At 54.7% G+C, this 115343-nt stretch carries 100 protein-coding genes, 2 pseudogenes and 1 riboswitch (1 of these 103 running past the window's edge); of the genes and pseudogenes, 60 read left to right on the plus strand and 42 right to left on the minus strand.

Translation table 11 applies throughout. From position 1 onward, the window contains the following. From DK872_RS19420 to DK872_RS19440, 5 genes are all read right to left on the minus strand, one after another. Nucleotides 1–368, minus strand: a 368-nt coding sequence (locus DK872_RS19420; RefSeq protein ID WP_202626110.1) for a DHH family phosphoesterase, incomplete at its 3' end; no start/stop codon positions are given. A gap of 77 nt (nucleotides 369–445) precedes the next feature. Then, nucleotides 446–514: riboswitch (Fluoride riboswitch) on the minus strand. Between the two features lie 213 nt (nucleotides 515–727). Then, nucleotides 728–2341 carry a cyclic peptide export ABC transporter gene (locus DK872_RS19425; RefSeq protein WP_161518723.1) on the minus strand — a complete coding sequence of 538 codons (1614 nt, stop codon included), beginning with the start codon at nucleotides 2339–2341 and terminating at the stop codon, nucleotides 728–730. A 29-nt stretch (nucleotides 2342–2370) separates the two neighbouring features. Beyond that, nucleotides 2371–4344 carry a Fe(3+)-hydroxamate ABC transporter permease FhuB gene (gene fhuB / locus DK872_RS19430; protein ID WP_090396811.1) on the minus strand — a complete coding sequence of 658 codons (1974 nt, stop codon included), beginning with the start codon at nucleotides 4342–4344 and terminating at the stop codon, nucleotides 2371–2373. Beyond that, complete coding sequence (locus DK872_RS19435) at nucleotides 4337–5203, minus strand: iron-siderophore ABC transporter substrate-binding protein (protein WP_236946392.1); 867 nt, start codon at nucleotides 5201–5203, stop codon at nucleotides 4337–4339. Before DK872_RS19435 ends, fhuB begins: the two co-directional genes overlap by 8 nt. Next, nucleotides 5197–7329 (minus strand): TonB-dependent siderophore receptor, encoded by a 2133-nt coding sequence (locus DK872_RS19440; protein WP_079517886.1) that lies wholly within the window; start codon nucleotides 7327–7329, stop codon nucleotides 5197–5199. Before DK872_RS19440 ends, DK872_RS19435 begins: the two co-directional genes overlap by 7 nt. A 180-nt stretch (nucleotides 7330–7509) precedes the next feature. On the opposite strand from DK872_RS19440, the gene DK872_RS19445 reads away from it, so the two are divergent. Next, nucleotides 7510–8253 (plus strand): helix-turn-helix domain-containing protein, encoded by a 744-nt coding sequence (locus DK872_RS19445; protein ID WP_161518724.1) that lies wholly within the window; start codon nucleotides 7510–7512, stop codon nucleotides 8251–8253. A gap of 155 nt (nucleotides 8254–8408) precedes the next feature. Here the strand turns inward: DK872_RS19445 and DK872_RS19450 are convergent, their stop codons facing one another. Genes DK872_RS19450 through DK872_RS19460 form a run of 3 tightly spaced genes read right to left on the minus strand, consistent with a single transcriptional unit; the run spans nucleotide 8409 to nucleotide 10884 of the window. After that, nucleotides 8409–8537 carry a DUF2474 domain-containing protein gene (locus DK872_RS19450; RefSeq protein WP_007372080.1) on the minus strand — a complete coding sequence of 43 codons (129 nt, stop codon included), beginning with the start codon at nucleotides 8535–8537 and terminating at the stop codon, nucleotides 8409–8411. Beyond that, nucleotides 8537–9547, minus strand: a complete 1011-nt coding sequence (gene cydB / locus DK872_RS19455) for a cytochrome d ubiquinol oxidase subunit II (RefSeq protein ID WP_161518725.1) — start codon at nucleotides 9545–9547, stop codon at nucleotides 8537–8539. Before cydB ends, DK872_RS19450 begins: the two co-directional genes overlap by 1 nt. Further along, the gene (locus tag DK872_RS19460) at nucleotides 9547–10884 is read right to left on the minus strand and encodes a cytochrome ubiquinol oxidase subunit I (RefSeq protein ID WP_079517888.1); all 1338 of its coding nucleotides are present in this window, start codon (nucleotides 10882–10884) and stop codon (nucleotides 9547–9549) included. Before DK872_RS19460 ends, cydB begins: the two co-directional genes overlap by 1 nt. Before the next feature lie 285 nt (nucleotides 10885–11169). Here DK872_RS19460 and DK872_RS19465 point away from each other — a divergent pair, with 285 nt between their 5' ends. The 8 genes from DK872_RS19465 to DK872_RS27360 all read left to right on the plus strand — a co-directional run bounded on the left by DK872_RS19465 (nucleotide 11170) and on the right by DK872_RS27360 (nucleotide 19846). Then, a complete protein-coding gene (locus DK872_RS19465; RefSeq protein WP_161518726.1) occupies nucleotides 11170–12090 on the plus strand; it encodes an Mbeg1-like protein in 921 nt (306 codons plus the stop codon). A 154-nt stretch (nucleotides 12091–12244) separates the two neighbouring features. Beyond that, nucleotides 12245–13651 (plus strand): PLP-dependent aminotransferase family protein, encoded by a 1407-nt coding sequence (locus tag DK872_RS19470; protein ID WP_144135570.1) that lies wholly within the window; start codon nucleotides 12245–12247, stop codon nucleotides 13649–13651. Between the two features lie 346 nt (nucleotides 13652–13997). Beyond that, the gene (gene ydcS, locus DK872_RS19475) at nucleotides 13998–15140 is read left to right on the plus strand and encodes a putative ABC transporter substrate-binding protein YdcS (RefSeq protein WP_144135568.1); all 1143 of its coding nucleotides are present in this window, start codon (nucleotides 13998–14000) and stop codon (nucleotides 15138–15140) included. Nucleotides 15141–15157: 17 nt separating this feature from the next. Further along, nucleotides 15158–16171 carry an ABC transporter ATP-binding protein gene (locus DK872_RS19480; RefSeq protein WP_072438886.1) on the plus strand — a complete coding sequence of 338 codons (1014 nt, stop codon included), beginning with the start codon at nucleotides 15158–15160 and terminating at the stop codon, nucleotides 16169–16171. Between the two features lies 1 nt (nucleotide 16172). After that, entirely contained in the window at nucleotides 16173–17108 is a 936-nt protein-coding gene (locus DK872_RS19485) for an ABC transporter permease (protein WP_007372089.1), read from the plus strand. Beyond that, nucleotides 17098–17904 carry an ABC transporter permease gene (locus tag DK872_RS19490; protein WP_071920831.1) on the plus strand — a complete coding sequence of 269 codons (807 nt, stop codon included), beginning with the start codon at nucleotides 17098–17100 and terminating at the stop codon, nucleotides 17902–17904. Before DK872_RS19485 ends, DK872_RS19490 begins: the two co-directional genes overlap by 11 nt. Nucleotides 17905–17928: 24 nt before the next feature. Further along, on the plus strand, nucleotides 17929–19353 hold the full coding sequence (gene patD / locus DK872_RS19495) for an aminobutyraldehyde dehydrogenase (RefSeq protein ID WP_161518727.1): 1425 nt from the start codon (nucleotides 17929–17931) through the stop codon (nucleotides 19351–19353). Nucleotides 19354–19624: 271 nt separating this feature from the next. Beyond that, nucleotides 19625–19846 carry a hypothetical protein gene (locus DK872_RS27360; RefSeq protein WP_035885654.1) on the plus strand — a complete coding sequence of 74 codons (222 nt, stop codon included), beginning with the start codon at nucleotides 19625–19627 and terminating at the stop codon, nucleotides 19844–19846. Nucleotides 19847–19902: 56 nt separating this feature from the next. On the opposite strand, the gene DK872_RS19500 is transcribed toward DK872_RS27360, so the two are convergent. After that, on the minus strand, nucleotides 19903–20340 hold the full coding sequence (locus tag DK872_RS19500) for a hypothetical protein (protein WP_035885656.1): 438 nt from the start codon (nucleotides 20338–20340) through the stop codon (nucleotides 19903–19905). Nucleotides 20341–20597: 257 nt separating this feature from the next. On the opposite strand from DK872_RS19500, the gene DK872_RS19505 reads away from it, so the two are divergent. The 4 genes from DK872_RS19505 to DK872_RS19520 all read left to right on the plus strand — a co-directional run bounded on the left by DK872_RS19505 (nucleotide 20598) and on the right by DK872_RS19520 (nucleotide 22291). Further along, entirely contained in the window at nucleotides 20598–20867 is a 270-nt protein-coding gene (locus DK872_RS19505; protein WP_227136866.1) for a hypothetical protein, read from the plus strand. Between the two features lie 160 nt (nucleotides 20868–21027). Continuing rightward, the gene (locus DK872_RS19510) at nucleotides 21028–21201 is read left to right on the plus strand and encodes a GhoT/OrtT family toxin (RefSeq protein WP_161518728.1); all 174 of its coding nucleotides are present in this window, start codon (nucleotides 21028–21030) and stop codon (nucleotides 21199–21201) included. A gap of 88 nt (nucleotides 21202–21289) precedes the next feature. Beyond that, nucleotides 21290–21463, plus strand: a complete 174-nt coding sequence (locus DK872_RS19515; RefSeq protein WP_007372097.1) for a GhoT/OrtT family toxin — start codon at nucleotides 21290–21292, stop codon at nucleotides 21461–21463. A gap of 66 nt (nucleotides 21464–21529) precedes the next feature. Beyond that, the gene (locus tag DK872_RS19520) at nucleotides 21530–22291 is read left to right on the plus strand and encodes an alpha/beta fold hydrolase (protein ID WP_072438885.1); all 762 of its coding nucleotides are present in this window, start codon (nucleotides 21530–21532) and stop codon (nucleotides 22289–22291) included. 55 nt (nucleotides 22292–22346) lie between these two features. Here the strand turns inward: DK872_RS19520 and DK872_RS19525 are convergent, their stop codons facing one another. The 3 genes from DK872_RS19525 to DK872_RS19535 are packed head-to-tail and all read right to left on the minus strand — an operon-like array spanning nucleotide 22347 to nucleotide 28850. Continuing rightward, nucleotides 22347–24521, minus strand: coding sequence for a virulence factor SrfC family protein (locus tag DK872_RS19525; protein ID WP_161518729.1), 2175 nt, complete (start codon nucleotides 24519–24521; stop codon nucleotides 22347–22349). Beyond that, nucleotides 24518–27499 carry a virulence factor SrfB gene (locus tag DK872_RS19530; protein WP_071921854.1) on the minus strand — a complete coding sequence of 994 codons (2982 nt, stop codon included), beginning with the start codon at nucleotides 27497–27499 and terminating at the stop codon, nucleotides 24518–24520. Before DK872_RS19530 ends, DK872_RS19525 begins: the two co-directional genes overlap by 4 nt. A 4-nt stretch (nucleotides 27500–27503) precedes the next feature. Continuing rightward, nucleotides 27504–28850: an SrfA family protein gene (locus tag DK872_RS19535; protein ID WP_161518730.1), complete on the minus strand. Its 1347-nt coding sequence runs from the start codon at nucleotides 28848–28850 to the stop codon at nucleotides 27504–27506. A gap of 279 nt (nucleotides 28851–29129) precedes the next feature. Here DK872_RS19535 and DK872_RS19540 point away from each other — a divergent pair, with 279 nt between their 5' ends. Continuing rightward, nucleotides 29130–30728, plus strand: a complete 1599-nt coding sequence (locus tag DK872_RS19540; RefSeq protein ID WP_107146101.1) for an ABC transporter substrate-binding protein — start codon at nucleotides 29130–29132, stop codon at nucleotides 30726–30728. Nucleotides 30729–30738: 10 nt separating this feature from the next. Then, nucleotides 30739–30972 carry a YdcY family protein gene (locus DK872_RS19545; RefSeq protein WP_007372104.1) on the plus strand — a complete coding sequence of 78 codons (234 nt, stop codon included), beginning with the start codon at nucleotides 30739–30741 and terminating at the stop codon, nucleotides 30970–30972. On the opposite strand, the gene DK872_RS19550 is transcribed toward DK872_RS19545, so the two are convergent. After that, on the minus strand, nucleotides 30973–31422 hold the full coding sequence (locus DK872_RS19550) for a DMT family transporter (protein ID WP_107146102.1): 450 nt from the start codon (nucleotides 31420–31422) through the stop codon (nucleotides 30973–30975). It abuts the gene before it with no gap. Continuing rightward, entirely contained in the window at nucleotides 31422–31937 is a 516-nt protein-coding gene (locus DK872_RS19555; RefSeq protein WP_007372106.1) for a GNAT family N-acetyltransferase, read from the minus strand. Before DK872_RS19555 ends, DK872_RS19550 begins: the two co-directional genes overlap by 1 nt. Before the next feature lie 37 nt (nucleotides 31938–31974). Here DK872_RS19555 and DK872_RS19560 point away from each other — a divergent pair, with 37 nt between their 5' ends. The 4 genes from DK872_RS19560 (at nucleotide 31975) to DK872_RS19575 (ending at nucleotide 36694) form a co-directional block, all read left to right on the plus strand. Beyond that, complete coding sequence (locus tag DK872_RS19560; protein ID WP_007372107.1) at nucleotides 31975–32550, plus strand: helix-turn-helix transcriptional regulator; 576 nt, start codon at nucleotides 31975–31977, stop codon at nucleotides 32548–32550. A 67-nt stretch (nucleotides 32551–32617) separates the two neighbouring features. Next, nucleotides 32618–33655 carry an NADP-dependent oxidoreductase gene (locus DK872_RS19565; protein ID WP_007372108.1) on the plus strand — a complete coding sequence of 346 codons (1038 nt, stop codon included), beginning with the start codon at nucleotides 32618–32620 and terminating at the stop codon, nucleotides 33653–33655. Nucleotides 33656–33904: 249 nt separating this feature from the next. Further along, complete coding sequence (locus DK872_RS19570; RefSeq protein ID WP_007372109.1) at nucleotides 33905–34561, plus strand: GntR family transcriptional regulator; 657 nt, start codon at nucleotides 33905–33907, stop codon at nucleotides 34559–34561. 195 nt (nucleotides 34562–34756) lie between these two features. After that, a complete protein-coding gene (locus DK872_RS19575) occupies nucleotides 34757–36694 on the plus strand; it encodes a methyl-accepting chemotaxis protein (protein WP_149288775.1) in 1938 nt (645 codons plus the stop codon). Between the two features lie 94 nt (nucleotides 36695–36788). On the opposite strand, the gene pqqU is transcribed toward DK872_RS19575, so the two are convergent. Next, nucleotides 36789–38903: a TonB-dependent receptor PqqU gene (pqqU, locus tag DK872_RS19580; RefSeq protein WP_161518731.1), complete on the minus strand. Its 2115-nt coding sequence runs from the start codon at nucleotides 38901–38903 to the stop codon at nucleotides 36789–36791. Nucleotides 38904–39178: 275 nt separating this feature from the next. Beyond that, on the minus strand, nucleotides 39179–40648 hold the full coding sequence (gene ansP / locus DK872_RS19585) for an L-asparagine permease (RefSeq protein WP_007375134.1): 1470 nt from the start codon (nucleotides 40646–40648) through the stop codon (nucleotides 39179–39181). A 448-nt stretch (nucleotides 40649–41096) separates the two neighbouring features. On the opposite strand from ansP, the gene DK872_RS19590 reads away from it, so the two are divergent. The 7 genes and pseudogenes from DK872_RS19590 to DK872_RS19625 all read left to right on the plus strand — a co-directional run bounded on the left by DK872_RS19590 (nucleotide 41097) and on the right by DK872_RS19625 (nucleotide 48655). Further along, on the plus strand, nucleotides 41097–42095 hold the full coding sequence (locus DK872_RS19590; protein WP_007375132.1) for an MsnO8 family LLM class oxidoreductase: 999 nt from the start codon (nucleotides 41097–41099) through the stop codon (nucleotides 42093–42095). Continuing rightward, nucleotides 42092–43213 carry an amidohydrolase gene (locus tag DK872_RS19595; RefSeq protein ID WP_035885666.1) on the plus strand — a complete coding sequence of 374 codons (1122 nt, stop codon included), beginning with the start codon at nucleotides 42092–42094 and terminating at the stop codon, nucleotides 43211–43213. The genes DK872_RS19590 and DK872_RS19595 overlap by 4 nt, the downstream gene beginning before the upstream one ends. Nucleotides 43214–43276: 63 nt before the next feature. Then, nucleotides 43277–45541 (plus strand): annotated as a pseudogene (locus DK872_RS27605) (NtaA/DmoA family FMN-dependent monooxygenase). 11 nt (nucleotides 45542–45552) lie between these two features. Beyond that, the gene (locus tag DK872_RS19610) at nucleotides 45553–46062 is read left to right on the plus strand and encodes a GNAT family N-acetyltransferase (RefSeq protein WP_035885669.1); all 510 of its coding nucleotides are present in this window, start codon (nucleotides 45553–45555) and stop codon (nucleotides 46060–46062) included. A gap of 9 nt (nucleotides 46063–46071) precedes the next feature. Then, complete coding sequence (locus tag DK872_RS19615; protein WP_161518733.1) at nucleotides 46072–46995, plus strand: amino acid ABC transporter permease; 924 nt, start codon at nucleotides 46072–46074, stop codon at nucleotides 46993–46995. Further along, on the plus strand, nucleotides 46979–47752 hold the full coding sequence (locus tag DK872_RS19620) for an amino acid ABC transporter ATP-binding protein (protein ID WP_035885671.1): 774 nt from the start codon (nucleotides 46979–46981) through the stop codon (nucleotides 47750–47752). The genes DK872_RS19615 and DK872_RS19620 overlap by 17 nt, the downstream gene beginning before the upstream one ends. A gap of 9 nt (nucleotides 47753–47761) precedes the next feature. After that, complete coding sequence (locus DK872_RS19625; protein ID WP_161518734.1) at nucleotides 47762–48655, plus strand: transporter substrate-binding domain-containing protein; 894 nt, start codon at nucleotides 47762–47764, stop codon at nucleotides 48653–48655. Nucleotides 48656–48724: 69 nt separating this feature from the next. On the opposite strand, the gene DK872_RS19630 is transcribed toward DK872_RS19625, so the two are convergent. Together DK872_RS19630 and DK872_RS19635 are read right to left on the minus strand one after the other, a co-directional pair. Further along, nucleotides 48725–50035 (minus strand): MFS transporter, encoded by a 1311-nt coding sequence (locus tag DK872_RS19630; RefSeq protein WP_035885673.1) that lies wholly within the window; start codon nucleotides 50033–50035, stop codon nucleotides 48725–48727. Nucleotides 50036–50115: 80 nt separating this feature from the next. Further along, nucleotides 50116–51312 carry an L-talarate/galactarate dehydratase gene (locus tag DK872_RS19635; protein ID WP_007375123.1) on the minus strand — a complete coding sequence of 399 codons (1197 nt, stop codon included), beginning with the start codon at nucleotides 51310–51312 and terminating at the stop codon, nucleotides 50116–50118. A gap of 309 nt (nucleotides 51313–51621) precedes the next feature. Here DK872_RS19635 and DK872_RS19640 point away from each other — a divergent pair, with 309 nt between their 5' ends. The 15 genes from DK872_RS19640 (at nucleotide 51622) to DK872_RS19710 (ending at nucleotide 63501) form a co-directional block, all read left to right on the plus strand. After that, nucleotides 51622–52635 (plus strand): LacI family DNA-binding transcriptional regulator, encoded by a 1014-nt coding sequence (locus DK872_RS19640; protein WP_035885674.1) that lies wholly within the window; start codon nucleotides 51622–51624, stop codon nucleotides 52633–52635. A gap of 4 nt (nucleotides 52636–52639) precedes the next feature. Then, nucleotides 52640–53167, plus strand: a complete 528-nt coding sequence (locus DK872_RS19645; protein ID WP_035885675.1) for an AAA family ATPase — start codon at nucleotides 52640–52642, stop codon at nucleotides 53165–53167. Between the two features lie 31 nt (nucleotides 53168–53198). Next, nucleotides 53199–53819, plus strand: coding sequence for a glutathione S-transferase family protein (locus tag DK872_RS19650; RefSeq protein ID WP_035885676.1), 621 nt, complete (start codon nucleotides 53199–53201; stop codon nucleotides 53817–53819). Between the two features lie 197 nt (nucleotides 53820–54016). Then, nucleotides 54017–54673: an SGNH/GDSL hydrolase family protein gene (locus DK872_RS19655; protein ID WP_035885677.1), complete on the plus strand. Its 657-nt coding sequence runs from the start codon at nucleotides 54017–54019 to the stop codon at nucleotides 54671–54673. A 213-nt stretch (nucleotides 54674–54886) separates the two neighbouring features. Next, complete coding sequence (gene pptA, locus DK872_RS19660) at nucleotides 54887–55117, plus strand: tautomerase PptA (protein ID WP_035885678.1); 231 nt, start codon at nucleotides 54887–54889, stop codon at nucleotides 55115–55117. A 779-nt stretch (nucleotides 55118–55896) separates the two neighbouring features. Then, complete coding sequence (locus DK872_RS19665; RefSeq protein WP_035885679.1) at nucleotides 55897–57171, plus strand: HlyD family secretion protein; 1275 nt, start codon at nucleotides 55897–55899, stop codon at nucleotides 57169–57171. Beyond that, nucleotides 57164–59263, plus strand: coding sequence for a peptidase domain-containing ABC transporter (locus tag DK872_RS19670; RefSeq protein ID WP_161518735.1), 2100 nt, complete (start codon nucleotides 57164–57166; stop codon nucleotides 59261–59263). The genes DK872_RS19665 and DK872_RS19670 overlap by 8 nt, the downstream gene beginning before the upstream one ends. A gap of 181 nt (nucleotides 59264–59444) precedes the next feature. Continuing rightward, nucleotides 59445–59693 carry a hypothetical protein gene (locus tag DK872_RS19675; RefSeq protein WP_007375112.1) on the plus strand — a complete coding sequence of 83 codons (249 nt, stop codon included), beginning with the start codon at nucleotides 59445–59447 and terminating at the stop codon, nucleotides 59691–59693. 336 nt (nucleotides 59694–60029) lie between these two features. Continuing rightward, the gene (locus tag DK872_RS19680; protein WP_007375110.1) at nucleotides 60030–60269 is read left to right on the plus strand and encodes a hypothetical protein; all 240 of its coding nucleotides are present in this window, start codon (nucleotides 60030–60032) and stop codon (nucleotides 60267–60269) included. 417 nt (nucleotides 60270–60686) lie between these two features. Further along, nucleotides 60687–60926 (plus strand): hypothetical protein, encoded by a 240-nt coding sequence (locus DK872_RS19685; protein ID WP_035885681.1) that lies wholly within the window; start codon nucleotides 60687–60689, stop codon nucleotides 60924–60926. A 116-nt stretch (nucleotides 60927–61042) separates the two neighbouring features. Then, nucleotides 61043–61303 (plus strand): hypothetical protein, encoded by a 261-nt coding sequence (locus DK872_RS19690; RefSeq protein ID WP_007375109.1) that lies wholly within the window; start codon nucleotides 61043–61045, stop codon nucleotides 61301–61303. A 136-nt stretch (nucleotides 61304–61439) separates the two neighbouring features. After that, entirely contained in the window at nucleotides 61440–61676 is a 237-nt protein-coding gene (locus DK872_RS19695; protein ID WP_007375108.1) for a hypothetical protein, read from the plus strand. Nucleotides 61677–61777: 101 nt separating this feature from the next. After that, entirely contained in the window at nucleotides 61778–62014 is a 237-nt protein-coding gene (locus tag DK872_RS19700; protein ID WP_007375107.1) for a hypothetical protein, read from the plus strand. A 141-nt stretch (nucleotides 62015–62155) separates the two neighbouring features. Beyond that, nucleotides 62156–62404 (plus strand): bacteriocin, encoded by a 249-nt coding sequence (locus DK872_RS19705; protein WP_007375106.1) that lies wholly within the window; start codon nucleotides 62156–62158, stop codon nucleotides 62402–62404. A 158-nt stretch (nucleotides 62405–62562) separates the two neighbouring features. After that, complete coding sequence (locus DK872_RS19710; RefSeq protein ID WP_035885682.1) at nucleotides 62563–63501, plus strand: alpha/beta hydrolase; 939 nt, start codon at nucleotides 62563–62565, stop codon at nucleotides 63499–63501. Between the two features lie 8 nt (nucleotides 63502–63509). Here DK872_RS19710 and DK872_RS19715 read toward each other — a convergent pair whose 3' ends face one another. Beyond that, a complete protein-coding gene (locus tag DK872_RS19715) occupies nucleotides 63510–64082 on the minus strand; it encodes a flavin reductase family protein (protein WP_007375104.1) in 573 nt (190 codons plus the stop codon). 81 nt (nucleotides 64083–64163) lie between these two features. Then, nucleotides 64164–65942, minus strand: a complete 1779-nt coding sequence (locus DK872_RS19720) for a sensor domain-containing diguanylate cyclase (protein ID WP_007375103.1) — start codon at nucleotides 65940–65942, stop codon at nucleotides 64164–64166. A gap of 235 nt (nucleotides 65943–66177) precedes the next feature. Here DK872_RS19720 and DK872_RS19725 point away from each other — a divergent pair, with 235 nt between their 5' ends. The 4 genes from DK872_RS19725 to DK872_RS19740 all read left to right on the plus strand — a co-directional run bounded on the left by DK872_RS19725 (nucleotide 66178) and on the right by DK872_RS19740 (nucleotide 70462). Continuing rightward, nucleotides 66178–66879, plus strand: coding sequence for an ABC transporter ATP-binding protein (locus tag DK872_RS19725; protein ID WP_071920818.1), 702 nt, complete (start codon nucleotides 66178–66180; stop codon nucleotides 66877–66879). Beyond that, nucleotides 66876–67844: an ABC transporter substrate-binding protein gene (locus tag DK872_RS19730; protein ID WP_071920817.1), complete on the plus strand. Its 969-nt coding sequence runs from the start codon at nucleotides 66876–66878 to the stop codon at nucleotides 67842–67844. Before DK872_RS19725 ends, DK872_RS19730 begins: the two co-directional genes overlap by 4 nt. 47 nt (nucleotides 67845–67891) lie before the next feature. Beyond that, nucleotides 67892–69547, plus strand: a complete 1656-nt coding sequence (locus DK872_RS19735) for an iron ABC transporter permease (RefSeq protein WP_161518736.1) — start codon at nucleotides 67892–67894, stop codon at nucleotides 69545–69547. 72 nt (nucleotides 69548–69619) lie between these two features. After that, a complete protein-coding gene (locus DK872_RS19740; RefSeq protein WP_161518737.1) occupies nucleotides 69620–70462 on the plus strand; it encodes an arylamine N-acetyltransferase in 843 nt (280 codons plus the stop codon). Here DK872_RS19740 and DK872_RS19745 read toward each other — a convergent pair. Further along, entirely contained in the window at nucleotides 70459–71034 is a 576-nt protein-coding gene (locus DK872_RS19745; RefSeq protein ID WP_007375098.1) for a TetR family transcriptional regulator, read from the minus strand. The genes DK872_RS19740 and DK872_RS19745 overlap by 4 nt on opposite strands. Before the next feature lie 119 nt (nucleotides 71035–71153). Between DK872_RS19745 and DK872_RS19750 the strand changes: the two genes are divergently transcribed. Next, nucleotides 71154–72641: a SmvA family efflux MFS transporter gene (locus DK872_RS19750; protein WP_161518738.1), complete on the plus strand. Its 1488-nt coding sequence runs from the start codon at nucleotides 71154–71156 to the stop codon at nucleotides 72639–72641. An 11-nt stretch (nucleotides 72642–72652) separates the two neighbouring features. Here the strand turns inward: DK872_RS19750 and yddG are convergent, their stop codons facing one another. Next, nucleotides 72653–73546 (minus strand): aromatic amino acid DMT transporter YddG, encoded by an 894-nt coding sequence (gene yddG, locus DK872_RS19755; protein WP_072438847.1) that lies wholly within the window; start codon nucleotides 73544–73546, stop codon nucleotides 72653–72655. Between the two features lie 221 nt (nucleotides 73547–73767). Between yddG and fdnG the strand changes: the two genes are divergently transcribed. From fdnG to araJ, 4 genes are all read left to right on the plus strand, one after another. Continuing rightward, a complete protein-coding gene (gene fdnG, locus DK872_RS19760; protein ID WP_161518739.1) occupies nucleotides 73768–76815 on the plus strand; it encodes a formate dehydrogenase-N subunit alpha in 3048 nt (1015 codons plus the stop codon). Between the two features lie 12 nt (nucleotides 76816–76827). Beyond that, nucleotides 76828–77712 carry a formate dehydrogenase subunit beta gene (gene fdxH, locus DK872_RS19765; protein WP_161518740.1) on the plus strand — a complete coding sequence of 295 codons (885 nt, stop codon included), beginning with the start codon at nucleotides 76828–76830 and terminating at the stop codon, nucleotides 77710–77712. Next, nucleotides 77705–78361, plus strand: coding sequence for a formate dehydrogenase-N subunit gamma (gene fdnI, locus DK872_RS19770; protein WP_071920810.1), 657 nt, complete (start codon nucleotides 77705–77707; stop codon nucleotides 78359–78361). The genes fdxH and fdnI overlap by 8 nt, the downstream gene beginning before the upstream one ends. A gap of 224 nt (nucleotides 78362–78585) precedes the next feature. Next, nucleotides 78586–79758 carry an MFS transporter AraJ gene (araJ, locus tag DK872_RS19775; protein ID WP_035885691.1) on the plus strand — a complete coding sequence of 391 codons (1173 nt, stop codon included), beginning with the start codon at nucleotides 78586–78588 and terminating at the stop codon, nucleotides 79756–79758. A 40-nt stretch (nucleotides 79759–79798) separates the two neighbouring features. On the opposite strand, the gene DK872_RS19780 is transcribed toward araJ, so the two are convergent. The 8 genes from DK872_RS19780 to adhP all read right to left on the minus strand — a co-directional run bounded on the left by DK872_RS19780 (nucleotide 79799) and on the right by adhP (nucleotide 88567). After that, nucleotides 79799–80890: an alkylhydroperoxidase domain protein gene (locus DK872_RS19780; protein WP_007375090.1), complete on the minus strand. Its 1092-nt coding sequence runs from the start codon at nucleotides 80888–80890 to the stop codon at nucleotides 79799–79801. A gap of 9 nt (nucleotides 80891–80899) precedes the next feature. Next, entirely contained in the window at nucleotides 80900–81889 is a 990-nt protein-coding gene (locus tag DK872_RS19785) for a putative FMN-dependent luciferase-like monooxygenase (RefSeq protein WP_007375089.1), read from the minus strand. Beyond that, entirely contained in the window at nucleotides 81886–83493 is a 1608-nt protein-coding gene (locus DK872_RS19790) for an ABC transporter ATP-binding protein (protein WP_072438838.1), read from the minus strand. Before DK872_RS19790 ends, DK872_RS19785 begins: the two co-directional genes overlap by 4 nt. Continuing rightward, nucleotides 83490–84341: an ABC transporter permease gene (locus tag DK872_RS19795; protein ID WP_161518741.1), complete on the minus strand. Its 852-nt coding sequence runs from the start codon at nucleotides 84339–84341 to the stop codon at nucleotides 83490–83492. The genes DK872_RS19790 and DK872_RS19795 overlap by 4 nt, the downstream gene beginning before the upstream one ends. Then, nucleotides 84338–85282, minus strand: coding sequence for an ABC transporter permease (locus tag DK872_RS19800; RefSeq protein ID WP_161518742.1), 945 nt, complete (start codon nucleotides 85280–85282; stop codon nucleotides 84338–84340). The genes DK872_RS19795 and DK872_RS19800 overlap by 4 nt, the downstream gene beginning before the upstream one ends. A gap of 10 nt (nucleotides 85283–85292) precedes the next feature. Then, nucleotides 85293–86915, minus strand: coding sequence for a TIGR04028 family ABC transporter substrate-binding protein (locus tag DK872_RS19805; protein ID WP_161518743.1), 1623 nt, complete (start codon nucleotides 86913–86915; stop codon nucleotides 85293–85295). A 142-nt stretch (nucleotides 86916–87057) separates the two neighbouring features. Beyond that, nucleotides 87058–87492: a hypothetical protein gene (locus DK872_RS19810; RefSeq protein ID WP_007375084.1), complete on the minus strand. Its 435-nt coding sequence runs from the start codon at nucleotides 87490–87492 to the stop codon at nucleotides 87058–87060. A 64-nt stretch (nucleotides 87493–87556) separates the two neighbouring features. Then, complete coding sequence (gene adhP / locus DK872_RS19815) at nucleotides 87557–88567, minus strand: alcohol dehydrogenase AdhP (RefSeq protein WP_035885700.1); 1011 nt, start codon at nucleotides 88565–88567, stop codon at nucleotides 87557–87559. 280 nt (nucleotides 88568–88847) lie between these two features. On the opposite strand from adhP, the gene DK872_RS19820 reads away from it, so the two are divergent. Further along, on the plus strand, nucleotides 88848–89450 hold the full coding sequence (locus tag DK872_RS19820; protein ID WP_007375082.1) for an inorganic diphosphatase: 603 nt from the start codon (nucleotides 88848–88850) through the stop codon (nucleotides 89448–89450). 65 nt (nucleotides 89451–89515) lie between these two features. Here DK872_RS19820 and DK872_RS19825 read toward each other — a convergent pair whose 3' ends face one another. The 3 genes from DK872_RS19825 to sra all read right to left on the minus strand — a co-directional run bounded on the left by DK872_RS19825 (nucleotide 89516) and on the right by sra (nucleotide 93551). Beyond that, complete coding sequence (locus DK872_RS19825) at nucleotides 89516–91225, minus strand: ABC-F family ATP-binding cassette domain-containing protein (protein ID WP_161518744.1); 1710 nt, start codon at nucleotides 91223–91225, stop codon at nucleotides 89516–89518. A gap of 306 nt (nucleotides 91226–91531) precedes the next feature. Next, nucleotides 91532–93235 (minus strand): NAD-dependent malic enzyme, encoded by a 1704-nt coding sequence (locus DK872_RS19830; RefSeq protein ID WP_007375080.1) that lies wholly within the window; start codon nucleotides 93233–93235, stop codon nucleotides 91532–91534. A 178-nt stretch (nucleotides 93236–93413) separates the two neighbouring features. After that, a complete protein-coding gene (sra, locus tag DK872_RS19835) occupies nucleotides 93414–93551 on the minus strand; it encodes a stationary-phase-induced ribosome-associated protein (protein ID WP_007375079.1) in 138 nt (45 codons plus the stop codon). Between the two features lie 392 nt (nucleotides 93552–93943). Here sra and DK872_RS19840 point away from each other — a divergent pair, with 392 nt between their 5' ends. From DK872_RS19840 to DK872_RS19865, 6 genes and pseudogenes are all read left to right on the plus strand, one after another. Next, on the plus strand, nucleotides 93944–95332 hold the full coding sequence (locus DK872_RS19840) for a glycosyltransferase family 4 protein (protein WP_161518745.1): 1389 nt from the start codon (nucleotides 93944–93946) through the stop codon (nucleotides 95330–95332). After that, nucleotides 95325–96599, plus strand: coding sequence for a glycosyltransferase family 2 protein (locus DK872_RS19845; protein ID WP_083596718.1), 1275 nt, complete (start codon nucleotides 95325–95327; stop codon nucleotides 96597–96599). The genes DK872_RS19840 and DK872_RS19845 overlap by 8 nt, the downstream gene beginning before the upstream one ends. A 185-nt stretch (nucleotides 96600–96784) precedes the next feature. Continuing rightward, a pseudogene (locus DK872_RS27610) lies at nucleotides 96785–97300 on the plus strand (radical SAM protein); the annotation flags it as partial. A gap of 738 nt (nucleotides 97301–98038) precedes the next feature. Beyond that, complete coding sequence (locus DK872_RS27615; protein WP_161518780.1) at nucleotides 98039–98863, plus strand: hypothetical protein; 825 nt, start codon at nucleotides 98039–98041, stop codon at nucleotides 98861–98863. A gap of 3 nt (nucleotides 98864–98866) precedes the next feature. Beyond that, nucleotides 98867–100027 (plus strand): MFS transporter, encoded by a 1161-nt coding sequence (locus DK872_RS19860; RefSeq protein ID WP_161518746.1) that lies wholly within the window; start codon nucleotides 98867–98869, stop codon nucleotides 100025–100027. A gap of 32 nt (nucleotides 100028–100059) precedes the next feature. Then, nucleotides 100060–100857 carry a hypothetical protein gene (locus DK872_RS19865; RefSeq protein WP_007375074.1) on the plus strand — a complete coding sequence of 266 codons (798 nt, stop codon included), beginning with the start codon at nucleotides 100060–100062 and terminating at the stop codon, nucleotides 100855–100857. A gap of 5 nt (nucleotides 100858–100862) precedes the next feature. Here the strand turns inward: DK872_RS19865 and DK872_RS19870 are convergent, their stop codons facing one another. The 9 genes from DK872_RS19870 to DK872_RS19910 all read right to left on the minus strand — a co-directional run bounded on the left by DK872_RS19870 (nucleotide 100863) and on the right by DK872_RS19910 (nucleotide 111819). Further along, the gene (locus DK872_RS19870) at nucleotides 100863–101948 is read right to left on the minus strand and encodes a mannuronate-specific alginate lyase (protein WP_161518747.1); all 1086 of its coding nucleotides are present in this window, start codon (nucleotides 101946–101948) and stop codon (nucleotides 100863–100865) included. A 49-nt stretch (nucleotides 101949–101997) separates the two neighbouring features. Continuing rightward, nucleotides 101998–103536 carry a PAS domain-containing methyl-accepting chemotaxis protein gene (locus DK872_RS19875; RefSeq protein ID WP_161518748.1) on the minus strand — a complete coding sequence of 513 codons (1539 nt, stop codon included), beginning with the start codon at nucleotides 103534–103536 and terminating at the stop codon, nucleotides 101998–102000. A gap of 486 nt (nucleotides 103537–104022) precedes the next feature. Then, entirely contained in the window at nucleotides 104023–104781 is a 759-nt protein-coding gene (locus DK872_RS19880) for an amino acid ABC transporter ATP-binding protein (protein WP_007375069.1), read from the minus strand. Then, nucleotides 104781–105848, minus strand: a complete 1068-nt coding sequence (locus tag DK872_RS19885) for an amino acid ABC transporter permease (RefSeq protein ID WP_007375068.1) — start codon at nucleotides 105846–105848, stop codon at nucleotides 104781–104783. The genes DK872_RS19880 and DK872_RS19885 overlap by 1 nt, the downstream gene beginning before the upstream one ends. A 9-nt stretch (nucleotides 105849–105857) precedes the next feature. Beyond that, nucleotides 105858–107078: an amino acid ABC transporter permease gene (locus DK872_RS19890; RefSeq protein WP_007375067.1), complete on the minus strand. Its 1221-nt coding sequence runs from the start codon at nucleotides 107076–107078 to the stop codon at nucleotides 105858–105860. A 58-nt stretch (nucleotides 107079–107136) separates the two neighbouring features. Next, nucleotides 107137–108183 (minus strand): amino acid ABC transporter substrate-binding protein, encoded by a 1047-nt coding sequence (locus DK872_RS19895; protein WP_007375066.1) that lies wholly within the window; start codon nucleotides 108181–108183, stop codon nucleotides 107137–107139. A 156-nt stretch (nucleotides 108184–108339) separates the two neighbouring features. Further along, a complete protein-coding gene (locus DK872_RS19900; RefSeq protein WP_007375065.1) occupies nucleotides 108340–109095 on the minus strand; it encodes a sulfite exporter TauE/SafE family protein in 756 nt (251 codons plus the stop codon). Nucleotides 109096–109106: 11 nt separating this feature from the next. Further along, nucleotides 109107–110429 carry an MmgE/PrpD family protein gene (locus DK872_RS19905; protein ID WP_007375064.1) on the minus strand — a complete coding sequence of 441 codons (1323 nt, stop codon included), beginning with the start codon at nucleotides 110427–110429 and terminating at the stop codon, nucleotides 109107–109109. A gap of 25 nt (nucleotides 110430–110454) precedes the next feature. Beyond that, complete coding sequence (locus tag DK872_RS19910) at nucleotides 110455–111819, minus strand: MmgE/PrpD family protein (RefSeq protein WP_161518749.1); 1365 nt, start codon at nucleotides 111817–111819, stop codon at nucleotides 110455–110457. A 254-nt stretch (nucleotides 111820–112073) separates the two neighbouring features. On the opposite strand from DK872_RS19910, the gene DK872_RS19915 reads away from it, so the two are divergent. From DK872_RS19915 to DK872_RS19925, 3 genes are all read left to right on the plus strand, one after another. Beyond that, nucleotides 112074–112721, plus strand: a complete 648-nt coding sequence (locus DK872_RS19915; protein ID WP_007375062.1) for a GntR family transcriptional regulator — start codon at nucleotides 112074–112076, stop codon at nucleotides 112719–112721. Between the two features lie 104 nt (nucleotides 112722–112825). Next, nucleotides 112826–114067: a diguanylate phosphodiesterase gene (locus DK872_RS19920; RefSeq protein ID WP_035885714.1), complete on the plus strand. Its 1242-nt coding sequence runs from the start codon at nucleotides 112826–112828 to the stop codon at nucleotides 114065–114067. A gap of 71 nt (nucleotides 114068–114138) precedes the next feature. Next, nucleotides 114139–115343, plus strand: the 5' portion of a protein-coding gene (locus DK872_RS19925) for a GGDEF domain-containing protein (protein WP_079517921.1). Its footprint extends 367 nt past the window's final position; only the first 1205 of its 1572 coding nucleotides appear in the window; the start codon lies at nucleotides 114139–114141; its stop codon lies off the right edge, out of view.

The following is a 115343-nucleotide window of genomic DNA, read 5'->3' on the forward strand; positions in this document are numbered from 1 at the left end:
AGCAGCCAGAGTACTGTTGCGCTGCTGCCTGCCGGTTTTATCCAGACCTCCGGCGGCAGTTGCGTGACCAGACCGCCAAGCCGGTGATGGTCGATAATCCCGATGATATTGCTCTGGAGAAGATCAGCAGGCCCCTGTGCCGGTTCGGTAAAATCGACCAGCCATACCGGTTCACCTTTCAGTGGAATATCAAGCAGGGGCGGCAGGGAGAGCCCGGCAGCTTCAAAAATATAGCGTGTCTCAGGATTCGCTTCACCGGGCCGCCAGGCACGGGCAGGACGATTACACCGGTTGAGCCAGCCCGCCGTCACGGCTGCGGTGCAGACAGCGTCGCTGTCAGGGTTAAGATGACCAAAAACATTAATCAAAGATGTATCCCCGTTAAGGGAAGTACACAGGCCGGAAGGATTTATCGACGGCCTGACATACCTCCTGAAAATCAAGAGTCATATCAGGCGTCATCAGCCCCGGACGGGGCGGTTGGGAAAGGTGGAACGCCATCACCTTGCAGGCAGTATAGGTCAGAAGAACAAAGCTGTCAGCCACCATTTCGGCTGGTTAATACTTAATTGCCACGGGTTCAACAGACGGCTCAAATGTCACGCTGGGCTGATTTCAGTGCATCCCTGCAATTGTCGGGCGCGGCGCCATGTAATGTCAGGCTGCCGCCCCGGCTGTTTGATGACTGGTGGCCGTGACATTGCTCTGCAAAAGCTGAGCGGCCTTCTCACGCTACCAGAGGCGAGTGTTCGACAATCTTACCCGACTCCAGCTTAATGAGCCGATCCGCCAGATGGAAATAGCGATCGTCATGAGTAATGGCGATCACGGTTTTCCCCTCCGCTTTCAGCATTGGCAGCAACTCGAGATAGAAAACGGCCTTAAACTCCGGATCCTGGTCGGCAGCCCATTCATCGAACAGATAGATCGGGCGGTTCTCCAGCCAGCTCTGCAACAGGGCCAGTCTTTTACGCTGCCCCTGAGAGAGTGCGACGGTAGAGAAGCGCCCGTTGTTAAAGCTGACTTTATGCTTAAGTTTGAGCAGGTTAAGAAGATGCTCAACCTGTGACTGCGTCCGATCGGTGACGAACACAACATCATCAAAGAGAAAGAAATCGCTGAAAATCACTGAAAAGTGCTGACGCCAGTGCTGGAGATCGTCTGCCACGACAGGGTTGCCATTCAGCCATAGCTGGCCGCTGTCAGCGGGGAAGATCCCCACCAGCAAGTTTGCCAGCGTGGTTTTACCGCTACCGTTGCCGCCAACGATAAAGACACGCTCCCCGGGCGTAAAGGTCAGGCTCAACGGGCCGAGGGAAAAACGTTCCCTGTCTTCACCCTGATACTGGTAGTGAATATTCTCCAGTGCCAGAGAGGTAAATGGTTCTGCCGCGTACGTTTTCGGGGAAATTTCCGGGCTTAATCCGGTGGTAAGTTGCTGGACCCGCTGCATTGCGATCCGGGCACCTGCGATGGCAGGCAGAGCAGAGAGGATGCCTTCCACCGGAACCACCATATACAGGAAGACCATGATATAGCCAGTCAACGTTCGGGTATCCAGTGCCAGCATGTCGCGCAGCCCGAAGAGTACCACTCCGATAAAGGCAAAAAACAGAATACTGCCCCAACTGCTGGCCAGACCGTACAGTGCGTACCCCCGGGTGCGCTCCCGGCGAACGGCTTCAATGGTATGGGACAACTCACCGCCAACAAACTGCTGGCGGCGCATGATATTGAGCCTGAACTCCCGTGCGCCATCGAACAATTTTTTACACTGCTGAATCAGCGTATCTTCCCGTTGACGCGACGTGCGCAACAGCCCCATTGCCGGGCCCTGAGCCGCACGATAGCCGAAACTTCCCAGCAGGATGGCAACGATAGCCAGCAACAGAACGCTCGGCGACAGGCTGCCAAGGTAGATGAGGCAGCCAGCGATCACTGCACCATAGATACAAAGGTTAGGCAGGCTAACAAAAAAGACTACCAGCGTATCGAGATCCTGCGTCAATGCCGATAACGCTTTCGCCATTCCGGCTTTTTCCAGCTGCAGCCAACTGGTTTCACTGATGTTCCGGACCAGTTGTTTACGCAGTCGGGCTTTCACCTTTTGGCCCAGCGACATAAATGTCGTTTGAGAGATAACCCGGCTGGCCAGCATCAGCAGGGTCAGCAGGGCGAAGTCGACACCGGGGCTGAACCAGGCGGCGGACAGAGGCTGGTTAAGGCTGTGGTTAATCATTGCCAGCAGCGTAGCATTACAAAAACCGCTGATCAGCCCAGCGATCGTGGCGAGGATAAGCCAGCCTCGAACCATCCTGAAGACCATTATCAATACCGACATCTGTATTCCTTTCACTTTATGCACATTCTTTATTCAGCCTGCCGGGATACTTTGCCCCGCAGCAGTGGCCATATCAGCAACGGGACACCAATCAGCGAGGCGACCAGCCCTACAGGCAACTGACGTGGATAGAGGCCATTGCGCCCAATCCAGTCAGCAAACGTCATGATGGTGGCGGCCAGCAGGGCTGCGGCATACAGCTGCGAGAGCGGCGTTTTGGCACCGAGCCTGCGCGCCAGATGTGGGCCCAACAGGCCAATGAACGATACCGGTCCCACCAGTAATGTCGCCAGTCCGGTCATTACGGCGGCCAGGCTCAATACAGCAACCCGCGCCAGCGGCAAAGAGACACCGAGCGAACCGGCAATACTGCCCATTGGCAACAGCAGCAGCCAGCGGCGAAATAGCGGAACCACGGCCAGTAATAGCAGCGTTGAGGCAAAGAGGATCTCTGCCAGCGGCGCGCTGATGTAGTAGGTGCTGCCGGTCATGAGCGGCAGCAACATGGCGCTTGCCGTGAGATTATTGAGCATCACCAGGCTGACGGTGGCCTGACACAAGGCATTCAGCGCCAGCCCATTGAACAAGACTCGCTGCGGGTTAAACGCTCCGCGACGGCTATTCCACAGCGTCAGCAGCAGACTGAGCGTTGCCCCACTCAGGCTGCTCAGCAGCAGCCCGCCGCTGCTGGCGGGGAAAAGCACAACCCATGCCATGACGCCCATGGCGGCACCGCCTCCAATACCCAGTACCTCCGGGCTGGCCAACGGATTACCGCTGACCCGCTGCATCAGTACGCCAGCGCCAGCTAACAGTGCACCAGCGCTGAGCGCCGCCAGCAGTCTCGGCACCCGCAGCGGCAGCAGATGGGCGAGTTCGTCCGGGCTGGCCCAACTCCACTGCCGCAGGCCGTGGCCCGTATAGAGCGACACCACCACCGCCAGCAGGAAAAGGGTGCCGGACACCCAGAACAATGCGGCACCGGCGGTTACTGGAGCCGCGGGTTCCGGCGCAGTTACTGGAGACGTTCCCGATCTGGAGAAGCGCGCCAGCAACATCAGCAGCGGGCCGCCGGTCACCGCCGTGAGCATACCGACGGGCAGTAGCTGGCCATTCGCCAGCGAGACCCGCGCGACACACTGATCGGTAAACCACAGCAACCCGGCCCCCATAAGTGCTGTATGGAGTAGCATATGTCGCGGCGTTCGCGCGCCGCCGAAGCGGGCCAGATGGGGCGCTGCCAGGCCGAGAAAGCCGATCACGCCAACAGCATTGATGGTGAAGGCGCTCATGACCAGCGCCAGCAGAACCGCCATACTCCGTATGCGCAGCGCTGAGGCGCCAAGGCTATTGACCATCGTTTCCGGCAGTTGCAGTAGCGTTAGCGGTCTGAGCATCAGAAGCAGAACGGCAAAAGCGGCGGTCAGGGGGAGCAAAAGATCGCGCAGCGGCTGGCTACTCTCAACCGCCAGCGAGCCACCGCCCCACATTAATACCTGCAGCAGAAAGCGATCGTTGATGATGGCGATAAGCAGGGTGAGCGCTCCGCACCACAGGTTAATCATCATCCCTGCCTGTACCATCACCAGAGGAGACAGACGCTGCCGCCAGCTCAGCAGTATGACGGCCAGCAGCGCCGCAAACTCGCCGGTTATCGCCAGGGCAGGGCGGGCACTGGCGAGCAGTGCCGGAAACCACAGCGAAGCGAGCCCCATTGCCAGTGTGGCACCCGCTGTCATACCGAGGGTGATGGGTTCCGCCAGCGGGTTACGCAAGGCGCGCTGCATCAGCCAGCCACAAACGCCCAGTGTAGCGCCTGTAAGCAGCGCCATTCCCTGCCGGGGGAACCACATGCTGCGCAAAATAATGGCCGATGAAGAGGGGGACGTTGTCCCGAAGAGCGCACTGAATCCGCCCTGGCGGTGGAGTTCTGACAGGGCCATCAGCGCGGCAGTGAGCCACAGCAACAAAATCAGCGCCCAGCCACGGCGAGTATTACTCATTACGCCACGCCTCTATTCTGTCATTCAGGAGCGTCGCGAAGCGCCCGGCCGTGATCAGTGCGCCAGTATCACTGAACTGCGTGTTCAGCAGATTCAGGTTTTGCGGACGCGTCAGAGGCAACTGCTGCCACAGAGGACTCTGACGCCAACGTTGCATCGCGTCGCGCTGCTCTTCTGGCACAAACAGCAGTAGTTTGGCAGGCGTATCGGCTATGCGGGTCAGCTCGACCAGTACGCTTCCTTCTGCCCCCGGACTGCCGCGCCAGGCATTGCGCAACCCGCAGGCGCTCAGCACGTTGCCGGGCAGGCTGTCGGCGGTGCAGAGCCGCAAATGCAGTGTGTCAACTGCACTGCCGAGAAAGACCGGCAGCTTCACCTCGCGCCCCTGCCGCGCGATGCGATTGAGCGTTTGCTGCAACTGCGCAATCAGGGCGGAGGCCTGCTGTTGGCGATCAAGTTTTGCGCCAAGCTCCCGGGTAGCGGTGATAAATCCCGCCAGGGTATGCGTCGGGAGCGTGAGCGTGGGGGCAATCTTTTCCAGCGTGGGTTTCAGCAATGCGTGCTGCGGCGTTATGACGATCATATCCGGTCTGAGCGCCCACAGCGTCTCCAGGTTTGGCTGAAAGAGCAGCCCAAGATCCACGACGTCCTCCGGCAATGGGGGCGCCGGGATCAGCTTGCGGTACCACGCCGGTGCGGCAACCGCCGTCGGCGTGATGCCCAGAGCCAGCAGCATCTCCGTCAATCCCCAGTCCAGCACCGCCAGCCTCGGCGGTGTTGAGGATCTCCCCGCCCAACTCATGAGCGGGGTGAGCAACGAGGCCAGCAGCAGCTTTCGCCGGGATAACATCGTTACCATGCGTAGCTCACCGTCGCGACGTACTGACGTTTAAGCGCGTATTCGCAGCCGAGGTTATTGCATGAAGCGATATAGGTTTTGTTGCCGATATTGTCCGCGTTGAGCGCCAACTGCCACTGGCGCCACTGATAGGCGACCCGGGCGTCGTAGACAGTAGCCGCCGGGACTTTCAGGGTGTTGCTGGTATTCGCATAACTGGTGCCCATATAGCGCACTCCTCCGCCAACCGAGAAGCCATCAAGCGCCCCGTTAAAGGCGTACTGGCTCCACAGTTTCGCCGTATTGCGGGATACCCCCACCGGGTGTTTGCCCTGAGTTCCGTCATTAGCGCTGCGGACCGTCTGGCTAATCAGGTTCCAGGAGCCCAGAACCGTCCAGGCCGGAGTAATATTGATGCGACCATCCAACTCAAGCCCCTGGGAACGTACCTCTCCGGTCTGGATGCTAAAGCCCGGATGGTCCGTGTCGGTGGTGGCCATGTTGGTTTCGCGCAGATTGTAGAGGGCAACGGTGAACAGCGCATCCAGTCCCACAGGATCGTATTTCAGGCCGATCTCACTCTGTTTCCCGCGGGTCGGTTTAAACGGATGACCGTTGTAATCATTGCTGCTGCTGGGAACGAATGAGGTGGAGTAGCTGATATAGGGGGCAAGCCCATTATCAAAGTGGTAGAGCAGACCGGCGCGTCCGGTAGTGACATAGTCATTGCGCTCCGTACGGCTGTCGCTTAGCAGATCGATATTTTTGGTTTTGGCATCGTCATAGCGGCCAGCAAGACTCAGGATCCAGTTATTCAGCTCCATCTGATCCTGCAGATATAAACCGGTCTGGTCGAGAGTATTGTGCGTACTGCTGGTATAAGGCGTGTCGTCTACCGCTGTGTTGTAGTCCGGATCCAGATAGTTGATGGAGCCGGCGTCACCGTACCCCGAGCGGCTGCGCACTGAGGTATGTATCCGATCGATACCGGCCAGCAGGGTGTGCTGCACCGGCCCGGTCTGCAGATGAAACTCCGCCTGGTTATCCATCGCGAAGTTAGACATCGTCTCTTTGATGTTCATTGTGGCGCGATCGACCAGCGGCGCATCCGCGCGAATGCCCAGGGGATAAACCATCCGATAGCGACCGGTACTGCTGAGATAACGCACATTCTGCCGGAAGGTGACAATATCGTTGAAATCGTGGCGGAACTGGTAGCCCACGCTACCCTGCTCGCGTTGATACTTATCGTAGCCGGGTTGACCAATGTAGGTGCCCGTGGAGATTTTACCGAACGGATTGTGCGTCAACGTGCCGGAGGTGGGCATCTGGTTGTAGAAGCCGCTGTCCGGATCTTTACGCAACTGAGACAGGAGCGTCAGCGAGGTTTGCGCATCCGGCTGCCAGGTGAAGGAAGGCGCGATGTCATAGTGTTGATAGCGGGTATGCGCCACCTGGGTTTCGGTGTCGAAGAAAGTTCCGGCGACGCGGCCGAGCAATGTTTGAGAATCATTGAGTGCGCCGGTTGTGTCGAAACCCGTGCCAAACTGATTGTGATTGCCGCTGCTGACGTAAATCTGGCCCGCTGGCGTGGCCTGCGGCGTTTTGCTCACCATGTTAACGATGCCGCCGGGATTCGCCTGACCGTACAGCACGGACGAGGGACCTTTTACCACCTCAATGCGTGACAGCAGGAACGGATCCCAGGCGGGACGGCTCCACCAGGCTTCTCTGGGCAGGCGCAGGCCGTCGAGATATTCATCCGCTTCGAAACCGCGCACGATGATCGTGTCAAAGCGTGTATCAGCACCCGAGTTTTCCGAAGTAACGCCAGAGACATAGCGCAGCGCTTGCGGAATATTTCTGGCGGCGTGCGTAGCAATCTCAGCCTGAGTCACGACGGAAATACTTTGCGAAGTACGGCTGATGGGCTGACTGGATTTGGTGGCTGCTGCGGCATTATGTGCCACCAGCGTACTCTCATCCTCTTCGCCCTGAGAGGCGGCGGCACTGACCACCAGCGTCTCTTCTTTTGTGTTACTCTTCCCGAGGTCTGCAGTAAAAGCATGCCCGCTGTATCCTGCAATGATGCTTAACACCATCACTTTCAATGAGTTATCCCTAAATAAATGACCTGTGTGTTTCATAGCACTTCCGCTTGTTATTAGAATTGAATGGAAATGATAATTATTCAACTTCAAAAGAGAAGCGGAAGCATGGCAGAATGGCGCAACTAAAGGCAAGAGTGTTGCCAGGCAGACAAAGCTTGTCTGCCTAATCAGCAATCAGGATGAAAAATGGTTTGAATCGGACAAAGGGCATGGCAGATGACATTTCAGCACGGCATTGATGGTATTCGCCAGTTGCAGTACGACAAGGGCGGTGAAGAGCCCGTCCACCAGCATCCCCAGGCGCAGCTTATCTGGGCTCGGCGCGGTGTGGCGAAAATTATTACGCCGCAGCATATCTGGCTGCTGTCACCGGGAAGAGCAATCTGGATATCTGGCGGGACTCCGCACGGGCTGCAGGCCATTGATAATGTGGTCACGCAAAATATCTATTTTAATCCCGCTTTTTCGCAACGCCAGCCAGGCCAGTGCCGGGGAGGCCGCGTGACGCAGTTACTTGATGCGCTGCTGGATGCCGGGCTGGAGGCATCGCTCTCCGCTGAACGCACCGGGCTAATTTATGGGCTATTGACCGATGAATTCCGCCGTTTAGCGCCGCTGGAACTCTGTCATATCACGCTGCCAGCTGACCGCCGGTTGCGGCAAGTGTGCGATATCCTCTGCCGCGAGCTCGATCACGGAGAAACGCTGGCCTGGTGGGGGAAGAAGGTCGGGGCCAGCGAGCGTACGCTGGCGCGACTGTTCCGGGAAGAAACGCGCCTGAGTTTCTCCGAATGGAAGCAGCAGCTGCGGCTGATGGAAGCCGTATGTAATCTGGCTCGCGGCAGCGCGGTGACGCAGCTTGCGAGCGATCTGGGATATGCCAGCCCCAGCGCGTTTATTGCCATGTTTCGTAAAAAACTGGGCGTATCACCGCAGCGTTATCTGCAGGCGGTACGCTAAGCATCAGCTCGCTATGTCCGGAAACCCGCGTCTGTAACTTTTGCAGTCCCTTGCAATCCGGCTAACTCACGTTTGCTCCTCGCTCCTGACCGCTTTATTTCTGTCGCCTGTACGTAAAAAGAGTTTGCTGTTTACCACAGCAAACTCTGCGCACATCAGTGGGATTTAAACCCGGCCGCCGACATCAGCAGGCGGAACACCATACTCACGGCGGCCAGCGCCAGCACGCTGCCGCCCCAAATCAGTACCAGCCACATCAGGCGGTTGAAAAACGAGTGTTTCATCAGTGATAGCCCTCGCCAGGTTGTACTTTGCCGCGAAACACGTAATAGCTCCACGCGGTATATACCAGGATAATCGGAATAATCAGCAGCGCGCCGACCAGCATAAAGCCCTGGCTTTGCGGCGGTGCCGCGGCCTGCCAGAAGGTGATATCCGGCGGAATGATGTGCGGCCAAATGCTGATGCCCAGCCCGCTAAAGCCGAGGAAAATCAGGCCCAGCGTCTGCACAAACGGCAAGGCATGATGCTGCGGATTGCCGAGGCTGCGCCACAGCCAGGCGCTGAGCGCAATAACCAGCAACGGCACCGGCGCGAAGAACAACAGGTTTGGCAGGCTGAACCAGCGAGAAGCAATCGCCGGGTGCGCCAGCGGTGTCCACAGGCTGATGACCGCGATAACCACCAGTAAAACCAGCAGCAATTTCTTCGCCGCTGCGCGCATTTTATCCTGCAACGGCGCGCCGCTTTTCATCACCAGCCAGCTTGCGCCCAGCAACGCATAGGCAATCACCAGCCCGACGCCGCAGAACAGGGTGAAGGGTGTCAGCCAGTCCAGCGCGCCGCCGTTAAAACGCCGTTCGCTGACCGAAAAACCATTCAGCACCGCGCCAACCACCACGCCCTGAGTAAAGGTCGCCAGCACGGAACCTGCCATAAACGCTTTATCCCAGAACGGACGATGTGCGGGTGTGGCTTTGAAACGAAACTCGAACGCCACGCCGCGAAAAATCAGCCCCAGCAGCATGAGCGTCAGCGGAATGGTCAGCGCATCAACAATCACCGCATAGGCCAGCGGAAATGCGCCGAACAACCCCGCGCCGCCGAGCACCAGCCAGGTCTCGTTGCCGTCCCAGACCGGCGCAACGCTGTTCACCATCACATCGCGATCGTAAGCATCGCGGCTCAGAGGAAACAGAATGCCAATCCCCAGATCAAAACCGTCCATCACGATGTACATCAGGGTGGCAAAAACAATAATCACAAACCAGATCAACGAAAGATCGATACCCATTATTTTGCCTCCTCATGCCAGGCTTGCGGGCCTTTGCAGATCAACCGCACCATATAGCTGTAGCCGACACCGAAAACGGCGCTATAGACCACGAAGAATGTCAGCAGGCTGAGACTCATCTGCATTACACCGTGAGCCGAAACCGCATCGGCCGTACGCAACAACCCTGTGACGACCCACGGTTGGCGGCCAACTTCGGTGGTGACCCAACCGGCGAGAATAGCGATCAGCCCGGCAGGCCCCATCCACAGGGCAAAATGCAGGAACGGTCGCGACTGGTACAACCGCTGTTTGTAGCGCAGCCACAGTGCGCCGATGCCCAGTGCGATCATCAGCACGCCGAGGCCGACCATCACGCGAAATGACCAGAACACCAGTGGCGAATAGGGGCGCTCGTCTTTGGGAAACTCTTTCAGCGCCGGAACCTGTTTATCCAGGCTGTGGGTGAGGATCAGGCTGCCAAGCGCCGGGATCTCAACCGCGTAACGGGTGCGTTCCTGTTGCATATCCGGCAGGCCGAACAGCAGCAGCGGGGTGGCTTCGCCCGGCGGGTTCTCCCAGTGGCCTTCAATGGCGGCAATTTTCGCCGGTTGATGCTCCAGCGTGTTCAGCCCGTGCATATCGCCCACCATTGCCTGGATCGGCGCGACAATCAGCGCCATCCACATCGCCATCGAGAACATTTTGCGCATCGCGGGCGTATCGTTACCGCGCAGTAAATGCCAGGCAGCAGACGCGCCGACAAACAGCGCGCTGCTGAGGAACGCGGCAATGGTCATATGCATCAGGCGATAAGGGAATGACGGGTTGAAGATCACTTTCAGCCAGTCCACCGGCACCACCTGGCCCTGCTCGATAACGTAACCCTGCGGCGTGTGCATCCAGCTATTGGAGGCGAGGATCCAGAAAGTGGACATCAGCGTGCCCAGCGCCACCATGCAGGTGGCAAAATAGTGCAGCCCTGACCCGACACGATTCCAACCAAACAGCATCACGCCGAGAAAACCGGCTTCCAGAAAGAACGCAGTCAGCACTTCATAGGTCAGTAATGGCCCAGTAATGCTGCCAGCGAACTGGGAAAAGCCGCTCCAGTTGGTGCCAAACTGGTAGGCCATCACCAGCCCGGAAACCACGCCCATACCGAAGTTAACGGCGAAAATCTTCGACCAGAAGTGGTACAGCGTGCGCCAGTCCGGGTTACGGGTTTTCAGCCATAAGCCTTCCAGTACCGCCAGAAAACTGGCCAGCCCGATAGTGATCGCCGGAAAAATAATATGAAACGAAACGGTGAAGGCGAACTGTATTCTCGCCAGGTGAAACGCGTCTAAACCAAACATGGACAACTCCGCATAGGAAACTGATCCAGCGCAATTCTATGCCGTGTCACATTTGGGTTGCAGAAACAGAAGCCGTCAATTTTTACATAACAGTTCGATTTTGTTATGTCTCATCCGCAAAACGTCCCAGCGGGAACCAGGCAAAATAAGCCTGAATAACAGGATGGTCTTTATCATCATTCCAATGAAAAAATCCCCTTGGATAAAAATTCCCATAAAGCGGACATACCGTAACTATTATGAAAACGTGGGTAACCCGTCAACACACAGCAAAAAGGGGCTTTTATGAACAAGAGTGTCCTGTTGTTATGCGCTTTTGCTTTAGTTAGTTGTACAGGAAAAAATAGTGCGCCCTATGGGGAAAAAGGAAAGGTCTTTTGTAATGAGCGATATTTAATTCCAAATAGTGGACCATTCGACGAAACTACCATTAGAGTTGCAATGCATGGATATCTGTACGGTGTGGCTGCCGCGCTGACGTTGCAAAAAAATAATGGGGAAGGTCAAGAACACTATTTCGCGCTTCCGAGCAGGATGTCAGTACTTGAAGAAACCAATATAGATGGAACGTGTTTTTCAGCCACCACCTTCGCAGTCAAACCGATCAAACCCGGCGGACGGAATGAAATTGTGATCGCATATCGAGGTTCTGATGACGCTTGCGACTGGATAAAAACCAACTTAAATCCTTTCCCCTATAAAAAACAATATAAAGAAGCTGTCAGTTACGCTGAAAGAATTTTATCTACCTACTCGACGGGGCAGGAAAAAGTGGTTGTTACGGGTATTTCATTAGGTGGCGGATTAGCAGTACATGTCGCAAAAGATGCGCAAATGAAAAGCAAAATTGATGAGGTCTGGGCGCTAAACCCCAGTCCAAGAACCTATGCAGACAGCAATATGGATACCAGGATTTGGTTAGCGGCTACGGATACCGAGATCCTGCGCAAAACGCGCAGTCCTGCATTTTTCTTTATTCCGGGATGGGGGGCAATAATTGGTCCGGAAAATCAAATGTCGTCTAACTTTTATCTAATAAGGTCCAATAGCCTGTATGGGCACTTCAGATGGAATATTGCGAGACAGATGCTATTTGTTGCGGATTATGGCCTTTCAGACAGAGGGCGAAACCCAGCCATCACTGAGCCTTTAGACATACTCCGGGCGTCCAGGTTCGCAGCATGTACCACGATTGAACATCATTAAAATACAAACTCCGTTTAGCGGGATTTGTCATATATAAACCTGCAAAACATTATTAATAACAGTCGCCTCAAAAAGGCTTTTTATGATGTGCTGATATAGCCTGTGAGTAAGGAGTATGCCATCATATTCACCATCCTCAACCCGGTGAATATGCATGAAAAAATACCAGCGCCTGGCGCAGCAAATCAGCGAACAAATTGATCTTGGCGTCTGGCGTCCGGGGGAAAAACTGCCGTCGCTGCGCGAGCAGGTCACCAGCAGCGGGCTGAGTTTTATGACGGTGGGCCATGCTTATCAGTTGCTGGAAAGCCAGGGGCGGGTGATTGCCCGGCCGCAATCCGGCTACTTTGTCGCGCCGGCATCCGGTGTGCCGCGCGTGGCGGCGGCGCAGGTCACTCGCGATGAAGCGGTGGATATTAATACCTATATTTTCGATGTATTGCAGGCCAGCTGCGATGCCTCGGTGCTGCCGTTTGGCTCAGCGTTTCCCGATCCAAAACTGTTTCCGATGCCGCAGCTTAACCGTTCGCTGGCGAAGGTCAGTAAAAGCGCCACCGCCATGAGCGTGATTGAAAACCTGCCGCCGGGCAACAACCAGTTGCGCCATGCTATTGCCCGTCGCTACGCCCGTCAGGGGATGAACATCTCCCCGGACGAAATTGTCATTACCGCCGGAGCGCTGGAGGCACTGAACCTCAGTTTGCAGGCGGTCACCGAACCGGGCGACTGGGTGATCATTGAAAGCCCGTGCTTCTATGGTGCGTTGCAGGCGCTGGAACGGCTGAAGCTGAAAGCGCTGTCGGTGCCGACGGATGTGAAAGAGGGGATCGATCTTGGTGCGCTGGCGCAGGCATTGGCCGATTACCCGGTAAAAGCCTGCTGGCTGATGACCAACAGCCAGAATCCGCTCGGTTTTACGCTGAGTGCGGAGAAAAAAGCGCGTCTGGTGGCGCTGCTGGCGGAACATAACGTCACGCTTATCGAAGACGATGTCTACAGCGAACTCTATTACGGGCGCGAGCAGCCGTTACCGGCAAAAGCGTGGGATAAACAGGATATGACGCTGCACTGCTCGTCGTTTTCTAAATGCCTGGTGGCCGGTTTCCGCGTTGGCTGGGTGGCGGCCGGTCGCCACGCGCGGCGCATTCAGCAACTGCAGTTAATGAGTACGCTCTCCACCAGTTCGCCGCTGCAACTGGCGCTGGTCGATTATCTCTCCACCCATCACTACGACGCGCACCTGCGCCGCCTGCGGCGCGTGCTGGCGGAGCGCAAACATCTGGCCTGGCAGGCGCTGCTGCGCCATCTTCCGCCGGAGGTAAAAATTTACCGTAATGAGAGCGGCTATTTTCTCTGGCTGGAGCTACCCGCCGGGCTGGATGCCGGAGCGCTCAGCCAGCTTGCGCTGGCGCACCATATCAGCATTGCGCCGGGGAAAATGTTCTCGACATCTGACCGCTGGCAATCCTTTTTCCGCTTTAATTGCGCCTGGGCGTGGGGTGATAAAGAGGAACGTGCGGCAATTCGCTTAGGGGAATTGATTCGGCAGATGATGAAATAAACTCGCTCAGCCCATTCTTATTTTCTGAATATCTTGTTCTCATTTTAAAAATAGTGACGATGAAAACTTGCAGGTCACCGTCATTATTTTCTGTGCTTTTGTTTTGTGTATTCATAGGAAATGTGAATAGCAACACAGATTAACCTCGTACCAGCTAACTCATTGTCTATACTCAAAAAGACGGTCGGCTATTATTTTCATTCGAAACGTAATGCGTTATGTGTCACATCCTGGCGAAATTTACGCCGGGCGACATTCTGGCCGTCCGCGTGCCGTCTATTTTTATTAAGGGAGATATATTTACGGCAAGGCTGCCGCACTTTTTTCATTGCGACAGGAGTAAACAATGAGCAAGAAATTTGCCCGCAGCAGTCTGTGTGCGCTGAGCATGACGATGATGGTCGCGCATGCCGCCGAACCCACCGAAGTGGGAAAAGGGGAAGGTCGTCTGGATATTATTGCCTGGCCGGGGTATATCGAACGCGGCCAGACCGACAAGCAATATGACTGGGTTACCGCTTTTGAAAAGGACACTGGTTGCGCGGTGAACGTCAAAACCGCCGCCACCTCCGATGAAATGGTCAGCCTGATGGCGAAAGGCGGCTACGATCTGGTCACCGCTTCAGGCGATGCCTCGCTGCGCCTGATTATGGGGAAACGCGTGCAGCCGATTAATACTGCGCTTATCCCGAACTGGAAAACCCTCGACCCGAAACTGATTAACGGCGCGTGGTTTAACGTCGGCGGCAAAGTGTATGGCACACCGTATCAGTGGGGGCCGAACCTGCTGATGTATAACACCAAAACCTTCCCGACGCCGCCGGATAGCTGGTCAGTGGTGTTTGTGCAACAAAACCTGCCGGATGGCAAAACCAATAAAGGGCGCGTACAGGCTTATGACGGCCCGATCTACATCGCCGATGCGGCGCTGTTCCTGAAAGCCACGCAGCCGCAACTGGGCATTGACGATCCGTACCAGCTCACGGAAGCGCAATATCAGGCGGTACTGAAAACCCTGCGCGATCAGCACTTACTGATCCACCGCTACTGGCATGACACCACGGTACAGATGAGCGACTTCAAAAACGAAGGCGTTGTTGCCTCCAGCGCCTGGCCGTATCAGGCGAATGCCCTGAAAGGTGAAAACCAGCCGATCGCCACCGTATTCCCGAAAGAGGGCGTCACTGGCTGGGCGGATACCTCGATGCTGCATGCCGATGCGAAACACCCGAACTGTGCCTACAAGTGGATGAACTGGTCGCTGACGCCAAAAGTTCAGGGCGACGTGGCCGCCTGGTTTGGCTCGCTGCCGGTGGTGCCGGAAGGGTGCAAAGCCAGCACGCTGCTGGGTGAGCAAGGCTGCGAAACTAACGGTTACCGTTTCTTTGACAAAATCGCTTTCTGGAAAACCCCGGTTGCTGAGGGTGGCAAATATGTGCCGTACAGCCGCTGGACACAGGATTACATCGCCATTATGGGTGGCCGTTAACCTGCCAGGAGCTGAGTATGACCTATGCAGTTGAATTTCTGGATGTCTCGCGGTTATACGGCGACGTCCGGGCGGTTGACGGCGTCACTATCGCCATCAACGACGGGGAGTTCTTTTCCATGCTGGGGCCATCCGGCTCCGGCAAAACCACCTGTCTGCGGCTGATTGCCGGGTTTGAGCAATTGAGCGGCGGCGCAATCCGCATCTTTGGCCGCGAAGCCAGCGAACTGCCACCGTGGGAGCGGGACGTCAACACCGTGTTCCAGGACTACGCGCTGTTTCCGCATATGTCGATTCTCGACAATGTGGCCTACGGGCTGATGGTGAAAGGCGTGGACAAAAAGCAGCGCCACGCCCGCGCCCGTGAGGCGCTGGAAAAAGTGGCGCTCGGCTTTGTCCATACGCGCAGACCTTCGCAGCTCTCCGGCGGGCAGCGGCAACGGGTGGCGATCGCCCGTGCGCTGGTCAACGAGCCGCGCGTCTTGCTGCTGGATGAGCCGCTCGGCGCGCTCGATCTGAAACTGCGTGAACAGATGCAACTGGAACTGAAAAAGCTGCAACAGGAGCTCGGCATCACCTTTATTTTCGTTACTCACGATCAGGGCGAAGCGCTGTCAATGTCCGACCGGGTGGCGGTGTTTAATAATGGCCGCATCGAACAGATCGATACCCCGCGCGAACTTTACCTGCGCCCGCGCACGCCGTTTGTCGCCGGGTTTGTCGGTACGTCAAACGTCTTCAGTCAGGATCTTGCCAGCAAGCTGTGCGGTATGCAGGGCACTTTTTCGTTGCGCCCTGAACATATTCGCCTGAATGCGCCAGGGGAAATTGAAGTCAACGCCGTGGTGCAGGCGGTGCAGTATCAGGGAGCGGCGACGCGTTTTGAACTGCTGCTGGCGCAGGGGGAGAAAGTGATGGTCAGCCAGGCGAATCTCTCCGGCGTGTTGCTGACCGAGACACTGACGCCGGGGCAACAGGTGCAGATTTCATGGTCGCGGGACGCGATGGTGCCGTTGCAGGGAGCGGGGTGAAATGGCCATGAGTATTCCGTTAACCGCCCGGCGGCGTGCCAGCCTGAGCGGGGTGTTATGGCGCAAACCGCTGCTTGGGCTGCTGCTCTTGTTACTGGGGCCGCTGATGTGGTTCGGCATTGTCTATTTGGGTTCGCTGCTAACACTGCTGTGGCAGGGCTTTTACACCTTCGATGACTTCACCATGTCGGTGACGCCGGATTTAACGCTCGCCAACCTGCAAGCGCTGTTCAACCCGGCGAATTACGACATCATCGTGCGCACGCTGATGATGGCGATTACCGTCACCGTGGCGAGCGCCATCCTCGCATTCCCGATGGCGTGGTATATGGCGCGTTATGCGCGGGGTAAATGGAAGGCGTTTTTCTATATCGCCGTGATGTTGCCGATGTGGGCCAGTTATATCGTCAAAGCCTATGCGTGGACGCTGTTGCTGGCAAAAGATGGCGTGGCACAGTGGTTTTTAAGCCATCTGGGACTGGAGCCGCTGTTAACCGCCTTTCTGACGCTGCCCGCCGTCGGCGGCAATACGCTCTCCACGTCAGGGCTGGGGCGCTTCCTGGTGTTCGTCTATATCTGGCTGCCGTTTATGATTTTACCGATTCAGGCGGCGCTGGAACGGCTGCCGCCCTCGCTGTTGCAGGCATCCGCCGATTTGGGCGCACATCCGCGCCAGACCTTCCGCTATGTGGTGTTGCCGCTGGCAATTCCGGGTGTGGCGGCCGGGTCGATTTTCACTTTCTCGCTGACGCTGGGCGATTTTATCGTGCCGCAACTGGTGGGGCCGCCGGGTTACTTCATTGGCAACATGGTCTATGCGCAGCAGGGCGCGATTGGCAATATGCCGATGGCTGCCGCCTTTACGCTGGTGCCCATCGTGTTGATTGCCCTTTATCTGGCGTTCGTGAAACGTCTGGGAGCATTCGATGCACTCTGACCGCGCACCGTTTTTTCTCAAAGTCGCTGCCTGGGGCGGCGTTATCTTTCTCCATTTCCCGCTATTGATCATTGCCATCTATGCTTTTAATACCGAGGATGCGGCGTTCAGTTTTCCTCCGCAGGGCTTTACGCTGCGCTGGTTCAGCGTTGCGGCAGCACGCGGGGATATTCTTGATGCAGTGACACTGTCACTCCGGATAGCGGCGCTGGCAACGGCTATCGCTTTGATTCTTGGCACACTTGCTGCAATGGCCTTATGGCGTAGCGAGTTTTTTGGCAAGAGTGCAATCTCGCTGTTGCTGCTGTTGCCGATCGCGTTGCCAGGGATCATTACCGGGCTGGCTCTGCTGACCGCCTTCAAAGCGGTCAATCTGGAGCCGGGTTTTTTCACCATTGTCGTCGGGCACGCGACGTTCTGCGTGGTAGTGGTGTTTAACAACGTCATCGCCCGTTTCCGGCGCACCTCGTGGAGCCTGGTGGAAGCTTCAATGGATCTGGGCGCCAACAGCTGGCAGACCTTTCGCTATGTGGTGCTGCCGAATCTCGGTTCGGCGCTACTGGCCGGGGGGATGCTGGCGTTTGCGCTGTCGTTTGACGAAATCATCGTCACCACCTTTACCGCAGGCCATGAGCGCACTCTGCCGTTGTGGCTGCTGAACCAGTTAGGGCGCCCGCGCGATGTGCCGGTGACCAATGTGGTGGCGCTGCTGGTGATGCTGGTGACGATGCTACCTATTCTCGGTGCCTGGTGGCTGACACGTGATACCGACACCGTTGCCGGAACCGGCAAATAACACACCAAGCTGAAGGACAGAACTATGCAACATCACTTGTTTATCAATGGAGAACTGGTTAACGGCGAAGGCGAGAAACAGGCTATTTACAATCCGGCCACCGGCGAGGTGTTGCTGGAGATCGCCGAAGCTTCCGCCGCGCAGGTCGATGCGGCGGTGCAGGCCGCCGATCGGGCTTTTGCCAGTTGGGGGCAAACCACGCCGAAAGCGCGGGCCGAATGCCTGCTGCAACTGGCGCAGGTGATTGAAGACAACGCCGAAACCTTCGCGCAGCTGGAATCCCTCAACTGCGGCAAACCCTACCACTGCGTGCTGAATGATGAAATTCCGGCGGTGGTAGATGTATTCCGTTTCTTCGCCGGAGCGGCGCGCTGCCTGAACGGGCTGGCGGCCGGGGAGTATCTGGAAGGGCATACGTCGATGATCCGCCGCGATCCGCTGGGCGTGGTGGCTTCCATTGCACCGTGGAACTACCCGTTGATGATGGCGGCATGGAAACTGGGCCCGGCGCTGGCGGCGGGTAACTGCGTGGTGATCAAACCGTCGGAAATTACCCCGCTGACGGCGCTGAAACTGGCCGAACTGGCGAAAGATATCTTCCCGGCTGGCGTGCTGAATGTGCTGTTTGGCCGTGGTCAGACGGTTGGCGATCCGTTAACCGGCCACGAAAAAGTGCGTATGGTGTCGCTCACCGGTTCGATCGCCACCGGCGAACACATTATTGGTCATACCGCATCGTCAATTAAGCGTACCCACATGGAACTGGGCGGCAAAGCGCCGGTGATTGTGTTTGATGATGCCGATCTCGACGCTGTGGTAGAAGGTGTGCGCACCTTTGGTTTTTATAACGCCGGGCAAGATTGCACCGCGGCATGCCGGATTTACGCGCAAAAAGGGATCTACGATGCGCTGGTAGAAAAACTGGGTGCCGCCGTCGCCAGCCTGAAAATGGGAGCGCCGGAAGAGGAAAGTACCGAACTGGGGCCGCTGAGTTCTGCCGCTCATCTGGCGCGTGTCAGTAAAGCGGTTGAAGAGGCAAAAGCGCTGAGCCACATCAGCGTGGTCACCGGCGGGAAAAAGGGCGAGGGCGCAGGCTATTACTATCAGCCAACCTTGCTGGCCGGGGCGAAACAGGAAGATGCCATTGTGCAGCGTGAAGTGTTTGGCCCGGTGGTCAGCGTAACGGTGTTTGATGATGAAGAGCAGGTGCTGGGCTGGGCGAATGACTCACAGTACGGTCTGGCATCATCAGTCTGGACGCGTGATGTCGGGCGGGCGCATCGCTTAAGTGCGCGTCTGCAATATGGCTGCACCTGGGTGAACACCCACTTTATGCTGGTCAGCGAAATGCCGCACGGCGGGCAGAAACTCTCTGGTTATGGCAAAGATATGTCGCTGTATGGGCTGGAAGATTACACGGTTGTTCGTCACGTAATGATCAAACATTAATCGCTAAATAAAGCCATGGAAGGCTTTTAAAAAACCTTATGAATCATGAGGCAAATCTCATAGGTAAATTATCTGTGTTGTTATTCATAAAAAACTGATTTAATAATATTCAGCCATCAGCGGAGTGGCGAAATATCTCAATCAAATAATACCGCGCACCAGCATTTCCTCTGCCCGTCATATGAGTGTCATCGGTTCGACAATAGACAGTCATTGCGACAGAAGATAATGACTGGCTTTTTTATAAAAAACAGGCAGGGGAAAACCCATAATGAGTAAAATCGTGGTCGTGCTCGTACCCGGGGGCGCGTCTGAGCTTTTGACGGTCGATGATAGCGAAACCGCCGTCTCATGGGCTACTGGCAGCGGTAGCGGTGGGGCACAAAGCGGGTTGTTGCCCATCGAAACCTACTACTGCGAAGGCGAAGAGTTTTATTTTGCGCGCGTGGAAAATCTTTCCAGCAGTGAAATCGCCTCAGTATCATTAAATTAAAAAAAGGGCTCCGGAGTGAGCCCTTTTTTATTTAATTATTTAATTAATTTGTCTGCTTATCGTTTTAAAAACGCTTCATTCTCGCGCGGTGCCCAATCTTTCTCTGAAAAATCATAGGTCGGGTAGGACTCTTCTTTTACACCCTGAGAACGAATAACAGCGCGAACTTCCGCTGGCAAGTTTTCATCACGGAATAATTCTGCCAGTACAAACAGCGTATCAATAAAGGATAACTGTTTTACTTCAAAGGGTTTCCAGCCAGTGCGTTTAAAAATCAAATGATAAAGCGCTTCTTCGCCTGCCAACGGAACAAAACTGCTGGCGTACTTCTCGCGGTGGCGCGCAAGCAGGTATTCAAGGATAAAAATCTGCGCGATGCGCTGGCGAGCTGCCTGTCCGCGCGGTGTGTCAGTGGTCATATCGATGTGCGTTATGTCATTGTTTTCACGCACCCGAACTTCTATGGCTTGCCACAGGTCGTCATATTTCTGCATAACCTTACCTTGTTTGATCCGAAGTATTCCTTGCAGAGAAACAATATCAGAGAAGATTGTGCGCCGACAAATTTCCCGATGCTTACGTTAATGCTGCCGGCCTTAAATTCAGACTTAAGTTAAATCTCACTATAAAAAAGAAAAGGGTCAGCGTAATTTGTGTTTAATCAATATTCACAGGTGGTGAGAATAATAATCTGCATATTCCTACCTTTTCCAGGATAACAAAAATGCGAATTCGTTCGATGATGTGGGGGATGGTTGTTGCGATCTCATTACTGGGCGCAACAGAAGGGGTTGCCAGAACGCAGGCGCTGTCCGATGCGCAGGTTAAAAAAGCGATCATTGCGGAATCCATTGCGCAATATCCCGGCCCCTGCGCCTGCCCGTACAATCAGGCGCGCAACGGCAGTGCGTGCGGCAGGCGCAGCGCCTGGAGCAAACAGGGAGGCTATTCGCCACTTTGTTATCCTGATGATGTCAGTAAAGAGCAGGTGAAAGCCTGGCGCGAGCGCCAGCAGCCGTAAAAGTGACAGGCCGGGTAAAATCCCGGCTTTTTTACATTCTTCAGTAAGTTAAATCAAAATTACTGATAGCCAGGATTGTTACAAACGTAATTAAACTTGATAAATATCAATAATTAGAGCATATTGCGCACGTTTTGTTACTTACTGGTTAATGTTTGTTATGTCGTTATATCAAAAAATGTTGGTTTTCTACGCAGTGATGGCGCTGATTTGCGCACTGATTACCTGGTTCCTTTCACATGACCGTAAACGTATTCGCGTGCTGAGCGCCTTTCTGGTCGGCTCCACCTGGCCCATGAGTTTTCCCGTGGCGTTGTTGTTCTCGATTTTCTGATCTTAAAGCGTGACAGATAAAGCGATACCTTATTGAAAATTAGGGCAACATGTTAGCTGAATGTTTACCTAAGGACAGGAGGCATACGTTGGAACTCTACACAAAAATGCTGATCTTCTACGCTGTGATGGCGGTACTGTCCGGCGTGGCAACGTACTTTCTGGCCCGCGACAACCGCAAAGTCCGGCTCCTCAGCGCGATACTCATCGGTGCGACCTGGCCCATCAGCTTTCCGGTCGCGTTACTGTTTTCACTCTTTTGATCGCGATCTCTCCTTTTTATCGCATTACTGTATATAATCACAGTAACCCAATGAAAGGGAAACCTCATGAACACATTCTATTCACGTTATGCTCAGGGGCAGGTGCGTTGGCACGATCTGCCGGGGCACGGCGATCCGCTGGTGTTTATCCACGGGCTGGGCTGCGCATCATCGTTTGAATACCCGCGCGTGGTCGCCGATCCCGCATTTGGCGGCAGGCGCGCCATCCTTATCGATTTACCCGGCAGCGGTTACAGCGAACGTCCAGCGAGTTTCTCCTATCGCACCAGCGATCAGGCGAAAGTGGTGGTGGAGTTGCTGAATAAGCTTGATTTGCAGGCTTTCTGGCTCTACGGCCACAGCATGGGCGGCAGCATTGCCATTGAGGTGGCAGCGCAGATGGCCGCGCGCGTGAACGGGCTGGCGGTATCGGAACCCAATTTCTATCCCGGCGGCGGTATGTTCAGCCGTGAGATTGCCAGCCAGGATGAAGCGGGGTTTGTCACCAGCGGTTACGCGGCAATGCTGGCGCAGGAGAAAACCGCGTGGGCCGGATGCCTGCAAAGTAATGCGCCGTGGGCGGTCTGGCGCGGGGCGAAAAGCCTGGTCGACGGTATTGAGCCAACATGGATGACGCTGTTTGTCGATTTCCCGCGGCCAAAAACGCTGATCTTTGGCGCGCTTTCACTGCCGGATAAAGACGAAGAGGCGGTACGGAAACAGGGGATCCCGGTACAGGTGATTGCCGATGCGGGGCATTCGATGTCGTGGGAGCAGCCCGCCGCGCTGGCGCAGACGCTAAATCGCTTTATTACTGAACACGAATAAAAAACCCGGCGCGCAAAACCGGCCGGGTTTCTGTTTGTGCGGCATCGGTCTTCGCTTATGGCAGTAAAGACTTCAGCTTCTTGCGCGCCGCCGGAGTGACATCCAGCGGGTGGCGGTAGCCAATGTTTTCCGTTGCCCGGTGATAGAGCGCAACCAGCCAGTCGTAAACATAACGGGTGGCGGCGTGAACCGGTTGCTCGCTCAGTCGTGTCAGGCGCGTGTTGCTCGCCTCCGCCGAACCGGTGGCGAAAATGGCACGATCTTTCTGCACGCGGCTGGCCGGACGATCGGCTTCCGCCACCGATGCATAACCGAGCCAGGCGACAAAGTTGCCAATCGCAGCATGCAGTTGCGCGGCGCAGGCAGTATCACGTTGCATGATGGCTTGCAACTGCTCCGGCAGATTCAGACGGTAGCTGCTGACAATCACAATTTCCGCCATCTGGCGCAGAGCGGCCGGGCTGAGCCCAAGGCGCGCGGCGTTGTCGTCGTTGCGGCTCCACTGGCGGACATGGTTAACCCACAGCGCATGTGCCTGCTGACCGACATCTTTAATTTGCGGTTGCTGTTCCGTGTTGTCCGGTGATTCGGCAAACAGATCGATTGCATCATTAAACAAACCGCTGACTTTCTCTTCGCGTGGCTGTTGGACTTTCCACAGCGTGTCGAACTGCTGCATATCCGGCTGCAAACCTTCCAGCAATTCACCGTGACGGGAAGCCTGCCCCTGCAATTCGCGCACGACAGCTTCAGCGCGGGTGCGCTGAGTGGCCGCGTCCTTCTCCGGGCTGACAAGCCATGTTTGCAGCAGTTCGCGCAGCGCATGTTGATGGCGCTCTACCAGCGCTTTTAAACGCTGTTGACGCAGATCCGGCGCGGTGGCCTGCGCTAACCATGCCAGCAGGCGTTGCAGACTACTGGCATCCAGCGCCTGCAACGTGCCCCAGTGTTGTCCCGGTTTGCCGATCAACTGCTGGACCGCTTCATCCAGGTTCTGCGCCAGCGTAAAACGCGCATCTTGTGGCGTAATTGCCCAGACCAGACCCGGCAGCGCCGCTTCCTGGCCCGATTGTGTCTCTTTTACCCAGTTGAGCAGGGCGCGGGCAGTGGCGGCGGTGGTCGAACGCTCCAGCGTGGCGTTACAGATCATCAGCACGTCCGGCTGTAAGCGCTGGCGATAGCTCTCCAGCAGCCAGCGGCATTTGCTGCGCCACAGCGGTTGGCCGTCCTGCGGGCCGGGCACCGGGATATCGAGAATATCCACTGACGGCAGCACGCTGTTTTCCACCGGCAGCACCAGTTCGCGGGTGATCAGCGCCAGCGTCGCCAGTGGAATACTGACCGCATTGAGCCGTTGCTCGTTGGCCCATGGATGCACCACCACTTCATCATGAATCTCTTCGCTGCCGGGTTCCGCTGGCGTTAAAAATCCGTCTGTCGGCAGGGCGAAGCTATCGACCAGAACGCTTAACGGCGCAGCCAGTTCGCTGGCATTGCCGGTCTGGTGCAGGGTGTGCGCCAGCGCCAGCCACTGCTGCGTCAGTTCGTGTTGCTCGCCCCATAATAACGACCAGGCGCTGGCACGCGCGCTGAGATCCAGTTGCGGCAGCAGGCTGGCGAACTGATACCACAAAGCATCGTCCATTTGCTGCTGCGATGAAGGCACTACCGAGCGCCAGAAACGGGCAATGCCGCCAATCTCTTCGGCGGTGATCCCCGGTACCGGATTCGGCTGGCGCAGGGTGCGCCATTTCGCGACCCGGCTTTCGATCACCGCTTTGTCTGCCGCGCGTAATTCCGGCTGCTGCTGAGTATGGGCAATAAACAACTGCACTAGTTCAGCTTCGCTGATAATGCGCAAGCAGAGTGGAAAACTGTCGTCCATCGGCGAGTGATCCGGGCTGAAACGCAGCGCCATGCTGGTCAGCGCGTGACCCGGATTGATATGGGTAAAGTAATCCAGCGTTTTATCGCCCGGACGCACATCCAGCCGCCCGTTGCCGCTGCCGCACAGCGCGCCGAGCAGATGAGCTTTTGCCGCCTGCGAATGACCATACAGACCGATGGTGCAGGGCGCGTTAACGGCGTCGCGCAGCGCGGTTTCTCCGGCTGCGACCGCATTCAGGCGCGCCAGCAGCGCGTCGGCATCATCATCCAGTAGCGGTGAAAGTGTCCGGTTCTCGTTAATCCATGCGCTCAACGCCTGGGTGGTGTTTACGCTCGCACTCATTTCAGATACACACTCCCGCTGTCGATCCAGTAGTGACTACCGCTATGGCGGCGGTCGGCCAGCGTATTCAATTTAAAAGTTAACGCGTCGGCAGGCACCGGCGTTCCGTCCTGCAACCAGGCTTCACTCAGCGTGAAGGATTCCGGGCCGTGATGTTTGTTGCCGCCGCTAAAGGCCAGACGCACGTTTAACACGCCATCGCCGGCGATGGTTTTCGCCAGATCCTGCGAGTTAATGCTCAGCGTATAGAGCGGCGTGGCGGGCCAGCGGGCGTTAGCTAACTGACGGAAACCCAGCGTCACATTGCCGCGCAGCGGGAAGTGCAGCTTCGCATCCAGCTTGGCGCCCGGTTTATCGAGATCGATATCGTGATACCAGATGTTTTCGTCGCGTAATGTGTTCACCACGTTATCCAGTACACCGAGGTAACGTACGGTGGAATAAGCGCCAATGTCAGCCGCCTTAAAGTTAAAGCGCGGCAGACGCAGATCCAGCGCCAGGCTGCACAGCATCGCACCGACCGCCGCTGTTGATTTCGGGTTACCGATTTTGCCCTGCTGGCTGAAGGGATACCACTCATGCACGCGATATTTATCCAGCCAGATCATGCGGTTAACCGGCACTGGCTGCAAATGGCGGATCAGCGCCTGCACGCCCGGCAGGCAGCCAGGACGGCCGGTGATCAGCAGCACGTCGCAACTGTAGTGGGAAATGGCTTCGCACACCGCATGCAGCGGGGCGGTAAGCGTAAATTGCCCGTTCAGCATAGCATCCTGCAATTCGCGGAAATTGACCTGCAACGGTACGGAAAGCACGTCGAACTCCGCCGAGCCGGACGGCAACGCATGATCGATTGCCTGGCGCAGATAATTCATCACATTGCGCGTCGGCTGCTGCTTGAGCAATTCACCGAAGGTCGCATGCAATCCGGCCAGCGGATCGTTGATATCGCTCTCTTCCCAGGCGGCAAGGATTGCGTGACCGATCGGCATAAACAGTTGCAGCGTGGTCTGCTGGCGCAAAACCGCCTGCGTATCAATACGCCCGGAGTCGCCAAACAGCGTCGCCATAATCGCCGCCGCATCGCTGATGCCCGCTTTTTGCATCTGCGTTTGCAGTGCAGGCAGCACGCAGCGCTGGATGACATCCAGCAGAATGTCATCACCCGCCACTTTAAAGCCTTCACGGAACAGCAACTGCGGGGTGATTTTGACGTTGCTGCCGGTGCCATCATCAAGCTGATAATGGGTGATCGCCATATCGGTGGTGCCGCCGCCAATATCGACAGAGGCAACGCGCAGCGAACGGCCTTTCACCGCGCCGGGCGCTTCGGCGCGATCCGGGCGGGCGAGGGAGGCAAAGAAGGTTTCCGTCTGCCCGGCAAAACGGGAGATCGCTTCGTTATACAGCCACACCAGTTGTCCGCAGCTCGCTTCGTCCCACTCCATCTGAATATGCGGAACCGGCACCACGCTTTTTTCCTGCTGCTTGCGGTTGGCAAAATCTTCATCCTGCGGATGCCAGCCCATCGCTTTCCACACCAGCGCGATCGCTTCAAACATGCGGCGGCGGAAGATTTCACGCTCCTGCTTCGGCATCGCGGAAGGCAAAGTCAAAATAATGGTGCGCAACTGGCGCGGAGACGCCGGGAAGCCGAGGCGTAAACGCGTTGCCACGCTGTTGATTTGCCCCAGCGCCTGCGACAGCAATTCGCACAGCATATGGGTCATCAGGGTGCTGCGGCTGTATTGCGGCGAAAAGACCGGCAAACGCTCATCCAGCGGCAGGCTGTAGAGCGGCTGGCCCTCATCATTCATCAGGTTCATCAGCGGGAAAGCGGTAGCCAGCGGTTCGCGCTGCGTTTTGCTGTTCATCTGGCTAAAGCGCCAGTCCTGCAACACCGGGGTTTCATCCCACAGATAACGGCGCGGGCTGGAGATCCCGCTGTTGCCTTCAGTCCCGACGCGCTGCATCGCCAGTTTGCGCGCTTCATCACCGACACGCACAATCGACGGCCAGATGAATGCATCTTCGCGCCCACTCTCCACCGAGAAGTGCTGCTTACCAAAACGCGCTTCCGAAAACTCCAGGCGGCTGGTAAATAACGGTTCGTTAAGGAATTGCGGCTCGCTGAGCGATCGCACCTGCAACTCTGCCGTCTGGCGCAAACCATCATTGGCATCGCCATGATCTTCAATGATCACGCCGCAAGTGTGGGTGTTACCGACATCGAGGATCAGATCAACCGGAATCGCCGGAGTGCTCAGAGTGTGGGTGACAATTTTGACTTCCGGCACCTGCAATTGTGAGCCGAGCAGGGTCATCAGGTTCAGCCAGTGCGCCTGGTATTCAAAACCGCGCAGCGCCTGCGTGATCTCTCGCTCGCTGCGGCTTTCATGCTGTGAAATGTAGTGTAAGAAGGCTTCCCGCAGCCAGCCGTCAACCCAGGTTTGATCGAGGAAATCGGCGACTTCATCATCATGCCAGGCCAGCGCAAAGCGCGTGCCGTTAAGGATATCGTTCTCCTGCGGCGCCAGAGAAGCCGGAGAGTTGTCGTTGATCTGGCTGTCGAGCGCCAGCGCGATACGGTGCGTGTTGCCTGCGCTGTCCGGCTCGCTCAATTTACGGATCTGCACCCGCGCCCAGTTATCCGGCCCTTCAACAAAAGTACGCGGCGGGTTAAAGCGCAAAAAAGGCACCGGCAGCCAGACGCCATCAAGGATCGACAGCGAATACTGCAACGCGTGGGTACTTTCCGGCTTGACCACTTCCGGCTGACCGCCATCGCGGTTCGGCAGGGTATAGCGCTCATTCACTACATCAAAATCGAGCCGCAGCAGTGGGCCATTGGCCGTTTTACGTACAAATCGGCCGCTGTTGGCCGAATCCTGCGGCGTCACGCCAAAATCAAGAAACTGCACGCCGCTGTTGGCAATCAGCGTCACGCTCTGTTTGTAGTCGCAAAGATTAACCAGCATAAACTCAGTCACCTGTTTTTCTGAACGTCACCGGAACGGTGGTTTTGGCGTCAAAACGTGCGCTGCACTCGGCTACGTCGTTGCTGCCTGCTTTACAGGAAATGTCCGGCATCGGGTAACGGGTACCGTCGCTACACCGCGCGTTACCGCGACTTTTAATCAACAGTTCGCCGGTTTCGTGCAGGCCAGAGAAGAGATCTGCGCGGCAGGTAATGTTCTTACCGTGAACAATGCGCGCCGACCCTTTGTTGTTCTGGATTTGATAACGCACCGTTGGCGCTTTGCCGGTCACGGGATCTTTGACATCCAGATCAACGCGCCAGTTACCGTTAAGGAATTTGGTTGAACCGATTTTCACCTCGACAGCATCCATCACCAGCGCGCCTTTCGGGATGGCGGAAATCACCACCGGCTCTTTCGCGGCGGGTTTCTCGGCTACGGTTTCGGCAGGGGCGGAGACTTCCGCCTGGTGTAGTGGCAGCTTCGCCGTCAGCGCAGGAATTGGCGCGGCCTGCATGGCGGGCGGTGCAATCTCGACAGGTTCAGCTTTTGCAATCACCGGCGCGGGAGCCGGAACTTCTTGTTGCTTCAGCAGCAGCGGGGTGGCAATAGCCGCCGCGACTGCGGCAGTAACCGGCAGCGCCCACAGACCGTAGCGACGGCGTTTTTTCGCAGGCGTCGCGGCAACCGGAGCGGGTTCTGGCGTCGGCGCGGCCTGCACAGGCGGTTCTTCAACCGGTTCTGGCTGCAATTTGATTTCCGGCGGCGTGCTTAACAGCGGCGCATCCGCCTGGCTGAAGGTGACTTCAACGGCAGGCTCTTCTTCTGGCTCCGGTTCCGGCAACAGGGTGATTTCCGGCACTTCGGGTTCCGGTTCGCGCAGACAGTCGAGCACATTTTCACGTGCGCTTTCATTGAGGTTGACGAACCCCCAGAAGGTGATGACCGGTTTGCCATCGACGAGGAAAACGTGGTTTTCACCGGGAAATTGCAGCGCTTTCTCCAGCAACGAGCCAAACAGCTGCTGCGCTGTTTTCTGCGATTGCAGGCATTTGCGACTCAGGGCATAAGCGCTGTCGAGGGTATTTTCGAGGTGCTCGCGGGCACGGCTTCGCGCCTCTTCGTCGGCGGCTTTCCACGAAACCGAACGACCGTCGATGGGTGAATACCAGTCGACACGATCGCCTTCATCATTAACCTGGGGTATTGCCAGACAGTCAACCAGCGCCTGCTGTTTGCGCAGGCGCAGTGCTTCACGAATTTGTAATGCCGAATCAAATACGGCCTGACCGCCGCCGCCCACGGCCTGGAAATCATCCAGATCGCCGCTGCGTAAGAGAGTTTTTGCCACGTTTTCATCCCATAGGCTTCTTTACGCGTCTACTATACGCAAACTTGTCGCCAGTAAAAGGAAGAGGAGACCGCAAAACCATTGAATTCTCGATGCATAGATGACATCAATCAGACTTGACGCCGCGATAATTATTTAAGATAAATTTTAATCGTAATGATGGTTGATATTTCAGCGAAATCAACTGCTTTAGCATAACCTGATAGAGAATCACCATTTGCCAGTTCACCTGAGCTGTGCTGAGATTACTACTCCATATAAATAAGAAGGTTCCTGATAATGTCTACAGGGAAAACGCTGCTCGCCCTCGCGCTGAGCACACTGTTACCGGCAAGTGCGGCATGGGCCGCGTCTAACGACACCATCGTCTACTGCTCCGAAGCGTCGCCTGAATCCTTTAACCCGCAAATTGCCAGTTCCGGGCCGACTTTTGTTGCCAGCTCGCAGGTGCTTTATAACCGCCTGGTCACCTTCGATCCGGTGAAAAATACCCCGATTCCGTCGCTGGCGACGGAGTGGAAAGTGTCGGAAGATGGCAAGACCTGGACGTTTACGCTGCGCCAGGGGGTAAAATTCAACAGCAATAAATATTTTAAACCGACGCGCGATTTCAACGCCGATGACGTGATTTTCTCCGTCATGCGGCAAATGGACGCGAAACACCCGTATCACAATGTTTCGCGGGGTAATTACGAATACTTCACCGATGTCGGCCTTGATAAGCTGATTAAAGAGGTGAAAAAGGTGGACGATTACCACGTCCAGTTTGTGCTGAACGAACCGAACGCCCCATTTCTTGCCGACTGGGGGATGGATTTCGCCTCTATTCTCTCAGCGGAATACGCCGATGCGATGCTGAAAAAAGGCACGCCGGAAAACGTCGACAACTGGCCAATCGGTACCGGCCCTTATGTGTTGCAGCAATACAAAACCGATGCGCAAATCCGTTATCTTGCCAACCCGAACTACTGGGAAGGCCCGGTACCAACCAAACACCTGATTTTCTCTATCACCCCGGATGTGCAGACACGACTGGCGAAACTGCAAACCAACGAGTGCCAGATCATTCCGGCGCCGTCACCGGTGCAGTTTGATCAGATAAAAAACAACAAAGATTTGACGCTGCATACCATTGATGCGCTGAACGTCGGTTATCTGGCATTTAACACCGAGAAAAAACCGTTTGATAACGTACTGGTGCGTCAGGCGCTGAACTATGCCACCGATAAGCAGGCGATCGTTAACGCCGTGTTCCTCGGCTCCGGCAGCGTGGCGAAATCGCCGCTGCCGCCCAATATGCTGGGCTATAACAAAGATCTGAAGGATTACAGCTACGATCCGGAAAAAGCCAAAGCGCTGCTGAAACAGGCGGGCCTGGAGAACGGCTTTGAAGCCACACTGTGGTCAATGCCGGTACAACGTCCGTATAACCCGAACTCGCGCCGTATCGCCGAGATGATCCAGAGCGACTGGGCGAAAGTGGGCGTGAAAGCGAAGATTGTCTCTTTCGAGTGGGGGGAGTATCTGGCCGGAATGCGTAAAGGCGAGCACGACACGGCTCTGTTCGGCTGGATGTCGGATAATGGCGACCCGGATAACTTCGCCGATACGCTGCTGGGCTGCAATAGCATCAAAAACGGCGCCAACGCCGCGCGCTGGTGCGATAAAGGCTATGATGCGCTGGTGCAGAAAGCCAAAGTGGTCAGCGATCCGGCGGCCCGCGCCAAACTGTACGAACAGGCGCAGGATATCTTCTACCAGCAGGCGCCGTGGATTGCGCTGGCGAATGGCAAAACCTTCTACGCCACGCGCAGTAATGTGACCGGTTATCAGGTCAGCCTGATGGGCAGTGATTTCTCGAAAGTGAAATTGAATTAAAGGAGTGGATATGTCACATCTGGATGAGGTTGTCGCGCGCGTTGATGCGGCCATTGAACAGAGCGTTATTATCGGGATGAACGAATTACTGGTTGAACTCAGCGATGACGCCGCGCTAAGCCGGGAAGAGCGCTACGCGCAGCAGCAGCGCCTGCGGACGGCGATTGCGCATCACGGCCGCCAGCATAAAGAAGATATGGAAGCGCGCCGTGACCAGCTCACCAAAGGTGGCTCAATCCTGTGATCAGAACTGGCGTCTGGCCACCAGCCAGGCGCCAATCACCAGTAGTACCGCGCCGCACACCGGGCCAATCAGCGCCCGCAGCGCGATCCCCTGACTCCTCACCACATCCATCACCAGCCCGCCAATCAGCTGGCTTGCCACCAGAACCGCAATGGTCGTTGCCGCGCCAACGTACTGATAACCGCTGATGCTGGCGAAGACAAAAAACGAACCCAGCAAACCGGGGATTAATGTCCACCACTTCACGCTGGCGTACAGTTCCTGAAACCCGCTCATCCCATGCTTGAACAGCAAAATCGAGACAAACAGCACAATACCCACCAGCGAGTTGAGCAGCATGGCGATAAGGATCGTCGAGGCCGACTGAGTAATGCGCACCATCAGCGTGTTTTGCACCACCAGGCCAATCCCGGCGGCGATCAGAAAGGTGAGGGTCAACGACTGGTTCATTAGATAGCATCCGGATCGGTACGGTTATCGAGCTGCAACTGCATAAAGGTTAAATCGAGCCAACGACCAAACTTGGTGCCGACCTGCGGCATTTCCGCGGTCGTGACAAAACCCAGTTTACTGTGCAGATGAATAGAGCCATGGTTTTGCGACTCAATGCCCGCCACCATCACATGTTTACCAATGCGTCTGGCTTCTTCGATCAGGCGTTCCATCAGCGCCAGCCCGAGGCCTTTGCCCTGATGTTCGGGGTGAACATACACCGAGTGCTCGACGGTGTGGCGAAAACCATCGAAGGCGCGCCAGTCACCAAACGAAGAGTAGCCGGTGACCACGCCATTTTCTTCGCTGACCAGCACTGGATAACCCAGTTTGGCGCGCGCTTCATACCAGGCAATACGGTTCCCGACATCGACCGTTTGATCGTTCCAGATGGCAGCAGTGTTCACCACCGCATGGTTGTAGATCTCTGCAATGGCGGCACAATCTTCTTTCCCGGCAAAACGAATATTCATGGTTGAACCTCAGATTTGTACACTATAGTATTACGATATGAATACTATCTCAGACAATATAAATCAACGGATCAGTGCCAGAATTCGTGTAGAACGTGAATCCCGCGGCTGGTCATTGAGCGAACTGGCCGAACGCGCGGGCGTTTCGCGGGCGATGATCCACAAAATCGAACGCGGCGAGAGCAGCCCAACGGCGGCGCTGCTGGCGCGGCTTTCCGGCGCATTCGGCATCAGCATGTCAACGCTGATTGCCCGCGCCGAAATGCAGGAAGGAAAGCTGCTGCGCTACGCCGATCAGCCGGTATGGAGCGACCCGCAAAGCCACTACCTGCGCCGCCACGTTTCGCCGCGCAGCGATCTGCCTATCGATCTGGTGCAAATCGACCTGCCAGCGGGCAGCGATATTCCGATGCCCGCTTCTTCTTATGCGTTAGCACGGCAGTTAATTTGGTTGCAGGAAGGCGAGTTGGTGTTTGTTGAAGGCGATACGCGGCACGAAATGAAAGCCGGGGATTGCCTGGAACTCGGGCCGCCGAACGATTGCCGTTTTATCAACGAGAGCAGCGCACCTTGCCGCTATCTGGTGGTGCGGCTCAACCACGCCGGTACATAATGTTAACGCGCTGCTGGCAGGAAACGACTAGTATCAGTAATTAGTCTTTCATGCACAGGAGAGCACGATGAATCAATCTTCTCACCGCAATCGCCGTTGGGTGCTGGCTTCTCGCCCACATGGCGCCCCGGTTACCGACAATTTCCGCCTTGAAGAGGATGACATCGCGGCACCCGGCGAAGGCCAGGTGTTACTGCGAACGGTCTACCTCTCGTTAGATCCCTATATGCGCGGTCGTATGAGCGATGCGCCATCCTATTCGCCGCCGGTAAAAATCGGCGAAGTGATGTGTGGCGCGACGGTCAGCCGCGTGGTCAGTTCACTGCATCCGGATTTTGCCGAAGGCGATTGGGTGCTGGCTTACAGCGGCTGGCAGGATTACGACATCGCCAGCGGCGATGATGTGATCAACCTTGGTAAAGATCCACAGCATCCCTCATGGTCGCTGGGTATCCTCGGGATGCCAGGTTTTACCGCCTATATGGGGCTGCTTGATATCGGTCAGCCGAAAGCGGGGGAAACGCTGGTCGTTGCCGCTGCAACCGGCCCGGTCGGCGCAACGGTCGGGCAGATCGGTAAAATCAAGGGGTGTCGCGTTGTCGGGGTCGCCGGGGGCAAAGAGAAGTGCCGTCATGCCGTGGAGGTACTCGGTTTTGATCTCTGTCTCGACCATCACGCGGAAGATTTTGCCGAACAACTGGCGAGGGCCTGCCCGCAAGGGATCGATATCTATTTTGAAAATGTTGGCGGCAAAGTCTTTGATGCCGTGCTGCCATTATTAAATACCAGGGCGCGAATTCCGCTTTGCGGATTAGTCAGCGGTTATAACGCCACGGAACTTCCTGACGGCCCGGATCGTATTCCGTTATTAATGGCAACGCTGCTTAAAAAACGAATTCGGTTGCAGGGATTTATTATTACTCAGGATTACGGTCACCGAATTAACGAATTCCAGCAAGAAATGGGGAAATGGGTAAAACAGGAAATAATTCACTACCGTGAACAACTAACAGAAGGTCTTGAGCAAGCGCCGGAGGCGTTTATCGGTATGCTGGAAGGTCGAAATTTCGGCAAGGTCGTAGTGCAAATTGGACCATCACGCTAAGCGACTGATGGCGGCGAAAAAAACCGCCGTCAGAATTGTGCAAAATCCGAAAAAACGTCTTTAATTAGACAAGCATAAGGAACTGATAACCTTGTGAAGGCGGTTCCTGGTAGTTGTGCATAATAACTAATTATTAGCTACATCTTTTACGCGACAATCCAATACCAGGCATGTTTATATAATATATTTGAATGATTACGGACACGCTACCAGGCTGAAAATAAATAAGAAATTATACAGGACGCAAACATGCTTGATTTGGAAAAAGCGCAACGAACCAGCCTCACTATGCAGGTGGAGGCGAGTCTGAAAAATGCGCTTATTATCGGTGCGCTAAAACCTGGCGCGCGGCTTATCACGAAAGAAATAGCAGATCAGTTGGGTACCAGTATTACTCCGGTACGGGAAGCGCTTTTGCGTTTGGTCTCTGCAGGCGCGCTACATGCCACACCGGCGCAGGCGTTTTTAGTGCCGGAGGTCAGCCTTGAACGCTATGACGAAATCAACCAGATACGCAAAAACCTTGAAGGGATGGCTGCCCGTGCCGCCAGTCAAAGTATGACCCCGGAGAGGATCAGGGAGTTGCGTGCGCTGGCTGCGGCTTTTCACGAAACACTAAAAAGCGGCCATACCGAGCAGATGTTGCAGGCAAATCGGATTTTTCGCTTTTCGATTTACCAGCAGGCAGGTATGCCGACATTGACAGCACTGATTGAGCAATTATGGGTACGCATTGGCCCATGTTTTAATTATCTTTATCCACATTCGGATGATTTAACACGCAGCCACGATTATTCAGACTTATTAGCCGCACTTGAAGAAGGTGATGCTTTTGCCAGCGAACGCGGAATATGGCGGGCCATCGATGAGGGCGCAAACATTATTCATAAGCAATTTTATCGCTGAGCTATTTCTCTTAAATACAATCACTTAACCTAAATCATGGATGCTTCCCGACAAAAATTTGTCATTGGGGCGCATCCATATCACGTTTTGTACTTATAAGACCAGTTAATACCTGAAATCCACGCATTCCCTGCCGATAACCTTTCTTGCGCGTAGTAAGGCGCTAACATTTGGTGTCCAGCGAGGAGTCGGGGAATGTCATTTAACCAACGATTAAGCAATATAAAAATTAGTAGAAAGCTGTCGGTAGGATTTGGGTTAGTTCTGTTTCTGGTTGCTGTTGCTTCTGTCCTCAGTGTGTTGCGCTTTCAGGAAATCCGCGACGTCTATCAAAAAACCAATCTGATGTATAACATCAACATCGAAGTGTTTCAGGCAAAAATTAACCGCCTGAAATATTTCTATGGTGATGATAAATCCGGTCAGGTGATGTCTGATTACGTTCGCCACGCGTCAGAGTTGACGGCCAGCGCTGACAACATGAGCTGGTCAACCAACGAAAAACAGATCATCAACGATGTCGCCGATCATCTGGCGAAGTTCCAGAGCAGCATTGGCGAGATGCAAAAAGCGACCAGTGATATTCACGCTGTTCGCGATGCGCTCGATAAACTCGCTGCTGAAGATCTCGCCGCCAGCTACACCACGCTCGTGCGTACGCCGGTTGCCGATCCGAGCCTGATGACGCAAGTTTATGAGCAATTATTCGCTATCAGCGCAGTGCGTGAAGCGGCGCTGGTTGTCCGTTATAGCCCAGGCAAAGAGAGCAGCGATGCGCTGGAGCGCCATTTCAGCGACACGCAAAAAAGTGTTCAGGCGCTGTCGAGCCAGCTGCCGGGCGAACTGCAAGCGCCGTTACAGGCTTTATGGGATAACACCGTTAAATACCACGATTTGAGCCGCAACTATTTCACCGCCTATCAGGCTCTCAAGACCGCAGAAGATCATGTTAAAACCGGTGGCGATAACAGCAGCGCGGCGCTGAAGCAGATCATTACGCTAGTAAAAGCGCACAACGATGAGCTGGCCTATAGCTCCAGTACCATCGCCGCAATTATCGGCGCTATCGCCATTCTGCTCGGAGTGATTGTCTCCTGGTGGGTGATCCGCCAGATTACCCGTCCGATTGACCGCAACCTTGCACTGGCGGAACGTATTGCCAGCGGCGATCTCAGCTCGCAAATTCGCGCGCAGAGTACCGACGAACTGGGGCAATTGACCGGGGCAATGGGGCGGATGAACGACACGCTGCGTGAAATGATCCACGAAGTACGTAACAGCGTGACGAAGGTTTCCCGCGCGGCAACCGAAATTGCCGAAGGCAATACCGATCTCTCTTCCCGTACGGAACAGCAGGCCGCAGCGGTTGTGGAAACGGCAGCCAGCATGGAAGAGCTGACCGCGACGGTGAAAAATAACGCCGATAACGCCCGTAACGCCAGCAGCCTTGCGGCGCAGGCCTCACAGACGGCCGGCGAAGGCGGTACGGTAATGCGCGAAGTGGTGAATACCATGGGCGACATTCACAGCAGCTCTAACAAAATTGCTGATATCACCGCAGTGATTAACAGTATTGCGTTCCAGACGAACATTCTGGCGCTGAACGCCGCAGTGGAAGCCGCGCGTGCCGGTGAACAAGGCCGGGGTTTCGCCGTAGTGGCCAGCGAAGTGCGCAGCCTGTCTCAGCGCAGTTCGCAGGCGGCAAAAGATATTGAACAACTGATCAGCGAGTCGGTTTCCCGTATCAATGTCGGCAGTGAGTTGGTGGCCAAAGCCGGTGAAACCATGGACCAGGTTGTCCGATCGGTAACGCGTGTTAACGATATCATGGGTGAAATTTCCTCGGCGTCGGAAGAGCAGAGCCGTGGTATTGAGCAGATTGCCCGTGCAGTGAGCGAGCTGGACAGCACCACGCAGCAAAACGCCGCGCTGGTGAGCGAATCGTCTTCAGCGGCAGGTTCGCTGGAAGAACAGGCGCGTCTGCTGGAAGAACTGGTGGCAACATTCCGTCTGGAGCAAAACGAAGCCAAAAGCGCACCGAAAGCGGGAAAACCCAAAGCCACGCCAACGGCGAAAGCGCCTGCTTTACCGCGTGAAACACAAAGCAGCGATGAAGGCTGGACCACCTTCTGACAGTGTTTTAACTCAATAAAAAAAGCCCGTAAGCATCAGCTTCCGGGCTTTTTTCTATTACAAACCGCCCTCGGGTGAAGGCGGTTGGCGAGCATTATTCGAACTGATAAGCGATGGACAAACCGACGCCGTAGTTACGTCCCGGAGCGGGTTCGTAGTAACGACCATTCGATTCATTAACAATCACTGAGCCAACATATTCACGGTCAAACAGGTTATCGATGCGGCCAAACACATCCATCATCCAGTTGCCGTAGCTAAATTTGTAGCCGGTGTTGATGCCCGTAACGGTGTAGGAGGGGGCTTTCGCACTGTTTTCATCGTCGGCCATAATATCGCTCATATAGCGCACATCGGCACCCGCGTACCAGCCCTGATCCGGGATCCAGCCCAGTGACGCATAACCCATATTGCGCGCTATGCCCGGAATACGGTTGCCGTTACAGTCGCTGTCGGTACAGACTTCGCTACGGTACGTGGCATCCAGATAAGTCCACGCCACTTTGGCGCGCCAGTTTCCGGCAAATTGTTGATCGAGCGACAGCTCCGCGCCCTGGCGACGGGTTTTCCCGGCGTTTTTGTACGTGGTGCGCCCGCCGCTGCTGGTGTCGGTCACGATCTCATCATCGGTATCGGTGCGGAACAGCGCTGCGGTCAGCAGGCCGTTGCCAATGCGCGTTTTACTGCCGATTTCCACGGTTTCATTGGTAGAGGGTTTCAGCGCGAAATTCAGCCCGCTCTGGTTACCGGAACGATAGGAGAGTTCATTAATGGTCGGGGTTTCAAAACCGCGTCCGGCCGCCGCATAAACGTTCCACGCATCGGTGAGCGCGTATTTCAGTGAAGCCGCCGGTAGCCATTTGTGATAGCTGGCTTCACCACTGTCATCGCCATTACCGGCCGTAACGTAGTGATCGTTGGAATCAAACCACACCGAGCTGTAGCGCACGCCCGCATCGAGAGAGAGTTTATCCGTCAGTTGCCAGGCCGTTTGCACGTACGGATCGAGGTTCCACATCAGGTTGCGTTCGTCACGGCGCAGATTGCCTTTTTCGCCGTAGACCGGCGTCGAGCCATCCATCACATAGTTTTCGTAACCTTTGCGATTCTCGCTCATATTTTCGTAGTTCAGCCCGCCGGTAAAAGTCACCGGCACGCCCAGCTCACCACGGTGCGTCCAGCGCGTGTCGATACCCTGATAATGGCGCGTCAAATCGATCACACCGCCTGAATGGGCCGGGTTAAGCTGCGGCGCGCGCGGGATCGACTGATACTGCGTCGTTTCACGTTCTCCGGCGTACATCATCACGCTTAAATCATCCTGGCTGCTCATCTGGCGCTCATAGCGCAGCCCGGCCTGCGTTTGTTTGATGGTTTTGCGGGTGTTGTACTGGTCAGCACGCGGCGACTGGCGCGGATTATCCTGCCACTCCTCTTTGGTCAGGCCGCCCGCATCGTTGGCTTTGATGTCAACGCTGTTAAAGATCAGGCTCAGCTTACTGACATCATCAATCCGCACACCCAGTTTGGCGTTGGCGAGATTTTTGCGCGTGCCGCTGTGATCGCGGTAGCCGCCGGTGACGAAGCGGGTGCTGGAAACGGTGTAATCCACGTCACCCGCGTGTGTGCCGTCGCCTACCGCACCAGTTGCTTTCAGGCCGTAACGCCAGCTTGCGTCGCTACCGTAATAGCTGCTGGCTTCAATGGTTGTCGGCTGGCGTCCAGTCTGCGTGGTGACATTCATCACCCCGCCTGAGGCGTTGCCGTACAGCGCCGAGAAGGGGCCGCGCAGCACATCAATGCTCTCCACGCTGTTGAGATCGATATTCGACGTTTGCCCCTGACCGTCCGGCATCGTCGCAGGAATACCATCCACGTACAGGCGAATACCGCGCACACCATAAGTGGAACGCGAACCAAATCCACGGATGGAAAGTTGCAGATCCTGGGCATAGTTTTGCCGGTTTTGTACCTGCAAGCCGGGCACGCTGTTTAGCGATTCCGACAAATTGACGCGCGGTGCCGCCTGGCGGATATCGTCGCCCTGTACAACGCTGACGGCGGCAGGGCTATCAAGTTCAGAGACTGTCTGTGGCGCGGCGCTGACGATCATTGTTTGTTCATTGTCAGCGGCAGAAGCAGACGGAGAGAGGACAGCCGGGAGTAATAACGCCGGCAGAGTGGCCTTCGTGGCAGAAAGAATAGTCATATCGGAACCGAGTGAGAAAAACGAACCAAATGGAACATGCGCCAATATGTTAAAGGTTATGTAAATATTTTGAAAACATTAAACGCACGTTAAGTTAAGAATGAGTGTAGTCCCTGCCTGCCAGATGCGCTTCTGCCTCATTTGGTGTTCCACTTTATTGTTATTAATTAGATGGCAAAACGCTGTATGTCAGCGTACCGGATGATGTTATTCGTATTGCGCTGTAATAAAAAAGGGAAGGCCAGAGCCTTCCCCTAATGTTTACTGCCGCCCGTTTAGCGCGAGGCGTTCTCAGTCGGCGCAACCGGCGCAGTGCTGTGAATTTCCTGTACGCGTTTGCGTACGCCAAACCAGCCAGCAACCAGCAGCACGGCAATCAGCGGGATAGAACCGATGGTGTAAGTGCCGTTCGGATAATCAAACGCCATCAGCACCAGTACGCTCAGCAGGAACAGCAGCGTCAGCCATGACGTGACCGGAGCACCTGGCATTTTGAAGCTGACATCCGCTACTTTGCCTTCTTTGATCGCCTTACGCAGACGCATCTGGCAAATCACGATAAAGCCCCAGGAGGCGATAATACCCAGGGAGGCCACGTTCAGCACGATTTCAAACACCTGCGACGGCACCAGATAGTTCAGGAACACCCCGACGATATAGACGCAAATGGTGACCAGAATACCGGCATAAGGCACATGATGACGGCTCATTTTCGCCATAAACTTCGGCGCAGAACCCCCCATCGACATCGAACGCAGAATACGGCCGGTGCTGTAGAGCCCGGAATTCAGGCTGGAAAGCGCAGCGGTCAGCACCACCATATTCATGATGTCGCCAATGTAAGGCACGCCCAGTTTGGAGAAGAAGGTCACAAACGGGCTTTGACCTGCCTGATAGGCATTCCACGGCAGCAGCAGCACCAGCAGAACCACCGAGCCGACGTAGAACAAACCGATACGCCAGATCACGCTGTTGATCGCTTTTGGCACCATGGTCTGCGGATCTTTACACTCACCGGCGGCAGTACCGACCAGCTCGATAGAGGCAAACGCAAAGACCACGCCCTGAACCAGCACCAGCGCTGGCAGCAAGCCGTGCGGGAAGAAACCGCCGTTGTCGGTGATCAAATGGAAGCCGGTTGTGCCGCCGTCCAGCGGTTTACCGCTGCCGAGGAAGATGGTCCCGACAATCAGGAACACCACAATCGCCAGCACTTTGATTAACGCAAACCAGAACTCCATTTCGGCGAACCATTTCACGCCAATCATGTTCATGGTGCCGACGATCGCCAGCGCGGCCAGCGCAAACACCCACTGCGGCACATCGCCAAACGCGCCCCAGTAGTGCATGTAGAGCGCAACGGCGGTGATATCGACGATACCGGTCATCGCCCAGTTAATGAAGTACATCCAGCCGGCGACAAACGCGGCTTTTTCGCCCAGAAACTCACGGGCATAGGAAACAAAGCTACCGCTGGAAGGGCGGTGCAATACCAGTTCGCCCAGCGCGCGGAGAATAAAGAAAGAGAAGAGACCACAAACCAGATAGACGATTGCCAGCGATGGCCCCGCCATCTGTAATCGTGCGCCTGCGCCCAAAAATAACCCCGTCCCGATCGCGCCGCCAATAGCGATCATTTGTACCTGGCGATTACCCATCGCCCGGTTGTAGCCCTCTTCATGAGAGTTAAGCCAGCGTCGTTTCGCCGCGTGATGCTCCGTGGCGCTGTTGTTGTCTGTTTTCATTTCGTTACCTGTTAACCTGTCTGAACCTTGCGGAATTCCTCAACCTGCGTGAGCAAAAGCCAAACGATTGCTCCGCGGTAAATGTTTGCCTTTCCAGTGATTCTACGTATGGATAAGAGAAACATGGCGCAGCATCCTACCTGCAATCGGCAAATGACGCAAAACATACCCGCCGCCAGTGATGGGACTATTAGCAGAAATTGTGAGGTGAAAGGAGACAAGCAGCGTAAATGATTCAACCAGCAGATAAAAGCAACAGAAAAAACCAGCCATAAACCGGTAAATACCTGCCAATTTTATAAGGTTATAGGCTTATCCCATAAGCATGCATAATGACCGCCGCGCCGACTTTGCTACTTTTTTGCTTATTTAATGTAAATTAATTGTTTCACAGCGTGCGCCGCGCCACCTATTAATGAACGTATCTCCTTCAACATGAGAGCGTTGCATGTATCGTCTGAGTTTGCTGGATAAAAGCCCCATCGCGGAGCAGGAAACCGCGCAGGATGCCCTGGCCCGCACGCTGCAACTGGCGCAGCAGGCTGAACGCTGGGGCTATCACCGGTTCTGGATCGCCGAACACCACAACACTGCCCAGCTTGCCAGCCCCTCGCCGGAGCTGCTGATTGCCTGGATACTGGGTCAAACACAGCGTATTCGCGTTGGCTCCGGCGGTGTGATGCTGCAGCACTACAGCCCGTATAAGGTAGCGGAAAACTTTAACCTGCTGGCCTCGCTGGCGCCGGGGCGGGTTGATTTGGGCATCGGTAAAGCACCCGGCGGCTTACCGCTTTCTACACGCGCCCTGCAGCATGGTGTCAACAGCGCAGAGAAGGGCAGCTTTGCTGAACAGTTGGCGCAACTGGATGGCTGGCTGTCACCGACCGACGGCAGCGCCGAAGAGTCGTTGCTCGCCACACCGCTACCGCCAGTGCGCGCAGAGGGTTTTCTGCTGGGGGCGAGCCTTGAGAGTGCAGCGCTTGCGGCAAAACAGGGATGGAATTTTGTTTTCGCCGCCCACTTGAACGGCGATAAAGCGCTTTTGCGTGACGTTGTCACACAGTGGCAGCAGCAGAGCCAGCGCGATACGCTGGTTGCCGTGCAGGTGATTGTCGCGCCAACCCATGCGCAGGCCGAGGAACTCGCGCAACACGTTGAAGTATGGGGCGTGACGCTGGCGAATGGACAACGCGTTAGCGTCGCCAGCGAAGCACAAGGACATGCCTTTGCCCGTCAGGCCGGGAGCCCGGCAGTCAGCATTACTCGCCGCGAACCTTCGCTGATTGCCGGTACACCGACGCAAGTACGCGCGGCGCTGGAAGCGCTGCATCAGGAATTTGCGATTGATGAATTCATTATTGATACACCGGTGAGCGAAGGGAGCGCGCGCTTGCAGTCGTTACGGCTGCTGGCAGAGGTTCATGCTCGTCAGGAGGTGACAGAATGAGTTTTGAGCAACAACTGCTTGCCTGGCGCCGCGAACTGCATCAACACCCGGAACTCTCATTGCAGGAGTTCGAAACCACACGCCGCATTCGCCACTGGCTGGAAAACGCCGGTTTGCGCCTGCTGCCGCTGACGCTACCGACCGGCGTGGTGGCGGAAGTGGGTGACGGCGAGCCGGTGATTGCGCTGCGCGCGGACATTGACGCCCTGCCGATCGACGAGGCGGTGGACGTGCCGTTTGCCTCGCGTAATCCGGGCATCATGCATGCGTGCGGCCACGATATTCACTCGACAGTGATGCTCGGCGCGGCGCTGTTGCTGAAAGAGAAAGAGTCTCAGCTTGCTGGTCGGGTACGCATTCTGTTTCAACCCGCCGAAGAGAATTTTGGCGGCGCGAAGCGCCTGATTCAGGCGGGAGCACTTAACGGCGTCAGCGCCATTTTCGGCATGCACAATGAACCGGGTTTACCGGTGGGGACGTTTGCCACGCGCAGCGGCGCGTTTTACGCAAACGTAGATCGCTTTGCCTTAAAAGTGTCCGGTAAAGGCGCGCATGCCGCGCGGCCACATGAAGGCAACGACGCCATTTTACTCGCCAGCCAACTGGTGGTGGCGCTGCAGAGTATCGCCAGCCGTAACGTCAATACGCTGGAATCCGTGGTGCTGAGCGTCACCCGTATTCAGGGTGGAAACACCTGGAATGTGTTGCCAGAACACGTCGAGCTGGAAGGCACGCTGCGCACGCACCGCCACGATGTACGCGACAGCGTCAAACGTCGTGTCGATGAGATTGCTGCTGGTCTGGCGCGCGCCTTTGATGCGGAAATCTCCGTCAACTGGTTTGCCGGTCCGGATGCGTTGATCAACCACGAGCGCTGGGCGACATTTGCCCGTGATGTCGCCGACTGGCACGGCTACCAGACAGCACAGGCGGATCTGCATATGGGCGGCGAGGATTTCGCCGTCTATCTGCAACATATTCCGGGCGCGTTTGTCAGCATTGGCAGCGCCAGTGAATACGGTCTGCATCATCCGTCGTTTAATCCTGATGAGGATCTCATCGAACCGGCAGCGCGTTATTTCGCGCTGTTAGCGGAAAAAGCCTTACTGCAACCCTGAAAAATATTATCGCCCTGGCGCGGCTGCGCCGGGCATTCTGTTGCCTGAATATGAGGATGGAGTATGTCTACAGCACGACAATTGCGCCTTGGCACCATATTGCATGGCGCATCGGGAAATATGTCCGCCTGGCGACATCCGGCGGCGGTTGCCGATGCCAGTATTAATTTCGGCTTTGTGCAGGAGACGGCAAAAATTGCCGAGAAAGGGAAACTCGATTTTTTATTTGTCGCTGACGGCTTATATATCAACGAAAAATCGATCCCACATTTTTTAAACCGCTTTGAACCAATCACCGTATTATCCGCACTGGCCAGTGTGACGACTCATCTCGGGCTGGTCGGTACGCTTTCCACCTCCTACAGCGAGCCTTTCACCGTGGCGCGACAGTTTGCCAGCCTCGACCATTTGAGTAATGGCCGCGCAGGCTGGAACGTGGTGACTTCGCCGCTGGAAGGCTCGGCAAAAAACTTCTCACGGGAAAAACATCCGGATCACGCGCTGCGTTACCGCATTGCTGATGAATATCTCGATGTGGTGAAAGGATTATGGAATTCCTGGGAAGAAGATGCCTTTATTCGTGATAAAGCCAGCGGGCAATTCTTCGATCCGGCTAAATTACATACGCTGAATCATCACGGTGATTTTTTTCAGGTTGCCGGGCCATTAAATATCGGCCGCACGCCGCAGGGACGACCCATTATTTTCCAGGCAGGTGCATCCGATGATGGTAAAAAGCTGGCGGCACGTCATGCCGACGCCATTTTTACCCATCAGGAGACGCTTGACGAGGCGAAAGCATTTTATCGCGACGTCAAACAACAACTGGAGCAGTATGGTCGCCGCCATGATGAATTGCATATTTTCCAGGGTGTCAGTGTGATTGTCGGCGACAGCGAAGAGGACGCCGAACAGCAATACCAGACCACCGCAGCGCTGGTATCCATTGCCGATGCGCTCAATTATCTCGGGCGTTATTTCGAACATCACGATTTCAGCCAGTATCCGCTGGATGAACCTTTCCCCGATATCGGCGATTTGGGGCAGAACAGCTTTCGTAGTACCACTGACGAAATCAAACGCAATGCACGTGAACGCCGGTTAACACTGCGCCAGGTGGCGCTGGAGAGCGCCACGCCGCGCCCGCGTTTTTCCGGCACGCCGCAGCAGGTTGCCGATGGCTTGCAGCAGTGGTTTGAAAGCTACGCCGCCGACGGTTTCATCATCCAGGGCGGCACACCGGATACCTTCCCGCGCTTTGTCGACAAAGTCGTGCCGCTGTTGCAGGCGCGCGGGCTGTTTCGCAAGGCGTATCCCGGCACAACACTCCGCGAGAGTTTAGGTCTGCCGCTGCCCGCTAATCCGTTTTCACAACAATAAAAGAAGAGAAACGCTATGCACAAAACATCGCTACTGCTGGCTTTGACATTGAGCGTCATGCCGCTGGCCTGGGCTCAGGATGTGAATATTAACGGCACCGGCGTCAGCCTTGAGGCGAATAAAACGCCGATTAACACCGAGAAAAATCCGGTGGCGGTCGCGCAGTTGCCAAAGGATTACCATTTCGTGCAGCCGGGCAAATTTACCGTTGCCGTTGCTGCGCTTAATTCGCCGCCGCTGACGGTGTTCGCCGACGATAACAAAACGTTGCTCGGCAGCGAGGTGGATATTGCCCGCCTGGTTGCCGACAGTCTGGGGCTGGAACTGAACGTCGTTCCTACCTCCTGGGAAGACTGGCCGCTTGGCGTCACCTCCGGGAAATATGATGCGGCCATCAGCAACATTACCGTCACCAAAGCGCGTAAAGAAAAATTTGATTTCGCCACCTATCGCAAAGACTCCCTCGGCTTTTACGTCAAATCGACCAGTCCGCTGAAGTCGATCGAGAAAGCGGAAGATATCGCCGGGTTGCGCATTATTGTCGGTTCCGGCACCAATCAGGAGGCGATCCTGCTCGCATGGAACGCTGAAAACCTGAAAAAAGGGCTGAAGCCGTTTACCCCGATATACACCAAAGATGACGCCGCGCAGACACTGGCGCTGCAATCCGGGCGCGCCGACGCCTATTTCGGCCCGAATGTCATTGGCGCATGGAAAGCGGCATTGACCGGCAAAACCCGGCTGGTTGGCAGCGTCGATGGCGGCTGGCCGAAGGCGGCGCACATCGCGGTCACACTACGGAAAGGCAGCTGCCTGGCGGAACCGGTACAAACCGCGCTGAACGGCGTTATCAAGAACGGCGATTACGACAAAGTACTTAATCGCTGGGGCGAAGGCGTGGAGAGACTGCCAACGTCGGAGATCAACCCGGCCGGTCTGGGCGATTAAGGAGGTCTGAGATGGGCGAACGATTCCGTGATGTCTCGCCGGAAGCGCCGGAGCTTCAGCCTATTTTAACCGGGCTGTTTGGCGAGTACGCCGCGCGTTATGGCGACTACTTCTCCCGCGATGCGGAAGTGGAGCAGACCGAGTGGTATCTGGCACCGCAGGGGCTGTTTATCGTGCTGGAGCGCGATGGCGAGATCATTGCCACCGGCGCGTACAAGCCGTTTGATACGCACACGGCGGAGATCAAACGTATCTGGACGCACCCGACGCTGCGCCAGCAAGGTCTGGCCGCACGCGTTGTGCAGGAGCTGGAACGCCGCGCATTACTCGCCGGGTACAGCCACATTTACCTGACTACCGGTTTTCGCCAGCCGGAAGCGGTGCGTCTCTATATAAGCCAGGGTTACCAGCCGCAGTTTGATCTCCATCGCGATCCGGAAGAGTACAGCCAGCCGCCTTTCGACGGGCGGCTGCGCTTTACCAAAGCGCTCTCGACAGCGCGCTTAAGCAAAACGGCATGAGGAGGGAGCATGAAAACGATCGAACCGGTTAAAGTCGTCCCCGCACGCTACCCGCTGCGCACGGTGGGTGCAGTGGTGGCGCTGTTTGTGCTGGCGGGCATTGTGCAGTCTGTGGCGTTTAACCCCCGTTGGGAGTGGCAGGTATTCGCCCGCTGGTTTTTCGATCCCGTGATCCTCGACGGGTTAGGGCAGACGTTACTGCTGACGCTGCTCGGCACGGCGCTGAGTTTGGTGTTCGGCGGCCTGCTGGCGCTGGCGCGGCTTTCATCGTCCTGGCTACTGAGCAGCCTGGCGTGGAGCTATATCTGGCTGTTTCGCTCGCTGCCGCTGATTGTCGTGCTGATCATTTTGTATAACTTCTCCTATCTGTACGACAGCTTGTCGCTGGGCATTCCCTTTACGGCAATAAGCTGGGGCCATTACGAAACCATTAACGTGCTCGGCCAGTTCTCCACCGCCGTGGTCGGTTTAACGCTGGTGCAAAGCGCCTATACCGCCGAAATCATCCGCGGGGGATTCCTCGGCGTCGATCACGGGCAGTACGAAGCGGCCGCCGCGCTGGGGTTACCGGCCTGGCGCCGTACGCTGCGCATTATTCTGCCGCAGGCGCTGCGCACGATATTACCTTCCGGTTTTAACGAAATCATCAGTCTCGCCAAAGGCACCGCGATGGTTTACGTACTGGCGATGCCGGAACTGTTTTACACCATCCAGATGATCTACAACCGCACGCAGGAGGTGATCCCGCTGCTGATGGTGAGCGCGGTCTGGTATCTGGTGATCACCAGCGTGCTGTCGGCCATTCAGTATCTGGTTGAGCGCTGGCTGGCACGCAGTGAACGCCGTTCCGCTATCTCTCCATCACGCAAACGCGTTACCGCTGGTGTTCGCACCGCACAACCGCAGGAGCCTGTTCATGCCAACGTCTCTTAATGGGCATATTTCGATTACCGGCGTCAGCAAATATTTTGGTCGCCACAAAGCGCTGGACGGCGTATCGCTGGAGATCCCGCCGGGGTCCGTCACGGTGATCCTTGGCCCCTCCGGTTCGGGCAAATCCACGCTGTTGCGCACCATCAACCACCTTGAACGCGTGGATGAAGGGTTTATCCGCATCGACGGCGAATATATCGGTTACCGCCTGCGCGGCGACAAACTTTATGAGCTGAAGGAGAAAGAGATCCTGCGCCAGCGGGTCAATGTCGGCTATGTGTTTCAGAACTTTAATCTGTTCCCGCATCTGACCGTGCTGGAAAACCTGATTGAAGCGCCGATTGCCCATAAAAAACTGAGCCGCAAAGAGGCGATCGAACAAGCCTGGGAACTGCTGGATGTGGTGGGCCTGCGCAATAAAGCGGATGCCTGGTCGCGCCATCTTTCCGGCGGGCAGCAGCAGCGTATTGCCATTGCCCGCGCGCTGTCGCTGCGTCCGCGCGTGATGTTGTTTGATGAACCGACTTCTGCACTCGATCCGGAACTGGTGGGCGAAGTGCTGGATGTGATTAAAAAGCTGGCGCGTGCGGGATCAACACTGGTGGTGGTGACACACGAGATTGGTTTTGCCCGTGAAGTCGCCGACCAGGTGGTGTTTATGGTCGATGGCAAAATTGTTGAGCAGGGCAGCAGCGATGAGGTGCTCAACCATCCGCAGCATCCACGGACACGGCAGTTTTTATCCAAAGTGTTGTAAGGAGTGAAAATGAAACAGGGATTTCTGGCACTGTTGCTGATAGCTGGCAGCGCGTCTGCCGGACAGATCGATTTACTAGCCAACGAAAAGCCGCTCACCGCCCGGCGCGATGAGACGGCGATCGCCAAAATTCCGGCGAACTATCGCTTTGTGGAGCCGGGGACGTTAACGGTGGCGATCTCCGCGCTCAACTCCCCGCCGCTGGCGCTGGTCGCCAGCGATAATCGCACCCGCATTGGCAGCGATCCGGATATCGCTCGCTTGCTGGCGCAAAATCTTGGGTTAAAACTGAAACTGGTGCCGACTGCGTGGGAGGACTGGCCGTTGGGTATCACCTCCGGGCGCTACGATGTGGCGCTGGTGAACATAGCGGTGACCGAAGCGCGAAAACAGAAGTTTGATTTCGCCACCTATCGTGCGGATTCGCTGGCCTTTTCCGTGAAATCCTCCAGCCCAATCCAGGCGATTCATGGGGCGGAGGATCTGGCTGGTCGCAAAGTGATTGTCGGCTCCGGCACCAACCAGGAGCGGATTTTGCTGGGCTGGAATGAAGAGAACCGCGCCGCCGGACGACAACCGGCGCAGCCGATCTACCTGACGGATGACGCTTCCGGCAATCTTTATATTCAGTCCGGGCGGGCGGATGTGGTATTTGGTCCGCAGGCTGTGGCGTCGTATAAAGCGGCGCTGAATGGCACCACACGGGTGGTCGGGCTGGGGCCGAAAAAAGCGTGGGTCGCCACCACTACCAAAAAAGGGAACGGGCTGGTCTATGCCTTGCAGGCAGCGCTTGACGGCGCTATTGCGCGCGGCGAGTACCAGCAGGTGCTGGCGCGCTGGGGAGAGCAGGGGGAGGCGGTGACGCAATCGCTGGTCAATCCACCGGGTATTACCTACAACTAAAAAAAGCTGCTCCGCCGGGAGTACAGGGTGACGGAGCAGCGCGGCGTTAGCGGGACGCCAGAATCAGACTCAGGCCGCCGTTGGCGCTAGCGTAATGCGCTCCAGCGAACCAACAATAAACAAATACGAGAACAGACCAACCAGCCCCATTGAGCCGACATACAAAATGGCGTAATCGAAGGAGTGGGTATTGGCGAGGATCACGCCAATGACCAGCGGTGTGACAATGCTCGCCAGGTTACCGCACATGTTGAACACGCCACCCGCGATACCGAGCACTTCTTTCGGCGATGTATCACTCAACACGCACCAGCCCAGGTTGCCAAACCCTTTCGAGAAGAACGCCACGCTCATCGCCGCAACTACCACCACTTCTGAGTCGGTATAGTTGGCCAGCACAATCACACAGGAGAGCAGCATGCCGCAGATCACCGGGAATTTACGCGCCGTCGTCAGGCTGTAACCGCGTCTCAGCAGCCAGTCGGAAACAACGCCGCCCAGCAACCCACCGATAAACCCGGCGATCGCCGGAATACTGGCGATAAAACCCACTTTCAGAATCGACATCCCTTTGGCCTGGTAGAGATAGGTCGGAAACCAGGTCAGGAAGAACCAGGTAATCGAGGTGACACAAAATTGCCCGATATACACACCGATCATCATGCGATTAATACAGACGCTTTTGATCTGCGCCAGGCTGATTTTTTCCGGACCTTTTTTACTGCCGAGCGAGGGTTCACCGCCACCGTCGCGAATATAATCAATTTCCTGCTGGTTAATATCTTTATGCGATAACGGATCGCGAACTTTCACCAACCAGAATATGCCAAGTACGACACCGATCGCGCCAATATAATAAAAAACATAGTGCCAGCTAAGATTGTGCAGAATAATGGTCATCAGCGGCGTAATAATACCCAGCGAAATATATTGCGCCGCCTGATATACAGCCGTAACAAATCCACGCTCTTTATTTGGAAACCACTGCACGCTTAAGCGGCTGTTGGCCGGAAAGGCGGGCGCTTCAATCGCGCCCATCAGCAGGCGCAGTATTACCAGCACAATTAGCGGGCTGGCGTAGAGGTAAATGGTGCCCTGAAACATGGTGACTATCGACCAGCCAATCAGCGCGCAGCCATACACCAGCCGTGAACCATATTTATCCAGCAACCAACCGCCGGGAATTTGCAGGGCCACGTAAGAAATACCAAATACCGAAAATGCGAGGCCAAGTGCTTCCGGATCAAAACCTAATTCTTTACTCATGATTGGCGCGACCACCGAAAGAGTGGCGCGGTCAGCATAATTAAATACGGTGGCAAGAAATAAGAAAACAAGAATGCTGTAACGCACATTGGTGCGTTTAATTATTGTATTCATCGCAACTCCTCGAAACAGGGTTGAATGTGGTGTAGGGAACAGAAAAAAGACGGGAGGGCTCTCCCGTCAGGATGTCATTATTATGGGCGTTTACCGAATTCACAGCTGGTTTGCGTCCACGCGCGAGCCTGTTCGCTGATGCTGAAACCAAGACCGTGGCGGTCAGAGACGTACATACGCCCATCGCGCAGTTCAAGCTGCTCGTTAAATAGCGGATTCAGCCATTCGAAGTGCTCCAGCCACGGCTCCAGCGGATAAGCGGCAGAAAGGTGCAGGTGAACTTCCATAGCAAAGTGCGGCGCCAGTTTGCGGCCATGTTTGGCGGCCAGATCCATGATCTTCAGGAAGGGTGAAATCCCGCCGACGCGTGGCGCATCTGGCTGCACGAAGTCGCTGGCGTTGCCAAGGATAAGCTGTTCGTGTTCGCGAAAGCTGGTCAGCATTTCGCCGGTGGCGATTGGCGTATCCAGAGCGGCAGCGAGCTGGGCATGGCCTTCGACGTCATAAGCATCCAGCGGTTCTTCAATCCAGATCAAATTGAATTTTTCCATCTGGCGGCCCATGCGAATCGCGGTTTCGCGATCCCACTGCTGATTGGCATCAACCATCAGCGGGAAATCATCGCCCAGCGCTTCGCGCACGGCTGTCAGGCGGCGGATATCCTCTTTGGTATCCGGCTGGCCGACCTTAATTTTGATGCCGCCGATGCCGTTTTCACGGGAAATAATCACATTTTTCAGCACCTGATCCAGCGGGGTATGCAGGAAGCCGCCGGAGGTGTTGTAGCACTGCACCGAGTCGCGGTGCGCGCCCAGCAGTTTCGCCAGCGGCAGACCTGCACGTTTGGCTTTCATATCCCACAATGCAATATCGATAGGGGAGATGGCCTGCACCGCCATCCCGCTGCGGCCAACCGATGCGCCTGCCCACAGCAGTTTGGTATAGATTTTGTCGATATCGTTCGGATCTTCGCCCAGCAGGTTATCGGCAATCTCTTTGGCGTGCGCATAGATCCCCTGACCCCCGGCGCGTTTGGAGTAGCTGAAGCCGACACCCTCAAAACCATCACGACTGCGGATCTCCGCAATGATGATCGCCACCTCAGTCAGCGGCTTTTGGCGGCCGGTGAGGACTTTCGCATCGCTTACTGGCGTCGCCAGCGGCAGGAAGGCGAGGGAGAGTTTTACCCACGCAATACGATCGCCGGTTTCAGCGGCGGTTTTTGCCCCTGCGGCTTTGGCATAGGTCACGGCATCGGAATTCGCACTTACGGTCATGATTAGCTCCTGTGAACAACATAATGTTTGCGCTAACATTTGTAGATCCACAACAAATATATGACCAGAGAAATGGTGTGATTATGTACAATCGATCACAAATAATGGCGCCAAAGGAGATGTTATTGTGAATAACTTCGCATTTAATAGTCGAAGGCAGAGTGGTTGCCCTATAAATGATAGCGTTAACATAAAAAGTATAAAATGCCTGCTAACGCACTGATTTCTGAGGAGCGGCGGCAATGATGGGAGAAATGCGTATAATACAACGCGAGAATCATAAAAACGCTGAATGCTCTGTGAGTGAACATGTCGAAAACATCTCGTTCTGTCCCACCGCGTGCGCCCACGCTGGAAGATGTAGCCCGTGCCGCTGGCTTGTCATCCATGACCGTAAGTAGGGCGCTTAACACGCCGCAACTGGTACGTCCCAAAACGGTAGAAAAGGTTATCGCGGCGGTCAAAGCAACGGGGTATATCCCCAATGCGTTGGCCGGTGGGCTGGCCTCGCGGCGCAGTAAATTAATCGCCGTGGTGGTGCCGCAAATTAACAACAACATGTTCGTCGACACGATTCAGGCCATCAGCGATGAGCTGGCGGTGCGCGGTTACCATATGTTGCTCTGCGTTGCCGGATACACGCAACAAACCGAAGCCGATCTGGTTGCCGCGCTGCTTTCGCGCCGCCCGGACGGTATCGTTCTGACCGGGATTCATCACTCGACAGATCTGAAAAAAGTGCTCCTCAATGCCAACGTACCGGTAGTGGAAATCTGGGATTTAACCCCGACGCCGCTGGATATGCTGGTGGGCTTCTCCCACGAGAAAGTCGGCCAGGCAACGGCCGAGTATCTGCTGCGTAAAGGCTATCGCCGTCCTGGTTTGCTGTGGACAGTGGACAAACGCGCCGCGCAGCGTAAAGCCGGGTTGCGCGAAGTGCTGGAACGTAATGGCATCAGCGAACCGGGCAGCGTCGATGTGGCTTTACCAGCGCGATTCACCTCGGGGCGCCAGGGGCTGGCGCAGCTACTGGAGCAGGGCGATTTCGATGTGATTGTTTGCAGCTCCGACACGCTGGCGCAGGGCGCAATCATTGAAGCGCAGTCGCGTGGTTTACAGGTGCCGCGCGATCTGGCGGTGATTGGCTTTGGCGATCTCGATTTTGCCGCCGGAAATCAGCCTGCCATTACCACGGTCAGCGTCGATCGGCAAATTATTGGTCAGCGGGCGGCAACGATGCTGGCCGATCGTATCGAAGGCAGCGAGGTTGACGCGCCTATTGTTGATATTGGCTTCCATTTTGTGGAACGGGAATCCGCATAACACCATGAAAATTAATGTCATCGGCACCAGCGGCAGCGGAAAATCAACGCTGGCGAAACGCATCGCCGCAAAGCTTAATTTGCCCTATATCGAAATGGACAGACTGTACTGGCGGGCCAACTGGCAGGGAACGCCGGATGAGGAACTGTATTCCCGACTGGAACAGTTACTGGCACAGCCGGGCTGGGTACTCGATGGCAACTACAATCGCAGCCGGGATATAAAATGGCGGCATGTCGATCTTGTCGTGTGGGTTGATTACGGTTTCTGGCGCACGATGCGTCAGGCGGTGTTGCGCGCAGCGCGCCGTGCCTGGCACAAACAGGAGCTATGGCCGGGCACCGGAAACTGTGAAAGTTTCCGCCGCTCATTCTTCAGCCGCAAGTCGATCATTCTCTGGACGATAAAAACCTGGCGCGCGAATCGCCTGCGTTACGCGCAGGATATGGCTGACCCGCGCTACCAGCATCTGCGTTTTGTGCGTCTTACCAGCCCACAGCATGCTGACGAATTTCTCGCTACTTTGACCTAAAATTAGGGCTTATCCTCTGTAAGGAGCCCTTATGATCACTGTTTATGGTGTCCCCGGCTGGGGATCGGCGCTAAGTGAAGTGATGTTGACGCTGGCGGAAATCCCTTATCGCTTTGTCAACGTCGACGGCTTTGACCAGCCTGGCGCCCGGCAGGAGATGTTGAAAAAACTTAACCCGCTGGGCCAGGTGCCGACGCTGCAACTTGACGACGGCAGCATTATGACCGAATCGGCTGCCGTGGCGTTGATGATCCTCGACCAGCGCCCGGATTTAGCGCCGCCTGTCGGCACGCCGGAAAGGCAACAATTCTGGCGATTACTGGTATGGCTGGTCGCCAATGTTTATCCCACATTTACCTACGCAGATTACCCGGAACGCTGGGCCAGCGACGCGCCGGAACAATTACAGGAAAACTGCAAGGCATACCGCAAGTCGCTCTATTTGTGGCTGGAGAGCCAGCTAAAAGCCGCACCATATGCGTTTGGCGAATCATTGACGTTGCTCGATATCTATATCTGCGTGATGCGAACCTGGGGACCGCGCCACGCGTGGTTTAAGGAACATACGCCGAAATTCAGCGCCATTGCCGATGCGGTTTGTCGTGTACCCACCCTTCAGGAGGTACTGCGGAATAATGACATCCTGACATAACGGATTATTGCTGGGTATTTAAATATTCTTAGAGCATCATATAAATTGAAAATCTATATAAGATGAAGGGGCGAAAAATAAATTGATATCGCCCCTTTTCTGTGAGACAACTCCTACCGGGACGACGTCCATAGATAATATTTCCGGATGGCAATAAAAGATGGAAATATCATATTAACATTAACGGGATGATAGTAATGGAATATATTCATTCGTATCTGGTCGGTGGTTCGTGGTTTACTCTGGGTGATAGCATAACAGAACGCGGATGGTATCAGCCTATTGTCGCCAAAAATCTGGGGCTTGCTGAGTGGACAAACTATGGTATTGGCGGAACTTGTATTGCACAGAAAAACCAACATGATAATACCGCGATGTGTTTACGATATAACCAGATGGGGGAGAACCCCGATTTGATTACCATCTGGGGTGGAGGAAATGACTTTGGTTTTAACTTCGGTTCCGAGGGCGGTACAGAAATAGGAAAAATCAAAGATAATACGCCATTGACATTTTATGGCGCGATGAATTTATTACTGGCCGGCGTCATTAAAAAATATCCGTTAGCGCGCGTCGGATTCATTGTCACCACGCCGGTTTCCTTTGCCCGTGGCAGAGATCAAAAGAATGCTAAAGGATATTATCTTACCGATTACTGCCACGTTTGCCGTGAGATGTGTGAGCAATACTCTATTCCTTATCTGGACTTACAAAAGAATTCCGGCTTCAACGAACTCAACATGAATATTATGACCAGCAACACCGCTGGAACGGTTTCCGACGGGCTGCACCCTTCAAAATTAGGCATGGAAAGGTTAGCGAGTAAAATCACGCATTTTATCTTATCGCTTTAGGAGATACACAATGCATTTATTCATGAACGGCTGTTGCGCATGACAGGGATAACAGACACATATCTCTATATTTTGCTCTATTCGTTACTGGCTTTTCTTCTTTCTTACGGCCTTTGTACGCTGCTCAAGCGCACACGGGTAACGGCCAGACTGGTCACACTTTGATAACGTGTTGTGCTACTGTGACACTCTCTTGAAAACGAGGAGTTTGCTATGCCGCACGTTGATATCAAATGTTTTCCCCGCGATCTGAACGATGAGCAGAAAACCGCTCTGGCAGAGGATATTGCCGCAGTGATTATGCGTCATCTGAACAGCAAAGAGAGTTCCATCAGCGTTGCGCTGAATGAATACGCGCCGGAAGAGTGGAAAGCGCAGGTCTGGGATACGGAAATTGCTCCGCAAATGGAGCAATTGATTAAAAAACCGGGCTACAGTATGTAAAACGCGGCTGCCCACACCAGCTGTGTGGGCTTTTTTCTTATCCATCATGAGTTATCTCCATTTCTGTTATTGCATTTTTTGTATAGTTCCCCGCCGATGATTGCCTGTGGGATATCTGCATATTCGCCAGTACATCACTGACAAAGAGATACCCGTGAAAACCTGTTCTATTGTTGCCCTTCCTGCGGATGGTATTGCCCGGAAGTGATTTCCGCTGGCGTTCACGTACTACATGCTCTGGCAAAACGGCAGGACGATATTGAAGCAAGGCGACCACACACGAGGTTACCGGGGCGGTTATTCACGCCATCGCCCGAAGCTAATTAATTATTCCTGATGATAATGCGCCCGCGCTGACGCATTATTTATATGTATTCATATTTTTTATTAATAGCCATTTTTATTATACACCTCGCATTTATTTTATTACGTCTTTCAGCAATTTAGGAACTTTCATATTTGCAAGTTGTCTATCAAAAATATAAAGTTCCTCTGAATCTATGCCAGGTTGATTAACTTTATAATGACTATGGCGAAAACATATATTGAGCATTTATATTTGCCGTTCACATACGTTAGCAGCAAATAGAACCCGGACAATATCTGTTATCATTTAAATTGTGCTTGCCACCTTCAATATTATTAATGTCGAATCTTGAATGTGATTGTTTTTGTTAAAACAATATCACGTAATTATTTTCTTTGTGAATGTATTTTTATTTAGTGATAAACAGCAACTAAATAAGACCCGATAAAATATCCCACTAAGGAGGGGGGTAATGTTTAGAAAGGAAGCACTTGAAAACCGAAAAATGAGATGGCGCGGTCGCGCAATACTACTGCCTGGCGTCCCGCTCTGGCTCATTATTATGTTCTGCGTCTGCTTTCTGGCCGCTTTTCTGACCTTTGTAATTGATGGCACATATATGCGCAGGGTAAACGTCAGTGGAGAAATTACCACCTGGCCTCGCCCTGTTACCATTTATTCAAATGCTCAGGGGTTTATTGTTAAATCCTATGTTACGGAAGGGCAAAAAATAAAAAAAGGCGATCCGGTATACCTGATTGATGTCAGCCGAAGCACCCATAGCGGCGTGGTCAGTGATAATCAGCGCAATGATATCGAGCAACAAATCACCCGCGTGGAAAATATTATCGCCGGGTTACAGGAGAGTAAAAATGCCACGCTGAAAACGCTTGAGAAGCAAAAGCAGCAATATAGCGAAGCGCTTAAATTTTCGACCGACGTTATTCGCCGGGCAGAAGAGGGCGTTAAATTGATGAAAGAGAACATGGAAAATTATCGTCGTTATCAGGCCCGGGGTCTTATCACCAAGGATCAGCTTACGAACCATGTGACGCTCTATTATCAGCAGCAGAATGACCTGTTAGGTCTGCGCAGCCAGAGTGAACAAAATGCGCTGCAAGTGACCAGCCTCGAGAGTGAAATTCAGACGCAGGCGGCAGATTTCGACAATCGTATTTACCAGATGGAACTTCAGCGTTACGACCTGCAAAAAGAGCGTCTGAATGCTGATATCAGCGGTGATGTGATTGTGCGGGCAACGTCTGACGGCAAAATCGATTCCCTGAGCGTCACTGCCGGGCAAATGGTGAATGCCGGCGACAGTCTGTTGCAGATTATCCCCGAATCTATCGATCACCATTTACTGGTGGCCTGGGTGCCAAACGACGCGACGCCGTATATCGCCGTCGGCGACAAAGTCAATCTCCGCTATGAAGCTTTTCCTGCCGAAAAATTCGGCCAGTTTTCGGCAACCATCAGTCAGATATCGAAAACACCGGCTTCAACACAGGAAATGATGACTTATCCTGGAGCGCCAAAAAATCTCCAGGGCACATCGATCCCTTATTACAAAGTCGTTATTAAACCCGATCGCGAAGTGGTGGAGTACGACGGAAAACGTATTTCTCTGGAAAATGGCATGAAGGCGCAGAGCACGCTGTTTCTCGAAAAAAGAAGAATTTATCAATGGATGCTTTCCCCGTTCTACGACATGAAGCACAGCGCAACAGGACCTGTAAATGAGTAATAAAAGCCTATTTACCGCGCTGCTCGGCAAGCTGGATTTAAGCTGGTTCCGACGCGTTCCGATGGTACACCAGACCGAATCTTCGGAGTGTGGTCTGGCGAGCCTGGCCATGATCTGTGGCCACTATGGCAAAAATATTGACCTGATAAGTCTGCGTCAGCAGTTTAACCTCTCAGCAAGAGGAACCACGCTGATTGGGTTGAATGAAATTGCGGGCCAGCTTGGCCTTGCTACCCGTGCATTATCGCTGGATTTGCATGAGCTGAAGCTGCTTAAAACCCCTTGCGTCCTGCACTGGGATTTTAACCACTTTGTGGTGTTGGTCGCCGTCAAAGGCAATAAGTATGTGATTAACGATCCAGCGCGTGGACGCAGAACTGTCGGCCAGGCGGAGATGTCGCAATACTTTACCGGCGTCGCGCTGGAAGCCATGCCGGGCAGTGAATTTACCCAGGAAAAAGTAAAAAATCGCGTACGCTTGCGCTCGCTGATCGGTAGTGTTCACGGAATTAAAGCCACGCTGGCAAAGATCTTTTGCCTTTCTATTGTCATTGAAGCGATCAACCTTGTACTGCCGGTAGGTACGCAACTGGTCATGGACCATGCTATTCCGGCGGGCGATCGCGGTTTGCTGTCGCTCATCTGTATCGGGCTGTTTTTCTTTATTCTGTTGCGGGCCTCCGTCAGCATGCTGCGCGCGTGGACATCGCTGGTGATGTCCACGCTCATTAATGTGCAGTGGCAATCGGGCTTATTCCGGCACCTGATTAAACTGCCGCTGGGCTATTTTGAACGGCGTAAAATGGGGGATATTCAATCCCGTTTCGGCTCACTGGATACGCTACGTGAAACCTTTACCAGCAGCGTCGTCGGCGCCATCATGGACGGTATCATGGTGGTTGGCGTATTGATAATGCTGGTGCTGTATGGCGGCTGGCTAACATGGGTGGTGCTTGGGTTTACCGCAGTTTATGTGCTGATCCGTCTGTTAACGTATAACTACTATCGCCAGCTCTCGGAAGAACGCCTGGTCAGAGGCGCGCGCGCCAGCTCCTATTTTATGGAGACGCTGTACGGTATCGCTACGGTCAAAATGCAGGATATGAGCGAGCGTCGTGGCACTCACTGGCTAAATTTGCAGGTCGATACCATCAACACCGGGATTAAACTTACTCGCCTGGATCTCTTTTTTAATGGCCTTAATACGTTTATTGCCGCCTGCGATCAGGTCGCGATTTTGTGGCTCGGCACCAGTCTGGTGATAGACAATCAGATGACTATCGGTATGTTCGTTGCCTTTGGCGCCTTCAGTGGCCAGTTCTCTGATCGTATCGGTTCGCTGGTTGATTTCTTACTGCAACTGCGAATGATGAGTTTGCATAACGAACGTATTTCCGATATCGCTTTGCATGAGCGCGAGCCGAGAAAACCGGATTTACCGGCAACCACGGAAATGCGTCCTCTCGGCCTTGAAACCACCGGACTGAGTTATCGTTACGACAGCCAGTCAGCCCCGATATTTAATGATCTGGCGCTGCGGATTGAGCCGGGTGAGAGTGTAGCGCTGGTCGGCGCTTCTGGCGCCGGAAAGACGACATTAATGAAAGTGCTTTGCGGCCTGTTTGAACCCGATGCCGGTAAGGTGCTGGTTGATGGCATGGATATCAAACAACTCGGGATCAATAACTACCACAAAATGATTGGCTGCGTGCTACAGGATGACAAGCTGTTCGCCGGTTCTTTGCGGGAAAATATCTGTGGATTCGCTGAACATGCCGATGAGGAGTGGATGGTTGAGTGCGCCAAAGCAAGCCATATCCACGATGTTATTCTCGCAATGCCAATGGGCTACGAAACGCTAATTGGCGAACTGGGCGAGGGGCTCTCCGGCGGGCAGAAGCAGCGCGTATTTATTGCGCGCGCGCTTTATCGCAAGCCAGGGCTGCTCTTTATGGATGAAGCGACCAGTGCGCTGGATCATGAAAGCGAAGCCTGTGTAAATAACGCTATTAAGCAGTTGAATATTACTCGTGTTATTATCGCGCACCGTGCAACAACTATTGCAACAGCGGATCGCGTTATCAACCTGTAATTCCATAAACACCCGGCATGCCGCTTTGTTTACTTTAGGAATAATATTTCAAATTATTTCTGGACGATAAAGCGGCATATAATAGATAATTTATTCACAGGTTATAAAGAGTACCTGTTCAAGAGACAATAAGTTAAAAATGCAATTAACTAAAATACAGTGAAATATTAAGGATAATATTATGAAAGAACTTAATTCTATTGAAATGCGTGAAGTTTCTGGTGCTGGCATGCTGTCAGATGCGGCTGGTCTGCTCGGCAGCGGTATTGGTGCGATTGTGGATATGGTTATGGGCGGTAAAAGCACAGCAGCTGCAGATGCTGGCCGCAACATGGCTGAAAGCATCGCCGGAATCGTTGAATCTGGCTTCGGTATTATTAACAATATCTTCAACAGCATTTTCGGCGGTCTGTTCGGCAAGAAAAAATAAATTATTAATACCCTCTGATAGCTAAGCGCCATTAGTTATTATTTGATGTTTATGTTTGGTGGCATTCCGTATGGGATGCCACTTTTTTATTTGTGAAGAAAAAAGATACTTTTGCTCTTCATAAATAAAAAAGTGGCTTGTTATATTTTGATGGTATTTTTTAGGAAATTTATCGATTACGATCGCTGGACAGAAAAATGACTTCAGCAGATAATTTCGCTTAACAACTCAGTATAACGTTTGTCGTTATTAGCAATAATAACAAAAGAAAGCGGATAGTAATAATTTTCGATTGCTGTTTCGCATTTAAATAAGTAAACATTAAGGATAATAGTCATGAAAGAACTCAATACTGTAGAAATGAAAGAAGTTTCAGGTGCCGGTTTTTTAGCTGATACCGCTGGCATGCTCGGTGGGGGTATCGGTGCTATCGTTGACCTGGCTCTGGGTAGCAAAAACACTGCGGCAGCTGATGCAGGCCGTAATATTGGTAAAGGCATTGGCGGTATTGTTGAAGCTGGCATCAATGCAATTACCTCTTTCTTCGGCGGTCTGTTCGGTAAAAAAAGCGACTAATCCCCGCTAAGCATCATTTATTAATACTCTGGTAGCTCCTCTCATAAGTGATATTCCATCCGGAATATCACTTATTTTTTATGTGACTGCATGTCCTCTTTCTTTATCAATCTAAAATAACGGCTGGCATGCGCTCACTATGTGCATCATGTTAATTTCCATTTTTCTATACAATATGACTAATGATATTTACCAGGTTGGTCGTTTTTTTAATTCTTACCAGAATTCGACATACTGTTTTAGGAAAAATATCTCTCACTCTTTATAGACAGCGAGAAGTGTTTTAAGAGATACTTTGCTCAACGAATAAAGCAGAGTTTAAATCATTTTATAAACAATTTTATGAGCGGCGAGAAATTAGACTCTACAAACCACAGCCGTATATTATAAAGAGCATTAAGATTAAGGATGATAAATATGAAAGAACTCAACGCAATTGAAATGCAGGAGGTTTCAGGCTCTGGCATTTTATCGACTGTAGGTAGTATGGTCGGCGCAGGTATCGGTAGTATCTTTGATGCTATTATCCCTGGTGAAAGCACACTCGTGACTGACGCTTGCCGTACTATTGGCCGGTTTATTGGTGCAATCGCTGAAAATCCTCTGGGAGTATTTGGCGTTATATTGGGTAACTTACTAAACCGAAATAACGGCTGATAATTCGAAAAGACATTTTTAATTAACCGATCACGGGTGCTACTCCATATCGGGTAACACTTTTGATCTCTGAATCGGAGTTTCCCTTCGATTTATTACAATACCAAGGAGTATGTATGAAAGAGCTTAATAATAACGAAATGATGGCCGTTTCCGGTGCTGGCTTCTTATCAAATGCCGCTGGTGCATTTGGTGGTGGCCTGGGTGGCATCGTTGACCTTTTCCTGGGTGGTAAAAATACCACGTTCTCTGATGCCGGCCGTAGCATTTGCGAAAGCGTCGCAGGCGTTGTCGAATCAGGTTACAACATGGTTAAAAACGCCGTTAGCAGTCTGTTCGGCGGGCTTTTCGGTATGTTTGGTTCGAAAGATCAATAATCTGTCAGGTCTTCCTGAAAGATAATAGATTCTATTTTTAATTTACTGAATGAGAGTGATATTCCGGGTGGAATAACACTTCTGGTTTTCATGGGTAGAGTAATTATTCTGCCCCTTTACACAAAAAGGAGTTTTTATGAAAGAGCTTAACAATAACGAAATGATGGCCGTTTCTGGCGCGGGTTTTCTGTCTGATACTGCTGGCATGATCGGTGGCTCTCTGGGCGGTCTTGTTGACGCAATCCTGGGCGGCGACAAAACCACTTTTGCTGATATGGGCCGTAAAACCTGCCAGGCAGTTGCCGGCTTCATCGAATCTGGCTTTGGTATCATTAAAAACCTGTTCGGCGGCCTGTTTGGCTCCAAAGCGTAATTAACGAAGAATAACTCCATCGGTGAAATTCCAGCGGGAATATCATTGATGAAAAATGACCACGGAGCGAATACTCCGATTTTAAAATATAAGGAAATATCATGAAAGTACTGAACACTAATGAAATGATGGCTGTTTCTGGCGCAGGTTTTCTGTCTGATACTGCTGGCATGATCGGTGGTTCTCTGGGCGGTCTTGTTGACGCAATCCTGGGTGGCGACAAAACCACTTTTGCTGATATGGGCCGTAAAACCTGCCAGGCAGTTGCCGGTTTCATCGAATCTGGCTTTGGTATCATTAAAAACCTGTTCGGCGGCCTGTTTGGCTCCAAAGCTTAATTAATCTGCCAATAATTTCTGACAGAAAATTATCTCCATTTTTAATTAACTGACTGTCGATGGCATTTCGTTAAAATATCACTGACAGTCATCCAGGCTGGGGTTAACGCTCCAGCCTGTTTTAGAATGTAAGGGATTATTGTGAAAGAATTAACTAAAAATGAAATGCAGGCGGTTTCCGGTGCGGGTCTGTTCGACTCTGTTCTGGGAATAGTTGGCAACATTTTTGAACCGGTGCGCAACGCCATTGGCGGCGCTATTTACAACGTCTTATCACCGATCCTTACGCCGGTACTCAACGCGGTTGCACAAGGTGTGGGTGGGGTTCTGGCAAAGTTTATTGAGCTTTTGGGCAATAAACTGAACGACGACTTTGGTCCTAAGCAGTAATTATTAGCAATCCGTCTTCGCTTTTATATTGATTTATTTAAGTGGCATTAATGATAAATGCCACTTTTTTAGTAAAAATGAAACGCCGTTTTGTGGCGCATCTCGATTTTACATCGATAGCTTAATGGTACATAAGCATTTTCCTCAAGGAGAGACTTATGTTCCGGATACCTAAAACTGCTGCATTCGCCATTTTCTTTACCACGCATATCGCTTTTGCTTCCACCATGCATTTTCCGATCTGGCCAACAGATGAAGCGCCTGGTGCGAAAAACAGTCCGGTCAGTTATTCACTGCTTGAGCGGAGTAAAGACCCAACGCTGCCGGACAGGGCAGTGACCGGCATCCGTGCGCCGCAAATGACCGTTTACCTGCCGCAACAACCAAACGGCATTGCATTGCTGGTCATACCGGGCGGCTCCTACAAACGCGTCGTGCTGGATAAAGAGGGCAGTGATTTAGCCCCGCAGTTCAACGCACGTGGTTACACTCTGTTTGTAATGACCTACCGGATGCCGGAAGATGGCCATGCCGAAGGTGCCGATGCGCCACTGGCCGACGCGCAGAGAGCGCTGCGAACCCTGCGCGCCCGCGCGGCCGAATGGAAGATCAACCCGCACAAAATTGGCGTGATGGGATTCTCGGCTGGCGGGCACGTCGCGGCCAGTCTGGAAACGCGCTATGAAGAAACGGTTTACCGGGCAACGGACAGTATTGATAAGCAGAGTGCACGGCCTGATTTTGCTGTGCTCGGCTATCCGGTGATCTCGATGGAAAGTGCAATTGCCCATCCCGGTTCACGTAAAGCGCTGATTGGCGATAACCCAACCGCACAGCAAATTAAACGCTACTCACCGGAACAGAATGTGACTGCGCAAACACCGCCAACGTTCTTGCTGCACGCCATTGATGATCCGTCCGTGCCGGTCGCCAATTCGCTGGTGATGTTCAATGCGCTGCATGCCCATCACGTACTAACGGAGTTGCATCTGTTCAGTAAAGGGCAGCATGGATTTGGCGTTCGCGGTGTGAAAAACCAGCCAGCCGCCGTGTGGCCGCAACTGGCGATGAACTGGATCGAAGCGTTACCGCAGTAACCGCCAGCTTATTCGCCGGCGGTAATGCGCTTGCCGCTGGCGACAAAATTACCGCCGCCCAGATGATGAATGGTATTCAGTTTGTCGTCATCAAACTGCCAGCGTCCGTTGATAAAAGCCCGTTCGTCGGCAGCCGCAGAAACGACTTCGCCAAACAGCGTATCATATTTCTCCTGCGCGGCAGTGGGTGGCAACAGGCGACACTCCATCCACGCCAGACATTTCTCTTCAATCACCGGCAGCCCAAGTACCGGACCGGCAAACGCCGGGATCCCATAGCAGTTGAATTTATCTTCATCGCGCCCGGTAATGCTGCCGACCGCGTAACTCCAGTTAGTCGCTGCCACACCAGGCACCACAATGCCGAACATGCCGCTACGCTCAATCAATTCGCGTGACCAGGCGCTTTTGTCCACCACAATCGCGATACGCGGCGGGGAAAACTCCACCGGCATCGACCAGGCCGCAGCCATCACATTACGGCGATCGATCTGTTCATCACGGCTGGTAATCAAAATCGTCGGGCCATGGTTTAACAGGCGGCTGGCGTGCTCTAATGCCACAGGACGAAAATAGCTCATAAACGGCTCCTTTGTGCATGATTTTCCGGCATTAAATGACTGTTCTGCCACCAAAAGCCAGCGCAGAGCAGGGGAAAAGGACTATCCGGCACTTTTTGCAACGACAATCTTCCCGCGCCCTTGTTCTTTCGCCATATAGAGCGCCAGATCGGCGGCGCGCACCAGATTATCGGCCCGGGCATGGCGCGGCCAGGTAGCCAGCCCAATAGAGACTGAAACCGGGCCAATATCCTGCGATTCATACAGCATGTGATGGTTAAATACATTACGCAGCAGCGCTTCGGCAACAATCTTCGCCTGTGCTTCATCGACGCCCGGCAAAATAATCAGAAATTCCTCGCCGCCATAGCGGAACGCAATGCTGTTCTCATCCAGCGTTTCGGTGATCAGTTTCGCCATTTCGCGCAACACTTTATCACCGGCTTCGTGACCGTATTGATCGTTGAGTTTTTTGAAGTAATCCACGTCCAGCATCAGGCAACTGAGCGTGCTGTTCTCCACCATTGCCTGATCGATCATATTTCGCAACGTCTCTTCCAGGCTGTAGCGGTTGCGCAGGCCAGTCAGCGGATCATACGTCGCTCTTTCCGTCAGAGTATCGCGCAGGATCTGGTTGGCTAACGCCAGCGCCAGCGTTTCTGCCAGCAACTCCAGATAGGCATATGGTGGCTCTTTACCCGGTGTGTAATTATCAAAGGTCAGCAAGCCAATGCTCTTATTTTGCGCATTGAGCGGCACGCAGATTGCCCGCGACGCCAGTTCCGGCAAAATATGTTCGCACGGCATATCCACGGTGTCTTTGCCAGGACTGTGGAGTTGCCCGCGTTTCAGCGCCCAGCAATATTCCGGTGGGAAAGTGGCATCGTCGCCGGGCGGCAACCCCCAGCGCACCACGCATTTCATACGATTAGTCCGCGTATTCAGCACATAAAGCCGACCGCCCATTTCCGGGATGATTTGCGGCGCAAAACGGTCAACCACACGGAAAATGGCGCTGTGTGTATCGCACCCCTGCAAACGCTGGGTCATGCGCGCCAGCAGGGTGCGCGTAGCCCATTCCTTGTCGCGCTCCTGCTCAAGCCGCTGCCTGGCAAGGCCGTTTTCACGGAAAATGTGGATCGCCTGCGCCATATCGCCAATCTCATCCACCTGCGCCAGCACCGGCGCTTCGACGTTGTAATCCTGCGTCGCCAGCCGGTTCACCACATCACTGAGCGTCACCACCGGGCGCAGAATACGGTGTTTGATAATAAAGCCGAGCACAAACAAGAACAGCAGCGCGGTCACACCGACCATCACTTCCGATAAAGTGCGCAGACGCAGCGAGAGTGACGTAGCTTCTTTGATGGCAGCCTGCGTGCGCTGATCCACCAGGCTGCGGAAATGGGCAAAGCGGTATTCGGCCTCTTCAAGCTTTTCTTCGTAGCTGCCACTGAATAGCAGATTAACGCCGTCGACGCCTTTGCCGTTTTGCACATCCTCAATGGCGATACGCTGCTCTTCTTCAAGCTGGTCGAGGGTGGTAAGCCCGTCCCGCAGAAGCAGAATTTCTTCATCAGATGCACCGCTGTCACGCATTGCAGCCAGCCGGTTTTCCAGGTTTATGTCCTGTTCCCGGCGGGTTTTCCAGCTCTGTACCGTTTCAGGTGTAAATTTGATTACCGCATCACGCGCCATATCGCTGAGCGCAAAGGCTTCTCTCTCCAGATCGTCGATCAAGGTATCAAACGTCCGGCTTTGCGCCACCGTGTCGCGCTCTTTGTGTTCGGCGCCTGAAGCTATAAACAACGCAACGCCGGAGGTCAATGTCAGTGCCACTGTCGCGATGTAAGCATAATTAGTGATCGTTGCGATACGCACGAGAAACCCTTTTTAAAGACGGTGGAGAAGTATGCCTTTCAGTTTAGACATTCGGTTAAAAATCAACGCGCAATAATGACGTCATTTCTTCGTCACAATCCCTGCCTATAGTCTGCCGCATCAAATCCCAAAGAGGATAACAAGATGTTTACTCCCCTGACTTTTGTGCAGGTGGATGCGACCCGTCGGCTGAAAACCACGGGTGGATCACGGCTTCCCGCTGCGGAGGCCGCTGATGTTCGCATTCACTGACATCCGGCTGCAAGGTGTTTCCTACGCCTTCGGCACACATACCGTGCTTAATCACATCGATTTGCATATCCAGCCTGGCAGCATCGTTGCGCTGCTTGGGCCTTCCGGCTGCGGCAAAAGCACGCTGTTGCGATTGCTGGCAGGTTTGAACGAACCGGCAGAAGGTGAAATCTGGTTTGGCGATCGCCTGGTCGCGAAAGCGGGCTGGTCGCTACCGCCGGAAGCGCGCGATATCGGCATGGTTTTCCAGGATTACGCCCTGTGGCCGCATATGAGCGTGGCGCAAAACGTTGCCTTTCCGCTGAAGATGCGCAACGTACCGCGCGGTGAACGCGAACAGCGCGTAATGCAGGCGCTCAGTATGGTCGGGCTGGCGGAGTTGGCCCAGCGCAAACCGGCCGGGCTTTCTGGCGGCCAGCAGCAGCGCGTCGCGCTGGCGCGGGCGATAGTCGCCGAACCTGGCGTGCTGCTGTTCGATGAACCGCTCTCCAATCTCGATAGCGTACTGCGAGAATCTTTGTGCCATGAGATGGCGCGCCTGCTGCGCCAGCTCGGTACAACGGCCGTTTATGTCACGCACGATCGCCGGGAAGCCGAATGGCTCGCCGATCGCATCGTGCATTTAGCATCCGGAAAGGTGGAATCCGTCAGAAACATCACTTCATCCTCAGGGGAAATCGCATGAAAGCCTTACTGTCCGTGAAAAAAGGAGTCGCTTTAGCCATGGTGTTGTCGTCCATGATGATGTCCAGCGCGCATGCGCTGACCGTTTATACCGCAGGTCCCGGTTCGCTGGCGAAAAGCCTGGCCACCGGGTTCGAGCAAAAAACCGGTGTGAAGGTCAATATTTTCCAGGCTACCACCGGCAAAGTGATGGCGCGCCTCGAAGCTGAACAGGCCAATCCGCAGGCCGATATTCTGATTTCAGCCTCCTGGGATACGGCGGAAGATCTGCATCATCGCGGTTGGTTGCTGCCGTTTTCCAGCGCCAATGCAGATAAGGTTCCTGCCGCACTGAAAAGTGCGGATTATGTCGCGCAGGGCGTCTCTGCACTGGGCATTGTCTGGAACACCAAAAGCGGCACGCCGGAACCGAAAGAGTGGCAGGATCTGACGTCGGCAGCCTTCAAAGATAAAGTCACTACGCCAGATCCGGCGCTGTCCGGGGCCTCGCTGGATTTGCTGATCGGTCTGCAAAACGGCATGGGTGAGAAAGCCTGGCAACTGTTTGATGCACTGAAAAGCAACGGCATGGTGGTCAGCGGCCCGAACGCGCAGGCGGTAACGCCGGTAATGCAGGGGGCGAAAGCCGCCGTCTTTGGCGCTGTTGATTACGTCACTTACGGCAATATCGCGCAGGGTGAGTCGCTGAAAGTGATCTTCCCGGCCAGCGGCACGGTGATTGCGCCGCGCCCGATGATGATCCTCAAAACCACCCAGCATGCCGATGACGCAAAAGCGTTTGTTGATTACGTCCTGTCGCCGGAAGGGCAGAACATGGTTGCCGATGCCTGGTTGATGCCAGCGCGTACGGATGTGGAAGCAAAACGCCCGCTGTTTACCGAACTCAAGATTCTGCCGACACAAAGCAGCGGTACCAGCGAGCGCGGCGACGTTCTGAAGCGTTTTAACGCCCTGTTTGCGAAGTAATCCACGCCATTTCTAGCGGGGGCAACCCCGCTTTCAGGATACCTGCTGTGAACCAGAAACTGATTGCGCAGGTGACGATAGGGCTGCTGGTGATACTGGTTGCGCTACCGTTACTGTTTATTCTCTTACAGGCGGTGTTTCCGCAGTTTAGCGCCGGGAATTTTAGCGGCGCGTTTTCCGGCATTCCGCTCCTGCTGGCGGAACCGCAACTGTCGTTAATGCTTGGCGGTACGCTGCAAATCGCCACTGGCGTGGCACTGCTGAGTGTGGTCATCGGCTTGCCGCTCGGCGTGGTGCGCGGGCTGTTTGACCTGCCGTGGCCAAAAGCCTGGGATCTGCTGTTTCTGATCCCGTTTTTAACGCCGCCTTATATTGCCGCCTTATCGTGGATGCTGGTCCTGCAAACGCAGGGCTATCTGATGCAGCTTACCGGGATCGATCTCAATAATTTGTTGTTCAGTAAAACCGGTATCGTGCTGGTCATGACACTGAACATTTTCCCGGTAGTCTATTTTGCCGTATCGCGCAGTTTGCTGGCCAGCGGGCAGCGGCTGGCGCAAGTCGCCCGCGTTCATGGTGCCACACCGTGGAAGGCGTTTTGCCATATCACACTGCCATTACTTTCTCCGGCACTGGCGGCAGGGATGTTGCTGGCGTTTACCCTCGCGGTGGAAGAGTTCGGCGTTCCGGCGGCGCTTGGTTCCCGGGCGGGCGTAGTGATGTTGACCGTCGGCATTGAAGAGAAGCTGGCAGACTGGCCGATCGACTTGCCGGGCGCATCGATCCTGTCGGTGATGTTGATCGCTATTGCGCTCTGCGGCTGGTGGCTGCAACGTCTGTTGACGGGCGATCAAGACGTGACCAGCGTCTCCGGCAAACCCACCGAACATGTGGGTGCGAAACTGGGCTTTTTCACGCTGCCGGTACTGTTGGTTATGAGTTGTGTGGGGTTTCTGGCCGTAGTGCTGCCGGGCCTGTCGATGGCGTTAAGCGGCTTTAGCGCAACGCTTTCCGGCGGACTGACGCTGGATAATCTGACAGTTAAACACTTTGCGGCGCTCTTCGCCCAACGCGGTGATGCGCTGCCTGCACTCGGTACCAGCTTATCGCTGGCGCTGGGCGCGGCGCTGCTCACCGGGTTACTCGGGCTGTGTGCCGCCTGGCTGGTGGTGATGCAGAAGATAAAAGGGCGCGCGGTGATCGATGCGCTGTCGCTGATGCCTGCGGCGCTGCCCGGCGTGGTGGTGGGTGTCGGGTTGATCTTATTGTGGAACCGCAGTTTCTGGCCGGTTTCGCCGTACAACACCTGGGGGATTTTACTTATCTCTTATTGTTGCCTGCTGTTACCGTGGCCGGTGCGCTATATCGGCAGCGCCATGCGTCAGTTAGGCGGTAACCTCGAACCGGCAGCGCGAGTACACGGTGCCAGCGCATTTCAGGCGCTGCGTCTGATTGTGCTGCCGCTGATCTTCCCGGCGATGCTGGCAGCAATGCTGATGGTCTTCGCGATTGCTTCACGCGAACTGGTGACATCGCTGCTGCTGTCGCCCGCAGGGACGCAAACCGTCGCGGTGTTTATCTGGCGGCAATTTGAGCAGGGTTCGGTAGGGCAAGGAATGGCAATGGCCACGCTGACGCTGATCGTCGGGCTGGCGTTAATGCTGACAGCGCTGTGGCTCCTGCAGCGCAACACAAAGCATTAAGAGGGCACGAAATCGCCTGTCGGCGCAAAAAAATGCGGTATAACAAAGGGACACCACGCACAAGGAGCCTGTATGACCCCTTTTTTGACCGCTTATCTGGCCCGGATTGGCTGGAATTTTACGCCCGATGTCTCACTTGAAACGCTGCGGGCGCTGCATTTGCAGCATAACGGCGCCATTCCCTTTGAAAACCTTGATGTTGTTTTGCCACGTGAAATCGAACTCAGCGATGAAGCCCTCTTTCAAAAACTGGTCGTCGCCCGGCGCGGCGGCTACTGCTTTGAGCAGAACGGGCTGTTTGAACGTGCGCTGAAAGAGGTCGGTTTTACGGTACGCAGCCTGTTAGGGCGGGTGATCATTTCCAATCCGCCACAGATGCCGCCGCGCACCCATCGCGTTCTGCTGGTTACCCTGGAGGGTGAGCAGTGGATTGCTGATGTCGGTTTTGGCGGGCAAACCCTGACCGCGCCGATTCGTCTGCTGGCAGAGGTGGAACAGGCAACGCCGCACGGTCTTTATCGGCTGCAACGCGCAGGTGAAGACTGGGTGTTGCAGTTCCGCCATCATCAACGCTGGCAATCGATGTATCAGTTTGAAACCGGGCCGCAGTACCAGGCCGATTTCGTGATGGGTAATTTCCACTCCGCCCACTGGCCCGCATCGCATTTTCGCCACCATCTGCTGACGTGCCGCCATCTGCCGGACGGCGAAAAGCTGACGCTGACCAATTTCCACTTCACGCACTGGAAAAAAGGGCAGGTTGAGGAAGATAAGGTGCTGGCGGATGTTCCGGCGTTGTACGAAACCTTGCAAACACGTTTCGGGCTGGGCGTCAGCGATCCGCAGTACGGTTTCAGCGTCCAGCAACTCGAAGCGGTCATGAGCCGCTTCGACTTAAACGGTGAACACGCTTAACACAGCTCTTTTGCTATCATTACCGCCAGATGGCGATTGAAGGCCGCTTCATCGACATCTGGCATGCCCAGCATGCAAATCCCGTCCATACCGCAGACCAGCGCAATCAAACGCCAGGCGATATTTTCGGCGCTGTCGCTGTCGGAAAACGCGCCCGCCGCGCGGCCAAGGTTTATCAACTGAACCACTTTGACATGCCACATTTCGAGGGTGGTCAGATAAGCCCCTTTGAACTCCGGATCTTTATTCGCCAGCAGCAACGCTTCGCGCCACAAATGCACATAGGGTTCAAGACCACCTTCATCGCTGCCCAGCATGGCATGCAGTTGATCGCGCCACGGCGCGCTGGCAGGCAATAGCTCCACATTCAGCAGTTCGTCAATCAGACGAATAAAAGCCTGCGCCTTTAACGCATTTGCCGACGCGAAATGGTGGTGGACTTGCCCGGTCGCCACCCCGGCTTCGGTGGCGATTCGGCGCACTGTCATGGCGGAAAATCCCTCCGCTAACGCGACGCGCATGGCGGCTTTGAGGATCACCTCCCGGCGATCGTCGCGGTTTAAATAGCGCATATAACCTCGGTTCAATGGATGCGAAACGGAGTGTAACAAAAAGCTGGACATGCGTTCAACATTGCGTAGGATCGCCCTTTCTGGACGCGCGTCCAGAATTAAACAATTACGGAGAAGTTATGTTTCGTCAGTGGTTAACGTTGGTCATTATTGTGCTGGTTTATATTCCGGTAGCGATTGATGCAACGGTGCTGCATGTTGCCGCGCCAACGCTCAGCGCGGAGCTGAACGCCAGCGGAAATGAGCTACTGTGGATTATTGATATCTACTCACTGGTGATGGCGGGCATGGTGCTGCCGATGGGCGCACTGGGCGACAAAATCGGCTTTAAACGCTTGCTGCTTATCGGCAGCGCACTGTTTGGCAGCGCATCGCTGCTGGCCGCGTTGGTCACCAGCGCCAGCGAACTGATCGCCGCACGCGCACTGCTGGCCGTCGGCGCGGCGATGATTGTTCCGGCAACACTGGCCGGTATTCGCACCACCTTTTCACAGGCGCAGCATCGTAATACCGCGCTGGGCATCTGGGCGGCGATCGGTTCTGGCGGCGCGGCGTTCGGGCCATTGATTGGTGGCATTTTGCTGGAACATTTCTACTGGGGATCGGTTTTTCTGCTCAACGTACCGATTGTGATCGGCGTGATGATCCTGACCGCCCGCTATGTGCCGCGCCAGGCCGGTCGCGCTGAACAGCCGCTGCATCTGAACCAGGCACTGGTGCTGATTGTCGCCATCCTGCTGCTGGTATGGAGCGCAAAAACAGCGATGAAAGGGACGTTACCACTGTGGATGATTGTCGGCACGCTGATAAGCGGCGCGGCGCTGCTGACCGGTTTTGTGCGTATCCAGCTTGCCGCCGCCACGCCGATGATCGATATGCGCCTCTTTACCCATCGCGTGATTTTGACCGGGGCGTTGATGGCGATTACCGCCATGGTGACGCTGGTCGGTTTTGAATTGCTGATGGCGCAGGAACTGCAATTTGTCCATGGTTTTACGCCCTTCGCCGCCGGAATGTTTATGCTGCCGCTGATGTTGGCCAGCGGTTTTAGCGGGCCGATAGCCGGAATACTGGTGTCAAAACTCGGCCTGCGTCGCGTGGCGACGGGCGGTATGGCGCTCAGCGCGCTAAGTTTTCTCGGCTTATCGATGACCGATTTCGCCACCCAACCGTGGCAAGCCGGAAGCCTGATGGCGCTGCTGGGTTTCAGCGCCGCCAGTGCGTTGCTGGCCTCTACCGCTGCGATTATGGCGGCAGCGCCGCCGGAGAAAGCGGCGGCGGCCGGGGCGATAGAGTCGATGGCCTATGAGCTTGGCGCAGGTCTGGGGATCGCCGTATTCGGCCTGATCCTGAGCCGCAGTTTCGCCGCGTCGATCCAGTTACCGCAAGGGCTGAGCAGCACACAGGCCGCCCAGGCTTCCTCATCCATTGGCGAGGCGTTTCGCCTGGCGCAGGATGCACAACCGCTGATGGCACAGCAAATCATTAGCGCCGCCAAAACGGCCTTTACCGGCTCGCACAGCGTTGCGCTGAGCACCGCAGGCGCATTACTCATGCTGCTGGCGGTCGGCATCTGGTTTAGCCTTGCGCAGGTGAAGCATAAATAGTGGCAGCCCGCTTACGCCGTGCGGGATACTTGGCGGGTCGACCACCAGCAGAGCAGCGACCCGCCGCACACCATCACAGCGCCCTGCCAGAAGGAGAAAGAGAGCGGGGCGTTCAGCATCATGGCGGCCAGCGCCGAAGAGAGCACCGGAGTAAAGTAAGAAGCGGCGGCCAGCACCGTGACATTGCCGTGCAGAATACCGATATTCCACGACGCATAACCAAAGCCCAGCGCCACCGCCGTCATGACTAATTTCACCGTTACCGACAGGCTGAAAACCATCTCCGGTTGCGGTGAGAAGGCATATTTCACCCATAGCGTTGCCGCCGTCAGCAGAACAAACAGCGTAATGCCATTGGCGCCCTGCGCATATTTGGCCGTTACCGTACAATAAATTGCCCATATAAATGCCCCGGCAAATGCCAGCACATAGCTGAGCGGGCTGGAAATAATATTTTCCCGGATATCAGCAATATTCAGACCGTTCTCGCCGCCAAGCACCCAACTAACGCCAAGTAAAGCAAGTAATAGCCCTGGAATAACCCAGAAAGTCGATTTTTGTCCGTTAAATAATATGGCGCAAAGAATGGTCAGGCTCGGCCATAAATAATTGACCATTCCCACTTCGATTGCCTGTTGGCGGGTTGCGGCAAATCCCAACGACAGGGCAAGACAGAGTTCATAGCTAACAAATAACAGGCTGCCGACCAGCAGATATTTGCGAGGGAAGCGCCGTAAATCGGGAAACCCGACGGTAAAGATCAGCAGGATACCGCTCAGGGTATAGATCAGCGCCGCGCCGCCAACTGGCCCAAGACCTTCACTGACAGCGCGGATAAAACCGACCATGGTGCTCCATAATAATACCGCCAGTAAACCAATTAACGTTGCACGTTTTCTGTTCATTGCTGCACTTTATCGGCGAAAACAAAGCCTCAACTTATAACACGAATTAATGACCTGGGGTGAATTCATCACTGCGCCATCTACCCCTTATGGCTTAATAAAATCCGATAAGTGCGACTATTAGGGGTCAGCCATCCGGCGTTATTGATTTACCGCAATTATTTCGCCTGCCGGAATGTTTAGTTTCCCGCCGCAGTCGAAGACAAATAATGAGGAAAGCAATGGACGTCAGCCGCAGACAATTTTTCAAAATCTGCGCGGGCGGTATGGCCGGAACCACAGTTGCCGCATTAGGGTTTGCCCCGAAAATGGCGCTGGCTCAGGCGCGAAATTATAAATTACTGCGCGCAAAAGAGATCCGAAACTCCTGCACATACTGCTCCGTGGGTTGCGGGCTATTAATGTATAGCCTGGGCGATGGCGCGAAGAACGCCAAAGAAACGATTTATCACATTGAAGGCGACCCGGATCATCCGGTCAGTCGCGGCGCGTTATGCCCGAAAGGGGCTGGCCTGCTTGATTACGTACACAGTGAAAACCGGCTGCGCTACCCGGAATACCGCGCGCCAGGCTCCGACAAGTGGCAGCGCATCTCCTGGGAGGAGGCTTTTAGTCGCATCGCCCGGTTAATGAAAGACGATCGCGATGCGCATTTCGTGGAAAACAACGCAGCGGGCGTGAAAGTCAATCGCTGGCTTTCCGCCGGTATGCTTTGCGCTTCAGCGGCCAGTAACGAAACCGGCATGCTGACGCAGAAATTTGTGCGCTCCCTCGGCATGCTGGCGGTAGATAACCAGGCGCGTGTCTGACACGGACCAACGGTAGCAAGTCTTGCTCCAACATTTGGTCGCGGTGCGATGACCAACCACTGGGTTGATATCAAAAACGCGAATGTGGTGATGGTGATGGGCGGTAACGCCGCTGAAGCCCACCCGGTCGGTTTCCGCTGGGCGATGGAAGCCAAAAATAACAATGATGCCACGCTGATTGTTGTCGATCCGCGCTTTACGCGCACGGCATCAGTGGCGGACATCTATGCGCCCATACGCTCCGGAACGGATATTACTTTCCTTTCTGGCGTGCTGCGCTACCTGATCGAAAACAACAAGATCAACGCCGAATACGTCAAACATTACACCAACGCTGCATTACTGGTGCGCGATGATTTTGCCTTTGAAGATGGTCTGTTCAGCGGCTACGACGCAGAAAAGCGCCAGTACGATAAAACCTCGTGGAACTATCAGTTCGATGAAAACGGCTATGCCAGACGTGACGACACGCTCAGCCATCCGCGCTGCGTGTGGAATCTGCTGAAACAGCATGTCGATCGCTATACCCCGGAAACCGTCGAAAACATTTGCGGTACGCCGCAAGCGGACTTCCTGAAAGTGTGTGAAGTGCTGGCCTCAACCAGCGCGGCGGACAGAACCACCACGTTCCTGTACGCGCTCGGCTGGACACAACACACCGTCGGTGCGCAGAACATTCGTACCATGGCGATGATCCAGTTGCTGCTCGGCAATATGGGGATGGCGGGCGGTGGAGTGAATGCGCTGCGCGGCCACTCGAACATTCAGGGGCTGACGGATTTAGGGCTGCTCTCGACCAGCCTGCCGGGCTACCTGACGCTGCCTTCGGAAAAACAGGTCGATTTGCAACAGTATCTGGCGGCCAATACGCCGAAAGCGCTGTTGCCGGATCAGGTTAACTACTGGAGTAATTATCCGAAATTCTTCGTCAGCCTGATGAAATCGTTCTACGGCGACGCGGCACAGAAGGAGAACGACTGGGGCTTTGACTGGCTGCCAAAGTGGGATCAGTCTTACGACGTTATCAAGTATTTCAATATGATGGCGAAAGGCGATGTGACGGGTTACATCTGTCAGGGCTTTAACCCGGTGGCCTCCTTCCCGGACAAAAACAAAGTCGTCAGTACGCTGAGCAAATTGAAGTACATGGTGGTCATCGATCCGCTGGTGACCGAAACCGCGAACTTCTGGCAGAACCACGGCGAAATGAATGATGTCGATCCGTCGACCATTGCGACAGAGGTGTTCCGTTTGCCGTCGACCTGCTTCGCCGAAGAAGATGGCTCCATTGCCAACTCCGGTCGCTGGTTACAGTGGCACTGGAAAGGCCAGGATGCGCCGGGTGAAGCGCTGAATGACGGTGAAATTCTCGCCGGGATTTACCACCGCCTGCGTGAAATGTACCGCACCGAAGGCGGTAAAGGCGCAGAGCCGTTACTGAAGATGAGCTGGAACTACAGCCAGCCGCACAATCCACATTCGGAAGAGGTGGCGAAAGAGAACAACGGTTACGCGCTGGCGGATCTCTATGATGCCAACGGGCAACTGCTGGCGAAGAAAGGGCAACTACTGAACAGCTTTGCGTTGCTGCGTGACGATGGCTCAACGGCGTCATCCTGCTGGATCTACAGCGGTAGCTGGACAGAGCAGGGTAACCAGATGGCCAATCGCGATAATGCCGATCCTTCCGGCCTGGGGAATACGCTGGGGTGGGCATGGGCCTGGCCGCTCAACCGTCGCGTGCTCTACAACCGCGCGTCGGCTGACGTTCAGGGCAAACCGTGGGATGCGAAAAGGATGCTGATTCAGTGGAACGGTACGAAGTGGATCGGTAACGACATTCCGGACTTCAACACCGCGCCGCCGGGCAGCAATACCGGGCCGTTTATTATGCAGCAGGAAGGGCTGGGGCGTCTGTTTGCCCTCGACAAGCTGGCAGAAGGGCCATTCCCGGAGCATTACGAACCGATGGAAACCCCGCTCGGAACCAACCCGTTGCATCCGAATGTCGTCTCCAGCCCGGTTGTGCGCATCTATCAGGACGATGTGAAACGGCTGGGGAAAAAGGAGCAATTCCCGTATGTCGGCACCACTTATCGTCTGACGGAACATTTCCACACCTGGACCAAGCACGCGCGCCTGAATGCGATTGCCCAGCCGCAGCAGTTTGTTGAAATCAGCGAAACGCTGGCTGCAGCGAAAGGCATCAGCAACGGCGATCGCGTACGGGTCAGCAGCAAGCGCGGCTTTATTCGCGCGGTGGCGGTTGTCACGCGTCGGCTGCGCACGTTGCAGGTTCATGGACAGCCGGTGGAAACCATTGGTATTCCGCTGCACTGGGGTTTTGAAGGTGTGGCGCAAAAAGGCTACATCGCCAATACCCTGACGCCGAGCGTGGGTGATGCGAACTCGCAAACACCGGAATATAAGGCGTTTTTAGTGAATATCGAGAAAGCGTAAGGGAGCGAGATTATGGCGATGGAAACTCAGGACATTCTTAAGCGCTCCGCGACCAACCCGATCACGCCGCCCCCACGGGCGCGTGATTATAAGGCTGAAGTTGCCAAGCTTATCGATGTTTCCACCTGCGTGGGCTGCAAAGCCTGCCAGGTGGCGTGTTCAGAATGGAACAACATCCGCGATGAAGTGGGGCACTGCGTCGGGGTTTACGACAACCCGGCCGATTTGAGCGCTAAATCCTGGACGGTGATGCGCTTTAGCGAAACCGAGCAGAATGGGAAACTGGAGTGGCTGATCCGCAAAGATGGCTGCATGCATTGTGCCGAGCCGGGCTGCCTGAAGGCGTGTCCTTCTGCGGGCGCGATCATTCAGTACGCCAACGGTATTGTCGATTTTCAGCAGGATAACTGTATCGGCTGCGGCTACTGTATCGCCGGGTGTCCGTTTAACGTCCCGCGCCTCAATAAAGAGGATAACCGGGTCTACAAATGTACGCTCTGTGTCGATCGGGTCAGCGTCGGCCAGGAGCCTGCCTGCGTGAAAACCTGCCCGACCGGCGCTATCCATTTTGGTACCAAAGCGGAAATGCTGGCGCTGGGCGAACAGCGGGTAGAGAAGCTGAAAGCGCGCGGTTACGCCAGCGCGGGGATCTATAACCCGCAGGGCGTCGGCGGCACGCACGTGATGTATGTGCTGCACCACGCTGACCAGCCGCAGCTTTACCACAATTTGCCGGAAAATCCGCGTATCGATACCTCGGTCAATCTGTGGAAAGGGGTGCTGAAACCGCTGTCGGCGGCGGGATTCCTCGCCACGTTCGCCGGTTTGATTTACCACTACATCGGAATTGGGCCGAACAAAGAAGTGGATGACGACGAAGAGGATCATCATGAGTAAGTCAAAAATGATTGTGCGCACCAAATTTATCGATCGCGCCTGTCACTGGACAGTGGTGATCTGCTTTTTTCTGGTCGCGCTCTCCGGCATCTCGTTTTTCTTCCCGACATTACAGTGGCTGACGGAAACCTTCGGTACGCCGCAGATGGGGCGCATTCTGCATCCCTTCTTTGGTGTGGCGATCTTCTTCGCGCTGATGTTTATGTTTGTGCGCTTTGTGCATCACAACATCCCGGACAAGAGAGATCTGCCGTGGCTGAAAAACATCGTCGAAGTGTTGAAGGGGAATGAGCACAAGGTCGCTAAAGTCGGGAAATACAATGCCGGACAAAAGATGATGTTCTGGACCATCATGAGCATGATAACCGTGCTTCTGGTGACCGGCGTCATCATCTGGCGTCCTTACTTTGCACAGTATTTCCCGATTCAGGTGATCCGCTACAGCCTGCTGTTGCACGCGACATCCGCCATTATTTTGATTCATGCCATCCTCATCCATATGTATATGGCTTTCTGGGTGAAAGGCTCCATTAAAGGCATGATCGAAGGGAAGGTAAGCCGCCGCTGGGCGCAGAAGCACCATCCGCGCTGGTATAACGACGTGGAGCGTCTGGAAGCGAAAAAAGAGAGCACCGAAGGGATCAAGTGACTTTAACCCCGCTCCGGACGCCCGTTCGGAGCGGTTTTTTTATCTATATCGCCAGGCGCATCAATGGCACCCACAACACAGCTTCTTTCCCTGCGCAATCCTGCGGGCTGCATGTTGTTATCTGATTTTATGGATTAATGTGTCAGGCGCGGCTTTTCGTCTGGTCTGCTGTGGTTGAATGGTCAATAATGCCCGCAACACTCTTTTAACAAGTGGTTTGTAGTATGAAAAAAACGATTTTTTCGTTGGCACTTGCGACCTTTGGTCTGGGAATGGCGGAATTTGGCATTATGGGCGTGTTGACGGAACTGGCCTCCAATGTCGGTATCTCGATTCCGTCGGCAGGACATATGATTTCGGCTTACGCCTCTGGCGTGGTGATCGGCGCACCGATCATGGCGCTTGTTTCCAACCGGTTTTCGTTGAAAAACATATTGTTGTTTCTGGTGGTGCTGTGCGTCATCGGTAATGCCATGTTCACGTTCTCCAGCGCTTATCCGATGCTGATTATCGCCCGCTTAATTTCCGGTTTTCCGCATGGGGCAATCTTTGGCGTTGGCGCAATTATCCTGTCGAAAATTGCTCCGCCCGGCAAGGTGACGATGGCCGTGGCAGGTATGATCGCCGGCATGACTGTCGCGAACCTGATCGGTATTCCGCTGGGTACATGGATCGGTCACAGCTTTAGCTGGCGCTACACCTTCTTACTGATTTCGCTGTTCGACATCGCCGTGATTGTCTCGGTGATCTTCTGGGTTCCGGCGCTGTTTGATAACACCGAAAGCCGCCTGCGCGAGCAGTTTCATTTCCTGAAAAAACCCGAACCGTGGCTGATTTTCGCCGCCACGATGTTTGGCAATGCCGGTGTGTTTGCCTGGTTCAGCTACGTGAAACCATTTATGGTCACTGTCTCTGGCTTCTCCGAAGCCTCGATGACCTTCATCATGACGCTGATGGGGCTGGGAATGGTGCTGGGGAATATGTTCAGCGGCAAGCTCTCCGTCAAATTCAGCCCCTTACGCATTGCGGCGGCAACTGAGTTTTTCATTATGCTGGCGATGCTGGCGCTGTTTGTCGCCGGAGAAAACAAAGTCGGGGCGCTGTCGCTTGGCTTTATCTGCTGCGCAGGCCTGTTTGCGCTCTCCGCGCCGCTGCAAATTATGCTGCTGCAAAATGCGAAGGGCGGTGAGATGTTGGGCGCAGCCGGGGGGCAAATGGCCTTCAACCTCGGTAACGCGGTGGGCGCCTGGTTCGGTGGCTTGATCATCACTTTCGGCCTGACTTATCGCTATCTTACGCTGCCAGCAGCGGTGCTGACCTTTGCTGCCATGAGCGCATTGCTGGTGTATGGTCGGCTGAAAACAAAGCTGAAAACTGAATCTGTCGCGCAGGCATAAAAAAACGGGTAAGCACGACGCTTACCCAGCGGCGACACCTTCAGGGCAACCAGGGTTCCCCCAGCGTAAGCATCAGACGGTTGGCCCAGGCAAAAAACGCGGCGGACTGTAGCAGATCAAGCTGCTGCAAAGTGTCCAGCTCCTGTTCTTTCAGCTTTGCCTGATGCTGCGTTGTCAGTGCCGGTGGCGTCACCGACAGGGCGGCGGCGGCATCAATTTCAGCCTGCCAGCGTGCTGATTGCCCGGCACTCAGAATATCTCCTGGTTGCACAGCAAGCAGCGTCTCTACGGCATTATCATCCTTCGACAACTGGCTGGTTTTGCGCGCATGGACTGAAGCGCAATAGATGCAGCCATTAATTTTACTGGTGACCGTCGCCGCCAGCTCACGCTCGGCGCGCGGCAAGCCGCCAGGGGTGTAGAAGATGCCCTTATCCGTCAACGTGCGTTGCTCAAGCACCGGAAGATTGCGGCCTAACAGACGAAAATAGTCAGAATCGGTATGGCCGAATTTCGCCAGAATCGCCTGTTCAGCCGCTGTAAACTCCGCCAGCGGTTTCGCAGCAATCCACGGTTCCCAGCCCAGTTCCTGCTGAGTAAACTGCACCGGCGCGGGTTTCCCGGTTTGCGTGGTCGGTGTGGTATGCCAGATACCTGCCACCACCGGTTTTCCGCTGGAGGAAACGGGCTTGCCATTGAGCAAACGTAACCCGGCCAGCAGGCGGCTCTGGAAGCTGACAAACGCCACCAGTTGCGCCAGCGTAACAATGCTCTCTTTGTTCCAGCCCGCCGCCGTCAGCGTTTTCAGCGCCTGCGGCGTCGCTTCCACCGGGGAAAAAGTCAGCAACCGTGCGAACTCCAGCGCCGGTGTCAGGCGGGCAGAAGTCGGGTCGGCAAGACCAAAACTGGCGTAATGGGCCGCCAGATCGTTGGCTTCGTGCCACTTCGCCACTTTCGCCGCCACAATAAAGCGTTCGTCCAGCGCAAAGGCGTGCTCCTGGTCACTGAACAGTGCTTCATAGCTGCCCTGGGCATGGCGAGTGGCCGCATCGCGTGTTTCACGCGCACGTTGCAGTTCTGAACCCGCGGCGATCTCCGCCAGCTCAGCAAGAATATCCAGACTTAGCGCCATAGAGGCTCCTTATAGAATGTGCGGAGCGATATGCTCAGCAATCAGTTCAATGGAACGTAACGTGTCGCGGTGCGACGGTTCGACGGAATGCACTTGAAAAGAGATATCGGTGGCGCGGGCCAGGATGGTGTCCTGCGCCAGCGATGCGAGCACCGTTTGCGCATCGCCGATATGCGCGTCAAACTGGCGGATATAATCCGTGACGTTGTCACCTAAAACCGTATGGCCTGCCGCGCGATGTTGCGCGGCCTGGCGGGTCAACCCCGGCGCTGCAATCTTCAGCGCATAGTCGCGGCTGTCGGCGACAAACGCCGTGCGCGAAGCCAGTATGCGCGGCGCAACGCCCGCCGGAAGCGCATCAAGGTAAGCATCCACCATCGGATTCTGGATGGCATTGAGCGTGAGCGAAGGGTTGTCGGCCGGGCGCGGCTGAGTTCGGGACAGCATCAGCCCGTGTCCGCCCCGGCCTGCACGGATTGCGCCGTCAACGGAAAAGGTGGCGATCCATATCCGTTCAGCCAACTGTGGCGCTGGAGGGTAAAGGTGGTTATCCGGGTGCGTCAGCGAATCACCGCGCCAGGCGCTCTGGATCAAGTGCAGCGCATCAGCAAATACCGTCGCCCGTTCATCAATTGTCAGGCCAAAGGGCAGGAAAGAGGTCGCCGTGCCACCCGAGCCAAACCCCACTTCCAGCCGTCCATCGGCCAGCAGATCGAGTACGGCGGCATCTTCTGCCACGCGCAACGGATTTTCCAGCGGCAGGGTGATGATGGCCGTACCAAGGCGGATAGTTTCCGTATGTGCCGCGACGTGTGCCAGAAAGACCAGCGGCGAAGGCAGACCACCTTCATGTTCGTGAAAATGGTGCTGCGCGATCCACGCGCTGTCAAAACCGTACCGTTCCGCATGGCGGATTTGCTCTGTGGCCAGCCGGTAGCGCTCTTTGGGTGCAGCATCGTCAAGCAGACGGGTAAAAAACCCCAGGCGTTTTCGCGTCATGCGAACTCCTCCGTAGCGGGTGAAAGATGGGGAATAGCGTGAATTAACTCGCGGGTATAGTCGTTTTGCGGCGCGGCAAACAGGCTCGCCACGGAACCTTGCTCGACCACGCAACCATTACGCAGCACCGTAACGCTGTGCGCGATGCGCCGCACCGTCGCCAGATCGTGGGTGATAAACAGGTACGTCAACCCCAGTTGCTGTTGCAGTTGCTGGAGCAGGGCGAGGATCTGCGCCTGTACGGTAACATCCAGTGCGGAGGTGGCTTCATCCAGCACCAGAATGCCCGGTTCGAGGATCAGCGCGCGGGCAATAGCCACACGCTGGCGCTGGCCGCCGGAAAGCTCACGCGCCGTACGGTCGAGCAACTCCAGCGGCAACGCAACGCGCCGCGCGACATTTTCCACTCGTGCTTTACGTTCGGCTTTTTCAACGCGTTCAAAGTTCTTCAGCGGCTCTTCGATGATCTCAAACAGTGTCTGGCGAGGATCGAGCGAAGAAAAGGGATTCTGATAGACAAACTGTATTTTGCGGCGCAACTGGCGGCGCGCCTCCTGGCTGAGTTGCGTGGCTTCGATATCATCAATCGTCACCCGGCCGCTGTCGGCCTGCTCAAAGCCAAGCAGAATGCGCGCCAGCGTGGTTTTGCCCGAACCGGATTCGCCAACCAGCGCATGCGTGCTGCCGCGCTGCACGGCAAAACTGACGTCATCAAGCGCCTGCAATTGATGGTCTTTGCCCAACGAGAAACGCTTACTGATACCGCTGGCGCGGATCGCCGGAGACGCCAGCGGCCGCCCGGAAACCGGCGCAATCGTCAGCGCATTGCCCTGGAGATCGCTCAGTAGCTGGCGGGTATAAGCATGCTGCGGCGCGCGCAGCATATCCGCCGTCGCGCCATGCTCCTGAATCTCGCCGTGGCGAAACACCAGCAGCCGATCGGCGCGCTCAGCAGCCAGCGCCAGATCGTGGGTGACAAACAGCACCGCCGTGCCGGATTCACGGCGAAGTACATCGAGTAAATCGAGAATGCGCTTTTGCACCGTCACATCGAGCGCGCTGGTCGGCTCGTCGGCAATGATCACATCCGGCTGCAGCGCAATGGCTATCGCGATCAACACCCGTTGCTTCATCCCGCCGGAGAGCTGGTGCGGGTACTGTTTCATGCGCTGTTCCGGGTGGCTTAAGCCCACTTTCGTTAACAGCGCCAGCACCTGAGCATCGCGCTCGCGGCCACGCAATTTGCTGTGCAGTTGCAGGACTTCGCCCACTTGCGTACCGATGGTTTGCACCGGGTTGAGGGAATTGCCTGGATCCTGCGGCACCAGGCTGATGCGCGCGCCGCGCAGGGCATCAAGCCGTTTTTCCGACCACGTGCTTATTGTTTCGCCGTTGAGCACAATCGTGCCGCTGTCGCGTCGGGCATTGGCAGCCAGCAGCCCAATAATCGCCTGCGCAGTGGTGGTTTTGCCGGAACCGGATTCGCCGACAAAGGCCAGCATTTCCCCCCGTTGCAGGGTAAAACTCACGTCATGAACCACCTCGCGCCAGACGCCACCGCTGTGGTAGCTGAGGGTTAAATTTTCTACCGACAACACGCTCATACGCGACCTCCACTGAACTGACGGCTGAGCCGGTTAACCGCCAGTACCACGGTGATCACCACCAGGCCGGGAAAGGTGGTTAGCCACCAGGCAGTTGATAAGTAATTGCGGCCTTCAGCGATCAACAATCCCCATTCCGGCACTGGCGGCGGCGTGCCGTAACCGAGAAAGCTAAGGGTGGAGAGGGCAAGGATCGCCTGACCAAATTGCAGCGTGGCAAAGGCCAGCACGGCGGTGAGCGAGTTGGGCAAAATATGCCGCCATAGCACCGACCAGAAAGTACCGCCGCTGCCCCTGGCCGCTTCCACATACTCGGTGTGGCGAATACGCACCACTTCACCGCGCGCCAGGCGGGCAAAGCTGGCAATCGAAGCCACCCCCACGGCAATGGCTGCATTGACGGTGCCGAAGCCAAGTAAAATAATCACCGTCAGCGACAACAACAGCGACGGAATCGACAGCAACACATCCACCAGCCGCATCAGGAGGGATTCCACGCGCCCGGCGAGCGCTCCGGCAATCACGCCGATCAGCGTTCCGGCAAACAGTCCCATCGCCACGGCCACCAGCGCGGCGGAAAGCGAATGTGAAGCACCGTAGACAATGCGCGCAAAAAGATCGCGCCCCAGTTGATCGGTACCCAACCAGTGACCGGCTTGTGGAGCCAGCCGCTGTGCTCCGGCAATACCTTCAACCGCGCTGTAATGCGTGAGCAGCGCAGGGAAAAAAGCGGCAACTCCCGCCAGCGCAACCACCGCCCAGGCCAGCCATAATCCCGGCTGCCAGGCGTACGTACGCCAGGCGGGAACGTGCTTGCGCGCGGCGGTAGCGTAATCGACCAGACTCATACTGCACCTCCGGTAACGGTTTTCAGCCGCGGGTCAAACCACGGCATCAGCAGATCCACCAGCAGATTAATCAGGACAAACCCCAGCGCGGAGATCATCACTACCGCCTGCAATACGGCAATATCCTGATTGTTCACCGCCTGCTGCGTCAGTTGTCCCAGCCCGCCACGACCAAAGACGGTTTCCGTGATCAGCGCACCGGCAATCAATTCCCCCAGCAACAGCCCGGCGATATTCAGCACCGGCAGCAGGGCATTGCCGATAACGTGCCGCCACAGTACGCCGGTCTCGCTCACCCCTTTGGCGCGCGCCACGCCCACAAACGGCTGAGCCGACACCTGGTCGATACTGCGTAACAAGATCTGCGCCAACGGAGCGGAAATAGGGATCGCCACGGTAATAATCGGCAGAATCAACCCCTGCAACGGCGAAGGGTTAATGACCGGGATCAGCCGCAGTTGGAAGGAAAAAAGCTGAATCAGCGCAATGCCCAGCCAGAAGGTGGGCAGCGAAATAAACAGTACCGGCAAAGATTGGATGACATTACTCAGCCAGCGTAATGCGGGCAACCGCGAGACAAACGCCAGTACAAAAGCCAGCGCCACGGCGAGCGCGAATGCCGGTGCGGCCAGTTGCAGTGTATCGGGGAGATTACTGGTAATCAGTTCGCTCACCGCAACACCGGCCTGTACCGAATAGCCAAAATCTCCGCGCAACATCGCAAACAGCGTATGAAAATATTGTTGCCACAGCGGGCTGTCCGCCCCATAGGCAATACGCATTTCCTCAATCCGTGCCGGGCTAAGCCCGAGGTCGGGATTCTGAAACTTAATCAATACCGCATCACCCGGCAGCACCTGGAGCAGCACAAAAGAGAGGGTAAACGCCGCCCATAGCACCAGCAGGCCTTGTCCCGCACGCCGCAGAAGATAGTGGCTCATTGCAGCCTCCTCAGTGTTTCGCGATCCACGCGCCGTAGAACGACGGGCGGCCAACGGCTTCGAAGGTTGCGCCTTTCAGCCAGGGCGCACCGGCAAAGACCTGAGGCTCTTCAAAAACCGGGATCACATAAGCGTTATCCAGCAGATAGCGCTGTGCCTCGCCGGTCAGTTGCAGGCGTTTTTTTGCATCGACTTCAGCAGAAATAGAGACCAGCAGATCGTTGAGCTTGTCGTCGCGGAAGCTTTTTACCTTGTCGCTGGAACCGCCTTTTTGCAGCAGCGCATCGCGGTTTGCCGGATAGAACATGCTTTTCACGACATCCGGATCCGCACGCCCAACCTCAGAAACGGTCAGCGGCGTTTTTAGCGGGTCGAGGTTATCCAGCGTGCGGCTTCCGGCGTCGCCAGCTTTAACGCTCAGCGCAACGCCGACCTGTCGCCACTGCTGCGCCACCAGTTGCAGCACCTCTTTGTTTTGCGGTTGCGGCAGGGATTCATACACCGTCAGCGCCAGACGCTGGCCCTCTTTGGCACGAATGCCATCGTTGCCAGCTTTCCAGCCTGCGTCATCCAGTAGCTGGTTGGCTTTGGCCGGATCAAAGGCCAGTTTGTCGCTCAGATCGGTGTAACCGGCGGCAGAGCGGGCAATAACCGAGGTGGCCTGCGGATAGTTGGGCGAGAAAAGGGTATCGACAACCTGTTTAGTGTTTGTCGCATGGAGCAATGCCTGGCGCACGCGCAGATCGGCGACCAGCGGGTTATCCGGGCGGAAACTGAGGCTATCATTCACGCCGCGCGTCGGAGCGGCGTAGATCTGAAACCCCTGATCGGTGGCCTGTTTCTCATCGTAAGCCTGCACCTGGCGGATAAATCCGGCCTGGCCTGCCAGCAACGCGCCAATGCGCACGCTGTCTTCCGGGGTGACGATAATTTTGATGCCATCGAGATTGGCCGGGCCTTGCTGGGTAAGATTCTTCGGCCCCCACTGATAATCTTTACGCTTCGCAAGCGTCACTTCGCGCCCCAGCTTTTCATCACTAACGACAAACGGCCCGGAACCGATAATATGACGCGCATCGCCCAGCTCATCAAAGTTACGTTGTAACGTACTCAATGAAACCAGCCCGGAACCGATGGTGGCCGTGCCCTGTAAAAATCCTGGCGACGGCTTTTTGAAGTAGAACTTCACCGTCTGCGCATCCACCACTTCGCTGTGATCATAGTTATTGATCACTTCCGATACCGGTAAACGCTGCGCTTTGTTACCCAGCCCGTACGTGTCGAAATTTTTTGCGACCGCATTGGCATCCAGCGGCGTGCCGTCAGAAAAGGTCACGCCGGGGCGAATTTTAAAGGTGTATTCGGTTTTATCGGCATTCGACGTCCAGCTTTCGGCAATCCACGGTTCAACCTGCAACGTCTTTGGGTTCTGCCAGGTTAGCTTATCGGTGATCTGATTCAGAATACCGCCATTGGGGTAAAAACCGCCCGCCGGAGGATACAAATTGGTGTGCGCCTGCTGTTCAAGATAAATCAGTGTGCCGCCTTTTACTGGCGTATCCACCGCCCAGGCGTGAACGGAAGCGGCCATTATCAGCACCGTCAGTAGCGGCAAACGAAAAGGGGTGTGCATGGTGAATTCCTTTGTTATCTATTGTCTTAATGTCGGATTCATCATCCGGCGCAGGCATTCACAAAGGAACCAAGGAATTGAGATAAGCTTTTCAGAAAAGCGCAAAACCGGGCGTGATAGACGCCCCGGTCTGGCATCAGTATTAACGCAACCAGGGGGTGATCGTCAGCCCCACCAGGACGCCTTCCGGCGCCAGCAGACGGGTGACACTTTGCCCCCAGGGTTCCAGGCGATTCGCGACCAGCAACTGATAACCTTTGTTGACCAGCACATCAGTGGCGCTCGCTAACTCTTTGACTTCAAATTCAACCCAGCTTTGTGGAACAGGGTGCGAATCCGGCCATTTGTCCGTGCCAAAACAGGATTCGGCGGCATGATGCAACGGCCACAGAGCAAAATGTTTCGCGCCATCCAGTGCATCATGATCGGCGACCAGATAGTCACTGGTGCCTTCCATCGGTTTCAGCGGCAGCCCAAGCGTGTGCTGGTAAAATGTCTGGCTGGCAGCCACATTTTGCGGAACAGGGCCAAAACCGGCGATAAACAACACCTCAAGCCCGGGGATCGTCGTGGTCATCATTACCTCTGCGTCATAAAAAAGGGGCGTCAGCGCCCCCGTGATTATAGGCAATAGAAGATAATTAATGGCGTAAATCGATCACCATGCGGCCACGGATCTGGCCCTGTTCCATCTCTTTGAAGATGGCGTTGATATCTTCCAGCGGACGCAGCGCCACTTTCGGCACCACCTTGCCTTCGGCGGCAAACTGGAAGGCTTCCGTCAGATCCTGGCGCGTGCCAACCAGCGAACCCACCACCTGAATACCGTCCAGCACCAGGCGCGGAATATCGAGGCTCATCGCTTCCGGCGGCAGGCCAACTGCCACCACACGGCCACCGGCACGCACCGCATCGACCGCAGAGTTAAACGCCGCTTTCGCTACCGCCGTCACGACCGCAGCGTGCGCGCCGCCGGTTTTTTCCTGCACGATCTTCGCCGCATCTTCGCTACGCGAGTTGATGGTCAGGTCTGCGCCCATGCTGGCTGCCAGCTTCAGTTGCTCATCGTTAACATCGAGCGCAATGACTTTGGCATTAAAGACATTTTTCGCATATTGCAGCGCAAGATTTCCGAGGCCGCCGAGGCCATAAATAGCAATCCACTGGCCGGGCTTGATCTGCGAGACTTTAACGGCTTTATAGGTAGTGACGCCCGCGCAGGTGATACTGCTGGCTGCCGCGGAATCAAGGCCATCCGGCACTTTTACCGCATAATCCGCCACCACGATGCACTCCTGCGCCATGCCGCCATCGGCGGTATACCCGGCATTGACCACTTCACGGCAGAGGGTTTCGTTACCGCTGTTACAGTATTCACAGTGGCCGCAGCCCTGGAAAAACCAGGCAACAGAAGCGCGATCGCCCACTTTCAGCGACGTAACGCCTTCTGCAACTTCAGCCACGATGCCAATACCTTCATGACCGAGGATAACGCCGGTCTTATCGCCAAAATCACCGTTCTTCACGTGCAGGTCGGTATGACATACCCCACAGCACTCCATTTTCAGTAACGCTTCGCCATGTTTCAGCGGACGCAGTGTCCTTTCAGTGACATCAACCTGATGATCTTTCGTAACTACAGCAGCTTTCATGGTGTTTCTCCTTTGATAAGCATAAGAACTGAGATCCGGGTGTGGCGTTCGGCTTCAACCGTTATCTATATCCTCAAGGATTAAGAGATTAGGCAGTGAATTCAATAGGCTGGCAACATACTGTAAACATTCTGTGGGAAATCCCCCAATTCAGGTAGGAGCAAAAAATGCTATAACCACCTTATTAATAAGGCTATTAATGGGCAGGAAAGGAATGTCATACGGCTGTCATCTATTGTCGCCAGATTGTTGCTTTCTAATAACAAAAGAGTGAACAACAATGCATCTGGTGAAAAAAATCCTCGCGGTGAGCGTACTGATTTCGGCTTCCGTGCAGGCGCAAAATATCCTCGAATTCCCGCAGCCTGAAAACAACCCGGACGAGTTTTATGCGGTAACGGAGATCCCGGCGGGCGGCATTATCAAATATGAAACGGACGCGAAAACCGGCTTTATTATCGCCGATCGCTTCCAGTCAATGCCGGTCGCTTATCCGGCGAACTACGGTTCGTTGACCCAGTCGCTCGCCGGGGATGGCGATCCGCTGGATGTGATTTTCTATACCCGCGCGCCGCTGGCTCCGGGAACGCTGATCAAGCTACGCCCGATTGGCGTGCTGAAAATGATTGATGGCGGCGAGACCGACGACAAAATTGTTGCCGTTCCGGCCAGCAAAATTGACCCAACCTATGACGACATCAAGAACATCACCGATCTGCCGAAGATCGAGCAGGAGCGGCTGGAAGCCTTCTTCCGCGTCTATAAACAATTGCCGGACGGTCGCAAAAAAGTGGAGCTGAACGGCTTTAACGACGCCGCCACCGCCAAACAAGAAATCAAACAGGCATGGGAAGCCTGGAAAGCGAAAAATCCACAGCAGTAAAAAAAACAGGCGCCGAAGGGCGCCTGTTTGCGTTAAGTGACCACACGAGTTTGCACGTATCCGGCCTACAGGATAAGGCGGATACGGTCTATCTCCTCACGCCACTGCGCCTGCAACTGCGGCTTCTGATGTTTCTCCTTACGCGCCAGATCCTCTGCTAACCGCGTCTCCAGTTCGATAAGACGCAGAAGAAGGGCATCGTCGTCATCCGTTTCATCAGCCGCAACAATATGCAGTTGTGACTGAGTGGCAGAAACCGCGACACTTTCCCGTAAGCGATCATAAACCGCTTCAGCGTCGTGCCATTCGTTCAGCTCGCCGTTTTCCACCAGCCAGAAACGATTGCAGCAGGCATTAATCAACTGGCGATCGTGGCTGACCAGCAGAAAACCGCCGCTGAACTGTTGCAGGGTTTCGCCCAGCGCCTCTTTGCCCGCCATATCGAGATGGTTGGTGGGTTCATCCAGTAACAGCAGGTTAAAACGCGCCAGCGACAGGCCGACAAACAGCAGCCGCGAACGTTCGCCGCCGCTCAGTGTCGACACCCGTTGCCCGTGACGCGCCCAGGCAAAACCGGCGCTAATTAGCGCCATTTTGCGATCGGCGGGCATCGGGGCAAACGGCTCCAGCGCGTCGAACAGCGTGGCATCATCCGCTAGCTGATGTAACGTCTGGTCGTAATATCCCGCATGCAGACGCGGATGCAGCCGCAACAATGTAGACGCTTCGCCGTGCAAAGCCCGCCAGATCAACCGCAACAGCGATGATTTGCCGCAGCCGTTGCGTCCCATCACCGCCACGCGATCGCCGCTTTTTAGCCGCGCGAGCGGAACATGGAATAGTGCAGGTAATCCCGTTGCGGGCGGCACGGCCAGCTGTTCCATCTCCAGCAGTCGATCCGCAGGTAGCGCTTCACCATGCAGTGAAAGCCGCCAGGCACTACCTTCGGTTAGCGTGGTCTGGCTCTCTTTCAGGCGCTCAACCTGCCGCGCCATCTGTTTTGCCTTCCGCGCCAGATCTTCGTTGTCGTAGACCCGTCCCCAGATAGCCAGCCGCTTAGAACTTGCCGTCACGCGGTCGATCTCCTTTTGTTCCGCTTTGTGCCGCAGCGCGTCGCTCGCATCACGCTCTTCCAGCGCCAGACGCGCCTGGCTGCACGGTAAAGCAAAGTGGTGCAGCGTGTGGTCGCGCAGGATCCAACTGCCGTTGGTAACAGCATCCAGCAGGGCGGCATCATGCGAAACCATCACAAAGCTTCCGCTCCAGCTACGCAAAAACTGCTCCAGCCATAGCAATGTCGGCAGATCAAGGTGATTACCCGGTTCGTCCAGCAGCAACAGATCCGGCTCGCGGATCAGCGCCCGCGCCAGCAGCAAGCGGGTATGCTGGCCGCCGCTGAGAGTGGCAGCGGTGAGAGCGATTTCCGTCGTGCTCAGCCCCATGCTGGCAAGCAGCGATTCCGCGCGCCAGCGCTGGTTGTCGCGCTCGCTGGCAGGCAACTGCGCCAGCACGGCATCAAGCAGCGTCGTCGCCAGCAAATCATCGGGCAGATGCTGTTCCACGCGCGCCAGCAGGCAGTGGTGTGCAACCGTAACGTTGCCGGAAAGCGGAGACAGCGAGCCGTCCAGCACTTTCAGCAGGGTACTTTTGCCGCAGCCATTGTCGCCAATAAGTCCAAGGCGATCGCCTTTTCTCAGGGTAAAGGAGAGATCGGAGAATAACGGGCCAAAAGCCGTTTCAACACGGAGTGATTGTGCAGATAGTAATGTGCTCATTGCTTACTCAAGAGTTACAGGCACGAGAGTGCCTCGTCAAACATCGCTGACGATAACCCGGTAAGCCCGAGAGAAGGGGGGTTTTAAGCTTCGCTCAAGCCGAAGTTATCGCAGCACGATACCGATAACGCTTGAGCTGGCACGATCGCCAAATGTATGTGAAACATTGAACAGTTCACAATACAGCATAATTAGCCTCCTTTTATATTCAGTAAGTTGATGGGTGAGAAGGAGTTTAGCGAGGAAATGAATCTTTTACCAGCAAGGAAAATAGCCCGGCGTACAAGGACGCCAGGCGCGGGAGGATCAGATGGAGGTACGGCGATAGCTGCGGTACTTCGGTTCCCAGAAGTTGTCGTCGATCGACTGCTTCAGCGCTTCAGGCGAGGTTTTCGCCGCGATACCTTGTTGCTGCGCCATTTTACCGACGGCAAACGCGATGGCGCGGGAAACGGACTGGATATCTTTCAGTTCCGGCAGCACCAGGCCTTCACCGTTCAGTAGCAGCGGCGAGTATTCCGCCAGCGTTTCACTGGCCGCCATCAGCATTTCATCGGTGATGCGCGACGCGCCGGATGAGATCACGCCAAGACCAATGCCGGGGAAAATATAGGCGTTATTACACTGGGCAATCGGGTAGGTTTTCTCTTTCCACAGTACCGGTGCGAACGGGCTGCCGGTGGCGACCAGCGCCATACCGTCGGTCCAACTGATGATATCCTGCGGCGTGGCTTCCACGCGGGAAGTCGGGTTGGAGAGCGGCATCACGATCGGGCGCGGGCAGTGCTTGTGCATTTCACGGATGATCTCTTCGGTGAACAGACCCGCCTGGCCTGAAACCCCGATCAGAATGTCCGGCTTCACATTACGCACGACGTCCAGCAGCGACAGCGCTTCATTCTGCGCGCCGGTATCCCAGTTTTGCAGGTTTTCGCGTTTCTGCACCAGTTTGCTCTGGAACGGCAGCAGGTTCGGCATTTCGTCCGTCAGCAGACCGAAACGATCGACCATATAGACTTTCTGGCGAGCCGCCGCTTCGCTCAGGCCTTCGCGCTGCGTCTGGGCGATGATCTGCTCAGCGATACCGCAACCGGCAGAACCTGCGCCGAGGAAGACGATCTTCTGGTTACTCAACTGGCTACCCGCCGCGCGACTGGCGGCAATCAGCGTACCGACGGTGACGGCTGCCGTACCCTGAATATCATCGTTAAAACAGCAGATCTCATCGCGATAGCGATTCAGCAGCGGCATCGCGTTTTTCTGCGCGAAGTCTTCAAATTGCAGCAGCACATCCGGCCAGCGCTGTTTCACCGCCTGAATGAATTCATCGACGAAAGCGTAATATTCATCACCGGTGATACGCGGGTGGCGTGAGCCCATGTAGAGCGGATCATTAATTAATTGCTGGTTGTTGGTGCCCACATCCAGAACCACGGGCAGGGTGTAAGCCGGGCTGATGCCGCCGCAAGAGGTATAGAGCGACAGCTTGCCAATCGGAATCCCCATCCCGCCAATCCCCTGGTCGCCAAGACCGAGAATACGTTCGCCATCGGTCACCACGATCACTTTGATATTGTGGTTCGGCACGTTTTGCAGAATGTCGTCCATGCTGCTGCGGTTCTGCCAGGAGATAAACACGCCACGGGCGCGGCGGTAGATATCAGAGAAGCGTTCGCAGGCCCAGCCAACAGTCGGGGTGTAGATCACCGGCATCATCTCATCGAGATGGTTTTCCACCAGGCGGTAGAAGAGGGTTTCGTTGGTATCCTGGATATTGCGTAGATAGATGTGCTTATCAATATCGGTTTTAAAGCTCTGGTACTGCAACCAGGCGCGTTCGGCCTGTTCTTCTATCGTTTCAACCACTTCCGGTAACAGGCCCAGCAGGTTGAAATTACTGCGCTCTTCCATGCTGAAGGCGCTGCCTTTGTTCAGCAGTGGAAACTCCAGCAGCACCGGCCCGGCATAAGGAATATATAACGATCGGTTTTTATTATGTTTGGCATTCATTTTACAGCTCCTTGTTCAACGATCCCTGCGAGAGCGTTTCGCGGGGAGGTGTGCGACGGGCGAGAGTATAAAGCAAGCTGTCAGCAAATACTTCTTGTTCGCGGATTTCGTTGATGAATTGTTATCAAGGAGGGAAAACAAAAAACCACCCCGCCAGGGGTGGTTCAGGGTGGAAAACTTAACCCGCGCGGCGATGACGCCCGGAACGATGAACAACCACCGTCTCTTCGTGATTGTCTTTGGTAACAATTTTACGCGTGTTTGACACTTTGTAATCCAGCCCCATGATGTGGCGTGCCTGACGGTTCGATTTCATGCTTACTCCTTAATCCAGTTCAATGTTTCAAGGACAAGCCCGGTAACAGTGCCGGGCGAAATTCAATCTCATCATTGCAATTCGGTACAAGAAACATACCGAACCGCCATCCTCGATCATTGCGACGTAAAGCGCAATCGAAAAAAGGAATTTCAGGATTGTCTTAATTCAACCGGCCGATGTTGTCCCTCTGGAGAAAAATCCTGGGGAAAATGAATGAAAATGGGTCTCAATAAAATAAGCAAACTGTCACTCTCCAGGCTCATCTTTAAAACTCCGAGAATATATCCGTTGATACGATTCAGGTCTCTTTAATACCAATAAAATATATGTTTTCCTTAACTAAAAGGATAATTGAAAAATTCCACACACCACATAATAAGGGAAATTTCATGGATGAACGCAATGGAGCAATTTTTATATCATTCGATGGCGTTGCCTTTTCTGGAATTACCGTTGAGGCATTTAAAACCGCACAATTACTGTCACGAAAGGGAATTAAAAACTATCTGGATCTTGGTTATGACATAAAGCTGGATAAAGGAAAGTTCAATAAACCATACGAATGGGAGAAATCGATATATAAAGATGGCTTTATATTAGTGCGAATAGATGACATTACCAACATACCGAATTACAACGTCGATTTTATAAATTATGCGCACAATGTATTGATAAGCCAGAAAACGGTTGTTCCACAAACAGAGTTGAACACTATTCTGGCGAAAATTGATGTGGCGGCTGAAGTACTGGCCGAAAAAATGGTGCAGCAATGGGAATGCCTGAATATTGGTTATCTTTTCGTTGAAAATGGCACGCTGCCAGAAAACATTATATATACAAAAGCGATATATTTAGCAATTGATATATATGGCAAGCGTTATAATTTGGCCGATTTTGTTACCTGGCGTGATCATGACCTGATGTGGAATAGCGAAAAAAGCGTACAGAAATATGGCACACATCCCTGGCCTTATGCCATCAAACCGGTTAACTCCCCGTACATACGCTATGTGACGCTTAATCAGGAATTAAAAGAAAGACTTGAGGAGTGGTGCAACTATACCATTGAAGTACAAGTAAAAAAGAATACCTACGATTTTACAGGAACAGGAAATTGCAGCAATATCAGGCACAGTCTTAACATTGGTGGCGATGACATTCTTATTGCCCGAACTACGCGCCTTATTCCGCAAAAACGGCTGGATCGCGACATTTACCTCGTCTGGCGGCTCAACCAACTGTTCCAGCAGAACAATTCTGCACGGCGTGTTCATCTCGTCGTTGCAGGCGATATGAATGAGGCGCCATCCTGTTATCAGCAACTGGTCAATCTGTCGACTCAATTACAGGTCGAACCTTTTATTCATTTTATTGGCTGGCTGCAGCACAATTATATGCCGCCTGGTTATAACACTTACACCATTGAGGATTTGTATTATTCCTGTGACCTTGTCTCTTTTCTGACTTCATGGGATTACGACAGCTACGGTAATCCAGTTGGTGAAGCAATAAGTCACCGCCGCTGTTACATTTCGACACGCTATGAATATTATGATGAGGTATACGGCCAGTACGGCTTCGAGGCGCCGATAATGAATATCACTGCCGAACATGATGGTTATCCGGACGATGCGTTTATTTCAAGCGTTTTTAAACTCATCACCAATAAATCATTAATGAAAGAAATTGCTTATCGAAACTTTCTTATTGGCAAGAAAGTGCTCATCGATAACAACAGCGATTCAGATAGTAATCATTCAGGGAGGTTGTATGCGTAAGGACATTTACATATCAATTGTCTTGCCGGTTTATAATGAAAGCGATCGTATCAATGCAGTTCTCACTTCGCTATTTAATCAAAAAACATGCAGCAATATGTTGTCGCACGAAATGTATGAACTGATCGTGGTGGATAATAATTCAACCGATGATTCCGTTGCCAAAATCAGCGAATTTCAGCGTCTGCATCCGGCTCTGGATATTCATATTATTAAAGAGCCCACGCAGGGTGTTTCTTCAGCGCGAAAATGCGGTATGGATTATGCATCGCTGCGCTCAAAAGCCAGGGACAAACGGCTGGGCATTAGCCGTAAACACTACATCGTCTCGGCAGATGCCGACTGCACCGTTGATAGCTGGTGGCTACACTCGTTGATTGAAAAAATGATCGCGGAAAAGGGCGATTTAGGCACCTGTAATTACTACTACAACGAGAACGCGTTCCGGCTTCGTCCCAATCTGTTTGCGGAGATTCAGAAAACGCTGCGTTGCCGTGACGTCTCATTTTCGCTGTTTGGCGGTTTTCCCGACGGCAAGGGGTTCGCCGTTGAACGCGCGCTTTACGACAAAGTGGGCGGTATCGAAATCTTTTACCAGCTTGATAAGGGCCGGTTTGTTGAACATCTTTCGGATGACTGGGATTTCGGTATTCGGGTGATCGCGGCAGGCGGTAAACCCGTTTACGCGCGCGATTCCCGGGTTGAAATTAACAGTCGCCGCGTGGATACCATTCTGCAAGAGGTGATCACCGGCGTTGCCTACGGGCAGGATGGCGTCATCACCATGAAAGATGTCCGTCCGGAAAACACACAGCAGCCAGTGTTAAGGGATACCACGCCCGCCCAGTCAATGCAGGCCTGGCACTATTCGATCAAGGATTATGTGCCGAAAAACATCGTGCTGCCGGCGTTACTCAACCCGCAAATCCTGCTGGACAATCACGCTGTTCGCGAATTTTTTACCCCACAGGTCGCCGAACGTCTGTTCCGGCGTATCTATGAAATTCTCCATGAGATGCGTCTGATCGATCTGAGTCCGATTCATGCCTACAAAACACCAGCCTGGCGGCTCTATTTCGAGTTTCGTGACGATATTTTCAGCGCCTTGCGCCGCGCGGTGGGCGAGGACATCGGTTTCCCACCGCCGCTTCCGGCCTGTTTTGAGTACGTTAAAAACGAAGACTTTCAGCGATTTTTTCGCTATTTCAGCGAAGATCGTGAATCCGGCATGGCACATAACTACTTTGCCAACGGAGGGGTGTTCTGATGAACGATATTCTGTTCGATTCGCTCAACGATCTCGATCCGCGCTATCCGGTTCCGCAGGTGTACGATTTTCTCGCTTCGCCCGAAAACCGCGACATACTCGAATATGTTTACCGCGATCCCTTCGGCTGCCATGTCTTTCCTGGCGACATTAAAGACTACCCACTGGAAACCTATTTCCAGGACATGGCGCACGACATTGCACAGGCGAAGCAGATCCACCTCTGGGTGTCGATCCCGACCTGCCGCTACCGCTGCCATTTCTGCCAGTTTCCGACCATTATCCTCAATCCGCAGAGCGCACCCTCGCAGGCGGTTTTTCGTCAACTGGTGGATTACAACATCAAGGAAGCCACGCTGTGGCTTGATAAGGTGCCGACGCTTGCCGGGGCGGAAGTGGGGGAATTTAACATTTTCGGCGGCACACCATCGCTGTTACCGGCAGCGGAGCTACAGCGTCTGATGGCGTTTTACCGGCAGCATTTCAATCTTTCTGCCGCCACGCTGCGTTTTGAAGGCGAACCGGCAACGCTGACCAGACCCTATCTGGAGATGCTTAAAACGCTGGGGTTCAGCAAAATCAGTTTCGGCGTTCAGTCGTTCAATGATGACATCATCGCTGCCTGCGGGCGCAGACATACGGCCGAAACCTGCGAACAAACCATCGCTAACGCGCGCGAAGTGGGATTTGACTGGATCAGCATCGACCTGATCTACGGTCTGCCGGGGCAAAGCGTTGATGATGTGAAATATGACATGGAAAAATGCCGTGAGCTGGCGATTTCTCATGTCGTCTGCACCAAACTGCACCTCGCAGAGTTTATGCAGCGACGCACTGGCGTCTCCGGGCAGCGGCAAAGTTTATGGCAGAAAAAGGGGGCTAACAGCCAGGCTTTTCCGGGGCTGGGCAAGCAGTACCAGATGCGGGAACTGATTGAACGCTACCTCGCAGCGGATTATCGCGAGCATCCCACCATGTATTTCCACCGCAACACGCAGCCCGCAGAAAAATGGAAGGGGCTGATTACCGATCTGGATAAGCAGTACCCGGAAGTGGCCATTGGTCTCGGCGGCAGCTCCAAATGTTCGCTGGCGGAAGCCATTAATATCACGGACTACCGGCGCTACAAGGCCGCGCTCGACGAAGGGCAACTGCCCATCGACAGCTGCCACGGCTTTTCTCCGCTTCAGCGTGAAGTGAATGCCTTCAAAATGGCGCTGTCGACCTTACGTCCGGTATGCAATTACGAATTCAGAAAACGCTTTGACGGGCGTAGCTTTTTCAGTAACCCGTTTATCTGCCGCGCGCTGAAGACGTTAGCCCCAAAAACCCTGCTCACCGTGCACGATGATGTCATCATGCTCACGCCAAACGGTGTGACGCTGGTTGAAGCGCTCATCAACACCCAATTCTCTTCCGGCGACATCAGGAAATCACCAGTGACAAGCACGGACGTATCGACACCAGTTTTTAGCCTCTATTACATTGCGATTGATACCGAAGCTGGCGTTACCAATGCGCAGTTTGAGGCGTTTGTTCGCGAAAAAGGGTGCAAGATCCCCTGTTATCCGGGGTGGCGCTGGACCTTGCTGCGTGGTTTACGCGGTGAGCGTACCGGGCAATTTATGATGCTGTACGAAATTGAAAGCGCGGAATGTCGCGCTCGCTATCAGCGCGCCGACGGTAATCTCACGCCGCTGGCGCGCCAATTCTGGCGCGATCGTCCGCAGGCGCAGGAGATCCTGCGTGAATGGCAGCGTCTGGGAACATTTAGCGCGCTGCCGACGATCTACACCGATTATCGTCTGCTGGCAGAAAATAAAAAAAGCACCGTTACCGACGGCCCGCGCTATCGGGAGCGTCCCGGTGAAGAGCCAGAGGCACGGGTCATTGGCATCCACAATCTGGCGCTGCGCCCGGATGTTGAAGCCCAGGCCTTCGAGACCTTCATCGCCGAGAATCACCACCGCATAGAGGACTACCCGGACTGGAAGTTTCGTTTGCTGAAAGGTGAACGCGGTAACCGGCTCGATCAATATGTGGTAATGATGGAGATCGCCAGCCTGGCGGCGCTGGATCAGTTCTACCCGCAACCCGATATCGCCACCGATGAAGCGGCCATTTTTGCCAGGGCGCACCGGGATACCAAGCAGATGTACGAAGAGTGGAAACAACTCGCTTCGTTTTCCGGCTCGCCGCAGATCTACACCGATTACCTGGCGGTTGCTGAAAGTCAGCCCGCCGAAGATAACAGGGGAATCTGAGCCATGACGCGTCATTTCTCTGGAGCTTTTCCGACGGATAATCGGCGTCAACAACGCTCGACGCGAGCAATTTTCCTGGTTGCCGGTTTGGGCGTGTCGGCCTGGGCGCCGCTGATTCCGTTGGTCAAGCGCGGGCTTCAGCTTGACGATGGCGCGCTCGGTTTGCTGCTGTTTTGTGTGGCCGCAGGATCGATGCTGGCGATGCCATTTAGCGGCCGCCTGATTCACCGCGTTGGCTGCCGGGTGTTGATCCTGTCCTGCGCGTTGCTGCTGTGCGTCTGCCTGTCGCTGCTGCTGTCTGTCACTTCCCCCGCTGTTATGGGCGGGGTTTTACTGCTTTTCGGTGCAGCAAATGGCCTGCTGGATGTATCAATGAACAGCCAGGCCGTTGTGGTTGAGCGCGAAGCCGGGCAGGCGCGAATGGCCGGATTTCACAGCTTTTTTAGTTTCGGCTGCATTGCCGGTGCCGGAAGTATCAGCCTGCTGCTGTGGGCAAATGTGCCGCCACGCTATGCCAGCGTTCTGGTGGCGTTCGCGATGGCGATTATCGTCTTCACGGTATCGGGTCATCTGCTGGCAAAACGCCCGCAGCAGAGGGGCGCGGCAGGCGGCACTTGCCAGGCGCTGGCGCAACCGGGTCTGCGGCTTATCGCCATCGTCTGCTTTTTTATCTTTATGATCGAAGGCGCGATGCTCGACTGGTCTGCGGTTTTTCTCCACAGCGAACGGCGGCTGGCAACGCACCAGGCAGGGTTTGGTTTCACGCTTTATTCCATCGCCGTTGCGCTGGCGAGGCTGTTCGGCGATCGCCTGATTAGTCGCTATGGCCATCTGCGCATGCTGATTGCCAGCGCGATAAGCGCCGCCGCAGGGCTGCTGCTGGTAGTCTCGGTTGATAGCGCAGCTATTTCCCTTGCTGGGTTTGCGCTGGTGGGCGTGGGCCTGGCGAATATCGTGCCCATTCTCTTCTCGATCGCGGGTAATCAGCAGGTGCCATCGCACTTTGCGCTGCCCGCGGTGACACTGTTTGGCTATGCCGGGCTGTTAAGCGGCCCGGCGTTAATTGGTTTCTTTGCGCAGCATACCAGCCTGGTCACCGTGTTTAGCGCCGGGGTTGCGATCCTGCTCGCGGTAGGCCTGCTGGCGCACGCCATCACACGGTAATTAATTGATAACACTGAAAGAAAGGAGTCTTTATGAACACTGCATCTCAGGCTATTTTTAGCCTGCATTACATCGGCCTGAATTTAAAGAAAGGGGTTACTGAGGCTGATTTTGAAGAGTTTGTCCGCCAGCGCGGCGTGCAGATCCCCGCGTATCCGGGATGGCGCTGGACGCTACTGAAAGGGTTGCGCGGAGAGCGAGAAAACCAGTATCTGATGCTGTACGCAGCCCCAAATTCGCAGTTCTATGCCCGTTATATTGCAGAGAGTGGCGAACAAACGGCAGAGGCGCAAAATTTCTGGCAACAGCATCCACAGGCGCTGGCGTTGATTGCTGAGTGGAAAACCTACGCCACTTTCGCGGAACTACCGACCCTTTTCACCACCTATTCGTTACTCGCCGAGAACAGCAACAGTTCACTGGCGGAAGGGGCAAATTATCAGGTTGTCGCCGGGCAACAACCGCGCTCGCGCGTGGTGGGCATTCATAATCTGGCCTTACGTGCTGGCGTAAAACCGCACACGTTTGAACAATTTATTATCGATAACATTCACCGCGTTGAAGATTATCCCGGCTGGAAGTTTCATCTGCTGAAAGGTCAGGGCGGCAACCGCCAGGAGCAATATGCGGTGATGCTGGAAATCGAAAGCCTCGACTCGCTGAATTCATTTCATCCGGAGCTTGATGTTTCCACGGAAAAAGCGCTGACCTTTGTAAAAGCGCACCAGGATACAGAACGCATGTATGACGAATGGCGCACGATGGCCTCCTTCTCCGGCGCGCCGCAACTCTATACGGATTACCTGGCGATTGCCGGAAATGGGCAATAATTGATTCACCCGGATCTGGCGGCACCGGCCAGACGGCTCAGGTCGCCGCCCAGACGCGTATTTTGCCACGGACGCAAACTGGCCAGGCGCTGTTTCAGCGCACTGTCACAGACGTACAGCGAGCACCAGGCTTCCAGCCAGGCCAGATTCGTCGGATGTTGCAAAAACGCCATATCCTGCGTTGCGCCAGTACGTTGCATAAATGCGCTGGCATCATCCAGACCGCCAATAACCCGCACGCCGAGGCGTTTTAATGCGCCGTGATTTTCTGCCAGCGCATCAACGCCGTTCGCCCGCGCAAACAGAGCGATCATCACCAGCGGTTGCAGCGCGTAATTATGATAGGAAAGGGCGCGCTGGCGGCGGCGCAACTCATTGGGTAAAAAGCCCTCGTCATCCACCTGTTGCATGGCGGTGTGATAGATATCCAGCGCGGCAGCGAACAGATCCTGTCGTTGCGTTACCACGGCAGTGGTGATGATCGCCCAGGCCGCCCAGTAACTATGGTTGTTTACCTTATCCAGCGGCAAATCATGCCACTCCTTCACGGCCAAATCCCCCAGGCTCCCCAGCCAGCGTTGAATATTTTTCTGCTGTGCCGGGTAAGCGTTAAGCAGACGCTGTGGCGCGTATTCCAGTTGCAACCAGGCGGAGGAGAAGGTGGCCAGCGCCCATTTGCGCATTGACCTGCCGGTATGATTATTGGCGCGTTCCGTTAACGCGCCCGCGCGGGCCCATTGATCCAGCGCGGCCACCGCGCAGGTAACATGTTGCGTATTACCGCTGTGCGCCCAGGCGGTGACCTGACGGCTGATATAGCGCTCCATATCGGTGATGGGCTGCGTCTGCTGGCGAAACGCCGCATCGGCCTGCGGATTGAGCGTGGCGCGGGCGCTGTCGGAACCTGCATATTTACTGGGAAAATCGAGCACGCCGATAAACGGAGTGGGGACATCCGGGCACTTTACCGCTTTATCGCCTGAAGCCTTTTGTTCCGGCGGCTGCATAAATCCGGCGGGAGGATGCAGAGAAGCGGCGGCACAGGTGGCCGCCGTCAGGATAAAAATCAGTACCGCTCTGAGTAACATCATGCTTCGCCTTTTGCGCAAAAATGCCCGCAGCGACTATAGCATGTGTTTATCAATTACCGCCGAACACATGTACCGCACGATGCAGGCGGGCAGCACGTTCCGAAAGATCTTCCGCTGCGCTGGTCACCTGTTCCACCATCGACGTGTTGTTGTGGGTCATTGTCCCGATACGGGAAACAGACTGGTTAATCAGCTCCAGCGCCTGCGTCTGTTCGTTGGTCGCGGTGCTAATCTCTTTGATCATCGTGGACATGTTAATCACGCTGTCAATCATCGCTGTCAGATGCGTTTCCGTATTGGCAACCATCTCAACACCGCTTTTCACGTTCGCCACGTTATGTTCGATCAGCGTCTGGATCTCGCGCGCGGCAGAGGCCGAGTGTTGCGCCAGATTACGGACTTCTGCGGCAACCACGGCAAAGCCACGACCGGACTCCCCGGCGCGCGCCGCTTCCACCGCCGCATTCAGCGCCAGGATATTGGTCTGAAAGGCGATACTGTCGATGACGCTAATGATATCGACGATTTTGCTGTTGTCCGCAGAAACAGACTGCATCATGCCGATAGTTTTTTTCATCACATTACCGCTTTCCATCGCGCTGACGCTGGCTTCATCCGCTCTGCCCATCGCTTCGGCAGCGGTTTCCGCGGTCTGCCGCACAGCGCTGGCGATCTCTTCTACCGCGGCGGCGGTCTGATGCAGTTCGCCGGAGGTTTCTTCCGTGCGGCGCTGCAGGGATTCGCCTTCGCTGGAAATGCGCCCGCTAATCACACGGATGCCGTTGATTTGCGTCGATACATCGCCCACCAGTGAACTGAGATTTAACCCGGCCTGGTTAACCAGACGCATCAATAAGCCAATTTCATCCACACGATTAAAGCGCACATAATCGCTCTGGCGTCCGGAAACCACTTTCTGCATTTGTTCCAGCACAATTTTCAGCGGACGAGATATTTGGCTGTGCAAAAAAACTGACAACAAACCTAATATAATAATTGCACTTCCGGCTTTTTCTGCGGCATCGAAAGGAACAAATTGCAGCGCAACAAGCAGGGCAGCAGTAATAATTGTGCCAACATTTATGCGTTTTGAAACACTGATTCGCTGGAAGATCGAGAAAAAAGAAAATAAACCCCGGCGAACAAGCAGACCTTTATAAAAACGATGTCCGCGGAGCTTGTTTTCATTCGCCTGCTGATAAAGCTCAGCGCTGGCGTCAATTTCTTCACGGGTTGGGATATTTCGCACCGAGATATAACCCGTAAGCTGCCCTTGCTGATATACCGGGGTGACGTTGGCGCGAACCCAGTAGTGATCGCCGTTGAGACGGCGGTTTTTAACAATCCCGGTCCAGCTGTCTCCCTGCTGAATGGTGAACCACATATCGCTAAATGCCGCAGGCGGCATATCAGGGTGACGAATTATATTATGCGCCTCACCCATAAGTTTATCTTCGCTATATCCGCTGGCATCAACAAAAGCGGAGTTAGCATAAGTAATATGACTGTGTGTGTTAGTCGTCGACAACAGTGTCGTGCCATCGTTAAGCAAAAACTCTTTCTGTGTAACAGGAGTGTTACGCTTCATGAATATTCCCCACAATATACCGCGATCAAAAAGTATTGCTGACGCGGTAATGGCTTTTTTTATAATTTACCGGCCAGTCGATTTGTTGTTATTACCGATGCATTTTCCACAAACCTGAGGCTGACGGAAAGTAGCTGTGATAAATATTTTTTAAGTCAGGCTTACAGTTCTGTTGATAAATATTGTTATGATTTTGCGAAAGAAAAATGATGAAATGAAAATTCACCAGCCATAAGTAAATCCTTAAGCTAAATTACCAGCCAGCCATGCATAAAAGACTAAAAATTAAGCGACGAAAAATAGAAACATTAACATAGCAGGCTAATGTGTTTACATTTTTGCGCAGCCAAATATCAGTAAAACAGCAGCATCGATTAAATATTGCCTCAACAACAGTCAAAAAAACATTATATTTTGCAGGGGTATTGGACAGGCGAGAATATGGGAATGGGGATACTGCGCGGCGTAAGTATCGCCGCGCAATAATTAATGGCTAAGGATTTGGTCGAGAAACTGGCGGGTACGTGGATGCGCAGGCTGGGTAAAAAAGGTTTCTGGCGGAGCGGATTCGACAATGCGCCCGTCGGCCATCAGCACCACGTTATCCGCAACGGTACGGGCAAACCCCATCTCATGGGTCACCACAATCATCGTCATGCCGCTCTCAGCAAGATCGAGCATCACATCCAGCACTTCTTTGATCATCTCTGGATCGAGCGCCGAAGTGGGTTCATCAAACAGCATAATCTCCGGTTGCATGCAGAGCGCGCGGGCGATAGCCACGCGCTGTTGCTGGCCGCCGGAGAGTTGCAGCGGGAACTTATGCGCCTGATTGGCAATCTGCACTTTTTCCAGATAATGCATCGCCAGTTCCGTTGCCTGCGCGCGGCTCATCTTGCGCACCAGCGTCGGCCCGATAATCAGGTTATCCAGCACGCTTAAGTGCGGAAACAGATTAAACTGCTGAAACAGCATGCCAATACTCAAACGGATACGGCTGATATTGCGTACGTTGTCGTTCATTTCGATGCCGTTCACCAGAATCTGGCCTTTCTGATGCTCTTCCAGCCGGTTGATGCAGCGGATCAGCGTTGATTTCCCGGAACCGGAAGGGCCGCAGATCACCACGCGTTCCCCTTTTTTCACGCTGAGTGACACCTCATCCAGCACCTGAAATTTCCCGTACCATTTACTGACACCGGTTAATTGAATAATCGCGTCTTGCGCGGGCGAAGTGGCTTGCATCAGGAAACTCCTTCAGGATTACGGCTGGCATCAATGCGTTTTTCTACCCACACGGCATAACGGGAAAGCAAAAAGCCAAACACTAAATAGAGACTGGCAATGAACACATAGGTTTCGATGTAGTAGCGACGCCACTGCGGATCCTGCATCGCAGCGGTAGTGGCAGTCAGCACATCGAACAACCCAATGATGATGACAAACGACGAGTTTTTCATTGCCGCAATAATATGGTTGGTCACCGCTGGCAGGCAGATACGCAGCGCCTGCGGCAGCACGATTTTCGTGGTGGTGTGCCAGTACCCCAGATTCAGCACGGCAGCGGCTTCATACTGACCGCGCGGCACTGCCTGTAAACCGCCACGGATCACTTCCGCCTGGTAACAGGCAAAGAACAGTGCGATACCAATAATCACGCGCAGCAGTTTATTAACCTCCATTCCCGCCGGTAAAAACAGCGGGAACACATTCACCGCGACAAACAGAATGGTGATCAGCGGCACACCGCGCAGACCTTCAATAAAAATGACCGACAGGCCGCGCAGAAACGGCAGCGGCGAACGACGTCCGAGCGCGAGAATTACCGAAACCGGCATACCAATGATCACCGTACCGGAAAAGAGCAGCAGGGTGAGCGGCAAGCCACCCCAGTCAGAAGAAGGCACCGCTTTCAGCCCGAAGAGACCGCCGCTCATCAACACCGACATCAGCGCAATCGACACCAGCCACAGCGGCCACAATAAGCGCGAGTGCCAGCACATCGGCGAGAGCGATAAACCAATGGTGATAAACCACACCAGCATCGCCAGCGCTGCACGCCACTGCTCATCATAGGGATAGAGACCAAACAGGATCGGGCGATACTTTTCGCCAATCACTGCCCAGCAGGCACCGGTGGCGGCCCGACACTGTTCTGCCGTGCCATGAAAACCAACGGCGTCGATAATGCCCCAGCGGATCAGCGTTGAAGCGACCAGCCCTATTACGGTTAACAGCAGCAAGGTCAGTACCGTCTGCGCAACGCTGCTGAACAGATTACGGCGCAGCCAGAAAACCACGGTATTTTGCATAACGGTTCCTTAGCGCTCTTTAATGGCGACGTAGCGGTTAAACAGGTTCATCAGCAGTGAGGTCGTTCCGCTGATGATGAGATAGACCACCATCATAATGGCGATCGCCTCCAGCGCCTGGCCGGTCTGGCTCATCATGGTGTTGCTGATATTCGCCAGTTCCGGATAGCCGATAACCACGGCAATCGAGCTGTTCTTCGCCAGGCTGACATACTTGCTCGCCAGCGGCGGCACCATCACCCGCATCGCCTGCGGGATCACCACATGACGCATCACGTGCCACGGCGAAAACGACAGGGCGCGCGCCGCTTCCAGTTGGCCTTTCGGTACAGACTGAATGCCTGCGCGAACGATCTCGGCGATATAGGAAGATGAGTAGAGTGCAATGCCAAGCAGCAGGGCAGTAAACTCCGGGGTGATATTAAACCCGCCGCGGAAATTGAAACCGCGCAGCGCCGGGCGATTCAGTTCATGCGGTGCGCCGCACAACCACCACGCCAGTAATGGCAGGCCGATAATCAGCGCCAGCCGAATGCGCCCGGTGGGCAGCATTTTGCCGTGGCGCTCACGCCAGCGGCGGGCTACCAGCGAAAGCAGCAAACTGAGCGCACAGGCCACCAGCAGTGCAACAAAAGCCCACAGCCAGCCACTGTGAGCGGCCGGCACGGTAAAGGTTAATCCACGATTGGTTAAAAAACCGCCCGGCAGCGCAATCGCGTCACGCGGTGCGGGCAGGTTGCGGATCACCATCGACCAGAAAATCACATGCAAAATCACCGGCACGTTACGCAACATTTCAACGTAGGTGACCGAGATTTTCACCAGCAGCCAGTTTTTCGAGACGCGGCCAATGCCGACGATAAACCCCAGCACGGTTGCCAGCACAATGCCGCACAGCGTCACATACAGGGTATTAAGCAGGCCGACGGCAAGTGCGCGGGCGTAACTGTCCTGCGGCGTGTAGTTAATCAGTGTTTCGCCAATGGCGAACTGCGCGCTCTGATGCAAAAAACCAAAACCGGTCGCAATGCGCTGCGCATGCAGGTTCGCCACCACATTGCTGTAGAGCCAGTAGCTAAAACCCGTTAACAGCAGCGCCAGCAGCAGCTGATAGCACCAGCTACGTACGGTTTTGCCGCCGAAAAAGGTGAAAAGGCGAAACGCGGCGGCCGGTTGCGTGGTGGCAGACGCCATCACCGTAGCACCGGAGTTGTCAGACTGTTTCATCATTAAACGTTGTTCTTAGCGGGGTGAAAGGGGCTGCCCCCGGATGAGGACAGCCTTGCGGTTAGCGGATCGGCAGACCGTAAAGCAAGCCGCCTTTGTTCCACTGATTATTTAAATCACGAGCCAGCGGTTCGGGGCTGTTGGGGCCAAAATGACGGTTGTATATATCACCATAGTTGCCCACCTGCTTGACGATGTTGTACACCCATTTGTCATCGAGGCCGAGTTTCTGACCAAAACCGCCGGTCACGCCCAGCAGTGCCTGAACATCCGGATCGGTGGACTTCAGTTTTTCGTCAACGTTGCCCTGGTTGACGTCCATCTCTTCGGCATCAAAGGTGGCGTAAACCACCCATTTCACAATGTCGTACCACTGGCTGTCGCCTTTACGCACCGCCATCGCCAACGGCTCTTTTGAGTACATCCCCGGCAGGATCACGTGATCCTGCGGCTTGTCAGTATCAAATGCCAGAATACCCGGCAGCGCCACTTTATCGCGGGCAATCACGTCACAGCGCCCGGAAAGATAGGCCGCCACATACTCTTTATTGTTCTCGATAACCACCGGGGTGTAGTGCAAATTGCGCGAACCGAAAATCTGCGCCACGTTACGCTCGGTGCTGCTCGGCGTGACACAAACGGTTGCGCCGTCGAGATCTTCAATTTTCTTCACGCCGCTATTGGCGCGCACCATAAAACCGGTACCGGTATAAAAGTTAGGTGGCGCGAAGCTGATGCCCAGCGCAACGTCATTGGTTAATGTCGCCGTCGTATTACGCGACAGCACGTCCACTTCGCCGGATTGCAGCGCCATAAAGCGTTGCGCCGTCGACAGCGGGGTGAAACGTACTTTTGACGGATCGCCAAATACCGCCGATGCCAGCGCGCGGCAGAAATCAACATCCAGGCCTTCCCACTGACCTTTGCTGTTGATGGCGGCAAAACCGTGGCGGGCAGGGTGAACACCGCAAACCAGTTCACCACGGGCTTTGATTTTCTTCAGGGTATCGCCATTTGTAACAGGGGCATTTTCCGCCTGAGCAGGCATCAACAAACTGCCCAGCGCCAGCAACAGAACTGACGCAGCAAGATGGGTTCTTTTCAGCATGGGCTATCCTTTTTAAAAGTGGCTATCCGATTAATTAACTGTATTTATTACTAGTTTTACTCGCGTGTCCGTTTGTATACCTATGTTCGCCATCCATAGCGCATTTAGCAAAGAACGAATTTAGTAAAGCATATTCACACGCGACCGAAGGCATTATTACCAGCGCTGTACACCTTGCCACAGCAACTGCGCACTCAGCAGGATCATGGTCAGGCGGAACAAAATGCGGAACAGCCGCTCCGGCACATTATCCAGTACCCGCGTTCCCAGCCAGGTACCAAGCGCGCCGCTGATAATCATCGCCGTCAGCACGGGTAACCAGTTGGCCCAGGCAAAACCCATCACCCCGAATGCCAGAATTTTCAGCCCGTGTTGCAACACCATACAGGTTGCATGGGTGGCGATCAGCGGCTGGCGTTTCAACCCTTGCGAGCTGATAAGCCCGGCCACCATTGGCCCGGTTGCGCCAACGATCATCGTGCCCAGACTACTGATCCCACCGCCGATGATGAAAAACGGACGGCTGAGCGGTTTTTGTTCGCCACGTTTGCGCAACACCGACCAGAGAATAAACAGCCCCAGCGCAATGCGCGCAACGCTGTCCGGGATCACCGCGGCCACCGGCGCGCCAACGGCAATGCCGACGGCGCAACCAAGCAGAAACCACAGCACCAGCGGCCACACGACATGCAGGCGCTGGATCAGCGTCCGGCTCAGGTTTGAACCGAGTTGCACTAAACCATGCACCGGCATCAGGCTGCTGACCGGCATGCCCAGCCCCATGATCGCCAGCAGGGCCGTACCGCCACCCAATCCCATTGCCGCTGTCAGCGCCGAGGTGAGGAAACTGCAAAATACCATCACTGCCGCAAACATCGGTGTGATCTCGGGTGGAATTAACGTCAGGCCCATTTTGCGTCCCGTTAGCGGAAATCATCGTGCAGCAGGCGTTGATAGAGCGCCTGCGCGGCTTCTTTCGACAACACGCGGCTGGCGCAGTCAAGAAACTTCTGTTCAATCAAATTATCCGGGAGCGGAATAGCCGGACTGGAACCCCGCGCTCCGGCGACACGCCGTATAAACTCACGCCCGTCGGTGGTGGTAAGCGTCACAAACGCGCTATGGGTGATCTCTTCATCATGACGCTCCAGCGTCACTTTGCGCATTAACGTTTGCGTGGCCGGATCGGCGAACAGCGCATCATCAATAAAATCATCCAGCGTCAGCGAACCGGTAACAAACGCCCGCGCCACGCAGTAGTGCAGGCTGAATTTTCCGGCCAGCGGATTGACCGGCTCAGGAATATTGATATGCGGAAAACGAATCGGGTGAACCTGCACGGCGATCCGCTCAACCTCGTGCGGTTGCAGGCCGGTCTCTTCGCGTAATGCCAGCACACCATCAAGCGGTGATAAAATAGCGTAGCAGCAGGGGAAGTATTTGTAATTATTGCTTTTCACGGTATCGAGAATAAAGGGCGTTTCATTCCAGCTTTCGGTCAGCGGTAGCGAATCCACATTCTCCACCCCGTTGTAAACATGGAAGTAACCCTGGTGTTGTTCAAATGCGCGCTGCCCGGCGGTAAAACCGCTTTGTGCCAGTTTGCAGGCCATGACTGCGCTGCGTGCCGCCTGACCTACCGCCAGCGCTTTGGTTTCACTGCCAAAATTGGATTTGATGCCACTGGCCAGCGACGCGGTAATCGACAGCGCGGTAGCCGTCTGCTCTTCATTCAGCGCGAGGATCACCGCACAGGCGGCAACGCCTGCAAATACCCCGACCGTGGTCGTCGGGTGCCAGCCGTGACGATACTGAAAAGGGCTGACTGCCTTGCCCATGCGTACCGCCGTTTCATAGCCCGTAATATAGGCGCGCAGCACCGCATCGCCATTCAGATCCCGTTCATCCGCCAGCGCCAGCAGCGCAGGCAAAACCGCCACGGAAATATGGCCGTGCAGCCATGAATTAGAATCATCAAAATCGAGCAGATGAGAAGAGACGCCGTTCAGCAGCGCGGCATCCAGCGCGTTCAGTTTCAGGTCGGTGCCGAATACGCGGCTATTGCCGCTGGCGGCACCCGGAACAATAACGCTGCGCAATTTTACAGCGCCTTCCTGAACGCCACCGGCCAGCGTCACGCCGAGCGTGTCAATAATCGCGGTGCGTGCCTGGGCATACGCCGCCTGCGGGAAAGCCTGCCGGGAGAACGCCAGCAAATTACCGGCAAGTTGTCGGGCAATGGTCATGATAATGTCCTGTACCAAAAATGAATCAGTTATCGCCGGCCAGCAGTCCGGTGATCAGCGCCAGAGAACCCGGGCGCTCAAAATGTGCGGCAGCGTCATACAGGGCAGCGCTACGTGCTGCGCCGAGGACGGGGATAGTCAGAGCGTCAAACTTGGCGCGTAGCTCTTCATCGCTCAGCGGGTTTTGCGCATGTCCGCGATAAACATCAGTATGTGCGTGGATAACCGAACCGTCATCCAGCCAGACATCAATAAATGCCGAGCTGGCGGATTGCCCGTCCACCGCCTCAATCTCCAGCAGCGGCAGCAGGGCGCGCGGGCGGGGATCGTCAACCGTGGTCTGGGTGAAATCGGTGTCGGTCAGCGCATAACCACTCAGGGCAAGTGTGATGCAGTGTGGAATACTAAATTTACTTTCCAGCGGCGTGCGGGGATTCATGATCCCGGCATTCACCATCCCCATCGGGTGGACTTTCGCAGTGATACGGGTGATTTTCCGCCCCTGTAATTGCGGATAAATTTTGCGCGCCGTTTCGATGGAGGCATGCGTGCCGCGACAACTGGCGTACAGCTTGTAGCCATTGGTCAGCAGTTCCCAGCTTTCGCCGAAGTCGAGGGGAGGGATCTCGGCGCTGCCGTCCTGGATAAAGATTTTTACCCAACCATCCGCTTCATAAAAATGGTGTGCAGCGACAAAATCTTCAGCCGCCAGTTGCGCTGCGAGAATGCCATCCATTGCCGCTTTACCGGCGTGGAAAGGTTTGCCGTGCGTACCGGACGATTTCTGCAAACCGCCCATCATGGTGGCTGCCGCGCCGAGCGCATTGCATACCTGCTCTGGTGAAAGCTGCAAAATTACCGCAGCAACGGCCGCGGCACCGGCGCGTCCGACCACGGAAGTGGGATGAAAACCACGGCGCTGCAGATTACGCCCGACACCAGGCACCCAACCGCCGCCAAGTTTCGCCATCACTTCAAAGCCTGTAATAAATGCCAGCAGCACCTGCTCTTCATCCAGCGGATATGCCTGCGCCATCGCCAGCGCAGTAGACCAGCAAGGGCCGCCCGGATGACCTGCGCCAGCAGGGTGGGTATCGTCGTAATCGGCGGCATGCGCCATGGTGGCGTTAATCAGTGCGGCAAGCGCGGGAGTGGTTGTACCGGAAAGGAAAATGCGCGATTCGCCGGAAGCATTCCATGTTTTCGCCACCTTGCGAACTGCATTAACCGCATCATCATTAACGGCGCCGAGCGCGACGCCAAGAAAATCGATCAGTGCGCGTTTAGCTTCATGTCGCACGGCTGGCGGCACGGTGAGTTGGTTCGCATGGCTAATAAAATGGCTTAACTGTTTTCCGCGGGCTAGTTCAACATCTGCATTATTTGTCATTGTGAAACAAGATTTCCCTGGTATTGGCTTACAAATAAAAATGTCAGAAATTCGTTTTGTCTTTTATTGAATTCATTTGTATACAATGAATATAAATTAAACATAGCAGCCATCAGATAAACATCAAAAGATAATTTCTGGATAAGCTCAGAACAAAAAAAGCAAAAGCGTTACCTTTCCTGTGGCAAGATGCTACGGCAGGGTGCACAGCCTTAATTAAGGCCAATAAAGAACAGTTAAACGGAGCTAAAAACGTGAAATCGACGGGTCGCGACGCGGGCTTGACGCCTTTTGAAATATTGCTTTCCGCCATTGAGGCAGGGGAACTGCAACCCGGAGAACGTTTGCAGGAAACGCGGCTGGCGGAGCAGTTTGGCCTGAGCCGTACGCCCATCCGTGAAGCGCTGCACCGGCTGGAAACGTTGGGTCTTGCCGAGCCCGGTCCACAACGCGGGCTGATCATTGCGCATATCAGCTATGAACGTCTTCGCCAGTTGTTTGATGTGCGCGAAGGGCTGGAACGTCTGGCAATGGATCTGGCGGTTGCCGCCGCGTCGGAGGAAGAGATTGCGCTGTTGCAGGAGATGATCAACAAAGAAGCGACGCTTACCGACAGCAAAGCGCTGCACGATCATAACCGAATGTTCCACCGCCAGATTTACCGCGCCACGCACAATCCCTATCTGAACGAAATGCTGGATAATTTGCGCATCCATCTGTCGCTGTTGCGCGGCACCACCTACGAGCTAAAAGAGCGGGCCGAAGAGGCAAAGCGCGAGCATCAGGCGATTGTTGATGCGCTGGCGCGCCGGGACCGCCTTGCCGCACAGGAAGCGGCTTGTCAACACATTCGTAACGGTTATCGTGCCCGACTCACCATTTTAAGCCAGCGAGAACGCTAACAGAATGCCCCTTAATCAACGAACTGAATGCTTTCAATCTTGCTAAGATCGCGCGATTGCATCATCTAATCGTTTTTTTCCAGGCATTCTGAGGGTAGCTTCTCGTGTTAGCGACTTTGATTTACCGTAGCCGCCTGAATCACACATTAGATCCCTCTCAACTGACTGCAATTGTCGAGCGAGCAAATCTGCGCAATTCACAGTTGCAGGTCACGGGGATTTTACTGTTCGATGGCGATCATTTCTTACAGGTTCTTGAAGGGCCGCTGACCGCAGTGAATGTGGTCTATGAGCGCATAAACCGTGATACCCGCCATAGCAATGTGGTTGAATTATTGCGTGATTATGCGCCGCGCCGCCGGTTCGTCGATCGCGGCATGATGCTGTTTGATCTCTGCTCGATGACAGCGCCCGCCGTTCTGCGCGCAATTCTGCGTTTTGGCACGCTGAAGTATCAATTGGCGAGCAATGATCGGGTTTACAAATTTATCCGCAATTTTATCGCCTCGCCGAAGAGCAATGGCGGGATACGCAATACCGAGCCGGAGCAGTGGTCTTTCACCATTAAAAGCCCACCGTTCGCCAACGCCAGCGCGCCGATTACTGAAGGCCAGCCGTGTCAGTTCGCCTTCCAGCCAATCATTGAACCGCTACGCGGCAATATCTCTTCGCTGGAAGCGCTGATCCGCGGTCCGAACGGCGGCAGCCCGCAGGAGTATTTCGCCACCATTGCGCCCAACAAGCTGCATGAAGCGGATCTCGCCTCCAAAGGCTGGGCGCTGGCAATGGCCAGCCGCCTGGGAATTGGCAACCACAAAGTGGCCATTAATTTGTTACCGATGTCGCTGGTGAAAATTCCCGGCGCGGTGGATATTCTGCTCAACCACATCACCCGCAATCATCTCAATCCAGGGCAAATCATCGTTGAAGTGACGGAAGATGAGGTGATTTCCGGCTACGAAGAGTTCACCTGGGCCATTCGCCAGCTTCGCGCCGCCGGAATCGGCCTGGCGATCGATGATTTTGGTTCCGGTTTTGCCGGGCTGTCGCTGCTGGCCAAATTCCAGCCCGACAAACTCAAAATCGACCGCACCATTGTCACCGACATTCATCTGCACGGCCCGAAGCAGGCGATTGTGAAAGCCATTCTCGATTGCTGCGCCGAACTGCAAATCACCGTGGTGGCTGAAGGCGTCGAAAAAATCGAAGAGTGGTGCTGGCTGGAAGCGGTAGGCGTTCAGCGCTTCCAGGGATTCCTGTTTGCCCGCCCGGTACTCAATGGCGTTTCCCCCATCAACTGGCCTCAACGCATTTCTCCATCGCTGACGAGCCGCAAAAAAGTCTGAGTTATTTGGTTTATAAATCATCGTGCTTCTATGATTAATTACAGATCGGGAGACGTGATGAAGGGGAGACGATGAATTTCAGGAAACGGGTCGCACGTGGGCTGGCGCTCAACTCTTCCCTGGGACGTAGTATTACATTCTGTATGGTTGCGCTGCTGGTGGCAGGTATCGCAACCAGCGCATGGACACTGACCCGCTCATGGCAAAAGGAAGTGGCGGATGCCGAACGCGAAGCCATTAACTTATCGGTTTCGCAGGCGCGCCAGGCTGAAGACACGTTTCTGCAGGCAGAAACGGCCCTGCGGGATATCCGGCGTAATCTGCCCGCCACGGGCCTCAGCGACATCAATAACCATCAGTTCAATAACTATCTGTCAGAACTCCAGCAACATATTCCACAACTGCATGGACTCATGGTCTACGATCCGCAGGGCAATATGATCGCCACGTCGTTTGGCAAAATTCCGGCACAGTCCAACAACAGTGACCGCGAATACTTTATTTATCATCGGCGTAACGGCCACGGCAGTATTCATATCGGGCATGTGATCCGCAGCCGTTCGACCGGCGATCTGGTGATCCCGGTTTCTTTACGCATCAGTGACAGCGCTGGCGGCTTTACCGGCGTACTGTTGGCAACGGTGAAACTCGACTATTTCCGTCATTTTTATAGCTATTTTGAGCTGCAAAACCGCGATCTGCTGGCGCTGTTAAATACCGACGGCAACACCCTGTATGTGCGCCCGTTTGCGGATGATGTGATTAACCGTAACCTCTCTGCCAGCCCGCTGTTTACGCAGGAACTGGAGAAAAAAGATCGCGGCAACGGCACCTGGGTTTCCGCGCTGGACCATGTTGAGCGCATTTACGGATTTGCGCGGCTGGAGCGCTATCCACTGGTGGTGGCCGCAGGCTATGACAAACCGGCGCTGTGGGCGAACTGGGTGAAAGAGAGCCTGCCGGATCTGGTGCTGAATATTATGCTGCTGCTGGGTACGCTGCTGATGGGAGCGATTATTTTCCGCCAGGTACGCATGAACGTTCGCAACCAGAACGAACTTGCCGAACTGCGTGATGAACTGACCAGCATCAACCACACGCTGCAACTGATGGCGCTGGCAGACGGGCTGACCGGCCTGGCTAACCGTCGGCAGTTTGATCTCTTTTTAGCAAAAAGCCTGAAAGCCTCTGCGCTGAAGCAAAAACCGGTCTCGCTTATCATGATCGATATCGATTATTTCAAGCACTATAACGACTATTACGGCCATGTTGCTGG

It is taken from the genome of Kosakonia sp. MH5 (assembly GCF_009935945.1).
Taxonomy (GTDB): domain Bacteria; phylum Pseudomonadota; class Gammaproteobacteria; order Enterobacterales; family Enterobacteriaceae; genus Kosakonia; species Kosakonia radicincitans.

Bases quoted from the DNA above. Each gene is read 5' to 3' on its own strand.
- araJ (WP_035885691.1), top strand. From the start codon at position 78,586: ATGAAAAAAACGATTTTTTCGTTGGCACTTGCGACCTTTGGTCTGGGA.
- DK872_RS19780 (WP_007375090.1), bottom strand. From the start codon at position 80,890: ATGGCGCTAAGTCTGGATATTCTTGCTGAGCTGGCGGAGATCGCCGCG.
- pqqU (WP_161518731.1), bottom strand. From the start codon at position 38,903: ATGACTATTCTTTCTGCCACGAAGGCCACTCTGCCGGCGTTATTACTC.
- pptA (WP_035885678.1), top strand. From the start codon at position 54,887: ATGCCGCACGTTGATATCAAATGTTTTCCCCGCGATCTGAACGATGAG.
- DK872_RS19725 (WP_071920818.1), top strand. From the start codon at position 66,178: ATGTTCGCATTCACTGACATCCGGCTGCAAGGTGTTTCCTACGCCTTC.
- DK872_RS19470 (WP_144135570.1), top strand. From the start codon at position 12,245: ATGAAAAAATACCAGCGCCTGGCGCAGCAAATCAGCGAACAAATTGAT.
- DK872_RS19655 (WP_035885677.1), top strand. From the start codon at position 54,017: ATGGAATATATTCATTCGTATCTGGTCGGTGGTTCGTGGTTTACTCTG.
- yddG (WP_072438847.1), bottom strand. From the start codon at position 73,546: ATGAACAGAAAACGTGCAACGTTAATTGGTTTACTGGCGGTATTATTA.
- DK872_RS19565 (WP_007372108.1), top strand. From the start codon at position 32,618: ATGAATCAATCTTCTCACCGCAATCGCCGTTGGGTGCTGGCTTCTCGC.
- DK872_RS19900 (WP_007375065.1), bottom strand. From the start codon at position 109,095: ATGGGCCTGACGTTAATTCCACCCGAGATCACACCGATGTTTGCGGCA.
- DK872_RS19745 (WP_007375098.1), bottom strand. From the start codon at position 71,034: ATGCGCTATTTAAACCGCGACGATCGCCGGGAGGTGATCCTCAAAGCC.
- DK872_RS19910 (WP_161518749.1), bottom strand. From the start codon at position 111,819: ATGACAAATAATGCAGATGTTGAACTAGCCCGCGGAAAACAGTTAAGC.
- DK872_RS19785 (WP_007375089.1), bottom strand. From the start codon at position 81,889: ATGACGCGAAAACGCCTGGGGTTTTTTACCCGTCTGCTTGACGATGCT.
- DK872_RS19830 (WP_007375080.1), bottom strand. From the start codon at position 93,235: ATGAATGCCAAACATAATAAAAACCGATCGTTATATATTCCTTATGCC.
- DK872_RS19700 (WP_007375107.1), top strand. From the start codon at position 61,778: ATGAAAGTACTGAACACTAATGAAATGATGGCTGTTTCTGGCGCAGGT.
- DK872_RS19520 (WP_072438885.1), top strand. From the start codon at position 21,530: ATGAACACATTCTATTCACGTTATGCTCAGGGGCAGGTGCGTTGGCAC.
- DK872_RS19845 (WP_083596718.1), top strand. From the start codon at position 95,325: ATGCGTAAGGACATTTACATATCAATTGTCTTGCCGGTTTATAATGAA.
- DK872_RS19635 (WP_007375123.1), bottom strand. From the start codon at position 51,312: ATGACCGTAAGTGCGAATTCCGATGCCGTGACCTATGCCAAAGCCGCA.
- DK872_RS19610 (WP_035885669.1), top strand. From the start codon at position 45,553: ATGGGCGAACGATTCCGTGATGTCTCGCCGGAAGCGCCGGAGCTTCAG.
- DK872_RS19665 (WP_035885679.1), top strand. From the start codon at position 55,897: ATGTTTAGAAAGGAAGCACTTGAAAACCGAAAAATGAGATGGCGCGGT.
- DK872_RS19460 (WP_079517888.1), bottom strand. From the start codon at position 10,884: ATGTTTGGTTTAGACGCGTTTCACCTGGCGAGAATACAGTTCGCCTTC.
- DK872_RS19510 (WP_161518728.1), top strand. From the start codon at position 21,028: ATGTCGTTATATCAAAAAATGTTGGTTTTCTACGCAGTGATGGCGCTG.
- DK872_RS19445 (WP_161518724.1), top strand. From the start codon at position 7,510: ATGACATTTCAGCACGGCATTGATGGTATTCGCCAGTTGCAGTACGAC.
- DK872_RS19810 (WP_007375084.1), bottom strand. From the start codon at position 87,492: ATGACCACGACGATCCCCGGGCTTGAGGTGTTGTTTATCGCCGGTTTT.
- DK872_RS19650 (WP_035885676.1), top strand. From the start codon at position 53,199: ATGATCACTGTTTATGGTGTCCCCGGCTGGGGATCGGCGCTAAGTGAA.
- DK872_RS19620 (WP_035885671.1), top strand. From the start codon at position 46,979: ATGCCAACGTCTCTTAATGGGCATATTTCGATTACCGGCGTCAGCAAA.
- DK872_RS19715 (WP_007375104.1), bottom strand. From the start codon at position 64,082: ATGAGCTATTTTCGTCCTGTGGCATTAGAGCACGCCAGCCGCCTGTTA.
- DK872_RS19490 (WP_071920831.1), top strand. From the start codon at position 17,098: ATGCACTCTGACCGCGCACCGTTTTTTCTCAAAGTCGCTGCCTGGGGC.
- DK872_RS19730 (WP_071920817.1), top strand. From the start codon at position 66,876: ATGAAAGCCTTACTGTCCGTGAAAAAAGGAGTCGCTTTAGCCATGGTG.
- DK872_RS19440 (WP_079517886.1), bottom strand. From the start codon at position 7,329: ATGAAACACACAGGTCATTTATTTAGGGATAACTCATTGAAAGTGATG.
- adhP (WP_035885700.1), bottom strand. From the start codon at position 88,567: ATGAAAGCTGCTGTAGTTACGAAAGATCATCAGGTTGATGTCACTGAA.
- DK872_RS19905 (WP_007375064.1), bottom strand. From the start codon at position 110,429: ATGACCATTGCCCGACAACTTGCCGGTAATTTGCTGGCGTTCTCCCGG.
- DK872_RS19500 (WP_035885656.1), bottom strand. From the start codon at position 20,340: ATGCAGAAATATGACGACCTGTGGCAAGCCATAGAAGTTCGGGTGCGT.
- DK872_RS19840 (WP_161518745.1), top strand. From the start codon at position 93,944: ATGGATGAACGCAATGGAGCAATTTTTATATCATTCGATGGCGTTGCC.
- DK872_RS19505 (WP_227136866.1), top strand. From the start codon at position 20,598: ATGGTTGTTGCGATCTCATTACTGGGCGCAACAGAAGGGGTTGCCAGA.
- DK872_RS19550 (WP_107146102.1), bottom strand. From the start codon at position 31,422: ATGAACCAGTCGTTGACCCTCACCTTTCTGATCGCCGCCGGGATTGGC.
- DK872_RS27360 (WP_035885654.1), top strand. From the start codon at position 19,625: ATGAGTAAAATCGTGGTCGTGCTCGTACCCGGGGGCGCGTCTGAGCTT.
- DK872_RS19480 (WP_072438886.1), top strand. From the start codon at position 15,158: ATGACCTATGCAGTTGAATTTCTGGATGTCTCGCGGTTATACGGCGAC.
- patD (WP_161518727.1), top strand. From the start codon at position 17,929: ATGCAACATCACTTGTTTATCAATGGAGAACTGGTTAACGGCGAAGGC.
- DK872_RS19450 (WP_007372080.1), bottom strand. From the start codon at position 8,537: ATGAAACACTCGTTTTTCAACCGCCTGATGTGGCTGGTACTGATTTGG.
- fhuB (WP_090396811.1), bottom strand. From the start codon at position 4,344: ATGAGTAATACTCGCCGTGGCTGGGCGCTGATTTTGTTGCTGTGGCTC.
- DK872_RS19750 (WP_161518738.1), top strand. From the start codon at position 71,154: ATGTTTCGTCAGTGGTTAACGTTGGTCATTATTGTGCTGGTTTATATT.
- DK872_RS19890 (WP_007375067.1), bottom strand. From the start codon at position 107,078: ATGATGAAACAGTCTGACAACTCCGGTGCTACGGTGATGGCGTCTGCC.
- DK872_RS19685 (WP_035885681.1), top strand. From the start codon at position 60,687: ATGAAAGAACTCAACGCAATTGAAATGCAGGAGGTTTCAGGCTCTGGC.
- DK872_RS19630 (WP_035885673.1), bottom strand. From the start codon at position 50,035: ATGAATACAATAATTAAACGCACCAATGTGCGTTACAGCATTCTTGTT.
- DK872_RS19540 (WP_107146101.1), top strand. From the start codon at position 29,130: ATGTCTACAGGGAAAACGCTGCTCGCCCTCGCGCTGAGCACACTGTTA.
- DK872_RS19740 (WP_161518737.1), top strand. From the start codon at position 69,620: ATGACCCCTTTTTTGACCGCTTATCTGGCCCGGATTGGCTGGAATTTT.
- DK872_RS19880 (WP_007375069.1), bottom strand. From the start codon at position 104,781: ATGCAAGCCACTTCGCCCGCGCAAGACGCGATTATTCAATTAACCGGT.
- DK872_RS19590 (WP_007375132.1), top strand. From the start codon at position 41,097: ATGTATCGTCTGAGTTTGCTGGATAAAAGCCCCATCGCGGAGCAGGAA.
- DK872_RS19690 (WP_007375109.1), top strand. From the start codon at position 61,043: ATGAAAGAGCTTAATAATAACGAAATGATGGCCGTTTCCGGTGCTGGC.
- sra (WP_007375079.1), bottom strand. From the start codon at position 93,551: ATGAAATCGAACCGTCAGGCACGCCACATCATGGGGCTGGATTACAAA.
- DK872_RS19865 (WP_007375074.1), top strand. From the start codon at position 100,060: ATGAACACTGCATCTCAGGCTATTTTTAGCCTGCATTACATCGGCCTG.
- DK872_RS19675 (WP_007375112.1), top strand. From the start codon at position 59,445: ATGAAAGAACTTAATTCTATTGAAATGCGTGAAGTTTCTGGTGCTGGC.
- DK872_RS19595 (WP_035885666.1), top strand. From the start codon at position 42,092: ATGAGTTTTGAGCAACAACTGCTTGCCTGGCGCCGCGAACTGCATCAA.
- DK872_RS19885 (WP_007375068.1), bottom strand. From the start codon at position 105,848: ATGCAAAATACCGTGGTTTTCTGGCTGCGCCGTAATCTGTTCAGCAGC.
- DK872_RS19860 (WP_161518746.1), top strand. From the start codon at position 98,867: ATGACGCGTCATTTCTCTGGAGCTTTTCCGACGGATAATCGGCGTCAA.
- DK872_RS19805 (WP_161518743.1), bottom strand. From the start codon at position 86,915: ATGCACACCCCTTTTCGTTTGCCGCTACTGACGGTGCTGATAATGGCC.
- DK872_RS19820 (WP_007375082.1), top strand. From the start codon at position 88,848: ATGCATCTGGTGAAAAAAATCCTCGCGGTGAGCGTACTGATTTCGGCT.
- DK872_RS19790 (WP_072438838.1), bottom strand. From the start codon at position 83,493: ATGAGCGTGTTGTCGGTAGAAAATTTAACCCTCAGCTACCACAGCGGT.
- DK872_RS19435 (WP_236946392.1), bottom strand. From the start codon at position 5,203: ATGGTAACGATGTTATCCCGGCGAAAGCTGCTGCTGGCCTCGTTGCTC.
- DK872_RS19640 (WP_035885674.1), top strand. From the start codon at position 51,622: ATGTCGAAAACATCTCGTTCTGTCCCACCGCGTGCGCCCACGCTGGAA.
- DK872_RS19615 (WP_161518733.1), top strand. From the start codon at position 46,072: ATGAAAACGATCGAACCGGTTAAAGTCGTCCCCGCACGCTACCCGCTG.
- DK872_RS19530 (WP_071921854.1), bottom strand. From the start codon at position 27,499: ATGCTGGTTAATCTTTGCGACTACAAACAGAGCGTGACGCTGATTGCC.
- fdnI (WP_071920810.1), top strand. From the start codon at position 77,705: ATGAGTAAGTCAAAAATGATTGTGCGCACCAAATTTATCGATCGCGCC.
- DK872_RS19425 (WP_161518723.1), bottom strand. From the start codon at position 2,341: ATGTCGGTATTGATAATGGTCTTCAGGATGGTTCGAGGCTGGCTTATC.
- DK872_RS19645 (WP_035885675.1), top strand. From the start codon at position 52,640: ATGAAAATTAATGTCATCGGCACCAGCGGCAGCGGAAAATCAACGCTG.
- cydB (WP_161518725.1), bottom strand. From the start codon at position 9,547: ATGGGTATCGATCTTTCGTTGATCTGGTTTGTGATTATTGTTTTTGCC.
- DK872_RS19695 (WP_007375108.1), top strand. From the start codon at position 61,440: ATGAAAGAGCTTAACAATAACGAAATGATGGCCGTTTCTGGCGCGGGT.
- DK872_RS19875 (WP_161518748.1), bottom strand. From the start codon at position 103,536: ATGAAGCGTAACACTCCTGTTACACAGAAAGAGTTTTTGCTTAACGAT.
- DK872_RS19670 (WP_161518735.1), top strand. From the start codon at position 57,164: ATGAGTAATAAAAGCCTATTTACCGCGCTGCTCGGCAAGCTGGATTTA.
- DK872_RS19870 (WP_161518747.1), bottom strand. From the start codon at position 101,948: ATGATGTTACTCAGAGCGGTACTGATTTTTATCCTGACGGCGGCCACC.
- ydcS (WP_144135568.1), top strand. From the start codon at position 13,998: ATGAGCAAGAAATTTGCCCGCAGCAGTCTGTGTGCGCTGAGCATGACG.
- DK872_RS19825 (WP_161518744.1), bottom strand. From the start codon at position 91,225: ATGAGCACATTACTATCTGCACAATCACTCCGTGTTGAAACGGCTTTT.
- DK872_RS19625 (WP_161518734.1), top strand. From the start codon at position 47,762: ATGAAACAGGGATTTCTGGCACTGTTGCTGATAGCTGGCAGCGCGTCT.
- DK872_RS19570 (WP_007372109.1), top strand. From the start codon at position 33,905: ATGCTTGATTTGGAAAAAGCGCAACGAACCAGCCTCACTATGCAGGTG.
- DK872_RS19560 (WP_007372107.1), top strand. From the start codon at position 31,975: ATGAATACTATCTCAGACAATATAAATCAACGGATCAGTGCCAGAATT.
- DK872_RS19525 (WP_161518729.1), bottom strand. From the start codon at position 24,521: ATGAGTGCGAGCGTAAACACCACCCAGGCGTTGAGCGCATGGATTAAC.
- DK872_RS19575 (WP_149288775.1), top strand. From the start codon at position 34,757: ATGTCATTTAACCAACGATTAAGCAATATAAAAATTAGTAGAAAGCTG.
- DK872_RS19485 (WP_007372089.1), top strand. From the start codon at position 16,173: ATGGCCATGAGTATTCCGTTAACCGCCCGGCGGCGTGCCAGCCTGAGC.
- fdxH (WP_161518740.1), top strand. From the start codon at position 76,828: ATGGCGATGGAAACTCAGGACATTCTTAAGCGCTCCGCGACCAACCCG.
- DK872_RS19710 (WP_035885682.1), top strand. From the start codon at position 62,563: ATGTTCCGGATACCTAAAACTGCTGCATTCGCCATTTTCTTTACCACG.
- DK872_RS19795 (WP_161518741.1), bottom strand. From the start codon at position 84,341: ATGAGTCTGGTCGATTACGCTACCGCCGCGCGCAAGCACGTTCCCGCC.
- DK872_RS19545 (WP_007372104.1), top strand. From the start codon at position 30,739: ATGTCACATCTGGATGAGGTTGTCGCGCGCGTTGATGCGGCCATTGAA.
- DK872_RS19680 (WP_007375110.1), top strand. From the start codon at position 60,030: ATGAAAGAACTCAATACTGTAGAAATGAAAGAAGTTTCAGGTGCCGGT.
- DK872_RS19800 (WP_161518742.1), bottom strand. From the start codon at position 85,282: ATGAGCCACTATCTTCTGCGGCGTGCGGGACAAGGCCTGCTGGTGCTA.
- DK872_RS19555 (WP_007372106.1), bottom strand. From the start codon at position 31,937: ATGAATATTCGTTTTGCCGGGAAAGAAGATTGTGCCGCCATTGCAGAG.
- DK872_RS19465 (WP_161518726.1), top strand. From the start codon at position 11,170: ATGAACAAGAGTGTCCTGTTGTTATGCGCTTTTGCTTTAGTTAGTTGT.
- DK872_RS19895 (WP_007375066.1), bottom strand. From the start codon at position 108,183: ATGCTGAAAAGAACCCATCTTGCTGCGTCAGTTCTGTTGCTGGCGCTG.
- ansP (WP_007375134.1), bottom strand. From the start codon at position 40,648: ATGAAAACAGACAACAACAGCGCCACGGAGCATCACGCGGCGAAACGA.